The sequence below is a fragment of the Chryseobacterium indologenes genome (assembly GCF_001295265.1).
GTDB lineage: Bacteria > Bacteroidota > Bacteroidia > Flavobacteriales > Weeksellaceae > Chryseobacterium > Chryseobacterium indologenes_A.
Window position 1 is genome coordinate 1 of the sequence record NZ_LJOD01000008.1, and the last position, 115,343, is coordinate 115,343.

At 37.3% G+C, this 115,343-nt stretch carries 118 protein-coding genes and 1 other RNA gene (1 of these 119 running past the window's edge); 28 read left to right on the top strand and 91 right to left on the bottom strand.

Going from position 1 to position 115,343, the window contains the following annotated elements; all coding sequences use genetic code 11:
- The coding region (locus AOB46_RS12620) for a DUF2723 domain-containing protein (RefSeq protein WP_131724371.1) at positions 1 to 740 on the bottom strand (740 nt) is incomplete at its 3' end.
- Between the two features lie 222 nt (positions 741 to 962).
- Here AOB46_RS12620 and AOB46_RS12625 point away from each other — a divergent pair.
- From AOB46_RS12625 to AOB46_RS12645, 5 genes are all read left to right on the top strand, one after another.
- Positions 963 to 2,000, top strand: a complete 1,038-nt coding sequence (locus AOB46_RS12625; RefSeq protein WP_062699863.1) for a PLP-dependent cysteine synthase family protein — start codon at positions 963 to 965, stop codon at positions 1,998 to 2,000.
- 84 nt (positions 2,001 to 2,084) lie between these two features.
- Positions 2,085 to 3,356, top strand: coding sequence for an aminotransferase class I/II-fold pyridoxal phosphate-dependent enzyme (locus AOB46_RS12630; protein ID WP_185113870.1), 1,272 nt, complete (start codon positions 2,085 to 2,087; stop codon positions 3,354 to 3,356).
- 73 nt (positions 3,357 to 3,429) lie between these two features.
- Positions 3,430 to 4,332, top strand: a complete 903-nt coding sequence (locus tag AOB46_RS12635; RefSeq protein WP_062699867.1) for a DMT family transporter — start codon at positions 3,430 to 3,432, stop codon at positions 4,330 to 4,332.
- A 273-nt stretch (positions 4,333 to 4,605) separates the two neighbouring features.
- Entirely contained in the window at positions 4,606 to 5,346 is a 741-nt protein-coding gene (locus AOB46_RS12640; protein ID WP_131724372.1) for a hypothetical protein, read from the top strand.
- A gap of 230 nt (positions 5,347 to 5,576) precedes the next feature.
- Positions 5,577 to 7,766 carry a B12-binding domain-containing radical SAM protein gene (locus tag AOB46_RS12645; protein ID WP_062699870.1) on the top strand — a complete coding sequence of 730 codons (2,190 nt, stop codon included), beginning with the start codon at positions 5,577 to 5,579 and terminating at the stop codon, positions 7,764 to 7,766.
- Positions 7,767 to 7,830: 64 nt separating this feature from the next.
- Here AOB46_RS12645 and AOB46_RS12650 read toward each other — a convergent pair whose 3' ends face one another.
- From AOB46_RS12650 to atpD, 4 genes are all read right to left on the bottom strand, one after another.
- Positions 7,831 to 8,433, bottom strand: a complete 603-nt coding sequence (locus AOB46_RS12650; RefSeq protein WP_062699872.1) for a WG repeat-containing protein — start codon at positions 8,431 to 8,433, stop codon at positions 7,831 to 7,833.
- A 164-nt stretch (positions 8,434 to 8,597) separates the two neighbouring features.
- Positions 8,598 to 9,416: a hypothetical protein gene (locus tag AOB46_RS12655; protein WP_062699874.1), complete on the bottom strand. Its 819-nt coding sequence runs from the start codon at positions 9,414 to 9,416 to the stop codon at positions 8,598 to 8,600.
- Between the two features lie 76 nt (positions 9,417 to 9,492).
- The gene (locus tag AOB46_RS12660) at positions 9,493 to 9,774 is read right to left on the bottom strand and encodes a FoF1 ATP synthase subunit delta/epsilon (RefSeq protein WP_062699876.1); all 282 of its coding nucleotides are present in this window, start codon (positions 9,772 to 9,774) and stop codon (positions 9,493 to 9,495) included.
- A gap of 88 nt (positions 9,775 to 9,862) precedes the next feature.
- The gene (gene atpD / locus AOB46_RS12665; RefSeq protein WP_062699878.1) at positions 9,863 to 11,371 is read right to left on the bottom strand and encodes a F0F1 ATP synthase subunit beta; all 1,509 of its coding nucleotides are present in this window, start codon (positions 11,369 to 11,371) and stop codon (positions 9,863 to 9,865) included.
- 285 nt (positions 11,372 to 11,656) lie between these two features.
- On the opposite strand from atpD, the gene AOB46_RS12670 reads away from it, so the two are divergent.
- Positions 11,657 to 12,577 (top strand): bifunctional riboflavin kinase/FAD synthetase, encoded by a 921-nt coding sequence (locus tag AOB46_RS12670; protein WP_062699880.1) that lies wholly within the window; start codon positions 11,657 to 11,659, stop codon positions 12,575 to 12,577.
- Positions 12,578 to 12,836: 259 nt separating this feature from the next.
- On the opposite strand, the gene AOB46_RS12675 is transcribed toward AOB46_RS12670, so the two are convergent.
- On the bottom strand, positions 12,837 to 13,190 hold the full coding sequence (locus AOB46_RS12675) for an MmcQ/YjbR family DNA-binding protein (RefSeq protein ID WP_062699882.1): 354 nt from the start codon (positions 13,188 to 13,190) through the stop codon (positions 12,837 to 12,839).
- Positions 13,191 to 13,323: 133 nt separating this feature from the next.
- Between AOB46_RS12675 and AOB46_RS12680 the strand changes: the two genes are divergently transcribed.
- Positions 13,324 to 13,980 (top strand): NAD(P)H-binding protein, encoded by a 657-nt coding sequence (locus tag AOB46_RS12680; protein WP_062699883.1) that lies wholly within the window; start codon positions 13,324 to 13,326, stop codon positions 13,978 to 13,980.
- 44 nt (positions 13,981 to 14,024) lie between these two features.
- Here the strand turns inward: AOB46_RS12680 and AOB46_RS12685 are convergent, their stop codons facing one another.
- The 20 genes from AOB46_RS12685 to AOB46_RS12780 form a co-directional block, all read right to left on the bottom strand.
- Complete coding sequence (locus AOB46_RS12685) at positions 14,025 to 14,561, bottom strand: hypothetical protein (RefSeq protein ID WP_241489209.1); 537 nt, start codon at positions 14,559 to 14,561, stop codon at positions 14,025 to 14,027.
- A 105-nt stretch (positions 14,562 to 14,666) separates the two neighbouring features.
- On the bottom strand, positions 14,667 to 15,242 hold the full coding sequence (locus AOB46_RS12690; protein WP_062699888.1) for a glutathione peroxidase: 576 nt from the start codon (positions 15,240 to 15,242) through the stop codon (positions 14,667 to 14,669).
- A 38-nt stretch (positions 15,243 to 15,280) separates the two neighbouring features.
- Positions 15,281 to 15,943 (bottom strand): hypothetical protein, encoded by a 663-nt coding sequence (locus AOB46_RS12695; RefSeq protein WP_062699892.1) that lies wholly within the window; start codon positions 15,941 to 15,943, stop codon positions 15,281 to 15,283.
- Positions 15,940 to 16,338, bottom strand: coding sequence for a hypothetical protein (locus AOB46_RS12700; protein WP_062699894.1), 399 nt, complete (start codon positions 16,336 to 16,338; stop codon positions 15,940 to 15,942). The genes AOB46_RS12695 and AOB46_RS12700 overlap by 4 nt, the downstream gene beginning before the upstream one ends.
- Positions 16,339 to 16,415: 77 nt before the next feature.
- Positions 16,416 to 17,138 carry a 3-deoxy-manno-octulosonate cytidylyltransferase gene (gene kdsB / locus AOB46_RS12705; RefSeq protein WP_062699896.1) on the bottom strand — a complete coding sequence of 241 codons (723 nt, stop codon included), beginning with the start codon at positions 17,136 to 17,138 and terminating at the stop codon, positions 16,416 to 16,418.
- Positions 17,139 to 17,151: 13 nt separating this feature from the next.
- Entirely contained in the window at positions 17,152 to 17,850 is a 699-nt protein-coding gene (locus AOB46_RS12710; protein ID WP_062699898.1) for a hypothetical protein, read from the bottom strand.
- A 71-nt stretch (positions 17,851 to 17,921) separates the two neighbouring features.
- Positions 17,922 to 19,175, bottom strand: coding sequence for a pyridoxal phosphate-dependent aminotransferase (locus AOB46_RS12715; RefSeq protein ID WP_062699900.1), 1,254 nt, complete (start codon positions 19,173 to 19,175; stop codon positions 17,922 to 17,924).
- Between the two features lie 21 nt (positions 19,176 to 19,196).
- Positions 19,197 to 20,102, bottom strand: coding sequence for a hypothetical protein (locus tag AOB46_RS12720; RefSeq protein WP_131724373.1), 906 nt, complete (start codon positions 20,100 to 20,102; stop codon positions 19,197 to 19,199).
- Between the two features lie 7 nt (positions 20,103 to 20,109).
- The gene (locus AOB46_RS12725; protein ID WP_062699904.1) at positions 20,110 to 21,825 is read right to left on the bottom strand and encodes a phospho-sugar mutase; all 1,716 of its coding nucleotides are present in this window, start codon (positions 21,823 to 21,825) and stop codon (positions 20,110 to 20,112) included.
- Positions 21,826 to 21,842: 17 nt separating this feature from the next.
- Positions 21,843 to 22,454 carry a hypothetical protein gene (locus AOB46_RS12730; protein ID WP_062699906.1) on the bottom strand — a complete coding sequence of 204 codons (612 nt, stop codon included), beginning with the start codon at positions 22,452 to 22,454 and terminating at the stop codon, positions 21,843 to 21,845.
- On the bottom strand, positions 22,455 to 23,156 hold the full coding sequence (locus tag AOB46_RS12735) for a GIN domain-containing protein (RefSeq protein ID WP_062699908.1): 702 nt from the start codon (positions 23,154 to 23,156) through the stop codon (positions 22,455 to 22,457).
- Positions 23,157 to 23,161: 5 nt separating this feature from the next.
- Complete coding sequence (locus tag AOB46_RS12740; RefSeq protein WP_062699910.1) at positions 23,162 to 23,890, bottom strand: DUF3667 domain-containing protein; 729 nt, start codon at positions 23,888 to 23,890, stop codon at positions 23,162 to 23,164.
- Positions 23,891 to 23,918: 28 nt separating this feature from the next.
- A complete protein-coding gene (locus AOB46_RS12745; protein ID WP_062699912.1) occupies positions 23,919 to 24,290 on the bottom strand; it encodes a hypothetical protein in 372 nt (123 codons plus the stop codon).
- A gap of 280 nt (positions 24,291 to 24,570) precedes the next feature.
- Entirely contained in the window at positions 24,571 to 25,629 is a 1,059-nt protein-coding gene (locus tag AOB46_RS12750) for a DUF2931 family protein (RefSeq protein WP_082377122.1), read from the bottom strand.
- On the bottom strand, positions 25,629 to 27,959 hold the full coding sequence (locus AOB46_RS12755; protein ID WP_062699916.1) for a T6SS phospholipase effector Tle1-like catalytic domain-containing protein: 2,331 nt from the start codon (positions 27,957 to 27,959) through the stop codon (positions 25,629 to 25,631). The genes AOB46_RS12750 and AOB46_RS12755 overlap by 1 nt, the downstream gene beginning before the upstream one ends.
- Positions 27,960 to 28,069: 110 nt before the next feature.
- Positions 28,070 to 28,759, bottom strand: a complete 690-nt coding sequence (locus AOB46_RS12760; protein ID WP_157845062.1) for a hypothetical protein — start codon at positions 28,757 to 28,759, stop codon at positions 28,070 to 28,072.
- The gene (locus AOB46_RS23710) at positions 28,743 to 29,969 is read right to left on the bottom strand and encodes a DUF4280 domain-containing protein (protein WP_206542259.1); all 1,227 of its coding nucleotides are present in this window, start codon (positions 29,967 to 29,969) and stop codon (positions 28,743 to 28,745) included. The genes AOB46_RS12760 and AOB46_RS23710 overlap by 17 nt, the downstream gene beginning before the upstream one ends.
- A gap of 403 nt (positions 29,970 to 30,372) precedes the next feature.
- Positions 30,373 to 31,341, bottom strand: coding sequence for a hypothetical protein (locus AOB46_RS12770; protein ID WP_062699920.1), 969 nt, complete (start codon positions 31,339 to 31,341; stop codon positions 30,373 to 30,375).
- Between the two features lie 114 nt (positions 31,342 to 31,455).
- Positions 31,456 to 32,406, bottom strand: coding sequence for a glycosyltransferase family 2 protein (locus AOB46_RS12775; RefSeq protein ID WP_062699922.1), 951 nt, complete (start codon positions 32,404 to 32,406; stop codon positions 31,456 to 31,458).
- A gap of 17 nt (positions 32,407 to 32,423) precedes the next feature.
- The gene (locus tag AOB46_RS12780; protein WP_062699924.1) at positions 32,424 to 33,023 is read right to left on the bottom strand and encodes a DUF4199 domain-containing protein; all 600 of its coding nucleotides are present in this window, start codon (positions 33,021 to 33,023) and stop codon (positions 32,424 to 32,426) included.
- A 130-nt stretch (positions 33,024 to 33,153) separates the two neighbouring features.
- Here AOB46_RS12780 and ffs point away from each other — a divergent pair.
- Positions 33,154 to 33,251, top strand: an RNA gene (gene ffs, locus AOB46_RS12785) — signal recognition particle sRNA small type.
- Between the two features lie 114 nt (positions 33,252 to 33,365).
- Here the strand turns inward: ffs and AOB46_RS12790 are convergent.
- The 4 genes from AOB46_RS12790 to AOB46_RS12805 all read right to left on the bottom strand — a co-directional run bounded on the left by AOB46_RS12790 (position 33,366) and on the right by AOB46_RS12805 (position 36,460).
- Positions 33,366 to 34,052 carry a metal-dependent hydrolase gene (locus AOB46_RS12790; RefSeq protein ID WP_062699927.1) on the bottom strand — a complete coding sequence of 229 codons (687 nt, stop codon included), beginning with the start codon at positions 34,050 to 34,052 and terminating at the stop codon, positions 33,366 to 33,368.
- Between the two features lie 105 nt (positions 34,053 to 34,157).
- A complete protein-coding gene (locus AOB46_RS12795; protein WP_062699929.1) occupies positions 34,158 to 34,604 on the bottom strand; it encodes an SRPBCC family protein in 447 nt (148 codons plus the stop codon).
- 17 nt (positions 34,605 to 34,621) lie between these two features.
- Positions 34,622 to 35,551, bottom strand: coding sequence for a 1,4-dihydroxy-2-naphthoate octaprenyltransferase (gene menA / locus AOB46_RS12800; RefSeq protein ID WP_062699931.1), 930 nt, complete (start codon positions 35,549 to 35,551; stop codon positions 34,622 to 34,624).
- Positions 35,552 to 35,623: 72 nt separating this feature from the next.
- Positions 35,624 to 36,460 (bottom strand): 1,4-dihydroxy-2-naphthoyl-CoA synthase, encoded by an 837-nt coding sequence (locus AOB46_RS12805; protein ID WP_062699933.1) that lies wholly within the window; start codon positions 36,458 to 36,460, stop codon positions 35,624 to 35,626.
- A gap of 198 nt (positions 36,461 to 36,658) precedes the next feature.
- On the opposite strand from AOB46_RS12805, the gene AOB46_RS12810 reads away from it, so the two are divergent.
- Positions 36,659 to 37,183 carry a nucleoside 2-deoxyribosyltransferase domain-containing protein gene (locus tag AOB46_RS12810; protein WP_082377125.1) on the top strand — a complete coding sequence of 175 codons (525 nt, stop codon included), beginning with the start codon at positions 36,659 to 36,661 and terminating at the stop codon, positions 37,181 to 37,183.
- A gap of 112 nt (positions 37,184 to 37,295) precedes the next feature.
- On the opposite strand, the gene AOB46_RS12815 is transcribed toward AOB46_RS12810, so the two are convergent.
- Both AOB46_RS12815 and gyrA read right to left on the bottom strand, forming a co-directional pair.
- Positions 37,296 to 38,324: a tetratricopeptide repeat protein gene (locus AOB46_RS12815; protein ID WP_062699935.1), complete on the bottom strand. Its 1,029-nt coding sequence runs from the start codon at positions 38,322 to 38,324 to the stop codon at positions 37,296 to 37,298.
- Between the two features lie 28 nt (positions 38,325 to 38,352).
- Positions 38,353 to 40,941, bottom strand: a complete 2,589-nt coding sequence (gyrA, locus tag AOB46_RS12820; protein WP_062699937.1) for a DNA gyrase subunit A — start codon at positions 40,939 to 40,941, stop codon at positions 38,353 to 38,355.
- A 148-nt stretch (positions 40,942 to 41,089) separates the two neighbouring features.
- Between gyrA and AOB46_RS12825 the strand changes: the two genes are divergently transcribed.
- Positions 41,090 to 41,404, top strand: coding sequence for a DUF4286 family protein (locus AOB46_RS12825; protein WP_062699939.1), 315 nt, complete (start codon positions 41,090 to 41,092; stop codon positions 41,402 to 41,404).
- A gap of 44 nt (positions 41,405 to 41,448) precedes the next feature.
- Here AOB46_RS12825 and AOB46_RS12830 read toward each other — a convergent pair whose 3' ends face one another.
- From AOB46_RS12830 to AOB46_RS12840, 3 genes are all read right to left on the bottom strand, one after another.
- Positions 41,449 to 41,679 (bottom strand): hypothetical protein, encoded by a 231-nt coding sequence (locus AOB46_RS12830; protein WP_062699941.1) that lies wholly within the window; start codon positions 41,677 to 41,679, stop codon positions 41,449 to 41,451.
- Between the two features lie 149 nt (positions 41,680 to 41,828).
- Positions 41,829 to 42,320 carry a GNAT family N-acetyltransferase gene (locus AOB46_RS12835; protein ID WP_062699943.1) on the bottom strand — a complete coding sequence of 164 codons (492 nt, stop codon included), beginning with the start codon at positions 42,318 to 42,320 and terminating at the stop codon, positions 41,829 to 41,831.
- Positions 42,321 to 42,324: 4 nt separating this feature from the next.
- A complete protein-coding gene (locus tag AOB46_RS12840; RefSeq protein ID WP_062699946.1) occupies positions 42,325 to 42,837 on the bottom strand; it encodes a DUF421 domain-containing protein in 513 nt (170 codons plus the stop codon).
- Positions 42,838 to 42,993: 156 nt separating this feature from the next.
- Here AOB46_RS12840 and AOB46_RS12845 point away from each other — a divergent pair, with 156 nt between their 5' ends.
- Positions 42,994 to 43,548 carry a hypothetical protein gene (locus tag AOB46_RS12845; RefSeq protein ID WP_062699948.1) on the top strand — a complete coding sequence of 185 codons (555 nt, stop codon included), beginning with the start codon at positions 42,994 to 42,996 and terminating at the stop codon, positions 43,546 to 43,548.
- A 67-nt stretch (positions 43,549 to 43,615) separates the two neighbouring features.
- On the opposite strand, the gene AOB46_RS24100 is transcribed toward AOB46_RS12845, so the two are convergent.
- Entirely contained in the window at positions 43,616 to 43,750 is a 135-nt protein-coding gene (locus tag AOB46_RS24100; protein WP_082377128.1) for a bacteriocin-like protein, read from the bottom strand.
- A 191-nt stretch (positions 43,751 to 43,941) separates the two neighbouring features.
- Here AOB46_RS24100 and AOB46_RS12850 point away from each other — a divergent pair, with 191 nt between their 5' ends.
- Positions 43,942 to 44,430: a hypothetical protein gene (locus AOB46_RS12850; RefSeq protein WP_062699950.1), complete on the top strand. Its 489-nt coding sequence runs from the start codon at positions 43,942 to 43,944 to the stop codon at positions 44,428 to 44,430.
- Between the two features lie 74 nt (positions 44,431 to 44,504).
- On the opposite strand, the gene AOB46_RS12855 is transcribed toward AOB46_RS12850, so the two are convergent.
- The 5 genes from AOB46_RS12855 to AOB46_RS12875 form a co-directional block, all read right to left on the bottom strand.
- Positions 44,505 to 45,104: a hypothetical protein gene (locus AOB46_RS12855; protein WP_062699953.1), complete on the bottom strand. Its 600-nt coding sequence runs from the start codon at positions 45,102 to 45,104 to the stop codon at positions 44,505 to 44,507.
- 13 nt (positions 45,105 to 45,117) lie between these two features.
- Positions 45,118 to 47,946, bottom strand: a complete 2,829-nt coding sequence (uvrA, locus tag AOB46_RS12860) for an excinuclease ABC subunit UvrA (RefSeq protein WP_062699955.1) — start codon at positions 47,944 to 47,946, stop codon at positions 45,118 to 45,120.
- 232 nt (positions 47,947 to 48,178) lie between these two features.
- Positions 48,179 to 49,303: a S1C family serine protease gene (locus AOB46_RS12865; protein ID WP_062699957.1), complete on the bottom strand. Its 1,125-nt coding sequence runs from the start codon at positions 49,301 to 49,303 to the stop codon at positions 48,179 to 48,181.
- A gap of 62 nt (positions 49,304 to 49,365) precedes the next feature.
- Positions 49,366 to 49,791: a hypothetical protein gene (locus AOB46_RS12870; protein ID WP_131724374.1), complete on the bottom strand. Its 426-nt coding sequence runs from the start codon at positions 49,789 to 49,791 to the stop codon at positions 49,366 to 49,368.
- Positions 49,792 to 49,818: 27 nt separating this feature from the next.
- The gene (locus tag AOB46_RS12875; protein ID WP_062699961.1) at positions 49,819 to 50,226 is read right to left on the bottom strand and encodes a hypothetical protein; all 408 of its coding nucleotides are present in this window, start codon (positions 50,224 to 50,226) and stop codon (positions 49,819 to 49,821) included.
- Positions 50,227 to 50,504: 278 nt separating this feature from the next.
- On the opposite strand from AOB46_RS12875, the gene AOB46_RS12880 reads away from it, so the two are divergent.
- Positions 50,505 to 52,325, top strand: coding sequence for a helix-turn-helix transcriptional regulator (locus tag AOB46_RS12880; protein WP_117590577.1), 1,821 nt, complete (start codon positions 50,505 to 50,507; stop codon positions 52,323 to 52,325).
- Positions 52,326 to 52,400: 75 nt separating this feature from the next.
- Here the strand turns inward: AOB46_RS12880 and AOB46_RS12885 are convergent, their stop codons facing one another.
- The 4 genes from AOB46_RS12885 to AOB46_RS12900 all read right to left on the bottom strand — a co-directional run bounded on the left by AOB46_RS12885 (position 52,401) and on the right by AOB46_RS12900 (position 57,335).
- On the bottom strand, positions 52,401 to 53,333 hold the full coding sequence (locus AOB46_RS12885) for a DUF3829 domain-containing protein (protein WP_062699965.1): 933 nt from the start codon (positions 53,331 to 53,333) through the stop codon (positions 52,401 to 52,403).
- A 16-nt stretch (positions 53,334 to 53,349) separates the two neighbouring features.
- A complete protein-coding gene (locus AOB46_RS12890) occupies positions 53,350 to 55,233 on the bottom strand; it encodes a type VI secretion system baseplate subunit TssF (RefSeq protein WP_062699966.1) in 1,884 nt (627 codons plus the stop codon).
- A gap of 23 nt (positions 55,234 to 55,256) precedes the next feature.
- Complete coding sequence (locus tag AOB46_RS12895) at positions 55,257 to 55,697, bottom strand: GPW/gp25 family protein (protein WP_062699968.1); 441 nt, start codon at positions 55,695 to 55,697, stop codon at positions 55,257 to 55,259.
- A 219-nt stretch (positions 55,698 to 55,916) separates the two neighbouring features.
- Positions 55,917 to 57,335, bottom strand: coding sequence for an APC family permease (locus AOB46_RS12900; protein ID WP_062699970.1), 1,419 nt, complete (start codon positions 57,333 to 57,335; stop codon positions 55,917 to 55,919).
- A gap of 143 nt (positions 57,336 to 57,478) precedes the next feature.
- Between AOB46_RS12900 and AOB46_RS12905 the strand changes: the two genes are divergently transcribed.
- Positions 57,479 to 57,994: a DUF4920 domain-containing protein gene (locus tag AOB46_RS12905; RefSeq protein WP_062699972.1), complete on the top strand. Its 516-nt coding sequence runs from the start codon at positions 57,479 to 57,481 to the stop codon at positions 57,992 to 57,994.
- Positions 57,995 to 58,208: 214 nt separating this feature from the next.
- Here AOB46_RS12905 and AOB46_RS12910 read toward each other — a convergent pair whose 3' ends face one another.
- Positions 58,209 to 59,318: a M14 family zinc carboxypeptidase gene (locus AOB46_RS12910; protein ID WP_062699974.1), complete on the bottom strand. Its 1,110-nt coding sequence runs from the start codon at positions 59,316 to 59,318 to the stop codon at positions 58,209 to 58,211.
- Positions 59,319 to 60,159: 841 nt separating this feature from the next.
- Here AOB46_RS12910 and AOB46_RS12915 point away from each other — a divergent pair.
- A complete protein-coding gene (locus AOB46_RS12915; protein ID WP_062699976.1) occupies positions 60,160 to 60,696 on the top strand; it encodes a helix-turn-helix transcriptional regulator in 537 nt (178 codons plus the stop codon).
- Positions 60,697 to 61,124: 428 nt separating this feature from the next.
- On the opposite strand, the gene AOB46_RS12920 is transcribed toward AOB46_RS12915, so the two are convergent.
- The 32 genes from AOB46_RS12920 to atpB form a co-directional block, all read right to left on the bottom strand.
- Positions 61,125 to 62,291 (bottom strand): proline dehydrogenase family protein, encoded by a 1,167-nt coding sequence (locus AOB46_RS12920; RefSeq protein WP_062699977.1) that lies wholly within the window; start codon positions 62,289 to 62,291, stop codon positions 61,125 to 61,127.
- Between the two features lie 65 nt (positions 62,292 to 62,356).
- Entirely contained in the window at positions 62,357 to 63,286 is a 930-nt protein-coding gene (locus AOB46_RS12925; RefSeq protein ID WP_062699979.1) for a UbiA family prenyltransferase, read from the bottom strand.
- A gap of 10 nt (positions 63,287 to 63,296) precedes the next feature.
- Positions 63,297 to 64,223 (bottom strand): mevalonate kinase, encoded by a 927-nt coding sequence (locus AOB46_RS12930; RefSeq protein WP_062700266.1) that lies wholly within the window; start codon positions 64,221 to 64,223, stop codon positions 63,297 to 63,299.
- Between the two features lie 166 nt (positions 64,224 to 64,389).
- Entirely contained in the window at positions 64,390 to 65,880 is a 1,491-nt protein-coding gene (locus AOB46_RS12935; RefSeq protein WP_062699982.1) for an MFS transporter, read from the bottom strand.
- 106 nt (positions 65,881 to 65,986) lie between these two features.
- Positions 65,987 to 67,165 (bottom strand): acetyl-CoA C-acyltransferase, encoded by a 1,179-nt coding sequence (locus AOB46_RS12940; protein ID WP_062699984.1) that lies wholly within the window; start codon positions 67,163 to 67,165, stop codon positions 65,987 to 65,989.
- 61 nt (positions 67,166 to 67,226) lie between these two features.
- Positions 67,227 to 67,637 (bottom strand): hypothetical protein, encoded by a 411-nt coding sequence (locus AOB46_RS12945; RefSeq protein ID WP_062699986.1) that lies wholly within the window; start codon positions 67,635 to 67,637, stop codon positions 67,227 to 67,229.
- A complete protein-coding gene (locus AOB46_RS12950; RefSeq protein ID WP_062699988.1) occupies positions 67,634 to 68,038 on the bottom strand; it encodes a hypothetical protein in 405 nt (134 codons plus the stop codon). The genes AOB46_RS12945 and AOB46_RS12950 overlap by 4 nt, the downstream gene beginning before the upstream one ends.
- Positions 68,039 to 68,186: 148 nt before the next feature.
- On the bottom strand, positions 68,187 to 69,284 hold the full coding sequence (locus AOB46_RS12955; protein WP_062699991.1) for a hypothetical protein: 1,098 nt from the start codon (positions 69,282 to 69,284) through the stop codon (positions 68,187 to 68,189).
- Positions 69,285 to 69,362: 78 nt separating this feature from the next.
- A complete protein-coding gene (locus AOB46_RS12960; RefSeq protein WP_062699993.1) occupies positions 69,363 to 70,076 on the bottom strand; it encodes a hypothetical protein in 714 nt (237 codons plus the stop codon).
- The gene (locus AOB46_RS12965) at positions 70,042 to 70,596 is read right to left on the bottom strand and encodes an RNA polymerase sigma factor (protein WP_062699996.1); all 555 of its coding nucleotides are present in this window, start codon (positions 70,594 to 70,596) and stop codon (positions 70,042 to 70,044) included. The genes AOB46_RS12960 and AOB46_RS12965 overlap by 35 nt, the downstream gene beginning before the upstream one ends.
- A gap of 115 nt (positions 70,597 to 70,711) precedes the next feature.
- The gene (locus tag AOB46_RS12970) at positions 70,712 to 72,094 is read right to left on the bottom strand and encodes a nucleoside permease (protein WP_062699998.1); all 1,383 of its coding nucleotides are present in this window, start codon (positions 72,092 to 72,094) and stop codon (positions 70,712 to 70,714) included.
- 21 nt (positions 72,095 to 72,115) lie between these two features.
- Positions 72,116 to 72,715: a bifunctional nuclease family protein gene (locus AOB46_RS12975; RefSeq protein ID WP_062700000.1), complete on the bottom strand. Its 600-nt coding sequence runs from the start codon at positions 72,713 to 72,715 to the stop codon at positions 72,116 to 72,118.
- Positions 72,716 to 72,906: 191 nt separating this feature from the next.
- The gene (locus AOB46_RS12980; RefSeq protein ID WP_062700002.1) at positions 72,907 to 73,854 is read right to left on the bottom strand and encodes an electron transfer flavoprotein subunit alpha/FixB family protein; all 948 of its coding nucleotides are present in this window, start codon (positions 73,852 to 73,854) and stop codon (positions 72,907 to 72,909) included.
- A gap of 40 nt (positions 73,855 to 73,894) precedes the next feature.
- Positions 73,895 to 74,641, bottom strand: a complete 747-nt coding sequence (locus AOB46_RS12985) for an electron transfer flavoprotein subunit beta/FixA family protein (protein WP_062700004.1) — start codon at positions 74,639 to 74,641, stop codon at positions 73,895 to 73,897.
- Positions 74,642 to 74,791: 150 nt separating this feature from the next.
- Positions 74,792 to 75,499, bottom strand: a complete 708-nt coding sequence (locus AOB46_RS12990; protein WP_062700012.1) for an SDR family oxidoreductase — start codon at positions 75,497 to 75,499, stop codon at positions 74,792 to 74,794.
- A 299-nt stretch (positions 75,500 to 75,798) separates the two neighbouring features.
- A complete protein-coding gene (locus tag AOB46_RS12995; RefSeq protein WP_185113868.1) occupies positions 75,799 to 76,707 on the bottom strand; it encodes a T9SS type A sorting domain-containing protein in 909 nt (302 codons plus the stop codon).
- Between the two features lie 420 nt (positions 76,708 to 77,127).
- Entirely contained in the window at positions 77,128 to 78,507 is a 1,380-nt protein-coding gene (locus AOB46_RS13000; protein ID WP_062700016.1) for a dipeptidase, read from the bottom strand.
- A 367-nt stretch (positions 78,508 to 78,874) separates the two neighbouring features.
- Positions 78,875 to 79,156 carry a hypothetical protein gene (locus tag AOB46_RS13005; RefSeq protein WP_062700017.1) on the bottom strand — a complete coding sequence of 94 codons (282 nt, stop codon included), beginning with the start codon at positions 79,154 to 79,156 and terminating at the stop codon, positions 78,875 to 78,877.
- Between the two features lie 130 nt (positions 79,157 to 79,286).
- Positions 79,287 to 80,435 carry a class I SAM-dependent methyltransferase gene (locus AOB46_RS13010; RefSeq protein ID WP_062700019.1) on the bottom strand — a complete coding sequence of 383 codons (1,149 nt, stop codon included), beginning with the start codon at positions 80,433 to 80,435 and terminating at the stop codon, positions 79,287 to 79,289.
- Between the two features lie 8 nt (positions 80,436 to 80,443).
- Positions 80,444 to 80,887, bottom strand: coding sequence for a DinB family protein (locus AOB46_RS13015; protein WP_062700021.1), 444 nt, complete (start codon positions 80,885 to 80,887; stop codon positions 80,444 to 80,446).
- On the bottom strand, positions 80,884 to 82,041 hold the full coding sequence (locus AOB46_RS13020; RefSeq protein WP_062700023.1) for a methylmalonyl-CoA mutase family protein: 1,158 nt from the start codon (positions 82,039 to 82,041) through the stop codon (positions 80,884 to 80,886). The genes AOB46_RS13015 and AOB46_RS13020 overlap by 4 nt, the downstream gene beginning before the upstream one ends.
- Before the next feature lie 100 nt (positions 82,042 to 82,141).
- Positions 82,142 to 82,498 carry an FtsB family cell division protein gene (locus tag AOB46_RS13025; protein ID WP_062700025.1) on the bottom strand — a complete coding sequence of 119 codons (357 nt, stop codon included), beginning with the start codon at positions 82,496 to 82,498 and terminating at the stop codon, positions 82,142 to 82,144.
- 1 nt (position 82,499) lies between these two features.
- A complete protein-coding gene (udk, locus tag AOB46_RS13030) occupies positions 82,500 to 83,114 on the bottom strand; it encodes a uridine kinase (RefSeq protein WP_062700027.1) in 615 nt (204 codons plus the stop codon).
- Positions 83,115 to 83,308: 194 nt separating this feature from the next.
- Positions 83,309 to 85,153 carry a T9SS type A sorting domain-containing protein gene (locus AOB46_RS13035; RefSeq protein WP_062700030.1) on the bottom strand — a complete coding sequence of 615 codons (1,845 nt, stop codon included), beginning with the start codon at positions 85,151 to 85,153 and terminating at the stop codon, positions 83,309 to 83,311.
- 155 nt (positions 85,154 to 85,308) lie between these two features.
- A complete protein-coding gene (locus tag AOB46_RS13040; protein WP_062700032.1) occupies positions 85,309 to 85,614 on the bottom strand; it encodes an ATP-dependent Clp protease adaptor ClpS in 306 nt (101 codons plus the stop codon).
- An 11-nt stretch (positions 85,615 to 85,625) separates the two neighbouring features.
- The gene (locus AOB46_RS13045; RefSeq protein ID WP_062700035.1) at positions 85,626 to 86,984 is read right to left on the bottom strand and encodes a hemolysin family protein; all 1,359 of its coding nucleotides are present in this window, start codon (positions 86,982 to 86,984) and stop codon (positions 85,626 to 85,628) included.
- Positions 86,985 to 87,235: 251 nt separating this feature from the next.
- The gene (gene atpG, locus AOB46_RS13050; protein ID WP_062700037.1) at positions 87,236 to 88,105 is read right to left on the bottom strand and encodes an ATP synthase F1 subunit gamma; all 870 of its coding nucleotides are present in this window, start codon (positions 88,103 to 88,105) and stop codon (positions 87,236 to 87,238) included.
- A 74-nt stretch (positions 88,106 to 88,179) separates the two neighbouring features.
- A complete protein-coding gene (gene atpA, locus AOB46_RS13055) occupies positions 88,180 to 89,757 on the bottom strand; it encodes a F0F1 ATP synthase subunit alpha (protein ID WP_062700039.1) in 1,578 nt (525 codons plus the stop codon).
- A 16-nt stretch (positions 89,758 to 89,773) separates the two neighbouring features.
- Positions 89,774 to 90,313 carry an ATP synthase F1 subunit delta gene (atpH, locus tag AOB46_RS13060; RefSeq protein ID WP_062700041.1) on the bottom strand — a complete coding sequence of 180 codons (540 nt, stop codon included), beginning with the start codon at positions 90,311 to 90,313 and terminating at the stop codon, positions 89,774 to 89,776.
- 2 nt (positions 90,314 to 90,315) lie between these two features.
- Positions 90,316 to 90,810, bottom strand: a complete 495-nt coding sequence (locus AOB46_RS13065; RefSeq protein WP_062700043.1) for a F0F1 ATP synthase subunit B — start codon at positions 90,808 to 90,810, stop codon at positions 90,316 to 90,318.
- A 103-nt stretch (positions 90,811 to 90,913) separates the two neighbouring features.
- A complete protein-coding gene (locus AOB46_RS13070) occupies positions 90,914 to 91,132 on the bottom strand; it encodes an ATP synthase F0 subunit C (RefSeq protein WP_034681712.1) in 219 nt (72 codons plus the stop codon).
- A 52-nt stretch (positions 91,133 to 91,184) separates the two neighbouring features.
- Positions 91,185 to 92,309 (bottom strand): F0F1 ATP synthase subunit A, encoded by a 1,125-nt coding sequence (gene atpB / locus AOB46_RS13075; RefSeq protein WP_062700045.1) that lies wholly within the window; start codon positions 92,307 to 92,309, stop codon positions 91,185 to 91,187.
- 615 nt (positions 92,310 to 92,924) lie between these two features.
- On the opposite strand from atpB, the gene ffh reads away from it, so the two are divergent.
- On the top strand, positions 92,925 to 94,286 hold the full coding sequence (ffh, locus tag AOB46_RS13085; RefSeq protein WP_062700049.1) for a signal recognition particle protein: 1,362 nt from the start codon (positions 92,925 to 92,927) through the stop codon (positions 94,284 to 94,286).
- A gap of 54 nt (positions 94,287 to 94,340) precedes the next feature.
- Here ffh and AOB46_RS13090 read toward each other — a convergent pair whose 3' ends face one another.
- The 10 genes from AOB46_RS13090 to AOB46_RS13135 all read right to left on the bottom strand — a co-directional run bounded on the left by AOB46_RS13090 (position 94,341) and on the right by AOB46_RS13135 (position 103,938).
- Entirely contained in the window at positions 94,341 to 94,781 is a 441-nt protein-coding gene (locus tag AOB46_RS13090; RefSeq protein WP_062700051.1) for a hypothetical protein, read from the bottom strand.
- Between the two features lie 18 nt (positions 94,782 to 94,799).
- Positions 94,800 to 96,305 (bottom strand): hypothetical protein, encoded by a 1,506-nt coding sequence (locus AOB46_RS13095; protein ID WP_062700053.1) that lies wholly within the window; start codon positions 96,303 to 96,305, stop codon positions 94,800 to 94,802.
- A gap of 61 nt (positions 96,306 to 96,366) precedes the next feature.
- Entirely contained in the window at positions 96,367 to 97,854 is a 1,488-nt protein-coding gene (locus AOB46_RS13100; protein WP_062700055.1) for a hypothetical protein, read from the bottom strand.
- 26 nt (positions 97,855 to 97,880) lie between these two features.
- Entirely contained in the window at positions 97,881 to 98,507 is a 627-nt protein-coding gene (locus AOB46_RS13105; RefSeq protein WP_062700058.1) for a hypothetical protein, read from the bottom strand.
- A gap of 204 nt (positions 98,508 to 98,711) precedes the next feature.
- A complete protein-coding gene (locus AOB46_RS13110; protein ID WP_062700060.1) occupies positions 98,712 to 99,347 on the bottom strand; it encodes an OmpW family outer membrane protein in 636 nt (211 codons plus the stop codon).
- Between the two features lie 90 nt (positions 99,348 to 99,437).
- A complete protein-coding gene (locus AOB46_RS13115; RefSeq protein WP_062700062.1) occupies positions 99,438 to 100,091 on the bottom strand; it encodes a porin family protein in 654 nt (217 codons plus the stop codon).
- Between the two features lie 90 nt (positions 100,092 to 100,181).
- On the bottom strand, positions 100,182 to 100,856 hold the full coding sequence (locus AOB46_RS13120) for an outer membrane beta-barrel protein (protein ID WP_062700064.1): 675 nt from the start codon (positions 100,854 to 100,856) through the stop codon (positions 100,182 to 100,184).
- A 443-nt stretch (positions 100,857 to 101,299) separates the two neighbouring features.
- Positions 101,300 to 101,797 (bottom strand): hypothetical protein, encoded by a 498-nt coding sequence (locus AOB46_RS13125; protein WP_062700066.1) that lies wholly within the window; start codon positions 101,795 to 101,797, stop codon positions 101,300 to 101,302.
- Positions 101,798 to 101,941: 144 nt separating this feature from the next.
- A complete protein-coding gene (locus AOB46_RS13130) occupies positions 101,942 to 102,607 on the bottom strand; it encodes a porin family protein (protein WP_062700068.1) in 666 nt (221 codons plus the stop codon).
- Between the two features lie 374 nt (positions 102,608 to 102,981).
- Positions 102,982 to 103,938, bottom strand: coding sequence for a PhoH family protein (locus AOB46_RS13135; RefSeq protein ID WP_062700070.1), 957 nt, complete (start codon positions 103,936 to 103,938; stop codon positions 102,982 to 102,984).
- 139 nt (positions 103,939 to 104,077) lie between these two features.
- Between AOB46_RS13135 and AOB46_RS13140 the strand changes: the two genes are divergently transcribed.
- From AOB46_RS13140 to AOB46_RS13160, 5 genes are all read left to right on the top strand, one after another.
- Positions 104,078 to 104,905 (top strand): S-adenosyl-l-methionine hydroxide adenosyltransferase family protein, encoded by an 828-nt coding sequence (locus AOB46_RS13140; protein WP_062700072.1) that lies wholly within the window; start codon positions 104,078 to 104,080, stop codon positions 104,903 to 104,905.
- A 63-nt stretch (positions 104,906 to 104,968) separates the two neighbouring features.
- Entirely contained in the window at positions 104,969 to 106,276 is a 1,308-nt protein-coding gene (locus AOB46_RS13145; RefSeq protein WP_062700074.1) for a dihydrolipoamide acetyltransferase family protein, read from the top strand.
- A 58-nt stretch (positions 106,277 to 106,334) separates the two neighbouring features.
- Positions 106,335 to 106,523 carry a hypothetical protein gene (locus AOB46_RS13150; protein ID WP_062700076.1) on the top strand — a complete coding sequence of 63 codons (189 nt, stop codon included), beginning with the start codon at positions 106,335 to 106,337 and terminating at the stop codon, positions 106,521 to 106,523.
- Positions 106,523 to 106,867: a hypothetical protein gene (locus AOB46_RS13155; RefSeq protein ID WP_062700077.1), complete on the top strand. Its 345-nt coding sequence runs from the start codon at positions 106,523 to 106,525 to the stop codon at positions 106,865 to 106,867. The genes AOB46_RS13150 and AOB46_RS13155 overlap by 1 nt, the downstream gene beginning before the upstream one ends.
- 207 nt (positions 106,868 to 107,074) lie before the next feature.
- Positions 107,075 to 108,430 carry a chloride channel protein gene (locus AOB46_RS13160; protein ID WP_062700079.1) on the top strand — a complete coding sequence of 452 codons (1,356 nt, stop codon included), beginning with the start codon at positions 107,075 to 107,077 and terminating at the stop codon, positions 108,428 to 108,430.
- Here the strand turns inward: AOB46_RS13160 and AOB46_RS13165 are convergent.
- Positions 108,427 to 108,996 (bottom strand): hypothetical protein, encoded by a 570-nt coding sequence (locus AOB46_RS13165; protein WP_131724375.1) that lies wholly within the window; start codon positions 108,994 to 108,996, stop codon positions 108,427 to 108,429. The genes AOB46_RS13160 and AOB46_RS13165 overlap by 4 nt on opposite strands.
- Before the next feature lie 176 nt (positions 108,997 to 109,172).
- Between AOB46_RS13165 and rpsF the strand changes: the two genes are divergently transcribed.
- The 4 genes from rpsF to AOB46_RS13185 all read left to right on the top strand — a co-directional run bounded on the left by rpsF (position 109,173) and on the right by AOB46_RS13185 (position 112,084).
- Complete coding sequence (rpsF, locus tag AOB46_RS13170) at positions 109,173 to 109,514, top strand: 30S ribosomal protein S6 (protein WP_062700083.1); 342 nt, start codon at positions 109,173 to 109,175, stop codon at positions 109,512 to 109,514.
- 31 nt (positions 109,515 to 109,545) lie between these two features.
- Complete coding sequence (rpsR, locus tag AOB46_RS13175; RefSeq protein WP_007844708.1) at positions 109,546 to 109,848, top strand: 30S ribosomal protein S18; 303 nt, start codon at positions 109,546 to 109,548, stop codon at positions 109,846 to 109,848.
- Between the two features lie 112 nt (positions 109,849 to 109,960).
- Positions 109,961 to 110,461: a 50S ribosomal protein L9 gene (rplI, locus tag AOB46_RS13180; RefSeq protein WP_062700086.1), complete on the top strand. Its 501-nt coding sequence runs from the start codon at positions 109,961 to 109,963 to the stop codon at positions 110,459 to 110,461.
- 261 nt (positions 110,462 to 110,722) lie between these two features.
- Positions 110,723 to 112,084 (top strand): aldehyde dehydrogenase, encoded by a 1,362-nt coding sequence (locus AOB46_RS13185; RefSeq protein WP_062700088.1) that lies wholly within the window; start codon positions 110,723 to 110,725, stop codon positions 112,082 to 112,084.
- 35 nt (positions 112,085 to 112,119) lie between these two features.
- Here the strand turns inward: AOB46_RS13185 and AOB46_RS13190 are convergent, their stop codons facing one another.
- Positions 112,120 to 112,692, bottom strand: a complete 573-nt coding sequence (locus tag AOB46_RS13190) for a thioredoxin family protein (protein WP_062700090.1) — start codon at positions 112,690 to 112,692, stop codon at positions 112,120 to 112,122.
- A gap of 80 nt (positions 112,693 to 112,772) precedes the next feature.
- Between AOB46_RS13190 and AOB46_RS13195 the strand changes: the two genes are divergently transcribed.
- The 3 genes from AOB46_RS13195 to AOB46_RS13205 are packed head-to-tail and all read left to right on the top strand — an operon-like array spanning position 112,773 to position 115,240.
- Positions 112,773 to 113,657 carry a lysophospholipid acyltransferase family protein gene (locus AOB46_RS13195; protein WP_062700092.1) on the top strand — a complete coding sequence of 295 codons (885 nt, stop codon included), beginning with the start codon at positions 112,773 to 112,775 and terminating at the stop codon, positions 113,655 to 113,657.
- A 6-nt stretch (positions 113,658 to 113,663) separates the two neighbouring features.
- Positions 113,664 to 114,650: a glycosyltransferase family 2 protein gene (locus AOB46_RS13200; RefSeq protein ID WP_062700094.1), complete on the top strand. Its 987-nt coding sequence runs from the start codon at positions 113,664 to 113,666 to the stop codon at positions 114,648 to 114,650.
- A gap of 35 nt (positions 114,651 to 114,685) precedes the next feature.
- Complete coding sequence (locus tag AOB46_RS13205; RefSeq protein WP_062700096.1) at positions 114,686 to 115,240, top strand: 3'-5' exonuclease; 555 nt, start codon at positions 114,686 to 114,688, stop codon at positions 115,238 to 115,240.
- A gap of 48 nt (positions 115,241 to 115,288) precedes the next feature.
- Here the strand turns inward: AOB46_RS13205 and apaG are convergent, their stop codons facing one another.
- Positions 115,289 to 115,343 carry the end of a Co2+/Mg2+ efflux protein ApaG gene (gene apaG, locus AOB46_RS13210; protein ID WP_241489210.1) on the bottom strand. 320 nt of this gene lie beyond the right edge of the window, so 55 of the gene's 375 nt are visible here — the last part of the coding sequence; the start codon falls outside the window, past its right edge; the stop codon is at positions 115,289 to 115,291.

The following is a 115,343-nucleotide window of genomic DNA, read 5'->3' on the forward strand; positions in this document are numbered from 1 at the left end:
CCGAACATCGTCATGATAACCGGGAAGATAATTTTGAAAACAATAATCAGAATTCCTAAAGTAATCAGGTTCGCCCAGATGAAATTTTTCCAGGTAAACTTGTAATTTCTGGCATAATACACCAGACATACAGCAGGAACTGCCAGCATGCACATCATGTGCACTCCTACAGAAAGCCCTAATACAAAGAAAATAAGGATAATCCATCTTTCACTGTCTGCTGCCTGATATTCATTTTCCCATTTCGTGATCAGCCAGACCAGCAAAGCAATGAACATAGAGGCCATTGAATATACTTCTCCTTCTACTGCTGAAAACCAGAATGTATCCGAAAACGTAAAACACAAAGCTCCTACAGCTCCTGCAAAGAGAATAGAAATTTCCTGATGTTTCGTTACTTCTTCAAAATCTTTGTTCAGAAGTCTTCTTACAAAATGTGTGATGGTCCAGAACAAGAACAGAATGGTAAATGCACTGAACAGGGCAGACATCGCATTAATTACGATTGAATAATTTTCACCTTTTCCTAATGCAAAAATGGCGGCCACAGCCCCCACAATCTGGAATAATGCAGCTCCGGGAGCGTGCGTTACTTCAAGTTTTACAGCAGAAGAAATGTACTCACCACAGTCCCAGAAACTGAAGTTGGGCTCTATGGTAGACAAATACGTAAAAAAAGCAATGACAAAAATCACCCATCCTAAAACGGTGTTCCATCGCCTAAAAGTCCAATTTTTCATAGTATTAAATCAATTACGCGAAAGTAAGGCTTTTAAATTATTTTATGTTGTTTTTAACACAATTTAAAAAAAATGGCGTAGTATTTGTGATGATACTTTCGCTAAGATTGCAAATAAGAAAATAGATTTTCCTGAATCGCTGTCTAGAAATCAAACAAAAGTTTAGAAATTATTTATTTTTTTGTATTTTTGCGGTCAGATTTTTATTGAAAATAACAAATAATGAGTAATGTTTACGATAATATTCTTGGCCTTGTAGGAAATACTCCTATGGTGAAGCTAAATACTGTTACAAAAGATATTCCTGCAACCGTTTATGCCAAGTTAGAATCATATAATCCTGGACATTCCACAAAAGATAGAATTGCACTTCATATTATAGAAAACGCAGAACAGAAAGGTTTATTGAAGGAAGGGTCTGTAGTTGTTGAGACAACGTCAGGAAATACAGGATTTTCTATAGCAATGGTTTGTATCATTAAAGGATATCAGTGTATTCTTGCCGTAAGCGACAAGACAAAGCCTGAGAAGATTGCTTATTTAAAAGCATTAGGGGCTACAGTATACATCTGCCCTGCCAATGTTCCTGCGGATGATCCGAGATCATATTATGAAGTTGCTAAAAGAATTGCTTCAGAAACACCAAATTCAGTTTACATCAATCAGTATTTCAACGAGCTGAACATTGATGCGCATTACCAGACTACCGGTCCTGAAATTTGGGCGCAGACGGAAGGTAAAATCACTCACCTTTTTGCCTGCACTGGAACAGGTGGAACATTATCAGGTTCAGCAAAGTTTTTAAAAGAAAAAAATCCGAACATCAAGATCATTGGTGTAGATGCGGACGGCTCTATTTTAAAAAGCTATCATGAGACGGGAGAAATTCATAAAGAAGATGTTCATCCATACCAGATCGAAGGAATGGGGAAAAATTTAATCCCTTCTGCTCTTCTTTTTGATAAAGTAGATGAATTTGTAAGGGTAAACGATGAAATGTCAGCCTACAGAACCCGTGAAATTGCTTTAAAAGAAGCTATTATGGGCGGATATACTACCGGAGCGGTAACCCAGGCGCTGATTCAGTATGCACAATCCCATGAGCTGACTAAAGATGATATGATTGTTCTGATCTACCCTGACCATGGTTCAAGGTATATCACCAAAGTATACAGTGATAAATGGATGGCTGAGCAGGGCTTTGTTAACAACTGCGTACACAATTACGATGAAGTTTTCAAGACCGAATTCATTAAATAGAATAATATAAACCACGATACAAATAAAGCCTTTTGTGTTTTTTACAGGAAAGGCTTTTTTACTTAAAAATTACGATACAAAATGTTGGATATTTTTGAAAGAATAAAAGAAAATCCAGGACCTCTTGGACAGTTTGCAGATTACGGAGAAGGCTATTTTATATTCCCGAGATTAGAGGGGCCTATCGGTCCGAGGATGCAGTTCCAGGGAAGAGAAGTAATTTTCTGGAGTGCCAATGACTATTTAGGATTATGTAATCACCCTGAAGTAATTGAAGCTGATGCTAAAGCAGCTGCAGAATACGGAATGTTCTACCCGATGGGGGCAAGAGCCATGTCCGGTGAAACAGAACAGCACCTTCAGCTCGAAAGAGAACTGGCAGATTTTGTACAGAAGGAATCAGCATATTTATTAAACTTCGGTTATCAGGGAATGGTTTCTACCATTGATGCGCTGGTCAACAGAAATGATGTAATTGTTTATGATGTAGACTCTCATGCCTGTATTGTAGACGGTGTGAGACTTCATGCCGGAAAAAGATTTACCTACAGACACAACGATATTGCAAGTCTTGAAAAAAATCTTCAGAGAGCGACTAAAGTTGCAGAAGAAACAGGAGGCGGTATTCTGGTAATCACAGAAGGTGTTTTCGGGATGAGAGGCCAGCAGGGAAAAATTAAAGAGATCTGCGAGCTGAAATCCAAATACCAATTCAGACTTCTTGTAGATGATGCCCACGGTTTCGGAACACTTGGAAAAACAGGAGCCGGAGCTGGTGAAGAACAGGGCTGTCAGGACCAGATTGATGTATACTTCTCTACTTTTGCTAAATCTATGGCAGGGTTTGGAGCTTTCTTAGCCGGAGATAAAGAAATCATCAGATACCTGAAGTTTAATCTGAGATCACAGATTTTTGCTAAATCTCTTACGATGCCAATGGTAATCGGAGGTTTAAAAAGACTTGAGCTCTTGAGAACAAGACCGGAAATTAAAGCCAAACTTTGGGAAAATGTAAATAAATTACAAAACGGTCTTAAAGAAAGAGGATTCAATATTGGTGATACCAATACCTGTGTAACTCCCGTGATGATGCAGGGAACTCCGGTAGAAGCTACTCTTTTGGTGAAAGATCTGAGAGAAATTTACGGAATCTTTACTTCAGTAGTAGTCTATCCGGTAATTCCGAAGGGAATGATTCTTCTGAGATTAATTCCTACCGCTTCCCACACAGATGCGGAAATTAATGAAACGCTGGCTGCATTTGAAGCCATTCACGATAAATTAGTAAGTGGTTACTATAAAGAGCAGGAACAGAAACTTCTGCAGGAGCAGAGGTTAAGTTTCAAGCCGATTTAATAAAATTCAAAAAAACCACTGAACTTCTTCAGTGGTTTTTTTATGATTCACCTGTAAAATTTATACAAGAATAATGAAATTCAAAGGTTATCTGTTAGGTATTTTGTCATCCGTTTCATACGGGCTGATTCCCATCTTTATCCTGCCGCTGAAGCAGGCTAAATTCTCAATGGATATTACTTTGTTTTACCGTTTCTTGTTTTCTGCCATGATGGTGGGCGGATATCTGCTCTATTCTAAGGAAAGCTTCAGGATCAATAAAAAAGAAGCATTAATCCTTGCTGTTTTGGGGATCTGCTATGCGCTTTCCTCGGAGTTTTTATTCATAGGATATGATTTTCTTACACCGGGTATTGCTTCCACGGTACTCTTCATTTATCCGGTTATTGTAGCACTTGTTATGTTCTTCTTTTATAAGGAAAAACTGACAGGATTATCCGTAGTTTCCCTGTTACTGGCTTTTGCCGGAGTTATTATTTTATGTTTAAAAGGAGAAGGCTTTGAGATTAATTTTGCTGGCCTTGGAGTAGTTATGCTAAGCTCTTTATTCTATGCACTTTATATGGTCATTGTGAATAAATCAGGGCTTAAAGTTTCCGGATTCAAGCTTTCTTTCTATTCTATGCTGTTCACTTCAGGATTTTTTATGCTTAAATCCTCTGTTGGCGGCCAATCTTTTGTGATACCTTCTGTACATATATTTTTAAGCTTTACTGTTTTTGCATTTCTCACTACTGTTATTTCCAGTCTCTGCCTGGTATATGCAATCAAATATATAGGTTCTACTCCAACAGCTATTTTAGGGGCTTTAGAACCAGTGGTTGCAGTTATGGTAAGTGTCCTTATATTTCATGAGAAATTCACAGGCAATCTTCTTATAGGAATTACATTGATTCTTATGGGAGTTATCCTTAATGTACTTTCCGACAGCATAAAATCAAAACGTATTAAGGTTAACCGTTTAAAAAATACCTGATTATCTACCGGTCTTTATAAAAATCTTTTATAATTTTTTTAAGCATTGAAATCATGCTCAGGTATGCATTAAAAGGTTCCTGTATATCCCAGACCCCATATTTTAATCAAATAACCAAAAAATTATTCTCCCAATATGGAGAATCCTGAAAATAAGTTTGGCTTTACAGCGTAATTTTTTTCAGTTTTTCCGTGTATATTTGTGTAACAATCCCTCACCAGCATGCCTGTTATACAGAATTGCATTTTTGTTTTACCAAATAATACAACCGTGATGAAAACAGAAAGACTAACAAAAGAACAGCTAAACGGCCGCATAAAAACAACTTCAGAAAAATTACACTCTGCTGTTCAGGTCGCCCTGGATTTTACTTTTCTCAGCGAAAATGATCCGGATGATGAAAGCTTTTCAGAATTTCTTGAAATGCTGGATTCTGAAACAGCTGAGAAAATACGCGAGGCATCTTTGCAGATGAACAATGACTATGACGAGCCCGAAATCCTGTTGATGGAAAATGAATGCCAAGATTCTCTTCATCTTGTCACAGAAGACGGCGAAGGTTTCAAGATTATCCTTATTGAAGGCCACTTGGAGCTATCGGGAAATTTATTCATTGAAGAATATGTTACTCTTATTGTAACAGGCCAGGTTAAAGCTAAAAATATAATTGTTAACGGTTCACTTTATTCTTCAGGAAGCCTTTCCTGCAGCGTGCTGTTTGGAGCATCCTCTAATGATCATGAAACCTATACCGGAGGAAATATTTATGCTTCCCTTGTTGCAGAAAACGGGCAATATACAGTTTCAGAAGGTAAAATATATTCCAAATACCTGATCAGTTTCCATAATGAAATTGAAGGAAAATCGGGAAGATTTATTGAAAATGCTTTAATTGACAGTGACACTGAAGCAGCCAGACTGAATCCTGAAGTGCTGGATAAAAACGGATACTTTGATGAGGAAGCTTTTCTTAAATTTATCAACCTGCATCATGTAGAGGCTTTATTTTATTAAATCTTTGTTATCATCTAAGAAATCTCTGAGATCATCTTACTTTATGATGAATAAAATATCTGCCTATAAATCAAATTCACGGTTTGCAATATACTGCATAAATTATCTATCTTTGACAGACAGTTAAGAGAAGAGATTCAGAATCATAACTAACTGTTTTTCAAAATAAAACAGAGAATAATTTCTTCCATTTAACTGAACTCTAAAAATAAATCTGTAAAAAATTCCTGTTGAAAGATCTTCTTCTTATCACTCCGCCTTTTACCCAGCTCAATACTCCTTATCCGGCAACAGCTTATATTAAAGGGTTTTTGAATACCAAAAATATTTCCAGCTACCAGACCGACTTAGGAATTGATGTTATTTTGAAACTTTTTTCAAAAGATGGAATTCAGCGGATTTTTGACCAGCAGATTGACCTTTATGCCGTTTCTGAAAATTCACAGCGAATTTTTGCTCTGAAAGAAGAATACTTAAAAACGATAGATCAGGTTATTCCTTTTCTACAGGGAAAAACGCCAACTTTGGCAAGACAGATCTGCAGCATGAATTTTCTTCCCGAAGCTTCCCGCTTCAACCAGCTGGATGATATGGAATTTGCATTCGGAAATATGGGACTTCAGGACAAAGCCAAGCATCTCGCCACGCTCTATCTGGAAGATATTTCGGATTACATTGTAGAAAATATCGACCCGGATTTCGGATTCAGCAGATATGCTGAACGTCTGGGGAAAAGTGCCAATTCATTTGATGAATTATATGCAAAATTATCAGATAAACAGACCTTTATTGATGATTTTACCTTAGAAATTCTTGAAGAAAAACTAAAAGTGATACAACCGAAACTGGTCTGTTTTTCAGTTCCCTTTCCCGGAAATCTCTACTCCGGATTCAGGTGTGCCCAGTTAATCAAAAAGAACTACCCACACATCAAAACAGCAATGGGTGGAGGTTTCCCCAATACAGAATTAAGGGAAGTGAAAGACCAGAGGGTATTTGAATTTTTTGATTTTATTACGCTGGATGATGGTGAACTCCCTCTTGAAATTCTTCATGAAAATGTAGCCAACCCTAAAGAAGACCCGGAATATAAAAGAACTTTTTTAATTGAAGATGGAAAAGTTGTTTATAAGAATAATTCCAAACGGCACGACTATAAACAGGCTGACATCGGAACTCCTGATTACACAGACCTTCATCTGGACCAATATATTTCAGTTATTGAGATCGCTAATCCTATGCACAGCTTGTGGAGTGACGGAAGATGGAATAAGCTGACCATGGCCCACGGATGTTATTGGGGAAAATGTACATTTTGTGATATTTCTCTGGACTATATTAAAATCTATGAACCTGTTTCCGCAAAAATTCTGGTCGACAGAATAGAAGAACTCATCAGAACTACCGGTGAAACAGGCTTCCATTTTGTAGATGAAGCAGCCCCGCCAGCCCTGATGCGGGAGGTTGCCCTGGAAATTCTGCGAAGAAACCTGGTAGTTACCTGGTGGACCAATATACGTTTTGAAAAAAGCTTCACAGGAGATCTTTGTTATCTGCTGAAGCTTTCAGGATGTGTTGCTGTTTCAGGAGGACTGGAAGTGGCCAGCGACAGACTTCTTCAATTAATTGACAAAGGTGTTTCCGTTGAGCAGGTAGCACGGGTAACAAGAAATTTTACAGAAGCCGGAATCATGGTTCATGCATATCTCATGTATGGTTATCCTACTCAGACCATTCAGGAAACAGTGGATTCTCTGGAAATGGTAAGGCAGATGTTTGAAATGGGAATTCTCCAAAGTGGATTCTGGCATCAGTTTGCCATGACTGCTCACTCACCGGTAGGGCTTCGTCCTGAAGAATTCGGAGTGATACCCGTAAAGGAAAAAATTCTTTTTGCTCATAATGATATAGACTTTAAGGATAAAACCGGAATTGATCATGGCAAATTCAGCTTCGGTCTGAAAAAGTCTCTTTTCAATTATATGCACGGAATTAACTTTGAGCTTCCGCTTCAGGAGTGGTTTGATTTTAAAATTCCGGGAACAACGATTCATCCGGATCATATTCATGACTGTCTTTTGGATGATGAAGCTTTTAAACTAAAAGGCAATTCAAAAGTTGTTTTTCTAACCCAAAACGTAATCGCTGAGAATCGCGTAAAAAATAAAAAGAAATACTCAGGTACGTTTACGCTCCTTACGTTCCACTTAAAAACGAATATTGTAAAGGTAGAGCTGGAACAGGAAAAAGCAGAATGGCTGATGAATGTTCTCAGAGAAAATTCTGTGAATAATCCAAAAAAATCTACTATTCAACAACTTAAGATTAATTTTGAAGAAAATTTCGAGGATTTTGAATTGTTCTGGTTTTCAAAACCGTTACAGCAGCTGAAGGAAAACGGGGTTATTTTATCACTTTAATTTTTGAAATAAAATTCGGACAGGAAATTTAATTTTGCTGGTTTTTTAGATCGTGCCTATCTTTTTATGGACTGGTCTCTGAATAATCCTGTTCCCATTTAATTTTCTTTGCAATTTCTTCGAAAGTATATTCTCCAAATTCTATAATCTTTCCCTTCTCATCAATATATCCATATTTTTTACACTGGGTATAATAATGACGGCAGTCCGTCTCCTGAGAATGGGTCCATGGGATAGCTTTACATCCTTCTCCTATAATGGCTTTTCCTTTATGAAAGGAGGATACTTCCTCAAATTGCGGCCGGATAATTACCTTTCCTTTTTCATCTGCAAATCCTATTTTACCATTTTTATCGACAATTCTTATTTTACCGTCAATCACATCATCAGGACTTGGAGTGCCTATTTCTGAGTTCAAAACCTGAAATAATTTCTTTCCGTTAATATCAACTGCTGTCCATCCCTCCTCTCCGTTAATCGCGAAAATAGAAAAATACCCCATCGTTCCAGGTCTGTAATTTAAGCCGAAAGAATCGTCTAATTTTTTAATTATTTTGCCATTTTTATCCGCAATATAAGCCGTGGAATAATTATTATTCCGGTAAATAATCTGGAATTTCTGTGCAGAAATAACTGAAAATAATAACAGAAAAAGTAACACTTTCATAGGTGGTATTTTGTATGAAAGTTAATGAAAAAAATTAATCTATCGGAAATTGTTGTTTTTGATCCGTTATTGACTATTTTTTTGTTGGATTGGAAACCCGTCAAAATTGAATGGTTGGGGCAACAGTCTTAGCAGACTACCTCTCTCCTGCTACTGCAGTTTTATTATTGTGAAGTTTGTTTTTCAACGGGACCAACGGATACCTTTTCCTGTATTTTGATAAAATTCGGGTCCATAATAGCCATTCGTTCTGCTATTGCTTTATAGGTTGGAAATTTCAGGAGGGCTGCCCTACCGGACATTTGCCTGTAAATGGTAAAAATTTTCCCGTTGGCCGTTTTAATCTGTTTTGTTGTTGTGCTATACCGTCCGATTAACTTACTTTTGGCATCATATACTTCAATATCCACGAAAGTTTTATCGGTAATGGTATCTTCTGAACCAAAACTCATGGGTAAATTCGTAAAATACCCCACGGGGACACCATTACTTAAGATTTCACCAACTTTATTAACCTCAATATTCATTTTATCTATTTTACTTCTGGTAGTATAAGCTTCTTTTGTCTTACTGTCCAGTTTTCTTTTGGGAATGTTTTTAAAGATATCATCCAGATTTTTGATATTCACTCCTTTATTATCAATGATTTTCAGGTCTTTTATTGAGGTATAAACTGCCGACTTCTCTTCTCCTGAGAAGGCTGACGGCGAACTATAATCCAGATCGATGGTTTTTTCCCTGTTGTAAACTCTATTCAGCCGGATATAGCTGTCTCTCACAGAGTCTACAATACTTTTATCTACAAATTCTATTGTATAAATCGGGGTTTCCTTCAAATCCATAAAGGTATAAACACTTGATTTATTTGATATTTTGGCTACGTGTGCTCCGTCAAGACTTATAATACCTCTTTTGGTCTTAAAATTCTGGGCATTGAGGTAAGCTCCCAGAACAGCAAAGAATATGATCACCCCTTTCTTCATAGGATCAGATTTTAGAACATAAAAAAAGTGTAACAAAGTTACACTTTCTTGAAAATATATTTAGCTTTTCATTTAATTATTCACAAAGGATAATTCCTTTATTATTATTAAATTCTACAACACCGCTTTTGATAGGATAAGAAAAAGCTGAATCTTTTTCATTTTCTTTAGTCAAGTTTTTAGTGTATGCTTCATCAATAGATTTAGCAAAAAGCTTTACTTTACCTCCGATCAAAGAAGAAACAATACCTGCGTGGTTTTTCATGATGTGGAATTCACCATTTTTTCCCGGCAATAGTACTGAGTCTACTTCCCCTTCAAAAACTACATATTCTGGTGTTAAAATTTTTATATTCATTTAATTTAGATTTGAAGATTTCAGATTTCAGATTTCAGACAACCTTAAAGTCTCATGTCTGGTATCTGTTATCTTTATGTCTAATTTATTAAGCGTTTTCAGCTAGCATTTTTTGTCCAGCTTCGATAGCTTCTTCGATGGTTCCTTTCAGGTTGAAAGCTGCTTCCGGAAGGTGGTCTAGTTCACCATCAATGATCATGTTGAATCCTTTGATGGTATCTTTGATGTCTACCAAAGATCCTGGAATACCTGTAAACTGTTCTGCTACGTGGAAAGGCTGAGATAAGAATCTCTGAACTTTTCTTGCACGGTAAACTACTGATTTATCTTCTTCAGAAAGTTCTTCCATACCAAGGATGGCAATGATATCCTGAAGGGCTTTATATCTCTGAAGGATTTCTTTTACTCTCTGAGCACAGTTGTAGTGTTCTTCACCAATAACTTCAGGAGCAAGGATTCTTGAAGTAGAAGCTAGTGGATCTACCGCCGGATAGATACCTAATGAAGCGATCTTTCTGTCAAGTACCGTCGTTGCATCAAGGTGGGCAAACGTAGTTGCAGGAGCCGGGTCAGTTAAGTCATCCGCAGGTACATATACAGCCTGTACTGAAGTAATAGATCCGTTTTTAGTTGAAGTAATTCTTTCCTGCATCGCACCCATTTCAGAAGCTAGTGTTGGCTGATAACCTACCGCTGAAGGCATACGTCCAAGAAGTGCAGACACCTCAGAACCAGCCTGTGTAAAACGGAAGATGTTATCTACGAAGAAAAGTACGTCTCTACCCTGTCCGCTTTCACCACCGTCTCTGTAGTACTCAGCTAATGTAAGACCGGAAAGGGCAACTCTTGCTCTTGCACCTGGCGGCTCGTTCATCTGACCGAATACGAATGCAGCTTTAGAATCTTTCATAGCCTCAAGGTCTACTTTAGAAAGATCCCATCCTCCATTTTCCATAGAGTGCATAAAGTCATCACCATATTTAATAATTCCGGATTCCAACATCTCTCTCAAAAGGTCATTTCCTTCTCTCGTTCTTTCACCTACTCCGGCGAATACAGAAAGACCTCCGTGTCCTTTTGCAATATTGTTAATCAACTCCTGGATCAATACTGTTTTACCTACACCGGCACCACCGAACAAACCAATTTTACCTCCTTTTGCGTAAGGCTCGATAAGGTCAATTACTTTAATACCTGTAAATAAAACTTCTGCAGAAGTTGAAAGTTGATCAAATTTTGGAGCTTCTCTGTGGATCGGCAGTCCGCCATCCTTAGAAATATTCTGAAGCCCGTCGATAGCATCCCCAACAACGTTGAATAGTCTTCCGTTCACAGCCTCTCCGATAGGCATTGTAATAGGATTTCCGTATCCAATTACATCCTGACCTCTTTTAAGACCGTCTGTAGCGTCCATTGCGATACATCTTACTGTATCTTCTCCAATATGCTGTTCTACTTCTAAGACTACTTTTTCACCGTTTTCCTTTGTAATTTCTAACGCGTCGTAGATTGCAGGAACTGCTTCTACATCTGTAAAGACAACGTCGATTACCGGACCAATAATTTGAGAAATTTTACCTTTAATTTGGTTTGCCATTGCTAAATTTTTTCTTGGTGCAAATATAATGATTCTTCATAAACCCGCAATTGGTAAAAAAAAGATTTTTATCATACTTTTGGCATTGGGATACGTTTGGAAAAATTGGAAAGTTTTTTTATCATTATAGGCAGGCTTCAGAATGCGGACAGGACTGATTAGCTAAATGATAATTATCCTTTTTCTGTATTTCAAATTAATTCGGGCATATCCCAACATCATCTTTCCAAAACTCGTCTTATTCAAAATAAAGGTTTTATATTTGCAGTCAAAATTTTTTCCGTTTTGAAAGTGTTCAAAAATTTTAAAGATTACTCTTCTCAAAGGCCTTTAGCATTGTCTTTAGGAATGTTTGACGGAGTACATCTGGGACATAAAAGCATCATTGATGAACTTATAAAATCTGGTAAAGAAAACAATCTGGAAACCGCTGTTCTTACTTTTTGGCCACATCCGCGTTTTGTTTTCAACCCTAATGAAGATCTTAAGCTTCTTAACACCCTTGAAGAAAAGAAGCAGCTGATTGAAAAATATGGGATTGACCATTTATTTCTGAAAGAATTTGATGAAGAATTCAGAAATCTTACCGGTGAAGAATTTGTCCGCCAGATTCTTATCGAAAAATTAAATGTGAAATATCTGATTATTGGTTACGATCATTCCTTCGGAAAAAATAAAAGCGGAAACTTTGAGCTTCTTCAAAAACTGTCTAAAGAGCTGGATTTTGAGGTTGAACAGATGGAAGCTATCAATATTCACGAGAATAATATCAGTTCTACAAAGGTTCGTAATGCGCTTCTGGCCGGAAATATAAAGGAAGCCAATGAAATGCTGGGATACTCCTACTCTGTTTCGGGAACAGTGGTTCACGGAAAGAAAATCGGAAGGACAATCGGATATCCTACCGCCAACATTGAAACAGAATCTCTTAAACTTCTTCCTAAAAAAGGGGCTTATATTGTTGAAGTCGATGTAAAAGGGCGGCAATACAAGGGAATGCTGAGTATTGGCACCAATCCTACGGTGAACGGGGAGAAATTAACCGTTGAAGTTTATATCCTTAATTTTGATGATGACATTTACGGTGAAAAAATCACAGTAAGATTCAGGGATTTCCTTCATGATGAAATTAAATTTGAAGGTCTTGAAAAACTGATTGAACGGCTGGATGAAGATAAAAGACTGACGGACGCATTCAGGTTTTAATACTTTTAATCATAAAATTATAGCAGAATAATCCACTTCATCTGAGGTGGATTTTAGTTTATTTTTAGCTCAACCGGGTTATAATTTCTGGCTCTTTCTTATGCTTTCTGCATCAAGAAATGAAGTGTTTCCGGATCGGTAACTAATAACTTAAAACAATGACAAGCTCTATTCAATTCTGGTATTTAACCAATATGTACACATTTATTAAGAATGAATTTTTTGTTTTTTTCCAATAACAGACTGGTTCTTCACCATTTTAGCTCTTCAATATCTCTTCTTTTGCTTTTTTCGTCAGCGAATTAAATACTAAATCATAGGACTGGTCTATCATTTTAAGGATCAGTTCTCTTTTCAATCCGTCTGTCATTACAGAGTTCCAATGGGTTTTGTTCATATGAAATGCTCCGGTAATCTGGGGATACTGTTCACGGAGTTCTGCGCTCCATTCAGGATCTGTTTTCACATTGATATTTAAAGGCTGCTTTTCCAGAGGCATTAATAAGAACATTTTTGTTCCTACTTTCATAACAAGGGTTTCATTGTCAAAAGGAAATGTTTCTGTAACTCCTTTTTTGGCCAGACAATAATCCAGAATTTCGTTGGCATCCATATTTGTTTATAAGTAATAGGTAATGAGTGCTATAATGAACGGTAACTGATATTTACCGTTTCTTTTGATCTTTTATTAATTCAAATTTAGTAAATTTAAGAAAGAAAATATCGTTTCATTAAATCCTATTGTTATGAAAGCTTTAGTAATTGGTGCCACAGGTGCTACAGGAAAAGATTTAGTCAATCAATTGCTCAATGACAAAGATTTTGAGGAAGTTGATGTTTTTGTCAGAAAACCTATTGATATTCAGAACAACAAACTGAAAGTACATATTGTGAATTTTGAAAAGCCTGAGGAATGGAAAGATCAGGTGAAGGGTGATGTTGCATTTTCCTGTTTAGGAACTACGTTAAAAGATGCCGGAAGCAAGGAAGCACAGCGGAAAGTAGATTTCGGCTACCAATATGAATTTGCCAAAGCAGCTAAAGAGAATGAAGTGGAAGATTATATTTTAGTATCCGCTTACGGAGCCAATCCGGATTCTAAGATTTTTTATTCCAAGATGAAAGGAGAGCTGGAAGAAGCTGTAAAAAAATTGCATTTTACCAAAATCACGATTTTCAAACCGGGAATGCTTGAACGGAAAGATTCGGAAAGAACGGGTGAAGTACTCGGCAGCAGGATTATTAAATTTGCCAATAAACTAGGCCTTCTGGAAAGTCAAAAACCACTTCCTACTGATATTCTGGCCAAAGCGATGATCAATTCTTCCAAAATAAAAAGCAATGGATATTCCAGTATTAAGCTTGGTAATATTTTTTGCTTTGCAGAGAAAAGTAATGACTAATACAGAAGTATCGGATCATAAATTCCCTGCCGTCTTTTACTATTTTATTTGAATACTATTGTTATTAAAAAATAATGTGGAATCTTAAAATGCTCTCCTAACTTTTCAGGTACAATCTCTGACTGTACAACTTCACAATATGAGCCGGAACCGTCTTTGTGGATTGTTGGCGTAATAATGGCAAAAACTGCAATCTTTTTCTGTACATCAACAGATAATTCTTTTTTATTTCCAAAGAAATTCTTTACCGTATAGGAATCCGAATCACTGATCAATGGGAAATAAGATTTCTTACTTCCAAAACCGTCTCCTCTTATATACGCTTTCAATTTCCCATCACTCAGTTTGAAAAAGAACTTTAATAGTACATGATCAGATTTTATTTTAAAATAATCTGTTTCTGAGCCATCAAAAAGCATAGTATTTTTTATACGTTTTCCATTTTTGAACTCCTCTAGATTGATCTGATAATACTTTCCTTTGAGATTTTCACTTTCAAATTTCAGCTGTTCAGTATAAATATTTTCAAAGTCTGACAAATCCTGTATTTCCTGATTATCGCTTCCGTAATTACTTGTCATTCTGACAGTATTTTGAGCGAAAACAAAAGGTATCATTAGTATGAAAAATAAGAAACCTATTTTTAATTTTTTCATCTGTGTAATGTTTTTCTTAATTGATACTTCCTATTTAAGATACTTTGTAATAGCTTCGTCTGTAGGTTTTGTCGTGCTGACGAAAGTATCCACCAGTTTTCCGTTTTCATCAATCAGAAATTTGGTAAAGTTCCAAAGGATGGTTGTATTTTTTACCCCGTTAAGTTCTTTTTCTGTCAGGTATTTAAAAATTGGTGCCGTATCGTCCCCTTTTACGGAAACTTTTGCAGCCATCGGGAATGTAACTCCATAATTTTTCTGGCAGAAAGCCCCGATTTCAGTATTGGTTCCCGGTTCCTGGCCTCCGAAATTGTTGGCAGGAAAACCTACAATTACCAGTTTGTCTTTATGCTCTTCATATACTTTCTCCAGATCTGCGTATTGAGGGGTAAACCCGCACTCTGAAGCTGTATTCACAATAAGGATCTTCTTTCCTTTGAAATCAGCGAAGTTGATTTCGTTTCCGTCAAGGCTTTCCACCTTGAAATCATATATTGTTTTTCCCATAAGTTCTTTGGTTTTAGCTTGAGAAATTTCACTTTTCTGGTTGGTACAGTTTTGTAAAAATGCCACAAAAGAAAGCAGCAGTAAGAACATCTTTTTCATTTTTATACATTTTAGGCAGCCTGGCTGCGTTTCTTACATTAAAATTTAAAAATATTCGCAGGAAACACTTTATTTACATCTATTCTATTCAGCAGCATTACATAGTCTCCGTCTTTTTTAGTACTTGATGATTCTATTTTAAAAGGCATCAGAAGGTTCCCTACTTTTTTATAGTCGGCATACACCAGTGTTTCATCCTTTTTAACCTCTTTTAAAAGCATATAAGTTTTGGTGTCGAAGTAATAGAAGTTTTTATTTACGTTTTTCGTCAGCTCTACTTTATGGCAGTAGATCTCTCCTACTTTTTCTTTTCCGAGATATTTTGCTTCAAAGCCTTTGCTTTCCCAGTCAATAAAATCATTGTCAAAACTTTCCGGTACATATTCTGCATACTCCTGAAGCTTATTGGCTGCATAATTCATAGCATAACCTTTCGATCCGTCAAAGCCTTCAATCGCTGTATCCTTTCCGTTAATGGTGATCACCGTCTTGGTAAGATTCGGACGCTGCTGGTATATTTTTATAGGGTATTCATCTTTGATTCCTAAAACCACTTTTCCCTGCAGCATTACTGAGTTTAAAAGCTTCCAGTTCGTTAATCCTCCGGAAAGCTCTATATTTTTATCTATAATTTCCTTGGCAGTCTGGGAATAGAGTGAAGTGGTAACGATTAAAAAGACTAAATATATTATTTTTTTCATTTATTTTTTTTAAAGTAATAATTCAGAGAAGGTCTGAACACCAGATCCGGTTCTCCTTTTTTCTTTTGAGGTACAAGATTTCCGTTCTCATACTTAAAAATCAATCCCGGGACTTCTTTAATCCCTGTTGGCTTTGCAAGATATACTATTTTATTTTCAAATCTATAGTTTACCGGCTCTACTTTGGTTTCTTTTTTTGACGGTATCTCTAAATAAGACGGATAAAGCTGATTATTTTTAAACTCCAGAACAATAAACGTATATCTGTCAACTGCTCCATTCGTTGTTGCTATACAGGTGTGTCTGATCCGGGCATAGAATTTTTTATCTTTCAGGACCTGGCTTTTAAAACCTGAACAGCACAATAACATTCCTATTAAGAATAATGCCTTCATCCATAAGCCTATTTATTCATTCAAATATAAGGGGAATAGATTGAAAAAGAACCGGGAAACAAACTTTTTTTCTTTTTTCAGATTAATTTCCTTGCTTTTTCAAGATCCTCGGGAGTATCAATTCCCACACCTACAAAATTGGTTTCTATCATTTTGATCTTCATTCCGTATTCCAGGTAACGGATGCATTCTATTTTTTCTGATATTTCCAGGGGTTTCATTTCCAGCTTTGAGAACTGAAGCAATGCATGTTTTCTGAAAGCATATACTCCGATGTGCTTGAAGTAGTCTACATGATAAGAAGTTTCCCTGTGAAAAGGAATGGCAGAACGGCTGAAATACAGGGCAAAACCATTATTATCGGTAATTACTTTTACGTTATTAGGGTTTTCAATTTCTTCTTTTTCAGTCAGTTTTATTTTTAAGGATGCCAGGGAGATTTCCTGGTTATGGTCTTCGTGGAAAACTCCGATCAGCTGTTTTAAAGGCTCCAGCTTCAGGAAAGGTTCGTCACCCTGTACATTGATCACAATATCACAATCAATGTTCTGTACGGCTTCAGCAATACGGTCGCTTCCGGTTTCATGCTGTCCGGTCATTACAGCTTTGCCGCCGTTTTCAACAATTTCATCAAAAATAATTTCGGAATCTGTGGCTACGAAAACCTCATCGAACAAACCTGTCTCTACTACATTCTGATAGGTTGTGGTGATTACGGTTCTTTCACCTAATTTCTGCATTAATTTCCCCGGAAACCGGCTGGCTTCATACCTTGCGGGAATAACAGCGATTATTTTCATATTCTTCTAATTGTCAGTTTTTATAAAAATATACATTCTGAGGCTTATCTGATTTGTAATCCAAAGGATAAATCCGTGTGCTGTCCTTTACTTTCATACCGTAAAACTGAGCTTTCACCATATTCGATGCGATAAGCTGTACTTCTGCCGAAACGAAATCCGGATCATAAACCATTTTTCTCTCAACTTCAGGATTCTCCGTTATAATTGTTTTTAAATAGAGTTTATAATGAAGGGAATCTTTAGTTTTATAGGTAAAGACATACGTATATCCATTGTCAAATTCAAATAAGTGCTCCTTCTTATTGAAGGTAAACCTTTTAAAGAATTCCATACTACTTCCGCAGTGTGGCAGCAATGCCCATTTTGAATCTGAGAGGGTGATATCTTTTTCACCGGTTTTTCTGACGATAAAATAATCCACGTCTATCAATCCCGGATAATAAGCACGTTCATTTTTCAGAATGAGCTTGTTGAGTTTTGACTTGGGACCTCTATCCAGTTCCATTATCCTCACGCTGTCTTTATCTTTAATAATCCGGCTATCAAATGCCCTGCCTTTGGTTATCAACTGATACTTGTTATGTCCTGTCTGGTTGATCACTACCGAATCACATGCATTATCAACAGAATAAAGCACATAATTTTCTTTTTTACAGGAGATCAGAAGGGTTCCTGCGAGGATAATAAAACCTTTTCTAAGGTGATTCATGGTTTAATGTAACAATATAGACAACAGTGTAATAATTCTTAATGAACTATTACACTGTTGTATGGGAGATTCTATTTAAGATTATTCAATGCGTTTTCCAGCTTCGGAAGCATTACTTTGATCTCATCAATAGCAAGTCCGCCTACGGAAGCACGGAACCATGGCTCTGATTTCTCTTCTCCGAAAGCCGAGAATGGAACTAATGCTACTCCTGCTTCATTGATCAGATAAAATACAAGATCAGAAGAGTTTTCAATGACAGATCCGTCCGGTTTTGTTTTCCCAATGTAATCTAATTTAATGGTAAGATAAAGAGCGCCCATCGGTTCAATGCTGTCTACGGTAAGTCCTTTGGCTTTTAAATCCTGAATTCCACCGTGGAGAACTTTCAGGCTGTCTTCCAGTTTTGCTTTAAAGTCTTCTACGAATACATTTACATTTTCAGGGTTTTCATAGAATTTTGCGGTAGCTTCCTGCTCTGGTTTTGGAGCCCAGGCTCCAACGTGTGTAAGAAGCGCTTTCATCTTATCAATGATATGCGCAGGACCGAATCCCCATCCTACACGTACTCCTGTTGCAGCAAGGCATTTTGAAATTCCGTCGATATATACGGTATATTCTTTCATTTCAGGGAAAAGAGAAACCGGATCTACGTGCTCTGCCCCAAAAGTAAGGTTAGAGTAAATTTGGTCGTACATCAAGTATAAAGGTTTCTCGTCTGCTCCTCTTTTTTTGTTTTCGGCGATTACCAGTTCACAGATTTCTGAAAGTTGTTCTCTTGTAAACATGGTCCCTGTAGGGTTTAACGGAGAACAAAGTGCCAGAAGAACTGCTCCATCCAGATGCGGTCTCAAATCATCCGCAGTCGGAAGGAAATTAGTTTCCGGTTTTGTTTTTACTTCTACGGCATTGGCAGAGGTAAGGTAAGCATAATGGTTGTTATTCCATGACGGAGTTGGATATACAACTTTATCACCTTCATCTACAATGGTTTTGTAAACGGCGTAGATCAATGGTCTTGATCCGGCGGTGATGAGGATGTCATTCGGTGCGTAATCCAGATTCCATCTGCTTTTCAGGTCTTTGGAAACTTCTTTTCTTAAAGATAAAAGTCCGTTGGCAGGCGGATAATTCGTCAGATTATTCTGATACGCTTTCTGAATCTCTTCCTTCAGCAGGGCCGGAATAGGATAGATATTAGAATTCAGGTCACCAATAGTAAGATTGGCTATTTCTGCTCCTTTTGCCTTTAAATCATTTACTTCATTACCAATTTTTACAATTTCTGAACCAATCAGGTTCGCCGCTAATTTTGAAACTTTCACTTTATTTTTATTTAAAATTTACTAATATGGTCTTTCTACATTCATTTTCTCATGTATCTGATCTACCGGCATCTGTGCATCAAAAAGGGCCATTAATTCTTTAGCTTTTTTTGCCGTGTTGGAATTCGGATATTTTTTTATGATCCTTTTGAATTCCTTTATGTTTTCATCGTATAGTTTTCCGTCTGCGTTTTCGTAGGTCATTGTATTATCCATTCCGAAAAGGTAGTCGTACAGATAATTATTATAGTCCTGCTTTACTGTTTTTAAAAGTTTACTTTTAGGATATTTGGTTATAAAATTCTCCCAGAATATCAACCTCTCTCCTAGTTCTTCCCAGGTAATGATCAGCCCGGCATCTGCGGCATAATTGCTTTCGTTTTCTTTTGCAGTCTGCGTGATATATGCCTCATAGTCCGGGGTTACTTTTCCTTTAAAAACAGGAGGATAATATCCCGGAACGCTCCAGATCTCGGTAATTCCTTCCCCTACTTCCCTGAACTCCAGACCTGCTTTTTTCAGTTCAGCGGCTACTTTCTTTACATTATCCGGAAGATCGTAGCGGTCTTTATCAGAGTTATAGTAATTGACATATTTGTCTAAAATATCACTGTGTAAGGTAGTAAGACATTCCGTATACTTTTCTCTTATTTTAACAAAGTCCTCATACGTTTTGTCATTCTGTTCCGGAGTACCTGCGGTAAGGTCTTTCTCAACTTTAGCCTGATACCACTGAAGTGCTGTAATATAATCTTCCGTTTTGTGGGAAGGAGAACAGGTTGTATCAACAGGCTTATACTGATCTTCCCGGACTTCGTTTTTAACAATTGAATCGTTTACAGGCTTTACATCAGAAACTGCAGCTTCCTTTTTGCAGGAAACTACAGTCACAGACAGTATGCAAACTGTTATAATTTGTTTTATCATCAATCTGTTAATCCAGTTTTAAATCTGTTTTAACGGCTCCGATCTTGGCTTCCAATGATTTTAATTTATCTTTGAAGTCCGCTTCTGAAGCAATAGAATCTTTTACCGAAACATAAAATTTAATTTTCGGCTCGGTTCCGGAAGGTCTTACACAAACTTTAGTTCCATCCTGTGTATAGTAAATCAATACATTGGACTTCGGAATATCGTTCATTACTTTGGTCTCATTTTTAGAAACGCTGAAGCTGGTCTGTTCTTTAAAGTCCTTGACCTCTTCTACCAATGAGCCAGCAAGCTCTTTCGGTGGGTTTTCACGGAAGTTTTTCATCATATTCTGAATTTCTTCAGCCCCTTCTTTTCCTTTTCTTACGATATTGATCAGTCCTTCATAATACATTCCCAGATCTTCATAAATCTCGATCATGTACTGATACATTGTTTTTCCGTTGGCTTTACACCAGGCAGCAATTTCACAGGCTAAAAGGATACTTCCGCAAGAGTCTTTGTCACGGACAAAGTCACCGGTCATGAATCCGAAACTTTCTTCCCCTCCACAAACAAATTTCTGGGTTCCTTCAGCTTCACGGATCATTTTTCCGATCCATTTGAATCCTGTAAGTCCCACTTTGCATTCAACACCGAACTTCTGGGCAATATCAAAGAAAATATCGGAAGTTACAATGGTAGAACCAATGAATTCTTTTCCGGTAATTCTTCCCTGTTTTCTCCACTCGTTCAGAATGTAATACGTAAGGATGGTATTGGTCTGGTTTCCGTTCAGCAGCTGCATTTCACCATCAAGATTTCTTACGGCAATACCGAGTCTGTCGCCATCAGGATCTGTCCCGATCACAATATCTGCATTGGTAATTCTTGCAAGATCCATTGCCATTTCCAGTGCAGCCGGTTCTTCCGGGTTCGGAGAATCTACGGTAGGGAAATTTCCGCTTGGAATCATCTGTTCTCTTACCAGATCAACCTTTTTAAATCCTGCTTTTTCCAGGGCTTTAGGAATCGTTGTATAGGTTGTTCCGTGAATGGAAGTGAAAACAATGTTCAGATTTTCTTTTCCTACATTCTGATATGTGGAATTTTCGATGCAGGCATCAATGTACACATCATCCTGCTCCTCTCCGATCCATTCGATCAGATCATCATTACCGTTGAATTTAATTTCGTCAAATTTCACGGAATATACTTCATTGATAATGGCTTCATCATGAGGTGGAACAATTTGTGCCCCATCATTCCAGTATACTTTATACCCGTTATATTCAGGCGGGTTATGAGAAGCCGTCAGTACAATTCCTCCGTTACATTTTTTATCACGCACGGTAAAGGAAAGCTCCGGAGTCGGTCTGTGATTTTTGAAAAGCAGCACTTTGATTCCGTTTGCTGTTAAAACATCTGCTACCAGCTTTCCGAATTCTTTTGAATTATTACGCACATCATAGGCAATGGCCACTTTAATTTCTTCTCCTTTAAACTGAGCCAGCATATAATTTGCCAGTCCCTGAGTTGCCTGGCCTAATGTATATTTGTTTAAGCGGTTGGTTCCTACTCCCATAATTCCTCTCATTCCTCCTGTTCCGAATTCAAGTTCTCTGTAGAAAGAATCTTCCAGGTCTGGAGAATTGCTGTCAATTAACAGCTGTACTGCATCTCTTGTTTCTTTATCGAATGTATCGCTTAACCAAAGTTTCGCCTTTTCTAGTGTACTCATATGTGTATTTCGTTCTTTTATAGTTTGTAAAGTTCTATTTTTAAATTGGGTAATTTTTCGCTTAATATATCCAATCTATGCTGCAGATCAGTCCATTCAAATTTTAATTCTCCAAAAACTTCGTGGCTCATCCTGAAACTGATTTTTGTAGATTCTTCAGAGATATCATCTGGAGAAATTTCATTAAAAACCGTAGATCCATTTTCAAAAATGAAATGACCTCGCTGCATATTCCAGTTGGTTTTTAATTCACATCTTTCTGATGCTGCATTGATTGTTGCCATTCCTAAAAGACAAAACTCTGCACCAATTTCCAGGTGTTTCTTTTGATTACTGCAAGCCGATATTTTTGTCATGATACATTCTGCAGAGGTAAGTCCCTGAGATTCTTTCAGTGACATTCCTGCATTGTATTCTATCAATAACAAATTATCATTTATTCCGATGATAATCTTATTGCAATTGTTGTCCAAATATTCATCTACAGCATGGCAAAGCATATCAGCAACAAGAGGATTCAGATTCTTTTTACTGAAGCATTCATAAAAATACATCTGAGGACGCAGCCTCACATGTTCAGTTAAGTCCAGTGTCCGAATATCGTCTATTGTATATTTTTTGCCTTCCAATTACTCTAATTTTTTATTTTCCACGCGGGTAGTCTTATCAATCTTAAATGCCCTGATCGGATTGTTGTAGTAAATAAACTTTGCGGTATTCTGAATATGTCCTTTCAAAGAATCTTTTACATTCACCTCGGCATAGTTTCCGTTTTTGGAATCAATATTCAGATTGGTAATCTTCCAGTAAGGAGCGATTAAGCTTGCGGTATCGGAAATTTTTATCACCGCTTCCTTAGTCAGACCAAGAAAGTTGGCCCGGCTTCTGTTCTGCATCTCCACTTCTGCTCTTCTTGTATTCACCGAACCCATAAATGTAGCGTTATTTTTCAGATGAAGTCTGAAATTATCGGTCTTGATTTCGCTTGAAATATTCATTTCAACAGAGTCTGAAACGGCTACTTTTTCAAGGTTATATTTTGAATATATGGTTACATTATAAAAATCTACCCCTTTTGTACCTCTTTTCTCTTTGATGGAAAGCGTTTTATCTTTCACATCCACATCTAAATTAGAGGCTACGTTAGGATAGGTTTCTATCTCTACAAAGTTCTTTGGTCCTCTGGCATAAAATACACGGAATTTCCCTTCAAGATCCAGATTGACAAATTCTGAAACGTCCACATCTTTCTTTTCAATAGTTCCTTTCGGAGAAACTTTTCCGCAGGAAACCGCCACAATAAGCAGGGATGTGTACAATATTTTCTTCATATGTATTAAAATATTCTATATAAAATTATTACAATAACAAGACTTTCTACTCCCATCAGAACATAAAGAACTGCTGTTCTCCATAGCAGGCCTGGTTTTGAATATGAATTTTTGAAAGCATTCCAATAGGTAACTGCCGGAAACAGAATAAAAAGAGCGAATAAAATCTTGTCCAGAACATCAAAAATCTTAGTCACAGGCTTCCACAGCCCGATCAGACTTACAATATCATTTAACAAAAATAGGATTAAAATTCCTAAAAGGCTTACTGTTCCAATGATAAAATGTTCGGCAATGTTTAATTTTATTCTTTTGAAAAGAAAAAAAGCATTGACAGCCAGCATCGGAATGATAATAAAAAGGATTGTTTTGGAATATTTTGAAAAAAATGTTTTTATTTCCGAATCTCCAGCCAGGGTTTCCGGTGGTGCTAATTTTTCATAAAGATGAAGACCAAGGACGTTGAAACTGAAAAGAATCAACAGCAGTGAAAGAAAATTATAATATCTGATTCTTTTTCCTGAGATATAATCCATTGCTGTTTTTCCCGGTCTGAATAAAATGTCTTTTGCGGTATTAAAAAAACGGGTCTCTATATGCCAGATTGAACCCAGAATATCACTTTTGATGAGCGTGCGCGGAGTTATTCTTCCTGTATCTGATTTTTGTCCGCAATGAGGACAGAACTCATCGGAAATTCTGTGTCCGCAGTTCAGGCAGTTTTTTTTACTCATCGTCTATCAGTTAAATTGGTATTCATTTTTATTTTTTCCTGTAAAACCAGGTTTTGGAGCTTCTTTCATCTGACAGGAGCAGATAATTCCTGCTTATATAGGAAACTTTCATAGCAAGTGTATCTTTATCTTCACTATACTTCATTTTCAGGACCGCTTTCTTTTTCCGGTAATATCCTTTATTTTCCATAGAGTTAAATACTCCGTTTTTATGAAAGACCAAAGTTCCGGTTCCTTCTTTAGAATGGTTTTCCTTATTTCTAAGGTTATCTATATGGTTAACTATTCCGTCATAGACTTCGATAAATTCCCAGTTCCCCACCAGTTCCTTTGTTTTACAGGAAGACAGGAGCAACAGAACAAGGCATGTTAAAAAAATACTGGCCAATTTGATTTTCATTATCCGTTTTTTATACCCACAGCAGTATTCTAACTTTGAATGTTACATTTCTACAAATATATAGAAAAAGCACCATTTTCAGGTGCCTTTTTATGTTTTCAAAAATTTATGATCGGTATATTTTTTCTTTGTTTTTTTACTGTAACCAATGACTAAAGAAAATGAGATTGGTTTGATCGTAATGGTTTATCCTCCCCAGATTTCAACAATCTTTATTTTTTTCAGTTCTACTTTCTCACCATCACATTCTGCATAGACCTTAATATCCTTATCATAACAGTTACCCTCCCCAGATTCTTTTCACCAAAGACTTTTTCAATTCTACTTTCTCACCATCACATTCTGCATAGACTTTAATTTCTTTATACATAAATGAAGGTACCAATACAATATCTATAGGTTTTTCAGGGTGTTTTTGCTTAAAATTTTCAAATATTTTCATTAACTCAGAATCATTAAATTCTATCTCGGCATTATACTTTTGCATCATAAAAATAACATTATATGGTATGGCATCCTTTTTATAAACTTCAGCCGCTTTTGCACCTAATAAGTATTCCGATTCTCCATTATAGTTTAATCGATAAATCTGATCAAAATTATCTTTTTCATCATAGGGATGAAGTTTGAAACGGTAATTGTATTTTTCTCTGTATTTATCCCATAAACCATATGGAATACCATTTTTCTCAATTGTGGTTTTTATACTGTCTGCAACATAAAGCTTGAATTTAGCATCAAAAAACTGTGCCTGATCTTCGCCCGGTTTTGGATTAGGTCTGAATTTATCTTTATCTACAAAAGTTTCCTTAGCCTGCAAACGGCATACCTCTATTCTATGATGATCTCCAGCAAGCCATACTATAACTACACCTCCCGGTGCAGCACCAATTGTTATCTGGTCATAGGTTCCATCAACCCATGGTATTTCCCCATTTTCAGCTTCTGTTCCTTTAACCTTAAATCCCTTTTGAAAAGCAGCTAAGATCTTATCTTTTGGAAGATCTCCTTCAACATGATAAAACTTTTTTTCAGCATATGATACATAGGTTAAATTTAAATATGATGGTACAATATTACCTCCTTGGCCTCCTTGTGCCCCATCATACTGCCATGGCCCATCTTCTGTACCCGCTTTGGGAACTCCACAAATTAATTTTTTCTTTTCATCGGCCAGATAGCCTTCATGTACTTCTGCTGCGTATCCTGTGGCTGTTGAAAATGTTACGGTATAGGGAAAGTTTTCAGTTGTATTTTTACTCACCATTTTGTTCTCTTTATTACAGCTTTGCAGTAACAATAAGAGACCGCAAAATAAATTTATTATTATGTTTTTCATTAGTGTACATCCCTTTTTCGTTTTCCATCCACCATATTAGGATAATTTTTTTGAGATAACAAATCTGAACCCGACTGTCCATATGTTGCATTCCAATGCAGATAATGATTTCGCAGGAATTTAATAACCTCATTCTTCTTATCAGCTTCAGCGTTTAGTTTTGCTTGACCTTCATACTCGCGCATTCTCCTCTCAGCTTCGTAACGACCTGCACTTGGACTATTCGTTTCGTAAACAATTGGCGGCTCGATATGTTTTTTAGGTTCAACAAATACAAGTGGCTTTCCTCCCTCAAATGTATATTTTGATAAATATTTTTTCAAATCTGTCAGAAAAGTCACATTTCCAATAATTCCGTTTTCGTCAGAATTTTCATAAAAGAAATAATCATCAAGCACTGTCTCTTCTTTTAATGGTAAGTCTTTTTTACCACAAAATTGTGCCATAAAATGTAAAGGAATATAGCTATATTGATTACTCACTTTTTCTCTAAGTCCTTCAAGCCTGTAGATATTATATTGGTAAGCTGTAGCTATTGACATATCAAACTTTATTGTCAATTGTTTATCCTTAAACCATCCTTGTCTAATCAACTCAAGACGGAGAGGTTCTAAACTACTTTTTAATTTGGTGGCATCAATTCGTTTAGGGTTGTCCGGTTTTCCTTCTTCATAAGCACCTCCAATATCACAGTGAACCCCTGGATAATATAGTTCTATTCCTCCTTTCTTACCACTATCAGGAGAAGTTTTAGAAACAGATGAAATATCAACTAAACTAAAATTAGCACGATGTTCATCTGCTGCCACCATATGGACAACATAATTTGCTCTATTTACATCGTCTAATCCGAGGTCTTTTGCATCATTAGACTGAAATAATCCGTGATGCGGAACTGTATCATAAATACCAACAAAACGAATTACGACTTTCATCTGTTCGTCCATAAGCTTTGCTTCATCAAGTAGCTGGCCTAAATATCCATACGCAGGCATCATTTTATATGCATAAGACTGATCTAGAGTATAGCCAAACATATCCCGCGCATAAACCGTTTCTTTTCCATGTGTTACTCTTGGTTTATAAGCTCCTTGTGTTACTACATGAACAAAATGTCTCGCAGCAGCAGCTCCTCTACTAAAGCCAAATACATCAAAAGTCACTGTCCCAACAACCTCTTTTCCTTGTGAAATATTAGAAGCGATGTATTTCTTCACATCTGCAATAGCTTTTCTAACTTTATCTTTTATTCCGGCTGATCCCATTCCAAATGCAGGTCCCTGCATAACATCATCTTTTTTGTAATCGCCGGCCCCCAGTGTTCCTTCCTGAGCTTTGGGTGCACTATTTGTTCCTATTCCTTCTGTATAAACCTTAAATCTTTTCTGAGGCTTATCTTCTTTATATTTTTTAAATAAAATGGCCGGGTTGGATAAATCATTTTCATAACTACTTAGTCCATCATCAGCATCACCTTTTCTGCTGTAAATATCTTTTGCATCAATCCCTCCCCAGAGCCCCGTAGTTTCTTTTTTTAAACTTCCGTCTGCTTTTTTCCTAAGCTCGGTATTATACATATTATTGAGGGTTCCATCTAAAAATACTCCAAACGTAAAATTAACAGCACTCTTCTTAGGCTTTACCTGAGCCTCAGTTTTTCCCACCACTAAAGGATTATTGGCTGGTTTGGGCTGATCGATATGCTTTTTCAGTTCATTTTCTACCACCAGCTGCGTGTTTTCTTCTGCCTGGTCTATATGGTTTTTATATACTATTTTTACAAAGTATTCATGCTCACTTTCATCTATCCAGTCAGCATCATTCAGCTTAGTCTGGTATAAACTCAGCTGCTTGAAATATAAAAACGCGTAACCTCTTTCATTAACGGCACTGCTGGTATAGGTTCCCATGGCACGGTCTCCTGTGGTATCATCTTCGTAAACAGAAATTTTGAGGGTATCCCCTTTAGGAATATTGGCTGTTTTTATGCTGAGGGTTATTTTATCCAGATAGCCTACTTTACGTTTGCCGATAGCTTTCCCATTAGAGTCCTGCCATTCTACGGATACAATTTTAGGTTTTGCCGCCAGAATAGTCAGATTAGTGGAATAAGCGTTCTGCTTGCCGTTTTGTATGGCAATTGCAGTCAGCTTTACGGTTTTCCCGGCCAGACTGATATTAAATTTAAATGCACCACTGGTACTGGTAGCCAGTACATTGCCTCCATATTCTATTTTCCATTCTTTTACGGTAACTTTTTTACCTCCTGAAGTAAGTGTATAGGCGCAGTTTGTACCGGCAATCGGGCGTGTATCTCCTGTAATAACCATGATAATTCAGTTTTAACTAGTTTTCATCTGTTGTTTTATTTCTTTTAACCGGCCTTAAATAAATGCCATCGTCTGTATATTTCAGCAATTAAATGTCTGTTACTTACCTTTCAATTCTTTACAGAATATGTATCTTCGTAAGAATCTGTAGAATTATTATCTTTTACAGAGGTAATTATTTTTTTTATTCTTTTATTGTCGTAATAATAATTTCTTTTGTATAGAAAAGTTTTATCGTCATATTTTCCCTGCACTTCAATTTCCTCCAGTCCATTTTTGCCTTTTTTGATCTTAGCAGCAGTTATGGTAGAACTTTCCGGCAGATATGGAAGAGTATTGCTTTTAGGGAATCTGAAATCACAGCCACTATATCCTTCTTTTGTTGATTTACAGTTTTCCTTGATGATATTTTCTATTTCCAGATCTTTTTTTGTAAAATTGAAATTGCTTACCGGAACTTCATCCACTGATAAAGGATTTCCTGATACAACAATATCTGAAAGACTGGTATAGTAATCAACATATTTAATATTTCCGCCTGCTATCCTCTTTTTCTGCTTCCCGTCATAGTTGAATTCTTTCACAATCAGGTCATTTTTTTCACGGTTAAAAGTTAAAGAATCGTTTTCTGCAGAATTTCCATACACCCTGGCATATTCTGAATGATCAGGATGGAAATAATAGGTTGTCACAATCTCGTTGTTCCCCGAATGAATTACTTTATAATCCTGTTTCTGGGATTTACAGCCGAGGTAAAAAAAGAATACGATAAAAAAATACAGGTTATTTCTTTTTTGCATTGGGTTTCTTTTTTTCATTAGGTTTCTTTTGTTCAACGGGCTTCTTCTTTCTTGTTTTCAATTCTTTCCAAAAAATAGTCCCTAAATATACTGCTCTTGACTCCAGTGCAATAGTACCTTCAGTTGCATATTTATTGTTAGGATTTTTACCCGGCGTATATTTTTCTTTGGGCGCATTAAAGGTAGCTCCCAGTCTTTCCACTCCTGTCTGCCATTTGGTATGATGCGCATCAGAAATCGTCCATCCCATGGTATTCATATGGATTTCAAATTTCCCTGTTGAATATCTGTCGTCAGTAGCAGGAAAAGCTGCCTGTTCGGCGCCATCCCACATCGTGGCTCCGTTACTCGGATCTTCATCTGTAGTTAATGAACGGATGATGGCCGCTACCGCTAACTGTTTTTTTGTCTCATTTCGTTCCGCAATTTTTGTCTTTCTGAATAAAACAGCCTGTTGGCTATTGACCCCGTAAGCTATTTTATTGATTTTATGAACACAAGCTATGGCAAGCATTTCGTTTTCAAGTTCTGCTTCCATTTCAACATTACCTCTGTATGCTGAACTTTCCCCGTATATGGTAGATGCTTTCTCAACAAACTTTTCATTGGTAATAGCGGCTTCTTTTTCTTTTAACAGATTCTTTTCAATATTAATTCCCGACCATTTTTTATCTGCCTTTACTTTATCATATTCCTCCTGAGTCGCCAGATAAATTTTGGCACTTTTCTCTAAGCCTCCGAGGTATACCCCTTCCCGGGTATAATAGATATATTCGGTATTATCTTCCTCTGCAGGCAACAGCTGTGCGGCCACTTCAGGGCGTACATTATCTACATTCTGCTGGGTGGGTTCCGCGGTTTGTCCGTGGAAAATAATTTCTATACTCGGAGTTCCGCTTATGGCACAGGTTGCTTTACTGTCCTCGAGGAGAGCTTTTCCGCCATTGTCTTCCACTGTGATTTTTTCATAATGCCCATCCCATTTTGTGACTGTTGGTGTACAGGTACTATTATTCATTTTCGCACAGCTTCCAAAGGTGTTGTTTTCAAAAGTTGCTCCGATGTCCACGTGAGTGGCCATTAGTTTGTCGCTTCCTTCCTTATCGTTGATGTAACGTTTGCTCTGGGTTTTTACCATAAGCTTATCCGGAGCTGTTCCGAACTGGCACTTACAGATGGCTCCCTGGCAAACCAAATGTTTTTCACTCATCCTGTCTGGTGTTTTTTATACTCTTGCTCCGCTGTGTTTTTTACTCAGAAAATTGGCTTGCAGATGGTTTATACCTCAAATTTCTTCACAGCATACTGCAAAGAATTTATTTTAAAACACGAATTATTTTCTGTAGAAGTAATCTGATCAATTGCTCAGTATCACTGTAAAAGACATCAGGTCCGGCTAGGACTTCAGGGATCAAAAAGTACTTGCATATTAATATTTTTTTATGATTTGGTATATCAAAGATAAGATTCTTAACGATATATTTCAATATATTTTTAAAATTATTGATTATTATAGGAAATTGACAATACCTGATGATGTTTTACCGATTGCTTTTCACACTGTGAAGACTTCAGGAATCAGGAAATACTTATATTTTATTATAATGGATTCTTTACAGATACGATTCCTGGCGATAGACCTCAATAGTAATCTTAATTTCCTGATTGTCATAGAATGTTGATAGTGATCCGGTAATTGAAAATATATTTCCGCCTTTATCCAGCTGATAAATCAGGTCTATTCTTCCTTTATCTTCATCCAGGCTTATTTCATCATAGCATTGCTCTCCTTTCACCTGAACAACGATTCTTCCCCGGTCTGTAAAAATCCTTTGAAGGAAAAAAACAGCATCATATGAAACCGTTTCCCCGAAGGAAGGAAAATAAAAACCCAGGCGTTCTTTTTTCTGATAATCAGGGTATGAATCATAAACAGGCATAAAGAAAAGCGGATAAAATATATTTCGCTGTAAAGTTTCTACACCATTCTCTATATTTTCATAAAAATGGTCAAATTTGGCCACTAGACCGTCTGTAACCTCCCCCACATAATATTGTTTAATTTTAGGACGATACTCCTCTGTCCAGCGGGTGCGTATGTCTTCAGCATTATCTATCCGTTCCGGTTTTCCTTTCTTATTCAGGGACATTTCTATGGGGTACAGCGCCTCTCCTGCGGTTTCCATCATTTTCTCAACCATCATCCCTACTTCATTATTATTGACGTAGAGCTTCTGCCGGGAAATTGAAATCTTATTTTCAGCCTGTTTCCGGATATCAATAAGATAATCCATCTGCAACTCTGATGGCTGCTGTGTAATCAGAACTCCATAGGTAAACTTTTCTGATGCTCCCGGAATAGTGATACGGGAAGCCGGAAGCTGCTTTTCTTTCCACGCATTGTATTTTTCTACCGGAATATAAATGCTGCTGATGTATTTGGGAAGCTTTTCCGGAAGCAGTTCATGCAGAGCACAGTTCCGGTTGTGAAACGAAATCAGTTCATGTTTTGAAATATTATATTCCTTTGAGATAGAGTCAATATCTACAAGGTTTTTGATCTCTATTTTAATGCTTTCCATGGAGTTTATTTATCATTACGAATATCGGAAAAGGAATTGATGAAATCAAAAAAAATACTCTTAAAAAACACATGTCTTTCAAGAGTATCTGGGGATTAATGATTTATATTAAAACTAAATCACTTCATCAATATTATAATTTTTATGCTCCCTGTTTGTTCTGATAATCATTTCTCCCAGGAATCCCGCTATAAACAGCAGTGTACCCATTATCATCATCGTCAGTGCAATATAGAACCATGGATTATTGGTAATCAGATGTCCGTAAATTCCTCTGGCCACATCAATCAGTTTTGAAATTCCCAGCCAAAGAGCTGAAAGAAATCCTACAATAAACATCAAAGTTCCCACCGCCCCGAAAAAGTGCATGGGTCTCCCACCAAAACGGCTTACAAACCAAAGTGTTACCAGATCCAGAAAACCTCTGATGAATCTTTCTGTTCCGAATTTTGAGGTTCCGTAAGGTCTTGCCTGGTGCTGAACTTCTTTTTCCGTAATTCTTCTGAATCCTGCATTAGCAGCCAGTACCGGAATATAGCGGTGCATATCTCCATATACATCAATAGATTTCACCACCTGTTTTTTATACGCTTTCAGACCGCAGTTAAAGTCATGAAGGTATACCCCTGAAACTTTTCTGGCGGCAGCATTGAAGAGCTTTGAAGGTATATTTTTAGTCATTACGTTATCAAAACGTTTCTTTTTCCAGCCTGATACAATATCATAATTGTCTTCAACCACCATTTTATAAAGCTCAGGAATTTCTTCCGGAAAGTCCTGAAGATCAGCATCCATGGTAATTACCACATCTCCGTGAGCTCTTTCAAAGGCAGCATGAAGCGCCTGTGATTTTCCGTAATTTCTGGAAAACTTAATCCCGTGGATCTGAGGATGCTGTATTTTTAAATTCTCAATTATGCTCCACGACAAATCTGTACTTCCGTCGTCTACAAACCAGATCTCATAAGAAAGGGAGGCTGTTCTGCAGACATTATCAATTCTTGAAAAAAGCTCTTCCAGAGAGTCTTCTTCGTTAAGCAACGGAATAACTATAGATAAATTCATTTAATTTCTGATAAAAATTATTCTTTGATTGTTGGTTCTTCATACACTGTTCTTGTTCTGAAAAATGCTCCGAAAAACAGCGACAAAACTACGTAAAATATAAGAATTGCAGCAAAATATCCTGAAAAATGACTCGCGGTAAGCATATCTTTTCCTTTTACGGCTTCCGGAGAGAAACTGGGAAGTCTTTCTTTGTACTTCTGATCCAGTTCGTCAATGTCTTTCTGATGCTTCAGGATCTTTCTTGCAGACTGATATTCAGTATCCAGCTCTGTTTTCTGTCTCTGTACGTACTGATAGTTAAGCAGCTTTTTTGCATCTGTATCTACAAAATTCAGGAATGAATATATACAGAAAATAGAAAGAATCCCTCCAATAAACATCGGAACAAAGGCTCTTTTGAAAGCATCTTTAAATTTAACTACTCTATTTTGGTTCCAGAATGATTTTACTGACCAGAATGCCCCTCCGGCATACAAAATAGGAAGAACAAAAGCATTGATTTTCAAAGATGTATCAAAATAATTAACCCCTGAAAAGAAGAAATAGGCTACAAAAAAGATGACCATTGTAGCGATAAAAAGTAAAATTCCTAGTGTTGATGGACTTTTCGTCATATTTAATTTTTTAGAAAAAAGTGAAAAATTATTCCCTTAAATGTCAGCCGTTTAGCTTTACCACTGCATTTTTTCGACTAATTTTCTTTAATAAAGTTTTGAAGTTTATAAATTATTCCTACCTTTGCAACGGCAAGTCCTAAACAACCAGCTCCTGAGAATCCTCCAGGGTGGGAACGCAGCAAAGGTAATCGGTTGTAGCGGTGTGATTTAGGTAGCTTGCCATTTTTTTTTGCTTTAAATTGAAGAGAGAGGTAATTTGATAATTATCTTTTTTTGTTTTTAATCCCTTCTGCATTGTATTCATTTTTCTAATTTTCAAATTACCCCTGTTATTTTTATTTAAAATTCGAACTGTTCTCCCAGCTTTGGTAATACAAGTTCTACATTTTTATCTGCAAAATGCTTTAACGCACTTTCATGATTGATCTCAATAGCAGGGAATGTATCAAAGTGACATCCTATTACTTTAGGCGTTTTTAATAATTCTGCTGCTGCGAAAGCCGCTTTTCTCGGGCACATGGTATAATGGCTTCCGATAGGAAGAATAGAAAGATCAATATTTCCGAAAAGTCTTGGGAACAGTTCCATATCAGCCATTACACCCGTATCTCCTGCCATATAGATGTTCTTACCTTCAGGCAGTCTGAAAATATATCCCACAGGGACGCCTCCGTAGCTTCCATCCGGAAAAGAACTGGTGTGGTGAGCCGGAACCATGGAAATTTTAAGATCATCGATTTTTGCCGACCCTCCGAGGTTCACATCGTCTGTATTTTTTGCCGTTTTAAAATATCCGCAGATCTCCGGAACGGCAATAATGGTAGCTTCAGGATGATGCTGAAGAACTTCCTCTACATCTGCAATATGATCGCCATGCGCATGGGTAAGCAGAATATAATCGATTTTCTGAGCGGTAATATCAAACCCTGATTCCGCCTTTTTATAGTTGTAAAAGGGATCACTCAGAATGGTTTTGTCTTTGTACGTGAACAAAAAACAGTTTTGTCCCAGGAATTGTATTTTCATTTTTAAGTTTATTTTAGTTTAAGCATCATTGATATCCTTATTTTGCCTGTATCTCAACTTATGAGAACGGTATTTTCTATGATGGTATTTAATTTCAGTATTGAATTATTGCTGTGGAAATTTATCTTCTATAAGATTCAGATTGATTCCGTGTTCCAGATATGCTTTACAACCGTCTAATACTGTCGTAAATCCACCTGTATTATCATTAACCTGCCTTAGAAGCTCTTCTCCGGTCTGGCTGAATCCATAGCTTTTAATTACGACTAGGGTACCTTTTTCCATTACTCTGAATTCGTAGTCTACATTTGTTGAAGGATCTCCCCAGATGGTTTTAATCAGCTGGTTCGGGATAATCTGAAGAGTTTTTAAATCAGATGACACTCCATACATTTCCCATTCCCAGGTAACGGTTTTACCTTCTTCTAATTTTCCGGTAGATTTTGTAAACCAGAAACGGGTAGTAACCGCAGGATTGATAAATGCTTCAAAGACATCTTCAACCGGTTTTCTGATAAGCATTTGAGCTTCAACATAGATATTAGAACTCATGATATAATATTTTAGATTTAGCTGAATAAATTAAGTCCGGCCGCCGTAAGAATGGCCATTACAAACGTCATAATTCCCACCTGCTTTAAATATTGGTCTAATTCTTTAGGTTCTTTTACGGACATGATGCTTCTTCTCAGTTTAGTAAGCGGAAATAACAGGATCATTACAATAAAAGCGTAATAATTCTGCGTCTCGATAAATCCGTTCACGCATAAAAATATAAGAATCAGAACCAGTGGAAGCTGTAACAGGATCATTTCATAGATCATGGCATTTTTGAAACCGATTCTTAATGCAAAGCTGTTTTTTCCCGAGAGCTTATCACTTTCAATATCTCTCATGTTATTAAGGTTAAGAACCGCCATACTCATCATTCCTACAGCTGTTCCCGGCAACAGTATATCCCAGCTGAAAGTTTTGGTAAACAGGAAATAACTTCCACACACGGAAACCAGCCCGAAGAAGATAAATACAAAAATATCTCCCAGTCCCATATATCCGTAAGGTTTTTTACCTACCGTATACCCGATTGCGGCTAAAATACATGCTATTCCCAGCCCTATGAATATATAAAATTCATTCATATGTTCAGGGATAAAGGCTGTGTACAATAAAGCAACCGTAGCAATGAAAGAAAGTGCAGAAAAAAGGATTACCGCATTTTTCATCTGTTTTGCTGTAATTTTTCCTGATGCTACTGCTCTTGTTTCTGCTTCGTTGATTCTTTTGGCATCTGTTCCTTTTACTCCATCGCCATAGTCATTGGCATAATTTGATAAAATCTGATACAGAAGGGTTACCAGGAGAGCCAGAGCAAAAATTTTCCAGTCCCAGGTTTCTCCTTCCCTGTAAAGCCTCCATTTGGCGATGAAAGCCCCCATAATAATTCCGCTTAGGGAAAGCGGTAAAGTTCTTAGCCTCGCGGCTTTTATCCAATCAGTCATAAATTTATAAGTAATGAGCAGTGGGTAACAGGTAATGAAATACGGCTCATTACTTATTACCCATCAATAATGTTATGAGATCCATTGATCTTCCCCGAAGTTTGGTTTTCTTTTTTCAAGGAATGCATTTCTTCCTTCCTGGGCTTCTGCGGTCATATAGGCTAAACGGGTTGCTTCGCCTGCAAACACCTGTTGGCCAACCATTCCGTCATCTGTAAGGTTCATGGCAAACTTCAACATCCTGATGGAAGTCGGAGATTTTGCAAGAATTTCCTGAGCCCATTCGTAAGCGGTATCTTCCAGTTCTGCATGAGGAACCACGGCATTCACCATTCCCATATCCAACGCATCCTGAGCAGAATAATTTCTTCCTAAAAAGAATATTTCACGGGCTTTTTTCTGTCCTACCATTTTTGCGAGATAGGCAGAGCCGTACCCCCCATCAAAACTGGTAACATCGGCATCAGTCTGTTTAAAGATGGCGTGCTCTTTACTTGCTAAAGTCAGGTCACAGACTACATGAAGAGAGTGACCTCCGCCAACTGCCCAACCCGGAACAACTGCAATAACCACTTTTGGCATGAAACGGATCAGACGCTGAACTTCTAAAATGTTCAGGCGGTGTCTTCCGTCTTCTCCTACATATCCCTGATGTCCTCTTGCTTTCTGGTCTCCTCCACTGCAGAAAGCCCAGCCTCCGTCTTTTGGGCTTGGTCCTTCTCCTGATAACAGAACCACTCCTATGGAAGGGTCCTCTGAAGCATCATAAAAAGCATCGTACAGCTCTGAGGTTGTTTTAGGCCTGAACGCGTTACGCACTTCTGGTCTGTTGAAAGCAATTCTTGCTACACCATTACATTTTTTGTAGGTAATATCATCGTATTCTTTGGCGGTTTTCCACTCAATCATTTTGTAAAAATTTTTCTCAAAGATACGGAATTACAGAGAATTTTAACGTTGATTTTTGATGATAATAGCCGGCTGGTTTATGTGATATTCCTGTTTAAAAGTAAGGGTTAAGATTCAAAGAACGGGTATGGAATATTTTTTCTATCTTAGAATGAAGAATGTACAGCTTTCCATGAGCTGAATTTAATAAAAAATTTAATGAGACAACTTATTCTATCATTAGCATTTATCCTTTTATCATGGAGCATATCTGCACAAAAAGTAACGGTTATAAAATCTCCGGCAGCATTGCCTGCTGAGGATAAAAGGTTAAAAATATTTCTCGGCGGAAGCATTGATATGGGCAATGCCGAAGACTGGCAGGCCAAAGTTACCCATGAGTTATCCGAAAAGAATATCGTATTGTTCAATCCAAGACGGGATGACTGGAATAAGGACTGGAAACCTGTCAGCACTGAACCTAATTTCAGAAAACAGGTAGAATGGGAACTGGAAGCATTAGAAAAATCAGATCTCATCATCATGTATTTTACTCCCAAATCACAAAGTCCGATAAGCTTACTGGAGCTGGGACTTTACGCCAGGACCAATAAGCTGATGGTGGTCTGCCCTGAAGGATACTGGAGAAAAGGAAATGTTGATATTGTCTGTGAAAAATACAATATCAAACGATACGACTCTATTGAAATGCTGATTAATGCCCTGAAGGAAAAGACAAAGTAAAAAAGAGATACTTATTCCTGATAGAATCAATAATTGATTTACCAATCTATGATCACCAAATAAAAAAACCGGAACATTTCTGTTCCGGTTTCTGTATATTCAAACTAAAGCATTATTGTTTTGCTTTTGCAGCCAATTCTGTTTCTTTAGCTTTCATTTCTTTTACTTTCTCCATGTTTTTTGTTACTACATAAATTTCTTTTAAGGCAGTAACAGCTTCAAGGTTTTCAGGAGCAGCTTTGTACCATGCTTCAGCATAAGGTAAAGCTTTGGCAAATCTTTCTCTTCTTGCATCAATAAGCTTAGATGCTTCGTCCGGTTTATCTTTTCTTAAAGCATTAATCTGCTCTACTGTTTTAGAGTCATCTCCAATAACGGTATAAACCAGGTTCTGATGAGCATTATTCATATCAGGTTTAAGCTCGATTGCTTTTTTGAATGAGGCAATGGCATCTTCTGAAGTTGCAGGGTTTTTAGACTGCATTACCCCAAGATTGTACCAGTTGGTAGCATCAGTCGGGTTTTTAGCCAGCTGCTCTTTAAGGGTAGAAATAAATTTTTCAGTATTTCCGGAAGCATAATAAGCGGTTCCCTGCGCATCTTTCAGCTTAGCGTTATTTGGATATTTTGCCAGCCCTTTTTCAATGATTGCCAAAGCCTCATTTGGTTTTTTAGCGTTCAAAAGAAGGGTGGTCAGCGTTTCATATAAATCCGGTTCTACACTTGGGGTCTGCTCTGTTTTAAAGTCTGTATAATCAGAGTTTTTCTTCATCAGTTCCCAGGTTGTTTTATCCAAAGGCACAACGTTTCCTGTTTTTTTCTCTTTAGCAGTATAAGTTGTCTGAATACCTGTAAAACCTGAATTAATAAGGTCTGTATAAATTTTGATGGCCTGATCGCTGTTATTTGCCAAAGCATAGCTAAGCCCTGCATAATACATATAAATCTTGTCATCCTGCCCGCTTCCTTTCAGCAAGTTGTAAACTTCTACAAATTTAGGAGCTGCTGCGGTATAGTTTTTTGCGTTATACGCGTCCATAGCAGCCTTATTAGCCGCCTGCAGTTGGGCATTTACATCGCCTTTCTGTCCGAAAACGAATGCAGAAGCAACGATAGCAATACCTAAAATGAGTTTCTTCATAATAACTATATTATATTAATTGTACAATTTATTCTTCAGAATCAGAATTCTCATTTCCCTCCGCCGGTGTTTCATTTTCAGCCTGAGGTTCTACATTATCATTTTCCTGGTTATCGAAAAGGTTTCCTATTCCTTCTTCATTTTCTTCAGAATCTTCTTCTACATCTTTATCCATTGCTACTTTTGCAATGGCTGCAATTTCGTCATTCTTTTTAAGGTTGATGAGCTTTACTCCCTGGGTATTTCTTCCCATTACCCTCATTTCATCCATACCCATTCTGATGGCAACCCCTGACTTATTGATGATCATCAATCCGTCTTCGTCTGTCACATTCTGAATAGCAATCAGATTTCCTGTTTTTTCGGTAATGTTAAGGGTAATAACTCCTTTCCCTCCTCTGTTGGTAATTCTGTAGTCTTCTACTGCAGTTCTCTTACCATATCCTTTTTCGGATACTACAAGAACAGTTTCTTTTTCTACATCATTCACAACAATCATACCAATAACCTCATCATTATCTTCCATAGCAATACCACGTACACCAATGGAACCTCTTCCAACTTCTCTTACTTTTTCTTCAGGGAAACGGATACACTTACCATTTTTGGTAGCGATCATAATCTGGGATGTACCGTTGGTTAGGTAAGCTCCTAACAGCTGGTCATTATCTCTGATCTCAATAGCATTTACCCCGTTTACCCTTGGTCTTGAATAAGCTTCAAGCGATGTTTTCTTAATGGTACCATTTTTAGTAACCATTACCACACTCATCTGATTTACATATTCAGCATCTTTCAGGTTATTGGTTCTGATATATGCTTTGATCTTGTCGTCAGGCTCAATATTGATCAGGTTCTGTACGGCTCTTCCTTTAGCTGTTTTGGAACCTTCAGGGATTTCAAATACCCTTAGCCAGTAACATCTTCCTTTTTCTGTAAAGAATAACATATACTGGTGGTTGGTTGCAGAAACAATGTATTCAAGGAAATCGGAATCTCTTGTTGTTGCCGCTTTATTTCCTACTCCTCCTCTGCTTTGAATTTTGTATTCGGAAAGTGAGGTTCTCTTCACATATCCTGCATGCGAAATCGTAAGAACGACTGCTTCGTTCGGGATGATATCCTCGATGGACATTTCACCTCCTGAATAATCAATTTCTGTTCTTCTTTCATCGCCATATTTTTCTTTGATTTCAATAAGCTCTTCCTTAATGATCTCGAATCTTCTGCTTTCATTAGCCAGGATATCTTCCAAATTCAGGATCTCTTTCATGATAGCATCGTACTCGTCACGGATCTTATCAAGCTCCATTCCGGTAAGACGTGCCAGTCTCAGATCAAGAATCGCCTGTGCCTGAATATCAGAAAGCTCAAACGCTTCAATCAGGCCTTCTTTTGCTGCCTGAGGGTTCGCACTGTGACGGATGATGGAAATCGCCTTATCTAATGCATCCTGGGTTCCGATTACTTTCATGAAACCTTCAAGGATGTGGGCTCTTTCTTTTGCTTTTTTAAGCTCAAACCGGGTTCTTCTTACAATAACCTCGTGTCTGTGCTCCACGAAATGATGAATAATATCTTTTAAATTCAGCTGTTCCGGCCTTCCGTTAACCAAAGCAATATTGTTAACACTGAAAGATGTCTGAAGGGCTGTATATTTATATAAAAGATTCAGAACAACATTAGGAATTGCATCGTTTTTCAATTCATAAACAACACGCAGACCATTTCTGTCCGATTCGTCTCTGATTTCATGAATCCCCTGAATTTTGTCATCTTTAACCAATTCAGCAGTTCTGGCAATCATATCCGCTTTATTAACCTGATATGGAACTTCCGTAACAATGATTGCGTTTCTGTTTCCGATTTCTTCGAAATTTACCTTCGCTCTCAGGACTACTCTTCCTCTTCCGGTATGGAAAGCATCTCTTACCCCGTCATATCCGTAGATAATACCTCCTGTAGGAAAATCGGGAGCTGTAATATGATGCATTAATTCATCAATGGTAATATCTTTATTATCAATATAAGCACAGATGGCATTGATTGATTCAGACAGGTTGTGCGGCGCCATATTGGTTGCCATCCCTACGGCAATTCCTGAGGTACCATTTACCAGAAGGTTCGGAACCTTGGTAGGAAGTACGGTGGGTTCCTGTAAGCTGTCGTCAAAGTTATTCTGAAAATCAACGGTTTCTTTATCAAGATCTGCCAGAACCTCATCAGAGATTTTTTTCAGTCTTGCCTCGGTATAACGCATTGCTGCAGGCGGGTCTCCATCCATTGAACCGAAGTTACCCTGCCCGTCTACCTGCGGGTAACGTAAACTCCAGTCCTGAGCCATTCTCACCATTGCATCGTATACAGAAGAGTCTCCGTGCGGGTGGTATTTACCCAAAACGTCCCCAACAATTCTCGCAGATTTCAAATATTTTCTATTAGAAAAAACCCCTAGTCCATACATACCATATAGTACTCTTCTATGAACGGGTTTCAGGCCGTCTCTTACATCCGGAAGTGCTCTTGACACGATAACGGACATCGAATAATCGATATAAGACGACTTCATTTCATCAACAATGTTGATAGGAATCAGTCTTTCTCCTTCTTTTTGCATAAACAAATTTTATTATAATGACAGTCAGACCTTTAGCTGTGCGTCTGAAAATTATTTATTTCCAATTTTTATTAACGGGCTAATTTACGAAATTTTTACCGATTTTTGCCCTAGAATTTATCCACAAAATCTTAAAAATTCATAAAATATGAGCCTATTAAGTATAACTTTCCACTGTACGAAAAACAATATTGAAGAATGGGAAAATTATATTGATGAAACCCTGGTGCTGATGGCCGAAAACCTGATGGATGTTAACAGGTATATCTTATCGGAAGTACACAGCGATTATATTGAGGAAGGCAAGAATTACAATCTTCTTCTGATGTTTGATAATGATGATCTTCGTGAAGATTTCATCAAAAGTGAAATGGTGAACATTGCTGAAAGGGTTGAAAAGAAATTCGGACAGGAGGTTATGATCTTCAACACATTCCTGAATCCCAAGAAATCCAGATTTTAATATACGTTAAAAGCCCTGAAAAATCAGGGCTTTTTAATTTTTTCTCAATCTCTGTGATGTTTGTGGCCTTTGTGCTTATGACGGTGACCTCTGTCGTCATCATAATAATACACTCTTTTTTTCACATGTCCCGGTGCATAGTACCTTGCACTTCCGCCATACATTTTTTTAGCATGTCCCGGCGGAACTCTTCTTACATGGTGATCGTGAACAACACATGATGTAAGCATCAACATTACTGTTACTACCCCAGCCATTTTAATCAAACCTTTCATTTTCTCACTTTTTCAAATTTCGTAGTAGAAATAACAATGTTAATGCCAAAGTAGTTCAATTGTTGATATATTGAAAGAAATAATAATTAAAAAATTGCTATTTCCTAGTTATAACTCATTTTCATGACCTGAAAGCTCTGCATCGTTTATCAGATCTTCTCACTTCTTTTCTCCATCATGATTATATCTTTCCACTGTCCATTCAGTATTCCTATTTTTTTTCTTACCCCCACCGTTCTGAATCCGTTTTTCTGATGGAATTTAATGGAGACTTCGTTTTCAGGGAAAACATTAACCTGAAGGGTCCAGAACCCGTGATCTTCACTATCCAGAATCAATTTTTTTAAAAGAACCGTCCCCAGCCCTTTCCCCTGATAGGCATTATCGAAATATATACTTACTTCAGCAACACCTTTAAAACATTCTCTTTTGCTGACCGGTCTTAAAGCACACCAGCCAACAACTTCGTTTGCTTCATTTTCCAATACCCACCGGCAGTCGTTGAAATATTCCATATTCCATGCTTCAGCTGTAGGAATTTCTGTTTCAAGAGTGGCAATACCCCCGTCAACTCCCTGCCTGAAAATTTCCAGTACTTTAGCCTCATCAGCGGGAAGCATTTCTCGTAATTCGTAATTCATCTGTTTAATGGTATTTTCTTTTATTTTTTCTTTTGATTCTTGAATAATGGGTTTGTTTTTCCTGCTCGTCTTCTGAAATTACACTGATATTTCCATCTACTTCTAAAATAGACAGCTTCACATTCTTTATTTTTTCAACACCATGCTCCCGGATGGCTTCTTCAAGCTCATCACGGGTAATCTTTACTCTGTTTAAAGCAACCTGATCAACAACTCCATCTTTAATAAGAATCACCGGATCTTCTTCCATAAATGTTTCAAATTTACGGTTGGTAAACATAAGGCGTTTTAAAATAAAATTGGCCACAAAAAGAACAAGCGCGGCAATCAGACCGCCCTGCAGAGAGGTATCGGGACCTACCATTGCGTTCTGAACGGCATTAGAAATCAGAAGCAACAGAACAACATCTCCGGCATTCAGCTGTGAAAGCTGGTTTTTCCCAAAAAGCCGTATAGCAATCACCATAAAAAGGTAAACGCACAGGGAGCGGACAACTACGTTAAGAATGGGATCCACGAAAAGTTTTTTATATAATCAAATGTATTGATTTTTTGTTATTGTACAGCCGTTTTCATACAAAATACATTTCATCTTATCAGGAAAATTTAAGAATGACATTTTCCATGTTCTTTGGTACACGTTTTGGAATTGAGTTTAAGCAATAATCACTTTATGAAACGAATCCTGTTTTTATCATTAAGCATCATTTTCTTTTTTACAGCATGCAATAAAGGTAAACCTTCCTTACCGGCAGCCAGTCCGTATAATGAAATTACCAGTAAGGTAAATGATCTTTATACCCGATACGGAACTTCTAATGAAGCTTTATACGGCCAGTCTTTTTCTGACAGCCTGTTTTCTCCTGATCTGAAAAAAACTCTGGAAGGAGCTGTCAACACATCAAAAGCAGATATTGAGAGGGTAAAAAACAGTGATCACCCGGATGAAAAGCCTCTGATATTTGAAGGGGCTGTTTTCTCAAGCTTGTATGAAGGATATACCGGCTACAAAATCAGGTCTACGGATATAAGTAATGATACAACCACCGCTGATGTTGCTGTTGAGTTTGAATATTCAGAAAGTCAGCCAAAAATTATCTGGACAGACCGTGTACACCTGGTTAATTCAAAAGAGGGCTGGAAGATTGACAATATTATTTTTGATACCATTGCTCATTCTAAAAATCTTAAAACCACGCTGAAAGAGTTCATTAAAAGCGCTCAATAAAAACCTTTTCTTTTTCAGGACGAGACAACTCATAAAAAAACCGCTTATAAAAAGCGGTTTAATTTTTTTAAGGACACTGAGAAAGGCGAATTTCGCTGCATATTGTTCTATTATATATTTCACAATAAAAGCAGTAGATTTTCGGCTGTCCTCCGTAAACGGTTTTCAAATCTGTTTTTGTCAGTTTTTTTAAGTTTTTCATATTTTAAAATTTTATGATTGATGAATTTAAAACGAATATCATTATCAATTATTATATTTTAATATTCAAAATTTTCATTATTTATAGTTTATCATAAAAATACAGCATTTTAAAGCCCATATCGATGTAAAAAATCATTTGGTTTAAATTCCCTATCTTTAGACCACCAATCACACCAATACAAAATTAATATGGAAATTATTACACCCAAAGGAGCTCATATTGGGCAAATGGATTCTACCATTAAAGCCCGAATCGGGAATGCTCTTATTGAAGGCAGCGATGACATCATTCATTACAATAAGGGAGTATGCCATGATGCAGTAGGCTATGCTATGTATATGCTGGGGGCTTCCATTACTCCGGATGAGCTCACAATGTACAAAGGACAGGGATGGCTGAGGAAATTCAACTACCCTGAAGGAGAAAAATGGGACGGCTATTCTGTTATTCCCAAAGGAAAAGCAATAGGTTTTTACAGATTACGGGATAAAACATGGTTTCATTCTGCTTTAAGTACCGGAAACGGGGCCGAAATCCGTTCTGTGAATAGTTTTAAACTCGGAACAACATGGTCAGTTCCGGCTGATATGAACTGGGTCCTGGGCAAACGCAATGCTGAAGACGGAACCTTTAACTATGAGGGTACAAAAATAGAGGTTTATATTTCTTCTTTGTAGCTTCGGAATTGGATATAAAAAAAATCTGCCTTAAAAAGCAGATTTTTTTTTGGGGGTTATATCCAAACAGGCTGTTAGAGTCCTTCTATAATTCTTTTAGTTTCAAGTTCATCAATAATAAACCTGGCATCACTTTCTGTAATGTATTTACTTTCATAAAGCCATTGAATTCTTGCAATCTGTGTTTGTATGGGGATTAGGTTATCCACCCTATAGTATTCTTTCAGATAATATTCTTTCCTGCTCTTTCTGATTTCAACAATAAAAGCATCAACTTCTTCCATTTCTTTTTTTGAATATGAAAAATTAAGCGGTTTTGTAGCTGCCAGACTTTTGCAACTTTCTGCCCTAAACTCATTATTACATAGCCCCGCTACAACAAGACTAGGAAGCATTGCGATACCAAAAACGATCATTCCCGATGATTGGGAAAGCTGATAACTTTCGTTAATTACAATAGTGAGTAGTAATGAATTAAATAAAACAGATATTACTGTTACCACAAGCACCCAATCTTTTGTTTTTCTAAAAACACTTTCATCATCATAAATATCTGCAAAATGAACACTATATTCCTGTTGTTCTTTTATAAAACTACTCTTTACGAAAACCCTGTCTTCCTTAATTTCAAAATATCTTGTATTTCTTCCATCTTTTTGTGTTAGTGTCTTCATATAAAAATTTTTACTATAATTCCCTTTTCAGAAATTTCCCTGTCAGGCTTTTCTTAGACTTCACAATTTCCTCGGGAGTTCCCTGGGCTACAATCTGTCCGCCGTGTTTTCCGCCTTCAGGACCTACGTCAATAATATGGTCAGCTAATTTGATCACATCCATATTATGTTCAATGATGATGAATGAGTTTCCTAATTCTACCAATTGGTTGATAGCATCCATCAGAATCTTAACATCTTCAAAATGAAGTCCGGTTGTTGGTTCATCAAGAATGTATAGGGTATTTCCGGTTTGTCTTTTGGCGAGTTCGGTAGCCAGTTTGATACGCTGTGCTTCCCCTCCTGAAAGTGTTGTAGACTGCTGTCCCAGCGTAATATATCCTAAACCAACATCCTGCAGAGTTTTTACTTTAGCAAAGATTTTAGGAATCGGCTGGAAGAATTCTACGGCTTCATCAATCGTCATATCCAGAACATCGGAAATTGATTTTCCTTTGTAACGAACTTCAAGAGTTTCTCTGTTGAAGCGCTTTCCGTTGCAGGTTTCGCAGTGTACATAAACATCCGGAAGGAAGTTCATTTCAATGACTTTTAGTCCTCCTCCCTGGCAGGTTTCACATCTTCCCCCTTTTACATTGAAAGAGAATCTTCCCGGCTTATAACCACGGATTTTACTTTCCGGAAGCTCGGCAAAAAGGTTTCTGATATCAGTGAACATTCCCGTATACGTTGCAGGATTGGAGCGCGGCGTTCTTCCTATCGGCGTCTGGTCTACGTCTACAATCTTGTCTATATTTTCAAGGCCTTCAATCTTTTTATACGGAAGGGGCTCCTGAACAGCTCTGTAGAAATGTTTATTCAGAATTGGGTATAATGTTCCGTTGATCAGAGAAGATTTTCCACTTCCTGAAATTCCGGTTACCACTACCAGTTTACCTAAAGGAATATCCAGGGTAACATTTTTCAGGTTATTTCCTGTAGCTCCCTTTAATATTATATTTTTACCGCTTCCGGCTCTTCTTTCAGCCGGAATTTCTATTTTTCTTTTTCCATTGATATACTGTGCCGTGATGGTATCTGCCTTCAGCAAATCTTTCGGTTTTCCCTGCCAAAGTATTTCTCCCCCGAATTTTCCGGCTCTTGGGCCAATATCCAGTACCTCATCAGCTTCAAGGATCATATCTTTATCATGTTCCACCACCAATACGGAGTTTCCGATGTCTCTAAGGTTTTTCAGCGAGCTGATCAGCCTTTCATTATCCCTCTGGTGAAGCCCGATACTTGGCTCATCCAGAATATACAGTACATTAACCAGTTGGGAGCCGATCTGTGTAGCAAGGCGGATTCTTTGGGATTCTCCTCCGGAAAGGGTTTTAGAACTCCTGCTTAAACTCAGGTAATCCAGTCCTACATCCAGAAGGAACTGAAGACGGGTTTCTATTTCTTTTAAGATCTCGTGAGCAATGATCTTATTTTTTTCTGAGAACTTATCTTTTACATCAGCCAGCCATTCTTTCAGATCTGCTAAGCTTAACGCATTTACTTCAGCAATATTCTTTCCGTCTATTTTAAAACTCAGGCTTGAAGGCTGAAGACGAGTTCCATGGCATACGGGACAGGTTTCTTCTGTTGTAAAGTGCCTTTCCAGCAGTACAGCTTCATAAGATTCTCTTTCCTCAATGATTTCTTCCATAAAGGAGATTAAACCATCAAAACTGATTTTTATTTTCTTGGTAATGCCTGCATATTTCAGATCTTTGTTGAATTCCTTATGACATCCGTTATAGATATAATCCAGCGCTTCTTCAGGGATATCCTGCATGGGCGTTGTCATGCTTAAGCCAAAGATTTCAAGAATATTTTTGATCTGTGACAGAATCCATTTATTTGATTTGATATCTTCTAATGGTAATAACCCTCCCTGATTAATGGAAAGCTTAGGATTTTCCACAAAGTAATCGGTATTGATTTTTTTGATGGTTCCCAGTCCTTTACAATCCGGGCAGCTTCCTTTCGGGGAGTTGAAGGAGAAGGTATTCGGTTCCGGCAGCGCCAGTGAATGTCCTGTTTCTGCATCCATCAGGTTTTTAGAAAAATATTCAATGTCTGTACTTCCCAGTTTCTGAATGCCTATAATTCCCTCTCCCATTTCCATAGCGGTACGGAGTGATTTTTCCATCCTTGCTTCGGAGGCATTTTCCCCGATGATCCAACGGTCTATAACGATATCAATATCGTGGGTTTTATAACGGTCCAGTTTCAGGTCGTATTCTATATCCTGCAGCTCTCCGTCAATTCTTGCCTGCCCATACCCTTTTTTGGCCATCTGCACAAAAAGTTCGTGGTAATGCCCTTTTCTGGAACGCACTACAGGAGCCAGAAGCATTATTTTTTCACCCTTATAATTTTCTTTGATGGTTTCAAGAATCTGTTCTTCGGTGTAGCTTACGAGTTTTTTTCCTGTGGATAAGGAGTAAGCATCAGAAACTCTCGCATATAAAAGACGAAGGAAATCATAAAGCTCGGTAACTGTTCCTACTGTTGAGCGTGGATTTTTATTGGTGGTTTTCTGTTCAATGGCAATTACAGGAGAGAGGCCTTCAATTTTATCTACGTCAGGTCTTTCCAGTCCGCCCAGAAACTGTCTTGCATACGCAGAAAATGTTTCGATATAACGGCGCTGTCCTTCTGCAAAGATGGTATCAAAAGCCAGTGAAGATTTCCCGCTTCCGGAAAGCCCGGTAATAACAACCAGCTCATTTCGCGGAATTTTGACATTAATATTTTTCAGATTGTGTTCACGTGCTCCGTAAACTTCTATATATTCTGTTGATTTACTCATAATCTGGAGTGATTCTACCTGAAAATCACGATGTGCAAAATTACGGAATTTTATGCAATTGTATGAACCGGAAAATTTTATTAGAGTTTAATTTTAGTTAAATTTTTAAGTTATAATTTCTATCTCATTGAATTACGTCTGCAAAGGATATACAGGATAGTTTTATTTTTAAACGCTGGAAAATTCAGAAGAATAATTTCATTCCGGAAAGCTATTATTTCTCAGCTACCGCTTAATATATTTTAATCAGGCATACATAATTTTTTAATATTTTGACCTGATCCTGTAATTCACTGGCTGAAAGCTTAGAGGGAAACTGTACGGCTTCTTTTTTTGATATTTTTCCATATAAATCGAGTAAGTAAGAAGATTTTAAAGCATAATTTACATTCTCTGTTTTGATTCCGGCTGCTTTTAATTTAGCGGTTGTAATCCCCACTATATTCCCTTCTTTATTAAAGAGCGGACCACCACTGTTTCCGGGTTGCAGAGGTACTGAAATCTGGTAATAACGCGCATCATCGGCAATCCCCGATGTGGCACTGATGATACCGTCGGTAACTTTATAATTACTTCCCATGATATCATTTAAAGGGTAACCCAGCGTAAAAACCCTTGAACCTACCTCCTGAGTCTGTGTAATGCCATATGGAATAGGTTCTGTACCTTTAAATTTACGGTCTGTTATTTTTAGCAATGCCAGATCGTTAGGTGAATCAGCGATCAATAGTTTTGCTTTATAGGTAGATATGCCCAGTTTACCATTTACCGTAATTTCAATTTCAGATGCACCTGCTACAACATGGGCATTGGTGGCAATGATCCCGGTTGTAGTTAAAAAAAATCCACTGCCCGATGCTATTGAATTATCTTTTTTAAAAATAATCTCGTTTTCGGCAACAGGGTATGTTTTAATAAAATAATCGATACGTTTTCGCAGCGTTTTGGTGTCTTTCAGCTCTATGGATAGCAAAGTTTCGCTTTCCATATCTACATTCGAAAAGGTTTCATGAATTGTTTTATCACTCATATACCATTGAGTAGAATAAATTCCCTTTGCAGCACCGGGTTCAAATACAGCTTTAACTTCGCCGGGTTTCCAGCCGGGTACTTCGGTTTCTAGAATGATAGCTTTATACACAGAACCATCTTTTATAACCCCTATTTTGTAATGCGGCATACCGTCCCTCTGATAACTTTTATAAATACCTTCTATCGGGTCAAACTTTCGGGATGACATCACAGATTTGATGGATTCTTCTGTCCATTTTGTAAGTTCTGTCATATTCTTTGCAGGCTGTGCTGATATCACAAACGAATAAAGCAGGAATAATAGCAATAGAATCTTATTTTTCATTCGCTAATTTTTAGTTTGTACTTTCGTAAAACAAAGGATAAAATCCAAAACAACTTTTTTTGCTAACGGGTCAGAATAAATGTCTGTTTGTAGGTAGTATTTCCTTCAGTAGCGGTATTACTGAATTTAAATTTATTTTGGGTCAGTTCCAGAATTTTATGTTCTTTTCCCCATAAAATCATCGTGTTATTGGCTTTTACTTCATAAATATCTTCTTCTTCTCCCTCAGCGTTGGTCTTTACTTTTCCATTGGCAAAAAATTCAAAATAAATGTTTTGGGGACTATTGTTGATGATTTCAGGAGGCTGGTTGCCCACTGTTGTTTCTTCTATAAATTCCACTAAATTCCAGTAGCCCAGAATTTTTTGCTGCGTTACTGATATCATGTTATCTTCATCATCTGCTGAACTACTTTTCTGACAGCCAAGAGTGCTCAATAAAACAGTTATTAACAACAGAAATAAGGGTAAAAATTTATTTGTTTTCATATTATCTATTCAATTGTATAATTCATACTATCTGCTCAGATTATAAGTGTGCTTCCTGGTATAATTTGCATTTTCTTTTACAAATTCAAAAACCAGTTTTTGTTGGGTAAACTCTTTTATAGTACAGGCATCACTGTTAATTTTAAGTATCGTTTCGTTTTCAATACTGTAGGGCTCTATTTGTTCTTCACTTCCTCCTAAGTTATAGTGTAGGTTCCCATCACTGCGAAAATCAAAATAGCTGTCTTCCTCGCCATATTCTGTCACAATTTCCACGGGCTCTGAAGGTCTTGTGGTTTCAGTTACTAACGAAATAAATTTCCACTTCCCCAGTATTTTTTCTTTTGCGGGAACTTCCGAAGGATCATCTTTGGAACATCCTGCTGTAATAACGAGTGATAGTATTGCAAGAATGATTAATATTGCTTTTTTCATAATATTAAAATTTAAAATCAGTCCTATTATTTCTCTTACAAAGATGATGTCTGGTGGGTAAATTTTCCAACAGAGAGAGATCTACAAAACATCTACAATACCAGATAAATACTTTATAAAGAATATACAGCACTATTTTCACTCTCATTCAGTATCATTTCAACGATGGAAACATGGCTGTAATTAAATGAACAAATTGTATTTTTGTTTTATTCAGTATAATGAAATTCATTAATATGAATTCTGGTTAAAGAAACCATTACACCAAATCACGCATTATGAAGCATCATATAAAGTTCATAATTATTCTGGTTCTATTTTTTGTTGGACTTGGTAAGACTCGTTCACAATCCATCATGATTGATTCTTTGAAAAATCTGCTCCGAAATTCAGAATTGAAACCGGAAGAAAAGGCAATGGCTCTTTCTCATCTTGGCCGCAATATCTACGAAACAGACCTTCCATCAGCCTTAAATGCCGCCAATGAAGCGTTAAAACTGAGTCATCAATTTTCTGACGGCCAGTACAGCGCTTTTGCTCTGGCTACATTAACCTATCTTAATGTTCAACGGGACAGCCTGGTACAGGCTCAAAAAAATATTGACAGCGCCTTAATCTATACGGCAAAATCTACAAACAGAGTCGTGAACGGATATGTGTGGCTCCGAAAAGGATGGCTTGAATACACGGTTAATAATACCGTTAAAGCTACAGCCAGTTTTTTTAAAGCTCTGCAACTGCTAGAGGGTCAAAAATCCTATGCTTATGAGAGTCTTGTGTATCATTATTTAGCAAGTATTTATGCCGATTTAAAAGATCCTGAAAAATTGAAGAAATACACCCGCCTTAGCCTGAAACTCGCTAAACAATCGCGGGAACCTGATATTATCTGCATTGCTTATCTTGCCTCCGGATCTTCATTTTTACAGAGTTTCCGAAAAGATCCTTCACAAAAGAAACTGCTTGATTCTGCCATTCTCTATAATAAGAAAGTACTGCAGCTTGCCCAATCACAACCCAAACGGATTGTTAACCATATCAATATAGCAGCAGCAGCTTTAAATACAGCTAATATCTATTGGGAGTTCTTTCCAAAAGATTATAAAGACAGAGCCAGGAGTTATATTAACCAGGCTTTGACCATTGCCCGGAAAGCCAAGCATGAAGAAGTGATTGCCAATTGTTACGGGATATTAAGCGAATATGCCCTGGCGGAGGGTAATTATGCAGAGGCAGAAATACTGTTCCTGTCTGGCTTTTCTGAGGTAGACAAAAGTATGGGCAGCAGTATTGGAGTGAAAGCTTCCATGATGAAAGGACTGGCAACCGTAGCAGAAAAAAGCGGTAATCCAATCAAAGCATTAAATTATTATAAGCAGTACATGAAGTACGAACAGGAAGCCTACAATGCTGCAAAACTGTCTATAGCCCAAAAACTTGAAGTGCGGTACGAGGCAGAAAAAAAAGAAAAAGAACTTGAAACGCTGCAGGAACGGGCTGCTTTTAACAGAAAGCTTAATTTTATTTCTATCGGCCTGATCATAGCGGGTTTTCTTATCCTTATATTTCTTTTCCGCTCTTATCATTTCCGGTTAAAATCTTCTATTCAACAACAGAAGCTGCGTGCTGAGGAATCCGCCCGCCTGAAGGCTGAACAAGAACTGCTGGAGGAAAGACAGGATAAATTACAAAAAGAACTGCTGGCCGGCAGCTTACAGATGGAACAAAAAAAAGATCTTTTACAAACAATGCGAGATAAATTGGCAGATCAGCCGGAAAACGGAATTCTCAAAAACCAGATGGAGCGCATATTAAAAGAAGATGTACGAATGGATGAAGACTTTGAACATGCCAAAGCCAGCCTCACCAACATACATCCGGAATTTTTTAACCGATTGCAGCAACAGGCCAATAATAAGCTTACCCGACTGGATTTGAAACACTGTACTTACATACTTATGGGATTTTCAAATAAGGAAATTGCCAATCGTATGGGTGTGGACCCTAAAAGCATTATCATGGCAAGGTATAGAATAAAACAAAAATTAAATCTCGACAAAGAAGCCAGCCTGGATCTTTTAATACAAAAACTAAGCTGAATACATTAGATCAGGTTTTCAGATAAAAAAAGACTGACACATAGCATCAGTCTTTCTATAGGTTTTCCTTTGGCTTTATTTCACAAATGAATTATAGGCATTCAGTACAGATTCATAAGAGGAATCAATCTGCTGGATATCACTGTCTGAAATTTTTCCGGATGCTTTGGAATCCCGGATTAGTTTTCTGTAATTATCCAAAAAGCCGGATGCACTTTTATTAAAGTATTCAAACTGAGATTTTTTGTAAGAATACTGAGGATCTTTAACATTGAATTCCAGTTTTGCATTGGTTTCTGCTACTTTGGCAAATTCATCATATTTTTTCTGGGCCTCAGCTTCGTTGAATTTTCCTGCATATTGTTTATCAAGAACATCCATAACAGCATCCAGGGAGCTCATCACACTTTTTGAAGAGATGATATATTCTTTCATTGGATGGTCTTTAAGAACGATTTCTTCCGCTGCATCTGTTGCCGGTTTGATTTTAACAATTAAGTTTTCTCCTGCTGTAAAAAGAGCCTGGGCTTCTGTCTCCAGATCTTTTTTTATGGTTTCGGCCTTCGCTCCTTTGTCGTCCTTATAGTCTTCGGAATTCATATAAGACTTCAGTTCTTCAAATTTTTTCTCTATGCTTTCTTTTTTAGCTTTGTAGGTATTGAAATCAGTTTCTATGGCTGTTTTATCTTTATCAAAACCCGAAGACACATCTTTAATTTTTGAAAAGCTGTGGTCCATTGAACTTAATACAATAGGCATTATCAGTACGTTCTCTCCTTTTGATTTGGCTACAGCCGCATCAGCATAGTTAAGAATTCCCTCAATATGCTTTGAAGTGCTTTTATAGGAGTCTAAAAAATTGTTGTTAAAATCAATAATAGCATTTGCATTTTCTGTACCGCCTAAGTCCAATACTGATTTGCCCAGCTTACTCATGTCTTTCTTGCAGCTTATAACACTAACTGATGTGAAGGTCAGCGCCATGGCAAGTACGATAATCTTTTTCATATTTTTTTATTTTGGTTTACATATCCAGGTAATCGGTGTCTTCATTGCTGATTTTCACAACATATTCAATCCCGTCTATAGCTTTTGCAATGATCTGATTTCTGAGAATATTGGCCATATTTTCCCAATAAGCTCTTCCGTAGAATGAATAATTCTGTGGAATGATTTCCACTTCCACCGTTCTTACAAAACCTTCTTTTGGCCTGTTGCTGATCATGGTTCCTCTTCTTACTCTGACTTCTTTTAATTCGTCTTTCAGAATCATCCTGCAATAATTTTTTACGTCTTCCAGAGAAATGATTTTGTCTCTGGTTGTTAATGCATATTTATAAGCCTGAATACTGTCTGTTCCTTTCTGCTCTTCAGAACCTCCGATAGTTTCGGTAAGCAGTATTACAGTCTGGGATTTTAACTGGTTAGAAAGTTCTGTTCCTGAACGCATGTGGTTGGCCAGTGTGCAATGGGTAATCCAGAAAGAAGCATAGGTATGGTCTGTTTTTTCTACAGGTTCCATAATTACATAATTCAGTTCCTGCCTGATATTTCTTTTGGCATTGTTTACTTTCTGTACCATCGATTTCATTTTATCGGACATCTCGCTTAATACCCCTTTCACATTATCCCTGTTTAAAAGTGAAAAAGCAGCAATCTCATCTCTTGTCAGCTCCAGTACATTGGCAATCATATCTACAGCATTTCTACTGGTGAATCGCTCCATCCCCCCTTTTCTTACAGTATATAAGCCCTTTTTAAGATCATCTGCCGGGGTGAAAGGAATTTCGGTATATTTTCTTCCGTCTCCATCCTGAACCTCATCTACATAAAGAAAATGTTCGCCCTCATCTGTTACCAGAGGAATGTTATTTCCCATAATATCAAGGCTGTATTCTGTTTTTTTCCAGCCTCTGTTGTAAACCGGGAAAGCATTCATCACGAATGAAAAGTTGTCGAGGATTTCTGCCGAAAACTGTGGCGGAAATTCAAAAGTAAGCCATAGATAGCGCTTATCTCCGATCTGTTTTGTAATTTCTTCTTTTCCTTCCAGGAAATTAAGGTTCTGTGGAAGTTTTCCGGGTTCTGAAAATAAACTGCTTGAAATTCCGGTGATTTCAATGAATTTATGACGGTAAATACTTTTTATATCTTCAATAACCTTATTCCGGATAGACTGCTCTCTGAACATCTGTTCATATCCGTCCTGCTGTTGATTAGAAAGGTAGCTTAATCCCTCTCTCACAAACAATGGATTTCCATTACTGGAAACAGTAATATAAGGTAATAGTTTATAAACAAAATCCAAATGTTCAAAAGCCGGATTTGAACAGAATATACTGAGGTATTTAGGAAAATTTTCGCTCGTATATTTGCTGACATCTACTCCTATGGTGACCTTTCTGTAGTCTTCCGGTCTTCCCTGAAACCTTGCCACAGGTATTTTATTCAGTCTTTCATCAATGCTGTAACAGGTGTTTCCTACAAACATCACTGCGGTCTGCGCTTTATTAATACGAACATTTCCAATGGGGGTAAAAGGAATATTCAGCTGCTTATCGGATTCTGATTTTACCGTGGAAGTCATCTGCTTACGAAAGAAAAACTCGGAATGTTCCAAAAGAATCTCCGAAGATTCATAAGGCTGTGTATAAGCAACAGCATGAGCAGGAATCGGGTGGGTATAAATGGAAGGGGTAAGAAGTTTAGCCAGCTTTTCAAGAATTCTGGCATTAACGGTCTGAATTTCATTATTGGCTTTAAAAACTTCCGTACTGAATGCATCAATCAGTAATTTTACAAAAGGATCCAGAGATTGCGGACTTTTGAGTCCCCATACTTTGGTTGCATTCTGTAGCATTCTGGCTTTTACAGATTCTTTGGAATATATATTCTGATCTAAGTTCATAAGTTTTGTGGTGGTTAAAAGATTTAGTCAATAGACATCGGGCTTAAGAATAATTCTGTAGAAAAGCTGAAACGTTCTCCTGTCTCCTCCATTTTTGCATTAATGGCAATTCTAACTTTCTTTTTGATTTCCGTATGTTCTTTGGTGTCATAACTATGTTCTACAATCTGGATGTGGGCGTCAATCTGAGGCTGTACAATCCGTGGCTCATATTCCAGGATCTGCCTTCTGAGGCTTTTAATAAAAACATTTTCCCAAACGGCACTGGTAACTCCATTATCGAATTCCAGGTTCCAAACATCATTTCCATAATTTTCGTCATATCGGTTTTCGCCTTTCTTGGTGGTGATCAGTAGCATGATATTGTGCGCTATACTTTCTCCCATATCGCATGTATCGATGCTTCCGCCCTCCGTCATTAATGTAGACGGCACAAAAGGCATTCTGTAATTTGGTGTATCCATAATCAGCTTCTTAATTTTTTTACTCCATGGTCTGGTTTACGTAAAACGAAATACCAAAATACACATTTTCACTAAATAATTGTTACAAGATTTTAAAATATTATTATCTCTGAAACCTGAAAGATGGAAGATGATACCCAAATGTTACTGTATAAGATCAAAAATTAAGGCTTCTCATTGAATGAAAAGCCTTATGGTATTATCGCTGATAATTGAATATTATTGTTGTTCCTGTTTATTTTTCCGGTTGATAAAATAGTATACGGGAAGTCCCAGCAGTACCATGATAAACCCTGGCCAGGTATATTGCTGTTTGTAGATGAGCAGGAGTACGCAAAACCCTGTTCCTATCAACAGATAAATAACGGGTGTTACCGGATACAGCCATGTTTTGTAAGGTCTCTCCAGTTCCGGTTTTTTGAATCTTAAATAAATCACCCCGAAAACAGTAATCATATAGAACAAAACAATGACAAAGGAAATCATATCCAGCAGATTGCCGTATTGTCCGCTAAGACATAGTAATGAAGCCCAGATTCCCTGCATCCATAAAGCATTTGCAGGTACTTCGTTTTTATTATTTTCAACTGCCGGCTTAAAGAACATTCCATCTTTTGCCATTGTCTGGAAAACCCGTGCTCCGGCCAGAATCAACCCATTATTACACCCGAAAGTAGAAACCATAACCAGCAAAGCAATAATAATAGTTCCGGCACTTCCGAAAATATTCTGAGAGGCTGCTACAGCTACTCTATCGTTAGCAGCAAAAGCAATACTTTCTCTGTCCAAAGCATTCAGATATACAAAATTAACAGCCAGATAAAGGATCATAACGGCAGATGTTCCGTAAATCATTGCTTTTACTACATTTTTCTTAGGGTTTTCAATTTCCCCGGAGACAAATGTTACACTTTCCCAGGCTACGGAACTGAAAACAGAACCTACCATTGCGGCTGCAATTCCTCCCAGAAGAGTCATTCCACTGATTGACTCCCAGCCTTCTTTAAGAAAGTTACCGTTAAGATCTTTTTTAAGATTATTGAATGCCTCCATACCCCAACTGAAATTTTCGGATAAACGGGAAATATCCACCAGAATAAATCCTGCCGCGATAAGTCCCGCTAAGGCAATGATTTTTGATCCTGTAAACACATTCTGGAGCAGTTTTCCGCTTTCCACTCCTCTTGTATTGATATAGGTAAGAAGAATAATAACGGCTATTGCCAGAATCTGTATCCAGGTAATTTTAAATTCTCCACTTTGAAAAATGGGAGCTGCATCATTTAATGAAGGAACCAGATAGGCTGTAAATTTACCAAAAGCCATAGCTACTGCAGCAATCGTTCCTGTCTGGATCACTGTAAAAAGTCCCCATCCGTAAAGGAAGCCCATCTTTCGGCCGAAAATTTCTTTAAGATAGGTATACTGCCCTCCGGCTTTAGGAAACAGGGCTGAGAGTTCACCATAGCTTATTGCTGCTGCTACCGTCATGATTCCTGTAATGATCCATACGGCAACCAACCAGAATCCGGAGCCTAAATTCCGCATCATATCTGCGCTTACAATAAAGATTCCGCTTCCAATCATAGACCCCATCACAAGCATGATAGCGTCCCAAAGTTTCAGTTTTTTCTGCATAGTCAAGTATAGTCGTCAAATATAAACAAATATGCTATTGATTTTGAAATTTGTTTATAAATTCCATAATGACCTGTTTTTTATCAACTTTTTATCCTTATTATATTCAATTTTAATTAGTACTTTTGAAAAAAATATTAAAAATGAAATTCAAAGCTATATTATTCGCTGCAGCTGTAAGTGTTTCTACTTTGGCTTTTGCACAGGAGACATCACAGAAAAAGTTCGGTCCGCCTGCCGGAAATGCTGTTGTTGGGGATGTTTACGGAGCGGGAGTTGCTTCTTCTTCTGAATCTAAGGCAATATCTGTAGAAAAATTAAGCAAAAAGCTTAAAAAGGATAATAAGAAAGTAGAAAACGTAGCCATTAAGGGTAAAGTAACTGATGTATGTGAGAAAAAAGGATGCTGGCTTACAATCCAGACTGAAGATGACACTCAGTTTTTCGTGAAAATGAAGGATTATGCTTTCTTTGTCCCTACTGCTTTAAAAGGAAAGAATGTTGTGCTTGAAGGGAATGCAGAAAGAAAAGTAACTTCAGTAGATGAGCAGAAACATTATGCAGAAGATGCTAAAAAGCCACAGGCAGAAATTGACGCAATCACTAAACCTAAAGAAGAGATCAGATTTGTAGCCAACGGTATTAAAGTGGTTAACTAATTCTCTTAAATGTATATAAAAACAACATCCTCAAAGTTTTTTGAGGATGTTTTATTTTTATACCACGGATGACTAATAAAGTCGTGTACATCTGGCAATAAATTTTTTGACTATAAAAGTTTTTACAATTAAGTTATTTTTAAGATCAATGCTTTGAGTATAGAAGTTAAAAAGCTCCGATTTTTTATTAGCCATTCAATAAAATCAGCCTGCCTTAATCTTCTATTGTAAATTCCACAGGCGCATCGAGTTTCGGATATTTGGTATCTGCTACAAATTTTTTTCCTGTGCAGTCTATTTCAAGCCAGCCTTTTCTTTTTTTCACATCGCCTACTTCCATAACAAAAGGAACAAAGGAAATTTCATCTTTACCTTCTTCCATGATTTCCCTGTACTGGACGGCAACATCCAGGATGCATTCGTGCTCGGTATTCAGTCTTACATTTCTGTAAATGATATCATAATGGGTTTCCTTATTTTCCGGAATTTCAAAATATTTCTCCCACCCTTCAGTATCTGAATTTAGGTCACTTATTGCTTTTAAAGCATAATACAAGGCTATTGTATAATATCTTCTTGTCTTCTTTCTTGTGTAATCCTCTACAAAATGTCCACCCTCAAACAGGATAGTGGGCAGTCCGGCTTTGATAAAGTTATCTCCTGTAGACGCCGGATAAAATTCATCTGAGTACCTGCCTATCTGATCAGGGATCATTTCTTTTAGCTGTTCATATACTTTACCAATGACAGCCATACATTTTTTTCTGTTGTCTGTAACGGTACGTTCTACATTTTCCGAAGGGGCAAGGAATGAAAGTGTTGCCGGATGAATTCCGTCTGTAGTAAATATGGTACGCTGTTCATGAAGGTTTAATGCATAATCATATTTTTTTGTGGCGACAGCGGTTTTCAGGTATTTAATCTCTTTACTGGCTTCATTATGAAAATCTCTGTTGAGATCAATATCGGATGCATTAAGTCTGGTCCATTTTTCAGAGCCATCCGGATTGAGCATAAAAATAAAATCCAAACTGATTTTACTGAACAGTTCATCCTTTATTTCCGGAGCAGTATCGAGTGTTTCCAGTAAGTCGAGCATGGCATGAGTAGCATTGGATTCATTTCCATGCATCTGCGACCAGGCAAGAACATTAATATTTCCGGAACCGATACTTAAACAGTAAATGGGTTTCTCTAAATATGATCTTCCGATCTCATGAATATAATTGCTGAGATTCGTCTGTAGGTAAGAAAATAATTTTTCAGGGGAAATATAGCGGTTTGGGAAATCAGGATTTGGAATATAGATTTGTTCAAAATTCATTATGAAGTAGTTTACAAGAGTCAAATTTAAGCATTTTTGACTAAAAAATAAAATTAACATAAGTAAATTAACTAAACATTGTAAGCTGCCATTTTGTCTGTGGATAAAATTGTGGATTGCGAATAATTTAAAATGAATATTTTAAATATCTATTTTTCAGTCATTTATGATTTTCATCTCAACTATATTAGTAATATGACTTTAAGTGCTTAAATAGGTATTTCTTGAAAAATAAGGATCAATTTATTAAACAGCATTAATGTGGATAACTTTAGAACTAAACATTATATACAAATGTAAACTTTATATTTTCTAAGAAAATTTAGCTATTTTTTGTCTTTGCCATAGAAAATCCTGCCCTAATTACATGTCTTTGAAATTTACAATTGAAAATTAACCGATAATTATCACATTTCACCTATAAAATATTGATAATTAACTATTTATGTGTTAATTTACTTTTGTATATTGATAATATTATTGATTTTTAACGATAATAACTACTATAAAGCAATAGATTTTTAATTATATGATTTTGTTATATATATCACTGATAAATAGCTATTTATACTGTTTACAAGCTTAAATTACCTGTATAATATGGATTATTGGATAAATTATGACAAAGCAAAACATAAAAATTGTACTGAACGTCTTAAAAAGTAAATTTACTTTAGTTAATTAGCTTTTATTTCTTAACGATATATTTAAAGAACTGATATTTAAACAATTATAATCATTTACATTTGTATATACAAAATATTTGCTGTTATTTACTTTTGTAATTTGCATTTGTAACTTTATTTATTTACATTTGTAAAATAATTAAAAGCGTATTTTTATGAGTCTGAACGAAAGAATTTCCAAAGTAATAGAGTATTCTGCTTTTACTCCTTCTGAGTTTGCTGATGAGATTGATGTGCAGCGTTCTTCTATTTCACACATTACCTCAGGGAGAAATAAACCATCTTTGGAATTCATCATAAAGATAAAATCCCGCTTCCCGGAAATCCTTTGGGATTGGCTGATTACGGGAGAAGGAGAAATGCTGAAATCTGAACTCCCGGAAACCATAGATCTCCAGACAGAAAAATTGGATGACCAACCAAAGCCTACTCCGCTTCCGGACCTGTTCACCATGATGAGTGATGATGAAGATCCGGAGCCGACAGAGGTTCCTTCTGAACCTACAAAATCAGGTCCGCGAGAATCGTTTATACCGCCCGCAAGTACAACAGAGAAAAATTTAACGGATTCTCAGCGATTAGAAAACTCTCAAGAACAAATCATCGCCCAAACTATTGGAAATCAAAGCAATAAGATAAAACGTATCGTCCTGTTCTATGAAAACGGAAAATTCGAAAGTTTTGAACCATAAAAAAACCTGACTAAAGAAAATAGCCAGGTAAAAAATATTTGAAGAAGAAAACTAAAGCTATTGCTTTATTTAGTTTATAACGGATGAAAATCTGTCCTTTCTCTTTTCAGCAGATCAAAGGTTAAATTTACAGGTTTGTCTATTATGTGATTTAAACTTATCATATAAGCAGGCCACTTTATTTTAATAACCTGTTATGTATTAACAACTTTATGATTTTATCAAATATAGAAAAATACAATTAAATTAGCAATAATTTTCGCATAAATTTAAAAAATAATTAACATATATAGCTACAATATAGATAATTGTTAATTGTTAAAAAATATAAATCGCTGCCAGAGTGACAATAAAAACGGTTTTTACCCCGTAAATGCATAAAAAAGACCTGCAGAAAACTACAGGTCATTTATATTGTAAAGATAATATTATTTCTTTCTTCTTTCAAGCTCCTTTTTAATAAGCCCCAATTCCCTTCCGGTCTGTCCGGCTACAGAAGTATTTTCCTGGGCTCTTCTCGTAAGGTATGGAACCACATCCTTCACGGGTCCGTATGGAAGATATTTAGCCACATTATAGCCTTTATCCGACAGGTAGAATGTAATATTATCACTCATCCCGTAAAGCTGTCCGAAATAAACGTGAGGATTCCCGTTTTCAAGAGATTTGGTTTTCATTTTATCCATTACCAACTCTGAAGAAACTTCATTGTGGGTTCCGAAAAAAGCTGAAACCTTATCCAGATGGTTCATTACAAAATCAATTCCGGCATTATAGTTTTTATCTGAAGCTTCTTTGTTTGGCTGGATAGGATCTGCATATCCTTTTTCAGCTGCTCTGGCTCTTTCTTTCTCCATATAAGCCCCGCGGACAATCTTATAACCGATGAAATAGTTTTTCTCTCTGGCTCTCTGAAGATGCTGTTCCATATACTCCAGCCTTCCTGTTCTGTACATCTGGATGGTATTCCAAACGATAGGCTTTTCCTGGTTATATTTCTCCATCATCTCTTCACAAAGATGATCTGCTGCGTCCTGCATCCAGGTTTCTTCAGCATCTACCATTACTTTTTTATCATGCTCATGGCAAAGGCTGCATACTTCATCAAACCTTTTCACTACTCTTTCCCATTCTTCTTTCTGGCTGGAAGTCAGCTCGGCATTTTTGCCAACCGCCTCATACAGATCAATTCTTCCGAATGCTGTAGGTTTAAATACAATAAAAGGAATAGCCGGATTTCCCACTGAAAATCTTACGATATCCTTGATCTCTTTGCATACGGCATCGAAAGTTTCCTCGTCTTCTTTTCCTTCAATGGAATAGTCAAAAATACTACCTACTCCTCTTTTGAAAAGCTGTTTCACCACTTTCATACTTTCTTCACGGGTTTCACCTCCGCAGAACTGCTCAAACAATGTGTTTTTAACAATTCCGGTAACGAAAGGAAAGTTATGATGTACAGTAAAATTAAGGACAGAGGTTCCAAGGCTTGTAAGAGCAGGCTGTTCAATCATTTTAAACATCCAGTACGCCTTTTTCAGTTGTGCATCAGACTTGTCTGCAAATGCAACTTTAGTATCATTAAAAATGGGCATTCCTTTTTATTAAATTTAGTTCTGCAAAGGTAATGAATACCTCAGTTTATTTAAAGAAATTTTTTCTATAATTTGCTTTCAATTCCATTCAGAAGCATGGCGATAATTCCTGCAAAAACCCAGAATCTTAAAATATTGAGGGTAAGAAAAATTCTTCTTCGTGAGAAATTCAGAAGCAGATAAATACAAAGGATCATTACAAAAAGTCCCCCGGCAAAATAGTACGCCATAAATCCGGAGATTCCGGTTTTAATAATGATTTTCATAGATACTGCCATCGTAACAAGCAACAGCGAGATCATGATGATCCGGGTATTTCTGTTTTTAAAATAGTTCGGGATGGTGGTATAGCCAAACGTCTTATCTACACTTTTGGTAAGCATATCTTTTACAATATCAATGCATAAAAGAATCAAAAAAAGAAAAACGGCCATAAGCAGTACTTTCCATGAAAACGTTTCGTAATACACCATCATTCCGAAAAATGGATATAGGGTAAGGCTGACGAAGGTGAGGTTATTGAGGATCAGAATCCGGCTCAATTTATGACTGTAAAACCACATAAAGAACTGGTATATAAGGAAGAAAACAAAAACCCGGTGTGAGATCATCCAGGCTATTCCTAGAGAAATGATGCTTAATGCGAGATAAACATACAGGAAATATTTCTGCTTGATAAAACTCTGAATTCTGGTTCTGAAAGGTTTTACAATATGATCTTTTTCCAGATCATAGAACTGGTTGATAATTCCTCCTGCCAGAATAGTAAGAACAGTGCAAAAGATGATCCCGTGAACTTTGAAATCGAAGACGAATTTTCTGAAGGTTTCATCCTGGTTAAACAGAAAAAAAGTTGATACATAGAGGGCAAAAGTAAGGAGAGCAGCTACAAAGAACCTTGCTCCGAGGAGAAAGCCCACCAGCTGTGAGAATCTGTAAAATATAGATTTAGAGACATAGTTTTTAGATTGGAAAGTTTCTTTTTCAGAATTCATTCCAGTATGTTTAAAATCTGTAGATCACTTCTTTCTGAAAGCCATCAAGCATTTTTTCTGCCTTTTCATAGTCTTTGGTAAAGCCCAGAATATATCCTCCGCCACCGCTTCCGCACAGCTTAAGATAATAGGCATTGGAATCCAGTCCTTTTTTCCAGATCTTAAAGATGCTTTCAGGAATCATAGGACGGAAGTGTTCATACGCCCAATGAGACAGTTTTTTCAGGTTTCTGAAGAAAGGATTCATATCTTTTTTCAGGAAAGCATCAATACAGGCATTATTGTAACGGATAAACTCTTCTTTCAGAGTTTTACGGAAACCTTCGGTTTTCATTTTTTCAAAGAAAATCTGGATCATAGGACCAGTTTCTCCGGTTATTCCGCTGTCGATCAGGAAAATTGCTCCTTTTCCGGCTTCTCCTTCGGGGATGTTTACCCTGTCTAAGTTTTCTTTATTTTCAATGAGAATAGGAAGGTTCATGTAGCAGATCAGGGGATCCATTCCTGAACTTTTGCCATGGAAATAACTTTCCATTTCTCCGAAAACGGTTTTTAATTTCTTAAGATTATCCTTTGAAATATGTTCAGAATCCAGTTTACTGATTGAATATTTTTCAAAAATAGCCGCTACCAGAGCCCCGGAACTTCCTACTCCGTATCCCTGAGGAATATTGGAATCGAAGAAAAGTCCGTCTGCTATATCACTTTTAAAACGCTCAATATCCAGTTTAAAGTCATCGGAAAGATCAAGTGTTGTAAGAAAATCAGCGTATTTCTGCAGGTGTCTGTTGGAATTAAGCTCAAATTCAGAGCTCAGATCAGAAAACTTCAAAGTTCCTTTATAGAAGCTGTAAGGTACTACAAGCCCCTGGGAATCTTCAATCATTCCATATTCTCCAAACAGGATTATTTTTGCATAAAATAGAGGGTTGGTCATTTTGACAATAAATCTTTTGGCAAAGTTAAAAATTATTCCGCTGAATATAATCAAAATTCACGCCGAATTCTATATTTAATGAGAAAAAACAGTCCGTTTCTTCTGAATCTAAACCTGAGGACCAACAAAAAAGCTGTTTCAAAAAAGTGAAACAGCTTTAAATATCTTATAAGGTATCTCTGTCTTTCCGCATCTGAACTTTAAGAAATCGGATCAATATTAATCCGGCAGCAAAGAACAATGTCATGGAAAGTGCTGCTATACGCATATTATTGAAATGTTCAATCAGTGTTGCAAAGATAAAGGTTCCTATAATGATGGCAATTTTCTCCAATACATCATAGAAACTGAAAAATGTTGTATTTTCCATAGAATCTTCCGGAAGCAGCTTGGAATATGTTGATCTGGACATTGCCTGAAGTCCCCCCATTACAAGCCCTACTACTGCTGCCACTCCATAAAACTGATATTCTACCGTAGGGTTTTCTTTGTTCAGGAAATAGGCCCAAAGACAGGCTACAATCCATAATATGATGGCTATAGAGATTACATTTCTGTTCCCGATTCTTTTTGACAATCTGGAGAAAATCACCGCTCCGATAATCGCTTCGATCTGGATAACCAGAAGTGTAGCAATTAATTTATCCTGAGCCAGATTGATTTCGCTCTTCCCGAATAATGTAGCCATCAGGAAAATAGTCTGCATTCCTACACTGTAAAAGAAGAAACTGGAAAGGAAAAATTTCAGGTTTCTGTCTTTAAACAATTCTCCTCCTACTTTGAACAGTTCATGGAAACTTTCTTTAGCAATATCTTTATAGAAGCTTAGATTATCTTTCAGTACTTCAAAGAATCCGCCCTGTTCCTCATGTTTCTTAAATATATTTTTATAGTTTAGAAGGACAAGATCTTTCGGCAGCTTATCTTTAACATCTCCAAACTGAGGAAGGTGCTTGAAGGTATACTGTGAAAATCCGAACCACCATGCACCTGTCAGCAAGAAACTGATTCTTGTGAATAACAGCTGCTGAGCTGCACCTTTTGCAAATACCTGAATCAGTAACAGACAGATCACCACCAATACTACCGATCCGATATACCCATATACATATCCTTTGGCAGAAAGCGCATCCTGCTTATCCCGTGTAGCAATATCCGGCAGAAAGGAATTATAAAATACAAGACTCCCCCAGAACCCTACACTTGCCGTAATACTGAAAAGAAGCCCCAGAAATACGTTATGCATTCCTGTAAACATAGCTAACCCCATGCACGAAGTTGCTCCCAGATAACAGAAGAACTGAAGAAATGATTTTTTATTTCCAATGGTGTCTGCCAATGATGATAAAAACGGAGACAGCAGCACCACAATAAAGAAAGAGATGGTGAGCGAATATCCATATACTGCATCAGGCTGGTATTCTTCTCCGAAGATTTTAATCATATGCCTCACCGGAACATCAATCCAGGATTTGGTTTCTTCTACATATTCTTTTTTCTCATACGCTGTGGTAAGAATGGAATAGTAAATAGGGAAAATGGTGGAGGTAATTACCAGTGAATATACAGAATTCGCCCAGTCATACACCGCCCAAGCCTTCATAATCCTTGGATTATTTTTTATATTTTGAGGCTGTTGATTCTCAATTTCAGACATTTCAAATAAATATTAGTAGCACAAAAATAAAAAAACCATTAAGAAATGGATAAGATTTTAAAAAAATTATCGATTCCTTAATGGCAAAATACTCTCTGAGAGAATATTACATGTTTTCAATAACAATAGCTGAAGCACCACCGCCTCCATTACAGATAGCTGCAGCACCGTATTTTGCATTATTTTGTTTCAATACGTTGATCAGGGTAACAATGATTCTTGATCCTGAACTTCCCAGCGGATGTCCAAGGGCTACTGCTCCTCCGTTTACGTTTACTTTGGAAGCATCCAGCTTTAGGATCTGGTTGTTGGCAAGTCCTACTACAGAAAAAGCTTCGTTAAACTCAAAGAAATCGATGTCTGAAATTTCAAGACCAGCTTTCTTAAGAGCAATCGGAAGTGCCTTTGCAGGGGCTGTTGTGAAGTTTTCAGGTTCCTGGGCCGCATCAGCATAAGAAACAATCTTTGCTAAAGGCTTCAATCCTAATTCTTCCATTTTTTCTTTCGATACAAGGATAAGCGCGGAAGCACCGTCATTCAGTGTTGATGCGTTGGCTGCAGTTACCGTACCGTTTTCTTTTTTGAATACTGTAGGAAGGGTTGTAATTCTGTCAAAGTTTACAGCCTTGTATTCTTCATCTTCAGCGAAAATAACAGGTTCTCCTTTTCTTTGCGGAATTTCAACAGGAACAACCTCCTCGTTGAATTTCCCTTCACTCCATGCTTTTGCTGCTCTTTTATAAGATTCTACAGCAAAGTTATCCTGATCTTCTCTTGAAATATTGTAATCAGTTGCACATTTTTCTGCACATACTCCCATATGTACTTTGTTGTACACATCGGTAAGACCATCCAGTACCATTCCGTCCTGCATTTTGATGTCTCCTAATTTGGTAGCCACTCTTGCATTGTAATAATGAGGCACTGAAGACATGTTTTCCATACCTCCTGCAACGATTACCTCAGCATCACCTGCTTTAATTGCCTGCGCAGCCATAGTTACCGCTTTCATTCCTGAAGCACATACTTTATTTACTGTAGTAGACGGAGTTTCAATAGACAATCCTGCTCCAAGGGCTACCTGGCGTGCCGGTGCCTGGCCTTCTCCAGCCTGCAGCACATTTCCCATATAAATTTCCTGAACATTCTTAGGATCAAGATTAATTTTATCTAACGCTCCTTTTACTGCTGCTGCTCCCAGTTTGGTAGCCGGAACTGTTGAAAGGCTTCCCATAAAACTTCCCATAGGAGTTCTTACTGCGGAAACAATGAATACTTCTTTCATGTGTATTATATTTTACTTTTTTTAATGGATGAAACCTTCCGGCTTCGTGTAATATCTGTTTTTACTTTACTTTTATGTAGGTAAGTTCAAACTGATTGTTTTCAATTTTCGTCTGAACTTTCAGGAAATTGCCCTGGGTTTGCATAATTTTAGTGCTGAAAACATCTCCTATCTGTACAGGATCATTTTTATCTGATTTTTCAGTGACAATTGCTTTATAATTGCAGTCATCCACAAAAACCAGTGTCGATTTTATAAAATCTTTTCCGTTATTGAAATATTCGGTCTGAACATTATCTTTTACAGTCATATACCAGATAACTTCCGGATAATTCTCACGCAGGAATTTCCCTTCTTTCAGGTTTTTACATTGAGCAGTTTTATCCGGTTTGCTGAAATCTGCACTCTGGGCCCCGGCTTTTGAAAATGCCAGCATCAGTATGGCAGCACCAAATACTTTTACAAGCTTCATATCTGTACTCTGTTGTTTATTTTTTTAGTGCTTCTGGCCAAAACCATCATGAATGCCCCCAGAAACTCAACAGCCCAGCCCCATTTAAGCTTTACAATGCCTGCAAAAGTTTCTCTCCAGGATTTGAAAGGTAAAAAGCTGAAATACTCCATCGACTGCATTTTAACGGCTACCAGGGTAAATACAAACAAAATGATCAGCAATACTCCAAAAAACCTTACGATTTTCACACTGTTATTAACAATACCAAAAACAGCACACGCAGCAAAGATCCAGCATGCAATGGCCAAATAGTGATCCAGCTTCCAATAATTCCAGTTTCCGATAACGGGAACATGAACAAGGGGCAGAAAACTGCCTACAACCACTAATAACAATCCTAATAACTGAATATTTCTCATATTTACTAAAGTGCCAAAATACAAAAAAAAACACACTTAAAAAAAGTGTGTTTCAAATTCAGAGTATTTCCTAACAAACGTTAATAAGTTTAAAATAAACCAATTCATATTGCGAAAATATCAAAATATACCCTGTTTTGTTATTAAATTAAAAATAAACATTGGCCAGCTCTATCCCGATCTGAAGTCCGTATTTCTTTGTAAGCTGGGCATTATTATTAAATGTTGGGGTAAAATCCTTCTGAACAAATAAATTGAATCCTCCGTACCCGATTCCGAATTTTCCTCCTACAACAAAATCGTTCATCCCGTATCTTACTCTTTCCCTTTCTACGATTCTTGATGAAAATTCATTGGAATATTTGTTATAAATAATGGTTCCTGCTCTTACACCGCCATATATCCCTAAAACAATGTTCAGCTGCTCTTTCTTATTATCCAGATAGGTTTCCCCTTCAAAATCGATATATTTGGGATTCAGCACAAACTTCAGGTCTACAGGCACAAAAATGTAGGTATTATTAAATCGGGTCTGTTTCAGATTACCTTTGGTAAATTCTTTTATGAATAAGGTATGCCCTTCCTGTGAAAATACTTTTCCGTATTTTGCCGAAAACTGATCTGAACGGGCGCCTAACCCCACTCTGTAAAAAAACGGACTTTTAAAGCCTCCGATCTGGTCTTCATATCTCAGGGTAAAATTAAAGGAATTATAGACCGTGGCCTTTATTTCGGAAGCTTTGCTGTAGAACCTGAACGGCTCGTCTTTAGAGGTCATATTTGTCCCCACAAAGCTGGCGGTCAAAGCTAAAGAATGTAAAATTTCTTTTGGGGTCTTCATGTTTCTCGGGACCATTTCCATTTTGAAACCTTTAGGACCAAGCTGCAATGAATATTTGCTTGGAGGTGCCGGATTTTTTCCTTCCAGCACAGCATCTCTAACCATTTCTTTCGTTGCCTCTTCCAACCCTGATTTTTCCGCCTCTATTTTATCATTAATGATCTGCTGATATTTTGAAGCAATTTCTGTACGCTGCTTTTGCTTTTCATCGGATGTTATTTTATTGAGATCAAAGCTTTTATCTATTGCATCCAGCTCTGTATTCATTTTCGACTTTTCAGATATGACAATGCTGTCTACTTTTTTGGAATACAGTGCCATTCTTGGATTCACCGGCTGATTTTCCTGGGCAAAACCGCAGGTGAAAGCTGTTACTGCGGCCATTAATGCTAATTTAGTTTTCATATTTTTATTAATTTTCAGACAATATTTATGTGCTGTCCTCAATAAAAGGGCAGTATTTTTTACTATTAAAGGCTGGTTTTATTTTGAATCGATGTAGACGGTCACCCCCAGAACAGTTACATTTCCAACATTCGGCACTATCCTGTCAAATTTAAAGTTTCCCATTTTCTTTTCATTTTTTGCCGCTTTTGCACGGTTTTTATCATATTCATTTCCTAAAAGAAGGTCATCCGTGCTGACATAGCTTGTTTTCGTTGGCTTTGCGTCTGCTATTAAAGGAAGAGGCTCTGTACTGATCTCAGCTTTTTCAGGAGTTTTGACTGTTTTATCAGGTTGCTTCACTGCGATCTGCGGCTCTTTCTCTTTAATGATTTCAGCATCCTGTATTTTTATCTTTTTTACAGGCATTGCAGCTTGCTGCGGATTTACTTTTTCATAAGATTCATTTGCTATTCTCACTTCATTGCTGTGAACCGGCTGTTTATTTTGAGGGGCAGACTGTTTTTCAATATCAGGCTTTATTGGGTTTACTGCATTTTCAAGCGTTTTTTTAACGATATAATCTGTTTTATGATCAGGTTTACCTTCCCTGGTGCTATAGTAAATGAATGTTCCCGCTGAAATCAGAAACAATGCAACAGCAGCATACTTCCACCATCGGAAAGAGGGTTTTATTGCTGTTTCTGAGTTTCTGTCCAACTCTTGGTCCAGTTTTGACCAAAGATCCGCAGAAGGCCTTATTTCAAGGTTCTCATAATCAGATTTTAGCTGTTTCAGTATTTCTTTTTTCATTTTCTTCTGTTTTTAAAAATTCTGTCAGCCATTTTTTTGCCTTGCTCAGCTGGCTTTTGCTCGTTCCTTCTGAAATATTAAGCATTTCAGCGATCTCGTGGTGTTTTTTATCTTCAAAGACATAGAGGTTAAAGATGAGCCTGTATCCTGCAGGCATTTGAGAAAACAGCTTTTCTAAATTGATTTCCGTTATCTGTTCATCTATATCTTCCTCCGGATGATCATCTGCAATTTCTACATCGGCATAAAGAATATTCCGGTTCTTTCTGAGAAAACTTACGGAATCATTCACGACAATTTTCCTGAGCCAGAACGGAAAGCTTTTCCAGTCTCTGCATTCGTCAAGTTTTGTAAAGCATTTCAGGAACGCACCGCTTAAAATATCTTCCGCATCATGAAGGTTATTTACATAAGAATTGGCTATGGCCAGCATTTTAGATGAAAACATCTCATACAATGTTTTCTGGGCTCTCCGGTCCTGCTTTTTTGCCAGTAAAAAATTCTCTTCTAAATTCTTCATGTATCGGTTTCTATCTATAAGACGGAAATATTTTTAAATGGTTGCCCGAAAATAAAAAAAACTGCACTTTTTTTTCAAAGTGCAGTCTAATATTTTAATTTTCAATAAGATAAATTTAATGATTTACAGCAGAAACCTCATCAGGGTTATGTTTATGCCTGAACAGAACTGCAAAAAATATAGCAAGAACCAGAGCGTAGATTGCAAAAGACAGCCATATCTGATGCCAGTCTTTTACCATAACAACTGATGAAAGAGTTCCATCCGCATTTATTGCAGCATTAAAACTGTTTTTCAAAATCTCAAGGAATGTAGGGTTATCCGGTGTGGTTTCCAAATAGGCAGAAAGATCCGAAGCTGTTGTAAACTTATGCGTAAAAAATTTATCAATAGCCCAACCTGCTATATAGCTTCCAAAAACAGCTCCAAAACCATTGGTCATCATCATAAATAAGCCCTGAGCAGAAGAACGTATTTTTTTATCAGTCGTTGTTTCTACGAAAAGAGAACCTGAGATATTGAAGAAATCAAATGCCATTCCGTACACGATACAGGATAGAATGATCAGTGAGAGGCCCAAACCGTCCGGAACACCATAGGCAAAGAATCCAAATCTTAAAACCCATGCAAGCATAGACATCAGCATCACTTTTTTGATCCCGAATTTCTTCAGAAAAAAAGGAATTGCTAAAATGAACAATGTCTCTGAAACCTGAGAAATTGACATAATAATGGTGGATCTCTGAACGACAAAAGAGTCTGCATATTTCGGAAAATGTGAAAATTCACTTAAGAAAACATCTCCATAGGCATTGGTTAACTGAAGTGCTGCTCCCAAAAGCATTGAAAACAAAAAGAACAGGGCCATTTTGTAGCTTCCGAACAGTTTAAATGCATTCAATCCTAACTGTTCAGATAATGGGGCATTTTTATCAATTAGTTTTTGTGGCGGACATTTCGGAAGAGTTAGTGCATAAATTCCCAACAGGATAGCTACTGCTCCACCAATATAAAATTGTCCTTCCGTTGCTTTGTTTCCTGTAAGGTTTGTAATCCACATCGCAACAATAAATCCAATGGTTCCCCATACCCGGATTGGCGGAAAATCTTTTACCACATCCAGATTACTATTTTTCAAAATAGTATACGAAATAGAGTTGGCCAGGGCAATGGTAGGCATATAAAAACACATGGCCACAAGCATTACGGAAAAGAAAGAATTAGGATCTGCCGAATGAGGCAATATGAAAAGAACTGCACCATAAAGAATGTGCAGTACCGAAAAAATCCTTTCAGCATTTACCCAGCGGTCAGCGATAATTCCGGTGATGGTTGGCATAAAGATAGAAGCAATTCCCATTGTTCCGAAAACGGCTCCGAACTGGGTTCCGTCCCAGTGCTTTGTACCGAACCAAAAATTAGCCATCGTAATCAGCCAGGCTCCCCAGACAAAAAACTGAAGAAAACTGAGGATGGTCAGTCGTAATTTTAAATTCATAGTTTATATAAAGTATCTCTTTTAGTCAATTTTCTTTTTCCTCCTTTTAATTTCTTCCTGAATTTCCAGAGCGGTATCATAATCTTCTTCTCTTACGGCCTCATCCAGCATTTTCTGAAGTTCTTCCATAGATACGGACTTTAAGTTATCTTCAGCCTGTACTGTTTCTGAAAATGACTGTTCTTCTCTTGAGACATCTTCCAGCTCAAGGAGGATTCCTGCTTCGTTCAATACCTGTTGTGTCGTAAAAATAGGTGCATCGAATCTTACGGCCATTGCAACAGCATCGGAAGTTCGGGCATCAAGGATCAGATCTTCGTCATTAGCTTTATTCTTAAAGTTGATGTTGGAGAAGAATACGCCATCTACAATCTGATAGATAATTACTGAAACCAATTCGTAATGGGCAGAAACTATAAATTTGGTAAATAGATCGTGAGTAAGGGGTCGCGGTGGATGGATATCTTTTTCCAGTCCGAGAGAAATGGACTGTGCTTCAAAATTTCCAATGACAACAGGTAATTTTATGTGTGTCTCTTCATGTTCCAGTAATAGTGCATACGCGCCTGATTGGGTCTGGCTGTATGATATTCCGCGAATAATTAGCTGTTTATAATCCATAGCTACAAATATAGATTAATTTTTTATTGTGTTTTCACTTTTTTACGCAAAAATAAAAGCCCGGAAAGCCGAGCTTTTATTTGTATTGTGTGTAATAATCAATTGTCAATCGTCAATTTTACTTCTTACGTGAATTTCTGATATATTGAAACCCGGCCAGCGAAGCGAATTGACTGTTCACCATTGACTTTTTATCCTTTAATTGCTTTGATTTTCTCTGTTAAAGCCGGGATGATCTGGAAAGCATCTCCTACAACTCCGTAATCAGCAGACTTGAAGAATGGTGCTTCAGCGTCATTGTTAATTACTACGATGGTTTTAGAAGAGTTTACTCCGGCAAGGTGCTGAATTGCTCCGGAAATCCCTACTGCAATGTAAAGGTTAGGGGCAATCGCTTTACCGGTCTGCCCTACGTGCTCTGTATGAGGTCTCCATCCGATATCAGAAACCGGCTTAGAACAAGCTGTAGCTGCTCCTAAAACATTAGCTAAATCTTCAATCATTCCCCAGTTTTCAGGACCTTTCATTCCTCTACCGGCAGATACCACGATTTCAGCTTCTTTAAGGTCTAGTTTACCAGAACTCTGCTCATGAGAGATTACTTTTGTATCTTCGTTAGCTACTGAAAGATTTTTTACTTCTTCTGAACCTGATACTCCGTTTTCTTTAACACCGAAAGCGTTTTGTGAAACGGTAACAATTACTCCGCTGCCTTCAGCTTTTGCATGCATGAATCCTTTTCCGGAGAATGCTTTTCTTTTTACCTGGAATGGAGAAAGGCTTTCAGGAGCTTCCAATGCATTGGTAATTAAAGAATAATTCTTCATTACAGCCAGCATAGGCGCAATAGAAGAAGCATCTGTTGTATGAGGGAAAACAATAATATTTCCGCCAGCTACCTCATTTACTGCCTGTGCATATGCCTTTGCAGAGAAATTCTTAAGACCTTCGTCTTTGATATTGATAACATTTGATGCTCCATATTTGTACAATACATCTGAAGCATCTGTAGGGTTTACAGAGATTGCCGTAACGGTATCTCCTGCTTTGTCTGCAACAGCTTTAGCATAAGAAACTGCTTCAAAAGCTGCTTTTTTGTAAACTCCGTTTATATTTTCTGCGTATACGAATACTGCCATTTTCTTAAATTTAAAGATTAAAAAATTAAAGGATTAGAGATTAGATCACTTTAGCTTCTTCGTGAAGTAATCTTACCAATTCATCGAGGTTATCAGGAGAAACCATTCTTACAGCAGCTCTAGGCGGCACACTGTCATAAGATACACCCTGCACTTTTACTTCTGAAGAAACCGGCTCTACTACCTGCAAAGGTTTTGTTCTTGCAGACATAATCCCTCTCATGTTCGGAATGATAAGGTCTTTTTCGTCTACTAATCCTTTTTGCCCTGCAATAACTGCAGGAAGCTTTACAGAAATAGTTTCTTTTCCTCCTTCAATTTCTCTTACGGCAGTTGCCTCGCTTCCGTTTACCTCTAAACCTACCGATGCATTTACGAAAGGCTGGTTCAATAACTGGGCTACCATTCCCGGAACAGAACCTCCGTTGTAATCAATAGATTCTTTACCGCAAAGGATAAGGTCATACCCTCCGTTCTGAGCTACAGCAGCAATTTCTTTTGCTGTTGAATAGCTGTCTTTAGGATCAAGGTTTACTCTTACCGCATCATTAGCACCAATTGCCAATGCTTTTCTGATAACAGGTTCTGTAGCAGTATCTCCTACATTGATTACCGTTACTGTTGCTCCCTGAGATTCCTGAAGTTTAACCGCTTTTGTTAACGCAAATTCATCTAACGGGTTGATTACCCACTGAATTCCGTTTTTGTCGAACGCAGACTTATCTGCTGTAAAGTTAATTTTGGAAGTAGTATCCGGAACACTACTAATACAAACTAATATTTTCATGTGTACTATTTTATTTTTCCCCTTTTTCGCATAAAACCCGTTGGGATTTAAGCAGAGATTTTATTGTAATTAATTTTTGCTAATATAAATAAAAAATATATTATGCATGCATAATACTTATTAAATTATTATTCAATACATTAAATGTGGTTATTTAGCTGGCTGCGTTGCCCTAAACTCTATTTTACTTGGTAAAACACGCGGGTTCATTTTCAGAATATCCAGTACAAGATTCCCCATATCTTCGGGCTGGATCTTCCAGCTGTCTTTTTCTGAAGGAATATTTCCGTTGAAGTGAGAGGCAACAGATCCGGGCATAATCACTGTAGATTTGATATTGTATTTTCTGAGATCAATCATAGCGGCCTGGGTAAATCCTACAACTCCGAATTTTGAAGCATTATATCCGGTTCCGTTCTCGAAGAAGTTGGCGCCTGCGAGACTTGAAATTGTGATATAATATCCTTCTGTTTTCTTTAATTCTTCAACGGAGGCTTTTAAAGTATAGAAGACCCCGGTTAGGTTTGTTTCAATCATATCATTCCATTCTCCGGCTGTAAGCTCATCTACGGGCTTAAATATTCCTAATCCCGCATTGGCAATTACAAAATCCAGCCTTCCAAATTTTTCTACTGCATATTTTACTGCTTCTTCTTCACTTTCCAGGTTTCTTACATCGGAAACAATTCCCAAAACATTTCCCGAATACACCTTAAGGGCTTCTTCAGCTTTCTCTACTTCCTCTCTTTTTCGTCCCGAAAACGCTACAGAAATTCCGTTTTCCAGCAATACTTTTGCAATGCCGAAACCAATACCTTTAGTTCCTCCCGTTATATAGGCCACTTTATCTCCTGACATAATCCTGAATTTTAATTCCCTAAAATAACAAAAACGCTCCAATTGGAACGTTTTATATGCCTAAGATTTATCAGGTTATTTTTTGATGAATTTTTCGGTAAAATTTCTGCTGCCAGTTTCTATGCTAAGAAGACAGGTTCCTACAGATAGGTTTACCTGTTTTTGATTTTACCGGAAGTATTAATGTGCAGGAAATCACTTGCCGGATTAAGATAAGCGGAAATTTTACAGTCTTACCTCATACAACAAATCTTATGAAAGTCTTAATTAAAAAAAATGATTATCAGTCATACCAACGGTCACTTTTTAGTAAACTTTTCTGTATAATTCATTTCATCAGTTACTATCTTAATTATATATAAACCTGCCGGCAGGCTTCTCACATCAATCATATCCTTATCCGGTCTGATTTGAAGCTCTTTCCCTTCCATATTGTAAAGCTTAACTGCTTTTATCAGATGTGATTCAGTTAATCTGATAAAATCTGTAGTGGGATTAGGATAAATTGTGATCCTTTTTTTAGCGCCTGTTATCTCTTTTGTGGATAATAGATTTTCATTACTGATCTGAATATTGTCAATATATGCTGATCCATCTGCATTATTATGTACAAAGCGCACCTGGTCAATATTAATAGACTCAATAGCTCCTGTATAGATCAGGACATTATCCAGATAGTATTTAACTTCTGAAGCTGTGCCTGTTATCAGAAACTTATGCCAGGTATTGGGCTGCCATGATCCTGAAGCTGGCACCGGCTCCGGGCCTGATAACTGATCCAAAATTTTAACTGATCCTGTATTCCCGAAATCCACCCTGATAACAAATTTTTCTTCTGCATTATTCACTCCCTGAAATCCGAATACTGATCCGTTAAGCTGAGACATATTAATATCAAATGAAACAGAGAATCCTGTAGATGGCTGGATCTGAGTATTATTAAAAGCTCCAATAACGGGAACCGGCTGAGTTCCGTATGTATTTTCTTTTACAATTCTCAGGGAATTGTATCCGTCTGTTGCATCATCAATACAGATCATCTGGTTTAATATGTTGGGAGGCTCATCGCCGGTAGGGGTGCTTATCCAGGTCCCTTGAGCGTGAATACTTCCTGTATAAAATCCTTCAAAATCTTCAAAAGAGGTTCTCTGCTGAGCAAAGGAAAGCACTGAAAACAAACAGATTGTGATTGGGTAGATTTTTTTCATAGTCTTTTTTTTAGTCAGAACTAAAAATAAAAACATCTGAGAGTAAAAAAAATATCATTCGTCAAGCAGAAATCCGATTATTGTTATTAACTTGGAGCTGGACTGACAATAAAAAAATGCTTTATATGAAGTGTTTTTTGTATAAAAATAAATTTATTATTTAATTATTTTTAAATAATACCCTTTATTTTCGGATATAATTAAAAGCCAGGGATTTACCAGAATTTCGGCAAACTGCCTGATATAAATTTTACGATTGTGTCCTGCGTAAGGTGAAAGATCCGTAATTGGTATTTCCAACTGTAAGGTCTTCTTCAGAAATGAAAAATTCATTTCTAAACTATCAATCCGGTCAATAAACAGCAAAAAAATAAGGTACTTCTGTACAGAGGCACCTTATCTTATTATATTTTTAAAAAATTATTTTGAATAGTTTTCAAAAAACAATGGGATACTTTCAATTCCTTTATAGAAATTAAATAATCCGTAATGTTCATTTGGTGAGTGAATGGCATCAGAATCAAGTCCAAAGCCCATAAGAACTGATTTTGCTCCTAAAACCTTTTCAAACATTGCTGTAATAGGAATACTTCCTCCACTTCTGTAAGGCAGTACTTCTTTTCCGAATGCGGTTTCCATCGCCTGTTTTGCTGCTAAGAATTCTTTTGTATCACTTGGCAGAACATACGGCATTCCTCCGTGGTGTGGTGTAACTTTTACTTTTACATTTTCGGGAGCAATTTTTTCGAAATATTTTGTAAATTTTTCTGTAATCTCTTCCGGAGTCTGATAAGGAACCAGACGCATAGAAATTTTAGCATACGCTTTGGAAGGGATTACGGTCTTGGCTCCTTCTCCTGTATATCCGCCCCAGATACCGTTACAGTCTAATGTAGGGCGAATAGAGGTTCTTTCCAGTGTTGTATATCCTTTTTCACCTTCCACTCCGTTCAGTCCGATTGATTTTTTGAATTCTTCGGGATTATCTTTCAGCTTATTCATTTCTGTTCTGTCGGCATCGGATACCACGTCTACATTGTCATAGAATCCATCAATAGTAATGTGTCCGTTTTCGTCGATAAGTTCGGCAATCATTCTTGAAAGCACATGGATAGGGTTTGGAACTGCTCCTCCGTAAAGTCCTGAATGCAGGTCTCTGTTAGGTCCTTCCACTTCAACTTCCACATAGCTTAGTCCTCTTAAACCGGTAGTTACCGTAGGCTGCTCATTGCTGTAAATATGGGTATCTGATATCAGAATACAGTCGCAAGCCAGTTTTTCTTTATTCTCATTAACGAAATCACCAAGGCTTACCGATCCTACTTCTTCTTCTCCTTCCAAAATAAATTTCACGTTGCATGGAAGCGCATTGGTTTTCATCATCGCTTCAAAAGCTTTCAGGTGCATGAAAAACTGACCTTTATCATCTGCGGAACCTCTGGCGAAGATTGCTCCTTCAGGATGAAGTTCAGTTTTTTCAATATAAGGTTCGAAAGGAGGTTTTCTCCACAGTTCCAGCGGGTCTGCCGGCTGCACGTCATAATGCCCGTATACTAAAACCGTAGGAAGGCTTTTATCTAAAATCTTTTCTCCGAAAACGATGGGATAACCTTTTGTTTCACATACTTCCACGTTATCTGCTCCTGCATTCTTAAGGTACTCTGCACAAACCTCTGCACACTTCAGGACGTCATCCTTATAAGCCGGATCTGCAGAAATAGAAGGAATTCTCAATAACTCAAATAACTCATCCACGAAACGCTGTTTATTTTCGTTGATGTAATTTAATGTCTCTTGCATTGTAAAAATTTATTTTGTTAAAAGTAAAAAAAATGGTCTGCAGACGCAAACAAAAAGGTAGAATTTTCAAAGAGGCTGCCGGTTTTATCCGGAATTATTTTAAAACCAGTAAGAGATATAAGATTTCCAGGACATTAAGCTTTAAAGTATTCTATTTATAAAGCTTTGATTTACTTTATTCAACTCAGGTTTTGGGCTTTATGAGATACTGTAAATCATGTTTGAAGTTAACTTTTATTACAAGGTATTGTAATTTATTTGTTGTTTTATAATGTTTCATGTTAACTTGCATATAAAACAAAACCCAATATTAAACAAAAAAATGTCCTGCACAGTGTCAGGACATTTTTATATGGTATACTCGTAATTAATGTTCAGCTTTTGGAGCTTTTTCAGCTTCAGCAGGCTTTGCCGTGGCAGAACTGTCTTTTTTAGGAGCTTCAGCTTCATGCTTTTCAGCCGGAGCCGTTTCTTTGTGACCTTCAGCAGCAGCGCTATGACCATGTGCTTCGCCTCCGCCCTGTACATCATCAGAATATCTTTCTACCCCTTCTTCCAGTTTCAGTGTATTTTTGTTTCCTCCTGCCTGGATTTTTTTACAGCTTACAGCTACAGCAGCAATAGCTAAACATATAACTAATTTTTTCATATGCAAAATTTATTTTTTTAAAGGTCATACGGAATCGCTACTTTATCTGATTGTTTAAACAGCGGGCGATTTCATGCTTACATTTTTGATTGCCCAAAATTAAGAAATCCTGTTTTTTTCGGCAACATTTTTATACTGATTTTAAAATAATTTTACCTTTTTTGGATTGTGTAAAAATAAGATAGGCTTCTCCCCCGTCTTTTATTCCGTATTTCTTTTTGATCTCTTCCGGTTTCAACGGGTAGTTTTTCGAAATAATATTAAATTGCTCTTTTTTCTTAATGCTCTTAGATTCAACTATTTTCATCTCTAATATCCTCCCGGGAAAGTTATTTTCTCTTTTATCTGAGGTATAAAGATGGGTGTTGTGATGAAGCTTGTTTAATCCAAAACGTTGGGAAATCAGATTGAATGTTCCGGCTTTTAAAATAGAATTATTGGGAATATATATGAATCTTTCCGGTTCACCGTATATAGTTTCCGCCTTATCTTCCTCTCCAAACCTGAATATAAATGCAGGTTCGCTGCTTTCCAGATTAACACAGGTGCAGATAACTTCTTCATGAAGCTGTCTGGAAAGGAAAATAACCACTTCCTTAACGTCATTCTTTACGGCTATGATTTCTATCCTGAAAATAGCGGGAAGTACCGAAACCAGGTATTTAAGATCAATTAGCGGGGAAAGCTTTATGACCACCTGGTCTGAAGATGCCATAAGCCTGTCCTGAATTTCAAGAATATCAGGTGACAGATCCTCCAGAAGAAATACTTTGTTTTTACTTCCGTCTCTTCTTGCCGGATCCAGGTAAATAACATCAAAATGCTCTTTATCAGAGCTTAAAAAGTCCTCAAGCTTCTGGTTGACAAACACAGCTTTCCGCTTCAGGATATTCCAGTTATGTTCTACAGTTTCTAAGAGTCCGGCATTTTGTTCTACCAGTGTAACGTCTTCAAAATTCTGTGAAAGGTAATAGGCATCAATCCCGAAACCGCTTGTCAGGTCTGCAAACTTTTTTCCTTTTAACATTTCTGATTTATAGGCAGCCGTTTTTTCTGATGATGACTGCTCCAGGTTAAGCTGAGGCGGAAAAACAATACCTTCCCTTAACAGAAACGGAAATTTCTTTTCGGCAACCTGTTTTCCCTTGATCTGCTGTACAATTTCCTGTATAGAGACATCAGGAAACGGAGATTTTTTCAGCAGCAGCGAGGGTAAATCCTTAGCGAGACCGGCATTGATATAATCCTGAATTTCAGGTTTTAAAATATGTTTATTCAATCCTTGAATTATCTTTTATAAAAGATGTAATCTGTTAATAACGGAGAAATTCCGTTTTGTTTTAATAATGTGTTGATCTGCCCCCTGTGATAAGTGGAATGATTCACAGCATGAAACAGCATTTCAAAAACACTGTTTTCAAATACAGTCCCTTTTGAATTTTGATATTGTATCTTTTTTTCGAAATCTGTATTCCTGATAATCTCCATACTTTTTTGGAAATTTTCATAATTGATTTCATCAAGGGATTCAAGGGGGTTGATCTGCCAGACTTCAAACGTTTTTTCACCTGCTATTCTGGCGTTCCAGATCTGTTGAGCATTTAAAGTATGATTAATAAGACTGATTATTTTTTCATCCACCTTAGTCTTATTTTCAGAAATTACTTTTATCATTTCACGATTAAAATGATAGGTGTACTCAAACAAATCAGCCAGCTTTTCTTTCATCATTCAAACATTTCAGCCCAACGTACGGGTTTTATTTCATTTTCGCTGTAAAGTTGCTCAACCGGCTTTTTAACGTCTAATTTAGGATATAAATTCACCCCGATCAGCTTTATTTTTCCTTCTTCCACCCATTTCTGCTCTTCAACAGCATGGTTATAGATCTTTTTCTGTATGACTCCCTGCTTTAAAAGTTCCAGATAACCGCCGGCCTCTTCTATTTCTACAAACAGCTGCCATGATTGTTCTGCAATCTGGCGGGTGATATCTTCAACGTAATAGCTTCCGTTTGCTGCATCTTCAAATACATTGATGATACTTTCGTAAGCCAGAACGATCTGCTGTTTGAAAGAGATCTCTTCTGAGTTTTCTGTTCTTTTTTCTACCAGATAATTGTTGCTGAAAACCGCATCAGCACCGCCAATCATGGCAGAAGCAAGCTCTAATGTTGAACGGATCAGATTATTTTCATTATCGGTAACAGCTTTATTTCTCAGGGAAGTTTCGGCAAAGATGTAAGGAATTTCATCCAGCCCGTATTCTTTGGAAAACTGATTGAAAATGATTTTAAAAGCTCTCAGTTTAGCCATTTCAAAGAAATAGTTTCCACCAACAGCAATTCTGAAGATCAATTGGTTTAAGATTTCAGGGCCATATGCTTCGGTAAGCTCTTTTGTCTGAGCCAGCGCTATTCCCAACTGCTGGTAAATAGCTGCACCTGCATTCTGATGAAGGGAAATATCAATACAGATATTTCTTTTGAAATTCTTTGCTAAAAGCTCTTTAGTCAGCTGATCATTTATAACAGCCTGTTTTTCATCAATAACACTGATCAGCGAGAAATACTGATCTTCTTCTTTTGGACTGATATGCCCTGCAAGATCTTTATTATTGACAAACAGAGCTTTCTGTTCAAGATTTTCTACATTATGCTCCAGAATAAATGCAAATACATCTTCTTCCAGACTTTCATGATAGGTAGCCACCAAATGGGTATTTTCTTCTACTCTCGGCAGGTTGGCCAATGGTTTCTGAACTTCACTGTAAAACGGTTTTACTTCAATTCCTTCCAGGTTTTCCTTTTTTAAAATTGAATAAATATCTTCTGTTTTAAGCTGTTTTTTAACTAAATTTTCCCAGTTTGGAAGTGTTTCTGACATTGGAGATGGATTATTTGTGAATGGTCAATAGTGAATTAACTTCGAGGTCATTATTTTTCCTGCACGAATAGCCCACTATTGACGTTTCATTCAAATTATATTATTTTTTCGCAATATTACTGCTGTCTACAACCAGAATAAAGATTTCTTCATCCGGCTTTTTCATGAAATAATTTTCTCTTGCGTATTTTTCTTTTTCCGATTTATTGTTCATCAGCTTTTTATAAAAGGAATCATTTTTTTCATATTCCTTTTTATAATATTCCAGCTGATCTTCATATCGGCTGATTTCGCCGTTCAGTTCATTGATTACGAGAAAAGAGGTTTTATCAAAGAAAATCATCCACACCAGAAACAGGCAAATGGTAATGGTATATTTATTCAGAACATATTTCTGAATAAGCTTGAGTGTTTCAGACTTCGGCTGGATGTCTTTAATAAGTTTGTTTTCTTTCATTTTAATGTTTTCTCAACGAATTTTTAATAACAGTAGTTAAAAAATCAATCGCTACGGAATTCTGTTTCATGTTCGGAATGATAAGATCGGCTTCATTCTTTGATGGTTCTATAAATTCCTGATGCATTGGTTTTAAAGTAGTCTGATAACGGTGAAGAACTTCGTTTAAGTCTCTTCCTCTTTCCTGTGTATCTCTTCTGATTCTTCTGATCAGCCTTTCATCTGAGTCGGCATGAACAAATACTTTCAGATCAAATTCCTTTAAAAGTTCTTTGTTGGTAAGAACCAGAATTCCTTCTACCACCAATACATTTTTAGGTTCTACAGTGACATGATCTCCTGTTCTCGAATGCGTAACAAAGCTGTATATCGGCTGTTCAATAGGCTCGTTATTTTTTAAAGCTTTTACGTGTTTCAACATCAGTTCAAAATCTATAGACTTGGGGTGGTCATAATTTAACGCCTCCCGTTCCGTCAGGGTAAGATTTGGGTTATCATGATAATAATTATCCTGTGAAAGGATGTTCATTCCTTCAATATCAAGCTGCTGGAGTATCTTGTCAACAACTGTAGTTTTGCCGGAGCCTGTACCTCCTGCAATTCCTATTACAAGCATTCTTTTTTGTTTCTTTATAGTTTGTACAAATATACTATTTTAGATAAAAATATGACAGCACAGACCAATAAATTGAACAATTAAGGGAACAAAGATATTCTGAGATGAGAAGATGGAACCGTTTTGCCGGTAACTCCTGTTATTTCAAATAAAAAATCCGATGCTGAACACCGGATTTAAAAGACTTTTAATATTTATTTTTTGATAAATTTCGTGGATATTTCCAATTCTTTTATGGTTAAGATGTAATTGCCTGTCTGAAGAGCTGAGACATTAATCTGGCTTCTTCCGTTTCCTACTGTGGCATCCATTACCTTTCTGCCTTCCATATTGTAGATTTCTGCTTTTTGCTCTTTATTTCCTTTTAAGGATACATTTAATATATCAGAAACCGGGTTAGGATAAACGGAAATCTGCTGCTCCTTAGCAATTTCTTTTGTGCTGAGCTGGCAGGTATAGGCAGGAAGTGTATACCCTGCAGCCGTAAATTCCTGGGTTATTACGGTAATATCATTACAGGTAAACCCAAACTGACCTACCATATCTATTGCGGCCTGTCTTACAGCAATTGCTGCATTCTGCTGGTTAGTCGTTGAAGTGGTTAAATCAAGCCCTTCCAGAAATGCCCTGTCTGTTTTTTCTTTTCCAATTCTGTCATAGATTCTCATCAGAGCCGATGCCCAGATCTGACCTCTGGTATGGATAGCTCCGGAGCCCGGATATAGAACAGTATAATTGGTAATTCTGCCGGGCCAAAATTCATTATGACCATCCCAATTAAACATCCAATTATACTGAGGTGCAGATGAAGGCCATTGATTCAGGCTTCTGCTATAGGACTGTGCCCAATAATCACCACTTCCTTCACTTAAACCATCAGAATTTGAGACACCTCCGGAAAGCCAGTGGTGAATTCCGTGCCCTAGTTCATGCAATACAACGTCGGCATCTTCTGCATCATCTACCTCGCCCTGCCCAAACTCTAAGGTTCCGGCAGTAGTATACTGTGAATTATCTGCTCCGCTCAGTGCATGAGGATCATAAATAACCGCTCCTCCGTTGGTCGTCGGTCTGCAGACAATTCCTAATGTTTCATTGATATACCTTAAGCTTTTATCTATGTGCCAGAAAGCATTCACCGCTTCAAATCCCAGCTCGCTTCTGTTGAACAAAAACTGGTTGGTAGCCTGTGTAAACAAACCTGTATTAGGTGCGCTGATATTTCTTATCTCAACATAAGCATTTTTCAGTTTGTAAACATTATTGGCAAATTCTATATCTGATAAGGTCACCAGGCTTCTGGCATTATCCAGGCTGGCATTGGTGGCGTCATTACCGTCTACATAATTACCACCATATGTTGATCCTGTCTTTGACAGCGGATCCGGATCAAATACATAACCAGATCCTGAGGCTTTAAAGCTGACTGTTTTATTCAGCTTTTTTTCCTTCTTTTTTGGAGATCCGGAAGTTTCATCTTCATGCCTGTGATATACTGCAATATTTTTAACGCTGATGATCTCTCCTGTTTTGGCATCAACTATGGTTTCCCAGCTTCCGGGATTGTCATAGGAGTTAATAACAGCTCTGTAAACAAGTTTTGTATTTCCGTCATCTGTAATATAGACCAATAACTTATTCTCCTGATATGTGATCTCTCCTTTTGATTTAGAAGCTTTGTAAGCTTTATTAAAGGCATCAGATGCAGAAACAGCAGGAACCGTATCTATTTCTTTCAGATTCTTTTTGAAACTTTCTGTACCGGTATAGCTTATTTTACCTTCTTTATTGAAATGGATCAGAATTTCCGACTGAAAAACCGGTACATCTTTAATGAATTGCTGAAACCGCAGGGTTTCTCCAGTGTGCCCTTTACGTACGGAATTTAAAGTAAGTTTACTGAAATTCTGAATTCCTAAATTTCTTGAGTTTTCTTTAATCCAGTTGTTTGCAGGTATTTCAAAAGATGATTCCTGAGCCATTAATGTAGTGCAGCACAGAACACTGCCTAACACCAGTGAGGTAATTTTTAATTTCATATATTGTTTTTTTGCAATTGTTAAATAAAAATAATAATAATTAATGAATTTTAAGCTTTTTTAACACATAAAACTTAAAAACAAATATAAAATTTCGATAAATCACTTTTTTATATAAAAAAAACCGTTTCATATTTTATAAAACGGCTTTTTTATTATACAATTTCGCTTGTTAATTCCCTTGAAAGTAATTTTTCATGCATAGGCTTCAAAAGATCCATTGAGCCTGTTTTTACAGTGCATTTACCTTTGTAATGCACCAGAATGGTACACTGTTCAGCCTGTTCTAAGGTATGCTTGCATATTTCGATCAGACAATCAATCACATAATCGAAAGTATGAATATCATCATTATGCAATACAAGCTTATAAACTTCATCTGTATCATCCAAAACAAGCACTTCTTCTTCATACTGCCGTTTTGGGTCTTCATAATCTTTTATATTGTTATAAAAAATCATCTTTAATTATTTTAAACTTCTCCTATTTTATCGGCCAGATCGTTGATCATATTTGGCCCTTCATATACTAATTCTACAAGCTCTACGCTTTTATTATTCATTTTCAGAATCTTGAAATGATAATTATCCAGATCAAACTCCTGGTTTTCCTCCGGAATATCTTCCAATTCATGAAGAATAAATCCTGCTAATGAATTATACTCACTATCTTCGGATAAAGGAAGTTTTTTAGGCAGATATTCATTGATTTCATCCAATGGCTGGGTTGCCTGCACCCAATAAATATTATCTCCGATCTTATCTACCAGTTTATCTTCATCATCTTCCTCATCCTGTATTTCTCCTACCAGCTCTTCCAGAATATCTTCCAGGGTGATAATTCCTTCTGTTCCTCCGAATTCATCAATCACAATGGCAAGATGCTGCTTTTTCTGCTGGAAAATCTTTAAGAGGTCTGAAATCTTTTTGCTTCCTACTACGAAAAATGCATCACGCATCAGCTCTTTAAGGTCTTCATGATTCAGATCTCCCTTTCTTTTAACAAATTCCCTGATAATCTCTTTGGTATAGAAAATACCAATCACATTGTCTATGGAATCAAGATATACAGGGATACGGGAATATCCGCTGTCCATAATCTTATTGATGATCTCGTTGATATCTTCTTCAAAATCAATAGAAGTTATATTCTGTCTCGGAACCATAATCTGCTTGGCAGAATGATCCGTAAAATCGAATGCATTTTTGATGATCTCGTAGTTCTCTTCTTCAATTTCTCCGCTGTCTGCACTCTGTTTTACCAACAGCTGAAGCTCTTCTGTAGAGTGAATTTCCTGTTCTGAAGCCGGGTGAATTTTAACGAGTCTCAGGAACCCATTCGACATGGAATTCATCAGCCAGATAAACGGTTTAAAGATTGTATAGAAAACTCTCAAAGGCACCGCCGTTGCCATTGTAGTAGCTTCTGATTTCCTGATTGCAATTGATTTTGGAATAAGTTCACCAAAAACGATATGCATAATTGTGATCAATACGAAGCTGATGATGAGAGAAACTGAGGTAACAGAGGCCTGGCTCATTTCTATATTCAGGGAATGAAAAATGTTTTCAACAATATGGTGAAGTGCACTTTCTCCTACCCATCCCAGTGCCAGGGAAGCCAATGTAATTCCAAGCTGTGTTGCAGACAGGTATTCATCTAAATGTTTGATGATGTGCTCCGCCTGCTTGGCCATAGAGTTTCCTTCTGCGGCTTTTAACTGAATTTGTGAGTAACGAACTTTAACAATTGAAAATTCTGCGGCTACGAAAAAGCCATTGAGTAATACAAGAAATAAGGCTAGCAAAAGCCTGACTATGTCCGAGTCCATTTAGAAATTGTGTAATTTTTATTTTTACAAAGATATGGAAAATATAAATAACTAGAGGTTTTAATTTAGGAAAGGGGGAATGGAAGTTGGAAGAGGAGATAAAATAAAGTCGGAAAAAGCAAAAGAACGTTGCTATTTTACCATGATATACGATCAATATTTTCTAAAAAACACCGGGAATTAATCCTTTTTATTTTGCCATAAAAAAAGCACCGACCATGTCGATGCTATATATACTGTTAAGGTATTTCTTATGAATTTTTCAGGGCTTCTGCTCCGGAAACGATCTCTAAGATTTCGTTGGTAATGGCAGCCTGTCTTGCTTTGTTGTAGAAGATCACAAGATCATTCTTTAAAGCCTGAGCGTTGTCTGTCGCTTTGTGCATGGCTGTCATTCTTGCTCCGTGCTCTGATGCTACTGAATCCAGAACTGCTTTGAAAACCTGAGTTTTAATTGATTTAGGAATCAAATGATCAAGAATCTCAGCTCTGTTCGGTTCAAAGATATAATCTGTTTCTACCGGAGCCTGTGATGCATCTGCTTCGGGCATTGAGATCGGAAGAAGCTGTTCAGTCATTACTTCCTGAGTGGCAGCATTAACAAATTTATTATAGATCAGATAAACCTCGTCAAATTTACCTTCTTTAAAGCTGCCCATTACGCCTTCTGTAACATGAGCAACTGTATCAAAGTTTAAATTATCGAAAACGGCACTTTCATTAGCATATACTTTACGGTTTTTTCTTACCGCATCAAATGCTTTTTTACCGATTGTAAGAACTTCAACTTCGTATTGAGATTTATTCTGAAACTGGCTGTTAAGTTCTTTTACAATAGATGAGTTGAAAGCTCCTGCAAGACCTCTGTTTGAAGTAACAGCGATGAAAAGAACTCTCTTCACTTCTCTTTTTTGAGCATAAACAGAAACCTGATCAGGATCAGAGCTAGAATTTACATTCTGGATGATTTCCTGTAGTTTTTCAGAATAAGGTCTTAACATTACGATTGCATCCTGTGCTTTTTTAAGTTTCGCTGCGGAAACCATTTTCATAGCACGTGTAATCTGCATCGTAGATGAAATTGACGTAATTCTGCCTCGTATTTCTTTTAAGTTTGCCATTAATTTGGGTTCAAAGTTTATGGTCTGAAGTTTAAGGTTTAAAACGCTGTTTCAAACCTTAAACATTGAGATTTTTAGTTATATTTAGAAGCTAGATCGTTAGCAGCCTGCTTAAGAACGCTGGTAATTGAATCATCAATTTTCCCTGCTTTGATAGCAGCCATTGTATCAGGGTGCTTAGATCTTAAGAACTCGATGTATTCTACCTGGAATTCTTTTACTTTTCTGATAGGAACATTTCTAAGAAGGTTCTCAGTTCCTGCATAGATCATCGCTACCTGGCTGTCCACCGGAAGTGGAGAGTTTACCGGCTGCTTAAGGATCTCTACGTTTCTTTCTCCTTTAGAGATAACTGCTAATGTAGCAGCATCAAGATCGGAACCGAATTTAGCGAACGCTTCAAGCTCTTTATATTGTGCCTGGTCTAATTTAAGAGTACCAGATACTTTTTTCATGGATTTGATCTGAGCGTTACCTCCTACCCTTGATACAGAGATCCCTACGTTGATTGCAGGACGAACCCCTGAGTTGAATAGATCTGATTCAAGGAAGATCTGTCCGTCTGTAATAGAGATTACGTTGGTTGGAATATACGCAGAAACGTCACCTGCCTGAGTTTCGATGATTGGAAGGGCTGTTAATGAACCTCCTCCTTTTACGATTGGTCTCAAAGACTCTGGTAAATCGTTCATCTGGCTCGCGATATTGTCATCAGCAATAACTTTAGCTGCTCTTTCCAATAGTCTTGAGTGAAGATAGAAAACGTCCCCAGGATAAGCTTCACGGCCCGGTGGTCTTCTCAATAGAAGAGAAAGCTCACGGTAAGCAACGGCCTGTTTAGATAAATCATCATAAACGATAAGCGCTGGTCTACCTGTATCTCTGAAGAACTCACCGATAGCAGCACCTGCCATCGCAGAATACACCTGCATTGGAACAGGATCTGAAGCGTTAGCAGCAACTATTACTGTATAAGCTAAAGCTCCTTTATCAGAAAGGGTTTTAACAATTTGTGCTACGGTAGAAGCTTTCTGTCCGATAGCAACATATATACAATATACTGGTTTACCAGCATCAAAGAATTCTTTTTGGTTGATGATTGTATCGATAGCAACAGTAGTTTTACCTGTCTGTCTGTCACCAATGATAAGCTCTCTTTGTCCTCTTCCTACAGGGATCATAGAGTCAATCGCAACGATACCTGACTGTAAAGGCTCAGTTACCGGCTGTCTGTAGATAACTCCAGGAGCTTTTCTTTCCAATGGCATTTCGTATAAATCTCCTGTGATAGGACCTTTACCATCGATTGGGTTACCAAGAGTATCCACTACTCTTCCTAACATACCTTCTCCTACTTTGATAGAAGAGATTCTGTTTGTTCTTCTTACTGTATCTCCTTCTTTTACCAATTTACTTTCACCAAGTAGAGCAACACCCACGTTGTCTTCTTCAAGGTTAAGTACAATACCTTCTACATCACTAGAAAATTTCACCAACTCTCCGTATTGTACGTTTTCTAACCCGTATACACGAGCAATACCATCACCGATGGTTAAAACTGTACCTACTTCCTCAACGTTTGATTGAGTATCGAAGTTGGCCAATTGCTGTTTTAAGATCGCAGATACTTCTGCCGGATTTATTTCTGCCATTGTATGGTTGTTTTTCTTAATTTAATTGAAAATCTTTTTTAACTTGATTAAGTTTTGTCTTCACAGACGCATCTACCTGCTGATCTCCTACTCTAAGGATGTATCCTCCAAGGATTTCAGGCTTCACATTTAAATTCAGATCAAAGTTTGAACCTTCTTTTACAAGATTGCTGGCTTTTAAAATCTGATCGATATTTTCTTTTGAAAGCTGTGTTGCCGTAGTAAGAGTTACTCTCTGTACGCCGTTGATATCCTCAACTTTGTTGATGAACTCCTGGGCAATATTTTTCAATTGGTTTTCACGTCCGTGCTTAATCACTAATCTGATTAAATTCTGTGAAGAAACTGAAAAATCTTTGAATATCTGGTCTGCTACTTCTATTTTCTTTTTTGCATCAATGTAAGGTGTAAGGAAGAATTTGTTCAAATCTGCAGATTGAGCCATGATCTTCACTACATCTTTCATTTCAGAAAATACAGCAGCTGTCTGTCCTGATTCGCTGGTGAAATCCAGAAGACCCTGTGCGTATCTTTTAGCTACTTTAGATGTAAGCATTCTTAGTTAAGGTTAGATTTGTTTAAATAATTTTGAACTAATTCGTCCTGAGCTTCGTTGTTATCAAGCTTTTGCTTTAAGATAGACTCAGCGATGTTTACAGATAAAGTACCGATCTGAGTTTTGATGTCTGCCATAGCAGCATTTTTCTCAGCTTGGATCGTCTGCTTAGCCGCTTCAATCATTTTGTCTCCTTCAGCTTTAGCAGCATCTTTAGCTTCACCAACGATTCTGTCTTTAATTTCTCTGGCTTCTTTCAGGATAGAATCTCTTTCGATTTTAGCTTCACGAATAATTCTTTCGTTATCAGCCTTAAGTTCTTCCATTTCTTTTTTAGCCAGTTTAGCTTGGTTCAATGCATCAACGATTGAGGTTTCTCTTTCATTCACTGCATTCACGATTGGTTTCCAAGCGAATTTTGCTAGAAGAAATAACAGGATAACAAACGTAAGGGTCATCCAAAACAAAAGTCCAATTCCAGGTTCAATAATTCCCATATCTGTAAATTCTTTTTTTTAAAATGTTATTTATGGATTGTTTTTTAAAATTCTTAGCAGCTGCCAACCGCATGACTGCTAAGAATGTTTTTTTGAGGATAGATTACTTGATGAAAGCACCAAAGATGATCGCGATAAGACCAGCACCTTCAATAAGACCAGCTGCGATAAGCATCGCTCCCTGAATCTTACCAGCCTGCTCTGGCTGTCTAGCGATAGCGTCCATTGCGTGACCTCCGATTTTACCGATACCAAGACCTACTCCTAGTACTGCTAAACCGATACCTACGTAAACTAAACCTGTTCCAGTTGATAAATCCATAATAAATAAATTATATTAGTTAAAAAATTATTTTTAAATTCTTTCTTTTTAATTAGTGAGCGTGCTCTTCGTGGTGATCATGCTCGTGCTCTGCAACTGCAATACCAATAAACAATGCAGATAATACTGTAAAGATATAAGCCTGAAGTGCTGCTACCAATAATTCCAGTACAGAAACGAATAATGCTAACGGTACAGATGCAAATCCTAACAGCGGAGACTTGAAGATGAAGATCAATGAGATGATCGCCAGGATCATAATGTGTCCTGCAGTGATGTTAGCGAAAAGTCGCATCATTAAAGCAAATGGCTTCGTGAAGATACCGATGATTTCAATAGGAACCATAATTGGGTATAACAATAACGGCACCGGCGGCATAAAGATGTGTTTCCAGTAATCTTTATTGGCACTGAATAATGTAATTAGTAAGGTAATGATTGCTAATACGCACGTAATGGCAATATTACCGGTAAGGTTAGCTCCTCCAGGGAAGAAAGGAATCAACCCGAAAAGGTTATTGAACCAGATAAAGAAGAACGCCGTTAATAAATAAGGCATATATCTTTTATATTTTACTGATCCGATATTTGGAATAGCCACTTCATCTCTGATGAATACGATTACAGGCTCCATAACTTTACCGATTCCTTTAGGAAGCTGTGATTTTTTATAGTTTCTTGCCATTCCTATGAACACTACTGCCATAAAAATTACTGACAAGAACATTGAAGCTGCATTTTTTGTGATAGATAAGTCAAAAAACACTTCGTTTGATTTCTGCTTCCCACTGATGATAGAGAATAATGTTGCTTTCTGAACTCCTTTAGTAGAAACTACCTGTCCGTGCTCTAAAGTATATCCGTCATGTTCATGACCGTGAGCAATGCTGCTGGAAAGAAAAGTATGCCATCCTTCATTATCTTTAATGATCACCGGCAATGGGATTGAAACATGATGCTCTTCACCACTGTCATCTTTTGAAGTCCATAAATGCCATTCGTTAGAATCGCCAATGTGTTCCATGATCACTTTAGTCGCATTGAAGCCCTTCTCGTCTTCTTTATGCTCTACTTTTTCAGCTACTTTTTCCCCTTCAGTTTCGTGCTGCGCAGTGGCTAAACCACTAATAAACACAAACAAAAATGCGAAAAATAATGAAGAAATTTTTCTGTTCATATCTCTTTTTTAATCGTGTGCAAATATATCGATTTTATTAAACTTTACCAATACTAAAAATTGATTTTTATCATCAAAAAAATCAGGATTTATTAATGAGTTTTATTATAGGCATATATATAAGGAATGACGCTACCACAAAGCATCCGAGCAAAAACAGAAAATTTTCGTTTGTTTTGTCAATAATCAGTAAAGATATCAGCAGCCAAATCACATCTTTAGGAATATTTATCGTAAGAAATCTGAGCCCGGCATTTTCTCTGCCGTAAAAATACTTTTTAAATAGTATATATACAGTGATATTAAAAACCGTTGCCAATGCTATAATAATAAAACCCTCTGAAAAATTCATGCTGCAAAAATAGGACTATATTTTTTAAGACGGAAGAAATAATAAGGATGGAAGTTTGAAGTTACTTTTAGCCATAATTATCAAGAGCCTTCACAATTATAATAACCTTAAAGGGCAGACAATTACTATTTATAACCTTCATAACCTCCCTCTTCCAGCCCTCCTCTTCCGCTGCCTATTCAAAATCCTTATAATATTAAGCTGATTATACCCACATTTCTTAAAAATTCCTTATTTTTGCAGACCTATAATTTACAATAAATATGTTTAATAGTTTACAGGATAAATTAGACAAGGCATTACACAATATTTCCGGAAGAGGAAAAATTACAGAAATCAACGTGGCGGAAACCGTAAAAGAGATCCGTAGAGCGCTGGTGGATGCCGACGTTAACTATAAAGTTGCCAAAGATCTTACAAAAAGAGTTCAGGATAAGGCTTTAGGACAGAATGTTCTTACTTCCCTTACTCCGGGACAGCTGATGACAAAAATCGTTCACGATGAACTGGTAGATCTGATGGGTGGTTCTCAGGAAGGAATCAATCTTTCAGGAAAACCTTCTGTAATTCTTATTGCGGGTCTTCAGGGTTCAGGTAAGACAACTTTCTCCGGAAAACTTGCCAATTATTTAAAAACGAAAAGAAATAAAAAACCGTTACTGGTAGCGTGTGATGTTTACCGTCCTGCGGCAATCGATCAGCTTAAAGTATTAGGAGGCCAGATTGATGTACCGGTTTATACTGAGGAAGGAGCAACCAATCCTTCTACGATTGCTGAAAATGCAATCAATTTTGCTAAATCAAACGGCCACGATGTTGTGATTGTGGATACTGCCGGACGTTTAGCTATTGATGAGCAGATGATGAACGAGATTAAATCCGTGCATTATTTCATCAAACCCAACGAAACACTTTTCGTTGTTGACTCTATGACAGGTCAGGATGCGGTAAACACTGCAAAAGCATTCAACGATGCACTGAACTTTGACGGGGTTGTCCTTACCAAATTAGACGGGGATACCAGAGGGGGTGCTGCATTAACGATCCGTTCTGTTGTTGAAAAACCAATCAAATTCATCTCTACCGGTGAAAAAATGGAAGCACTGGATCTTTTCTACCCGGAAAGGATGGCAGACAGAATTCTGGGAATGGGAGACGTTGTTTCCTTAGTAGAAAGAGCTCAGGAGCAGTTTGATGAAGAGGAAGCTAAAAAACTTCACAAGAAAATCGCTAAAAACGAATTTGGTTTTGATGATTTCTTAAAGCAGATCAACCAGATCAAGAAGATGGGTAATATGAAAGATCTTATGGGAATGATTCCAGGGGTTGGAAAGGCAATTAAAGATGTTGAAATCAGTGATGATGCTTTCAAACATATTGAAGCAATTATCTATTCTATGACTCCGGATGAAAGAAGAAGACCTTCTATTATCAACACTCAGAGAAAGCAGAGAATTGCCAAAGGAGCCGGAAGAAAGATTGAAGACGTGAACCAGCTGATGAAGCAGTTCGACCAGATGGGTAAAATGATGAAGATGATGCAGGGACCTCAGGGCAAGCAGATGATGCAGATGATGAGCAAAATGCCAAATATGCCAGGAATGGGTGGAATGTTCGGAAAGTAATAAGAAATTTTATTTAAAATATAGAATCCGGTTCAGCTCTGAACCGGATTTTTTTTATGGTTGTTTTAAATCTTCGTCGAAATAAGGAATTTCATCCAATGCCTCTTTTGCCTTGAAAATATCTTTGTTGATTACAAATAACCGGTATTTATGATCATCTTTTTCCTCAATATTGTTCTGTACAGTATGGATATTCAGGCTTTCCAATATGTCCTTATACCAATTAAATACAGCCGATGAGCGCGTAAAGACGACCAGATGCCAATGTTGTATCTTCATTACATAGTCATAATAAAAACGGATTGCTTCCTGTTTATCCGGACTTGAAAACAGCGTTTCCACTACCCGTCCCCGTTCATAATAATTGACCTGCCATTGCCCGGCTTTCATTTCCAGTCGTTCCATATCATCATAACGCTGTCCACCGACCCCTTCAATACAAAAACGGACGCAGCCTTCTGCTATCAATTGATCATACAATTCATTAAGTTCCATCTTTCCAAAATTTTAATATTAATATGGTGAGGGTTGAAATATCTGGGATACCATCTGATGTTTTTCCGAATAAAACAGGTAGAGTGTCCCCCAAAGTCCGTAACGGTAGAACTGGGCTACAAATTTCATTTTCTGCCCATCGGGATCCAATGGGGTTTCATCTTTCTTCTCCCATGCCGCTTCTTCACCTATCCACAATTTGTCGAAAGGCTCACCATCTTCTTCATCATCTTCATAATGGTGCCCTACTGCCTGTACAATACGCTCAATACCATTTTTAGTTTTATTGTTGGTGAAATCCAGCAAGGTAGGTTCACTACCGTACGGATGCATTATCCCATCGAGTACCCTTTCCTCATTAAAGTCATGCCACCACAGATAACTTTGGGTATCAAGCATCATTACAGCCTGCTGCAGAGTATATTTCCCTGAAAGACTAAATCGTTTAGTCTTAGAATATTCTTCTTTCGTTACTTTTATCTTCTCACCAAAATGTTCAAAGGTATATTTCCCGTTACCTCTATCCAGAATGACTTTATTCTCACTCTTTTCAATGTAATTTCTTTTCCACACCTCATTTTTTTCAAGACATTTAAGGGAAAACTCAAATGTATCCGGCAGGCCTTCTTTTTCACTGACTTCAACATGTATTCCATCCCGTTTATGGTAATTGATCCAGCTGTATGAACTGCGAAAATGATCAACCGCAAATTTTTTGATTACTTCTCCTGCATCAGCCATTACATTCTCATCCTGTATACCGTGAATGTTCCAATAATTTACTTTGATATTCCAATCGGTCTTATCTTCTTTAAAAACTGCTGAAAACATATCATATCTGCTGTAAAAGCTTAGTTTCTTTAATGGAATGAGATGCTTTGCCATTTTCTTGGAGGCAGTGAAGCCTTTACGGGTCTTTTTGTACAGCATTTTTTCAGTGATCTTCACATCACATTCCGGAATGTTCATGGTAATTTCTTTCAAAAAGCCATCGGCATCATAATGGTATCTGAAAAATTCCAGACTCATCCATTTTCTGTTCCCCAGATAGTATTGTACAGTCTTCGTAACAGGCATGGATATTCCGTTGATGATTTCATAGCCGTAGATGTCACGCCCATTGGGTCTGTATAAACACGAACCTGACTGTATCAGCTGGCCGTCGTTATTATATTTATCCACCCTTTCGTAACTCAGGCTTTCAATGTAATCTATTGAGGTCTGAAGGTATTCGCGCTCTTTATTAAGGTAATACTGATCAAGCTTCTTAAGGTTAAGCGGAGCAAGCAGCTGATATTTGCCGCCTGCCAGCCGGAAATCCATACGGCCCATTTCTTCATTCTGGATAAAGAAGATAAAGGGAATGCCTTCCCATTTTTCATTGATGATACTGCCGTCCAGCTTTAAAATAGGTTTCAATACATTTTTAAAACCTTTAATACTCGTCAGACAGCTTCCCAGACTGGGATTACTTTCTATTTTAGTCTTCTTTTCTGAGGTGGACAGTATGAAATCTTTTCCCATTTTAAATTATTTTGGGTAATACCTGCACAGATTGTTCAAGGTCGTTATTTATGATATAATATTATGTACACTGAAACACCTGAGATACCATCTGATGCTTCTCCGAATAGAACAGAAAAAGTGATCCGAACATATCATCATGGTCCAGCTGAGCTACGAATTCCATTTTCTGTCCGTCAGGATCATATGGGGTTTCATCACTTTGCAGCCAGTCTGGTTCACCTGTACGCAGTTTACCTTCGGTTGTGTTATCTTCTATTTCCACTTCCTGCATAATGCGTTCAATCCCATTTTCAGTTTTGTTATAGGTAAATTTCAGCTCCTTCGGCCACTCAGAAGTTCTTTCCTGTTGAAAATTGCTATACCAAAGGTAGCTTTGGGTATGCACGATCATAATAGCCTGCTGAAGAGTATATTGTCCGGAAATGACAAATTGCCCGGTACCATATCTATTTTCTGAAGTCACTTGTATTTCATTACCCAAATGCTCAAATATATACTTGCTTCCCCATTTCCATTGCATGATCACTTTTTGATCAGTTTTCTCAGTGTACTCCAGAGGTAAATCGTCGGTTTCTTCAGGAAAGCTGAACGTATACTCAATAGTATCGGGCAGGCCGTCTTTTTCATTGACTTTGACCTGTATCTCATCCTGTCTTTCAATTTTACAGGTATATTTGAGAAACCCTGAATACAGATCATAGAAATGATTAAACCCATGCCGATATATCATTTCGCTATAATCAGTATTGGTTACCGGTTTTTTTAAAGTAATGGAACGTCCCTCAATTCCCAGGTACCATGCATCCTCTTCTTCTTCAAATACTGCTGAAAAAGGGATCCTAGTATATGTCACCCCCAGGTTTTTATCTATTGCAGGAAAAAGATGGGGAGCCAGTTCTTTAGATGCAGTGAAGCCCTTGCGGGTCTTTTTGTACAGGATCTTTTCAGTTATCTTTATATCGCCTCCCGGCTGATGTATGGTAATTCCTTCAATGAATCCATCTGCATCATAATGATATGTATGCAATTCTGAATCCAGCCATTCCCCGTTGCCTTTATAATACTGTACTGTTTTTGTAACCGGCATGAGTGCTCCGCCCACTTTATCATAACTGTATACCAGACGCTTCTGTGGACTGTACGAATACGATCCCGACTGCATCAGCAGACCGTCATTGCTGTATTGGTCCACCTGTTTGTAATTAAGTTTTTCTATCTTGTCTACTGAGGTTTGCAGATACCCTCGCTTTTCATCTAAATCCTCATATTCTTCAAACTCATCAATTTTCTCCAGTTTAAGCGGGGCAAGCAGCCGGTATTTTTGATCTTCCAGACGGAAGTCCATGCGGCTTACATCCACATTCTGAACCATAAAGGTAAACGGGATGCCTTCCCATTTTTCACTAACTATGCTACCGTCCAGCTTTACAATAGGCAGCAGCTTCTTTTTGAATCCTTTTATATCAGCCAGGCAGCTTTTCAGGCTGGGAAAGCCTTCAATTTTAGATTTCTTTTTTGAAGGAGACAGTATAAGCTCTTTTTGCATTTTAAATTATTTCTGATTCGTACTGATTACTTTTTAACACCTACCCAATTCCTGTCCAGATCACTGTATGGATAGATTTTTATCATCTTCAGCATATTGACGAATCCCTCATGTCCAAACATTTCTACGGTAGCCAGCTCTTCTTCAAAAATCTCCATGCACAGCAGCAAATGATGTTTGTGGCCTTCGATCTCAAGCTCCTTATACACATCAAAAATAATATATCTTGGCTGGCCGTCGCTTCCGGATATCTGGCATATCTCATACGGGTTGAACACCTTATTGTGGGCCGCACCTGCAATTTGTGTAAAATTTTCACACATTCGCCTTTCAATGGTATTGAAAGCGGTAGGAGGATCCTGATTGATATCATTGAAAGGCTGCTTTGTAAATGCGACCAGTTCATATGTGCCTTTTTCGTTGGGTTTCGGCCCTTTTCCATCCGTAGTGATGAGCTCCATAGTGGTAAATCCGGTACCTTCTATGTGATGGGGGAAATAATGCATATCCACAGCTCCCAGTGTCATTCCTGCAATCACCCTGAAAGGGATGACCGCGTGGCCGATTACTTCTGCTGAATTTCCCAATACATTCTCAATGGCTTGCAGTTTCAGATTATAGTGTTCAATATATTTTCCGTCGTTATCATTCATGGTATTCGTTTTAATTTTTATTTATTAATTCTTGTTGTCACTACTTTATCACCATTCTGATTCTGGTTACACCTTCTTCATCATTATATTCTTCATTGTACACGTTTTGGCTTTATTTACTCAAAGTCTTCAGAATTCCTGCAATTTCAGTGAATCGGTAAAAATAATTTTTAACTGTAAACAGATTTTTTTAATCAAAATTGATTATTTATCTGATTTCTGAGCTTTGCTTTTAATAAAATAAGAGAAGCCGGCATTTACTCCGAAATTCTTGATATTGGTTGTAAATTTAGTATTCATATAGGTTTCCTTGCTTGAGAACTGGTCATAAGAAATACCAAGATTAATTCCCAAAGACTGTGTTGCCATATAGGTAAGTCCGCCTTTCACTCTCCACATCAGCCCATCCATTTTAGTTTCATTGGAAACTGGATACCCCATAAGATCCATTTCTCCTTTGTCTTTTACGGTTGCATATCCGATACCTGCCCCCAGAAAAGGGACAAACTTACTGTCGTTTGCAAAATAATACGTAGCAGTAGGCATTACGGCAAAGCTTGTCGTCGTCATTTTTGTCTTATTGTATTTGGTAACTGTACTGGAGAAGTCAAGATCGGCTCCAACAGCCAGTTTATCAATCACAAAATATGCAACCGACGGAGTTATGTTAAACTTATTTATTTTCGGATTATCTTCGGAATAACCACCTCCTTTTACTGTGGTAGTTGTATTATTGAAGCCCAGACCTGTATTTCCGCTTATCACCCAATCCCCTTTTGTCATTTGAGCATCAGATAGTCCGTAAAGTGCGACAGCACCCATTAGTAGTAGTTTTTTCATGATTATTATATACGTTTTAGCTTTGGATGCAAATATAGAAAAAGTCCTGAGAATTATTCCTCAGGACTCTATTTTATCAGAAAAAGATGTTTATTTAAATTTATATCCTACTCCGATCTGGAAGAAGTTCATCTTCAGCTTTTCATCATTTACAGGATCTTTAATCATATTAGACAGGCCAAAGCTGTAACGCGCATCAATAAACAGCCCTTTGTAAACATTATAATCTGCTCCGAAGAAAAGTCCAAAATCGGCAGATTTAAGTCCGTCATTGAACTGTTTTTCCAGGAACTGCTCAGCAGCGTTAATAGATGCGGGGTCTCCCACAGCACCTTCCAGCTCTACCTTTACGTCAGTATTTGTTTTAATGCTTACGTAAGGGCCTGCATAAATGCCCAGCTCCGGTGTAGCGTAATATCTGGCAGATACAGGAATAACAATTCTGTTCATTCTGAACTTCTCCGTTACGGTAATATTTCCAATCCCGACTTCGGCTTTTCCACCTAAACCGGCATATTCAAGCTCTCCCTGAATAGCAAATTTATCATTGAACTTATGCTCTACCAAAGCTCCGATATAAAATCCGGATTTAGATTTCAGGCTGCCTCTGATCCCATCCAGTTCAATATTATCTTCATTTCCGGTTAATTTAGATAAAGCATAACCGCCTTTTATCCCAAATCTGGTTTGGGCATTCATTCCCGTAAACAGAGCAAGAGCTCCGGCTAATAAGATTTTTTTCATGATTATTAATTTAAAGTTTGATTTATAAAGATAAAAAAAAGCCCTAAAAATTACTCTTTAGGACTTTTATGTTTATAAATGTTTTGTTAATTACTTAGCAAAAACATATTTAACTCCGATAGTTACAGAAGATAGGTTTAATCCGAAGTTGTAGTTGTTTACGCTTTTCGCACCATCTACATCGAACTTAGAAGTTCTGTATCCGAATTCACCGATAGTAGCTTCGATAGTCCAGTTTTTGTTTAAGAAATAATCTAAACCTGGCTTAACGTTAACACCGATTGTAGTGTAGTTAGCTTTGTTAGATGAAGACTGAGTAGCAGTAGTTGTTCCGCTTCCAGTTGTAGTAGTAGCAACAGAAGAAGTTTCGTTCTTAACGTTACCGAATTCCATTGGAACTTCTAATTGACCGAAGATGTAAAGCTTATCAGCTAAAGTCCAGTATTTTCTTACAAATGGAGCTACAACGAATGCAGGCTTAGTTTCAGTAACTTCAGTAACTACAGTAGTGTTTCCAAAAGTCTGAGTTGAAGTTTTTGTACCTTTATCGCTTTTGTAACCAACTCCTAAACCTACAGCTAGGTTTGTACCTACGAAATAACCAGCAGTAGGAACAATTCTGAAGTTTTCTACTTTTGTATCGAAGTTGTTATCTTCTTCCTGAGCGTAAGTTACCTGTCCTGAAAGATATGCAGTACCTTTAGCAATCTGAGCATTGGATAAACCGAAAAGTGCAACAGCACCCGCTAATAATATTTTTTTCATTTTAAAAAATTTTAATACTTTCTGAGGGCAAATTTACAGTGGTACCCTCTAATATTAAAATTTGTTAACCTGATTAATATCATTGTTAAAATTATTCATTTTTCGAAATTAAAACATAGTAGCAATACACTTTTGAGGTTTTCACAATATTATGAATAAAAAAATTAAAATTTTTCAATGGTACCAGAATATCAATTATTTTTTTTAATTCATCAATTCATGAAAATTCATTCAAAATTTAGTTTTTTAACATTTACTACCGCTTTAAAACGTTAATTTTTAAGATATTATATGTTAAAAATCAAACAAATGTTTAGATTTATAGTGATAAATTGCTCTTCTGTCTTTCTGAAAAGCTCATTTCTTTTAATATGACTAAATACCATCACAAAAAAACTCCGGCTATATACGCCGGAGTCTGTCTTATCTGGTATTAAGATTTCTTACTTAAGGAAGAAGTTATATCCGATATTTACAGCACCTACGTTCCAGCTGGAAGTATACCATCCGTAATCACGTCTGTTGCTGATAGACTGGTATCCGATGTAAAGCTCACCTTTAGACATCTGATATCCGAATTTCGGCTGTGCGTAGAAACCTCCGTCTACACCATCTTTGGTAGAGATTCCGTATCCCAGGTCCAGTCCAACAAAGATAGGAGCTCCTGAGAATCTGTATTTCCCTGAAACTGCTACAGGGATAAATCCGAAATCATCAAAATGATCTTTTCCGAAGAAATGAGAATATCCTGTTGTAACCCCAAGGTCAAGACCTTTTGCAATGTTCCACATATAAGCAGCATCTACTCCCAGGGTGAATGAAGAAGCATCACCGGCATCGCCTACCGGAACCCCAATGTGACCACCTAGTTTAAAACCTTCCTGTGCGTGTGCAGCGCCTCCTAGAAACGCAAAAGCACCTAGTAACAATAGTTTTTTCATTTTTAAAATAGTTTTCGATTGATGCCCCAAAATTACTAAATATTTCCATCACTCCGGCAAAATTCATGTATTGAATACCATGACAATAAAAAAAGCAGGAAAATTAGCCCTGCTTTTCGTTGAATAGTTATATTATTTCAGAGATTAATTTCCTCCGAATTTGAATCCCATTCCCACCTGAAGAAAACTGTTCGTTAATTTTCCATCTCCTGAATTTTTCGCCAGATTAGAAACGCCCATATTATATCTTGCATCAAAGAACAATCCGTTTTCAAGGGCATATTCTACCCCCATGAAAGGAGCAATATTCAATGTATTCATCTGGTCTTTCACATCTACTTTATCATTTCCTGAGATTTCAAAGCCAGGAATCATTCCCAGTCCAAAATCGGTTACCGTTTTCTCTTCTGCCGTAAGGATTAGCCCGAAACTAGCTCCTGCAGATACTGAAAAATTCTCTGTAATAAAGTATTTTGCTGAAACCGGAACCAGTAAAGTCCCTAACATTCTTTTTGATTTTATGCCGAAAAATGTTCCCGGATCATTCTCATCTTCTACGTGTCTGCTTATTTTACCTCCAAGTTTTGAATAAAGAACTTCCCCCTGAAGCGCAAATTTATCACTCAGTTTATGTTCTACCAAACCTCCCACATAGAATGTATGGGAAGGGTCTGTACTTTCAGATTTGCCGTTGTCTTTGAATTTTAAAGTTGAAAGAGAATATCCTGCTTTTACCCCGAATCTTGTTTCCTGAGCACTCATTTTAGAGCCCATCATTGCAATGGCTGCAATCAGTAATAGTTTTTTCATGATTATTTTTTAGTTCGCCACAAAACTAGATATTTTTTCCAAATCTGCAAATACTCATCAAATTAATTTATGTATGTCTGTTTAAATTTGATTTTCTCCATAACATTCAAATCTTTAAAAAGGCTGCCTAAAGATCATTAAGAATTCCACTTTATTTTGGGTGGGTAAAATAGTATGACTTCGTTGCTGATAAAGCTATATAATTATCAGTACGCTTTATTAAATCAACAAGTGAACACAGGAGCGATTTTAACCCTTACAGCCGTTTCCACCGTACAGATATTCTGCAACGGAATCCAGCATATGTATGAAACGGGGAATATGCATTCCCCGCCACTATTGATTCATTAATAGATAATTTCAGATGACAGAATTTAATCTCTCAGTCTTTTTTCTTCATCGTTATAGGCCAGAATGATTTTTCTTACCACAGGATGTCTTACTACGTCCTCTTCGGTAAGATGTACAAAACCGATCTCCTTAACGTCTTTCAGAATTCTCATCGCTTCTTTCAATCCTGACTGCTGATTTTTCGGAAGGTCAATCTGGCTGGGATCTCCTGTAATGATAAACTTAGCATTCATCCCCATTCTTGTAAGAAACATTTTCATCTGGGCATGTGTGGTGTTCTGGGCTTCATCAAGAATCACAAATGCATCATCCAGTGTTCTTCCTCTCATGAAAGCAAGCGGTGCCACTTCAATGACTTTCTTCTCCATAAATCCTTCCAGCTTTTCATGCGGAATCATGTCCCGGAGTGCATCATACAATGGCTGTAAATACGGATCCAGCTTTTCTTTAAGGTCTCCCGGTAAAAAACCAAGGCTTTCCCCTGCTTCTACCGCGGGTCTGGTAAGGATAATCCTTTTCACTTCTTTATCCCTCAAAGCTTTTGCAGCCAGTGCCACACTGGTATATGTCTTTCCGGTTCCGGCAGGTCCAATGGCAAAAACCATATCTTTTTTCTCTGTTTCTCTAACAAGTTTTTTAAGATTGGTGGTCTTTGCTTTTATAACCTTACCATTTACGCCCTTTACAATAATATCCTGATCAAAAATCAGATGCTTCTCATTTTCGTCTTTGATATTCAGGATATTCTCCACATCCTTTAACTCAATGGAATTATTTTTAGAAATAAATTTAACAATATCATTCAGCTTCTGCTTAAGTATGTCTAAAGCTTCCTGATTTCCCATGGCGAAGATAAAATGGTCTCTTCCTGTAATTTTAAGTGTCGGAAAGCTTGATTTTATTAAATTGAAATATTGGTTATTAACACCGTAGAAGATCTTTACATCAACATCTTCCAGATCATAGGTTAATTCAAACATGCAGTATTTTTATTTTTTTAGATTTTAAATTTAACGTTTTTTTTCAAATTTATATGAAATTCTTTTCCATAATCTTTCGGGCTTTCCTTTTATTTTAAATAACTTTGCAGGAAACACTATTTATTCTACCTCACAGTCCATGTCAATTATTACCCTTACTTCGGATTTCGGAAATTTAGATTACAGAGTTGCTGCTGTGAAAGGCAAAATTCTGTCTCTAAACCCTGAGGTTAATATTATTGATATAACCCACGATATCCAGGCATTCAATCTTATACAGACCTCTTATATTGTTCGTAATGCTTATAAATATTTCCCTAAAGGGACCATTCATATCCTTTCTGTAGACAGTTTTTACAATAGGTCCAGAAAAAATATTCTCTATAAAGCGGACGGCTCTTACTTTCTGGCTGCAGACAACGGGCTTTTAAGCCTAATCTTTTTTGATATAAAACCGGAAGCTATTTATGAGATCACGCTGAACAGCCGTTTTGATGATGTGGTAGACTTTACTTCTACCGATGTTTTTGTTCCTGCAGCAGTACATTTAGCCGGAGGCGGACTTCCTGAAGTTATCGGAAGAAAAATAGAATCTGCCAAACAGCTTCTTTTCCCAAAACCGGTTTATAACGAATCGGAAAAGATGATTATCGGGGAAGTAACCTATATTGACAATTTCGGAAATATAATCTCGAATATCAGCAAAGATCTCTTTGAAACAATCAGCAAAGGGCATGAAAGTTTTATGATCAAATTCAGGAATTTAACGCTTTCCAGAGTCTTTTCCAGCCATACAGAAGTGGTCTCAGATTGGGAAAGGGAAACGGAATTTCACGGCCAGTCTGCAGCGATCTTCAATGACAGCCAGCTGTTAGAGCTTACGATCTATAAAGGAAGCAAGAAAAACGGCGCGAAAAGCCTGTTTGGACTGAATGTAGGTGAAAATATCTATATTGAATTTTTCTAAAATTATATATTTCATAAAAAAACCGATTTTTTTTATATATTTGTCAAAATCTAAAAATTAAAAATGGCAGAATACAAATTATTGCTTCCTTCAATGGGAGAAGGTGTTATGGAAGCGACGATTATCACTTGGTTATTCAATGAAGGTGATAGTGTAAAAGAGGATGACTCCGTAGTAGAAATTGCAACAGATAAGGTAGATTCAGACGTTCCGACACCAGTTTCGGGGAAAATTGTGAAAATCTTAAAGCAAAAAGACGAAGTTGCGAAAGTTGGTGAAGCCATTGCTATTTTAGAAATTGAAGGTGAAGGCGGAAATACAGCTTCAGAAGAAGTAAAAACCGAAACCCCTGCCGCAGCTCCGGATGCAGACACTTTAAAAACCATTGAAGAACCGTTAAAAGTAGCTGCTTCAAACGTAGAATTTTCAGGAGATCTTTACCTTTCTCCATTGGTAAAATCTATTGCACAGCAGGAAAATATTTCCGAAGCAGAACTGAAAACCATCAAAGGAAGCGGTTTAGAAGGAAGAATTACCAAAGAAGATATACTGGCTTATGTAGCCAACAGAGGAAACCAGCCTCAACAGGCCGCTCCGGTTCAGCAGACTGTTTCTGCTCCGGCTCCTGTTTCAGCACCAGCTGCAACCATTACTGCCGCTGCAGGTGATGAGATCATTCCAATGGACAGAATGAGAAAGATCATCGCCGAAAACATGGTAAAAGCTAAACAGATTGCTCCGCACGTTACCTCTTTCATTGAAACAGATGTGACCAACGTAGTGAAATGGAGAAATAAAAACAAAGCTCTTTTCGAAAAACGTGAAGGTGAGAAACTGACTTTCATGCCGATTTTTGTAAAAGCAGTAGTGAAAGCTATTCAGGATTTCCCAATGATCAATGTTTCTGTAAGCGGTGAAAATATCATTAAAAAGAAAAATATCAATATCGGTATGGCGACTGCCCTTCCGGACGGAAACCTTATCGTACCTGTCATCAAAAATGCCGATCAGTTATCCCTTTCAGGTCTTGCAAAAGCTATCAACGACCTGGCGTACAGAGCAAGAAACAAAAAACTGAGACCGGAAGATACTCAGGGAGCCACCTATACCATCTCTAACGTAGGAAGTTTTGGAAACCTTATGGGAACTCCGATTATTCCTCAGCCGCAGGTAGCAATTCTTGCTATCGGAGCAATCGTTAAAAAACCTGCTGTTCTTGAAACGAAAGACGGTGACGTGATTGCGATCAGAAACTTAATGTTTATGTCTCACTCTTATGATCACAGAGTGGTAGATGGTTCTCTTGGAGGAATGATGCTGAAACACGTTCACGATTACCTTGAAAACTGGGATCTTAATACTGAAATCTAACACATACATTCGAAAGAATTTAAATCAACTTTAAATAATATACAAGATCAATAAGAACATGAAAAATACAACGTTAATTGCTATCATCTCACTGATTGTGATCGTTCTTATTGATTTTGTTCAGATTGTCCTGAGTTTTTTCGAGGTCTATTCATTGCCTGTATTCAGGCTGTTTGGTGTTCTGAACCTTATTGCCTTTGCGGGTCTGCTTCCATTTTTTATCACTCTTTATAAAAAACAGAAATAATGAATCCCGAACTAAAAGAACTTTTTGAGCTTAAAGACGAAAAAGAGGAAACAGGAGTACCTAAAACTCCAGAACAAAACGTTGTTAAACATGTTTTAATCCGTCTTTCCGTCCTTATTGCCGGAACAGTTGGTTTTGGGATTGCCATGCATGATGAATACGGCTTGGGAGCTGTGGGCTACCTGCTGTTTATGATGGCTTTCCACGCACTCTGGGCTATTATTATGTTTATTGAAGCATTGGTATTACAAAGCAATAAAAAACTGATTCTCAGAAATACAAATTTTGTATTAATTGCAGGCCTCTTATTTATGTACGGCTTAATTTTAGGCTGGTTTAAATGATAAATTAAAAGCTTCTCTATCCAGGGAAGCTTTTTTATTGTGCAGGTTTTTCCCCTGACCCACACATAACCGGAAAAATGAGTGTCTATATTCTGCTCCCCTCCTGCTTTACCTCTGTTTCTTTCTTTTACCAATTATTTGATCCGGACATTTTTAAATCCCGGATATTTTTCATAATTTTTCACATGTCATTTCTAAACTGCACTCATGCTGAAAATTTTTATTCTGCTTCGCAGGAGCCTTAAAAAATCTTTTGACAATATCCGGAATGAACAGCTGAAATACAATCTGCTTCAGGCCATCCCCTTCTGGATAGGATCGGTAATCACGGGTTTTTTCGCAGTGATGTATGCCCAGATTTTTGCGTGGGGCGAACATCTTTTAAACTTTATTCTCAACTGGCAGGCATGGATGATCTTTATTATTGCCCCCATTGGATTTGTCCTTTCCTGGTGGCTGGTAAAAGAATTTGCTCCCAATGCTAAAGGAAGCGGTATTCCACAGGTAATGGCTGCTGTAGAACTGGCCAATCCTAAAGAACATAAAAAAATCAGAAGCCTTTTAAGCCTTAAAATTATTGTTTTTAAGATCCTTTCATCGGTTATCCTGGTTATCGGGGGCGGAGCTGTAGGCCGTGAGGGCCCTACTATCCAGATTGCAGGCTCGGTATTCAGGAAAGTGAATGAATATCTTCCGGACTGGTGGCCAAAAATTTCTAAAAAAAACATGATTATGACCGGTGCTGCGGCCGGGCTTGCAGCTGCTTTTAATACCCCTCTCGGTGGAATTGTATTTGCCGTGGAAGAACTCTCAAAAACGCATATCAACTACTTTAAAACCGCTTTATTTACCGCAGTTATCATAGCGGGCTTAACGGCTCAGACATTAGCCGGATCTTATTTATATCTCGGATATCCAAAAACCAATGATGTTTCCCTGATGGTTATGTTCCCGATTATTCTTGTTGCAGCAACAGCCGGAATCCTCGCCAGCCAGCTCTCTGTAAGCATGCTGAAAATGAGTGACTGGAAAAAAAGAAAGCTTACTACAGATAAATCCAATGTGATCTTCCTGGTGATCTGCGCTCTTTTCATTGCTTCTATCGCCTATTTCATCAACAGGGAGATTCTGGGCTCAGGAAAAGAGATCATGGAGCGGGTGCTTTTCACTCAAAATAAACACGAAGAATGGTATGTTCCTATCTTAAGAATGCTTGGTCCGGCCCTTTCTTTCACTTCCGGGGGAGCAGGCGGAATTTTTGCTCCGGCACTTACAGCAGGGGCAAGCATAGGATCCGTTATTTCAGGGGCTATTCATTTAACCCCGAATGAAACCAATGTGGTTATCCTTGCCGGAATGGTTGCCTTTCTTACCGGGATAACCCGTGCTCCCTTCACTTCTGCTATTATTGTACTGGAAATGACAGACAGGCATTCGCTTATATTTCACCTGATGCTTGCGGGAATGGTTTCTTCCATTGCCTCAATTTTAGTTAGCCGGCACTCTTTGTACGATGTAATTAAAGTCAATTTTCTTACAGAGATCAGAGGTCAGAAAGATTAACTCTGATTTTTTTTAAGCATAATCTTTAAATCTTTCATGGCTTCAAGTACGGCTTCAGCAGCTTCATAATCAGTCATTTTAATTACCAGCTTATCAAGTTCTGTTTTAGAATTCCGGGTCTTGTAGGTTATAATATTTAGAAAAAAAGTATTATTCTTTCTTTTTGAAATATGATGAAAGTCGACAACTCTTCCTAAATCCCATACCTCACCTTCATTAAGAACTTTACCCTTTTTATTGATTGAATTTATTTTTATATTATCTCCTTCAAATTCTGCATGTATCGTAAAATTCTCATCATCACGGTCACTACCGAATTCATTAATTTTATTGATGATTAAAGCCTTGGCTTCCTCAGCTGTTTCATATTTTCCAAGAATCTCAGATTTTCCGTTCCCGTATATTATCTTATAAATCTCCGCCTTTTCAAGAGAACGGACAGGACCTGTTAAATTATCCAGTTCTTTATAAGCAATATTCACAGTTCCCACTTCCGTAATCTTTGCTTCGAAATGATCTCCATTCTTTTTGAAAATCTTATCCTGGGCATAAAATACTGTGCTCATAAGCAATAATGGAAAAATATAAATTTCAGTTTTCATAGTATTATTAATTTCTTGGGCTGGCTAATATACAAAACTGTGATCACAAATCCTCAACAAATATTAAGCTTAATATTGCATATTACAAATATATTTTCTACTTTTGCACCTCGAAATAATTAACAAATTTATTTAACATTATGAACAATTACGAAACTGTTTTCATTTTAACTCCCGTTCTATCTGACGCACAGGTGGAGGAAGCAGTGAAAAAATTTGAAGATCTTTTAAAAGAAAAGAACTGCGAAATCGTTGCTAAAGAAAACTGGGGATTAAAAAAATTAGCTTATCCAATCCAATTAAAAAAGAATGGATTCTACACTTTAATCGAGTTTAAAGGTGAAGGTACTGTAGTTGCTGATCTAGAATTAGCTTTCAAACGTGACGAAAGAGTAATTCGTTACTTAACTACAAAACTTGACAAACACGCTGTTGAGTACGCTGTAACTAGAAGAAGTAAAGTAAAAGCAGCTAAAGCTTAATTATTAACCCAATTTTTTAAAAAGACAAGACATGGCAATAGATGAAATGGCTAAACAAGCCTCAGCTGGAGGAGAATCAGAAGTAAAATTCTTAACTCCACTTGATATCAACACTAAATCTGAAAAGAAATACTGTAGATTCAAAAAATTCGGAATTAAGCACGTAGATTACAAAGATGCTGACTTCTTATTACAGTTTGTAAACGAGCAGGGTAAAATTTTACCAAGAAGATACACCGGAACTTCTCTAAAATATCAAAGAAAAGTTTCTGCTGCTATCAAAAGAGCAAGACACCTTGCTTTAATGCCGTACGTAGCTGACTTATTGAAATAAGACAAAAAATAATAAAGGAAGAGGGCAACCTCTTCTTTTGTTGCTGAATAATACTAATTTAATTCTAACTTGATTTCAGATGCCCTCTGAAATCTAAAAAAGGACAACAACAATGGAAATTATCCTAAAAAAAGACGTAGAAAACTTAGGACTTGAGTTTGATACAGTAAACGTAAAGCCAGGTTATGCTAGAAACTTCCTAATCCCTCAGGGATTTGCTCTTTTAGCTACTCCAAAAAACAAAGCGGCTCTTGAGGCTACTCTTGAAGCCAGAAAAGAAGAAGAAGCTAAATTAATCGCTGCTGCAAACGGTGTAGTTGAGCAATTGAAGAAAACTTCTATCACTATTCCTGCAAAAGTAGGTGCTGGTGATAAACTATTCGGTTCTATCAACAATGCTGATCTAGCTGAAGCTTTAGGAAAAGCTGGTGTTTCTGTTGACAAGAAATACATCAAGATTCCTGGTAACACAATCAAAAGAACTGGTAAATTCTCAGCTCTTATCAGACTTCACAGAAACGTTGAATACAACTATGAGTTTGACATCGTATCTGATGCACCGGTTGAAGCTCCTGCTCCTAAGAAGGAAGAAGCTAAAACTGAAGAAGCTTAATCAGACGGGAATTTTCTCACCATACAACCACTTCAATTTTTGGAGTGGTTTTTTTATGGTTAACAGCCATAACCCTCTGCTCTCTGATATTTCGGAAGTAAGAAAAGTGACCTTGTTTATCCTGAAAACACTTCGCTATCCCCTCTGTTTGCTTACCTCCCCAATCAATAAAAATGCATTTTCTTTATTTTTTTATACATTGATCCCGTACTATAAACTATTTTAGGCCGAAAATTTGCTGTACCTCCGGAAATGTGATTTATGGAAATTCAGAACATCATATCCGCTCAAAGAGACTTTTTTAAGACCCAGCAGACCAAAAATATTCCATTCAGGAAAATGTATCTTGAAAAACTCCGGGATCTTATCATAAAAAATGATGAACTTTTATACGAAGCCATTGATAAAGACTTTGGTAAATCAAGGTTTGATACCTTAACAACGGAGATTTCTTTTGTCCTGAATGATATTGATTATTACCTGAAAAATATCCACTCACTTTCAAAACCGAAAAAAGTAAGGACCAACCTGGTGAATCAGATCGGGAAAAGCAGAATTTATCAGGATCCTTTGGGCTGTGTTCTGGTGATTGGTGCCTGGAATTACCCTTATCAGCTTTCACTTTCTCCTATGGTTGCAGCTATAGCAGCGGGAAACTGCTGTCTTCTTAAACCCAGTGAAATTGCATTCCATACCATGAAAGCCATGTCGAAAATCATTAATGAAAACTTTCCTTCTGAATATCTGCATGTGTATGAAGGCGGAATAGATGAAACTACGGAGTTACTGAAATTCAGATTTGATAAAATATTTTTCACCGGAAGCACCAAAGTAGGCAAAATCATCTACAAAGCGGCCGCCGAGCATCTAACGCCGGTTGTTCTTGAATTAGGCGGAAAATCACCTGCTATTGTAACGAAATATGCCGATCTGGAAACAGCGGCCAAAAGAATAGTCTGGGGAAAATTTCTGAATGCCGGGCAAACCTGTGTAGCCCCGGATTATTTACTCGTAGAAGAATCTGTAGAAGAGCAGTTCACAGAAATGCTCAGGAAATTTATCCGGGTGTTTCAGTATGCATCTGATTCACCGCAATATACCCGGATTATCAATCACAGGAACTTTCAGAGACTGATCCGTCTCATTAATCCTGAGAAGGTTTATTTCGGAGGAAATTTCAATGAAGAAAAGCTTTATATAGAACCTACTATTCTGCATTCTGTTACCTGGGAAGATCCTGTTATGCAGGAAGAAATTTTCGGTCCGATTCTGCCTGTCATCAGCTTTAAAAATGTCAATACGGTTCTTAATACGATTTTAGAAATGGAAAAACCGCTTGCAGCCTATCTTTTCACCAATAACGCAGAAGAAAAAGAGCTATTCACAAGAAAACTCGCTTTTGGAGGTGGCTGCATCAATGACGTGGTAATGCATTTAAGCAATGATCAGCTTCCATTTGGAGGAACCGGAGCGTCCGGTATTGGAAACTATCACGGAAAATATGGTTTCGAAGCGTTTTCACACCAAAAATCTGTTTTGGAAAAAGCGACATGGGGAGAACCTAATGTGAAATATCCTCCCTATTCTGATAAAAAATTAAACTGGATCAGAAAACTGCTGTAAATAAAAAACCGGAAAAAATTCCGGTTTTTATTTTTTTAAGACTTAGGCGTCCATTGATTAAAGAATTCTTTTACCTTTTCCAGACTGTAGCCCTTTCCTTCTTCAAGAACTGAGCTGTCTTTCAGCACATGAATTTTTTTCCCGTTCTTATCAAGGACAATGAAAAAAGGATAAGCCTGCTTTTCTTTGATATTGATATATTTTGAAAAAACTTTTGGATTTTCATTATCCGGAGAGTAATTCAGGTGATAATATAAATATTTCTTATCTACAATATTCTTCAATTCAGGAGTGGTCTGTACAAAATTATTGAAACGAAGGCACCAGATGCACCAGTTTCCTCCGGCCTGGATCATAATATTTTTTCCTTCTTTTTTAGCCTGGGCAATTAATTTATTAAGATCAGCCTGAGCATCAGCCTTCGGATCGTAAGGCTTGGGAAGTTTTGCTTTCTCCTCACCCGCTTTCTTCTTTGCTTCCAACTCCGCATGGTCTGTCTTAACCAGAAGAGCGTTGTCATGCATTCTGTCTTCTTTCATCTTTTGGGCATCCTGGGAAAAGGCCCATGTGCTTAGTCCCAAGAAAGCAATCACTGCTAAATTTTTCATAACATAAAAATAAAAAAAATAATACTTATTGCAAGCAAAAATAGAACCATAATTTTATTATCACTAAATTTGCGTGTTTTATGAATTTCTTAATCAAAATATTATTCCTCATTTCAAAACTTCCGCTTAAGGTATTGTATATTTTTTCGGACGTTATGTTTTTCCTAAATTATTATTTTGTGGGATACAGGAAGAAGGTCATTACTCAGAATCTACGCAATTCTTTTCCCGATAAATCTGAAGAGGAGATCAGGAAAATAAGAAAGAAATTCTACCGTAATTTCTCTGACTACCTTGTAGAGACAATTAAATCATTCAGCATTTCCGAAACGGAATCGAGAGTCAGGATGCAGCATATCAATCAGGAACTGTTTCACGAAGCCAAAGCTGAAGGGAAAAATATTATTCTGCTTGCAGGCCATGTCTTCAACTGGGAATGGATTAATGCACTTGCCAGAATTATTCCCCAGAAACACTGCCATCCCGTATACAGAAAGGTAAACAGCGATTTCTGGGAAAATCAGATGAAAAAAGTCCGTAATAAATTCGGAAATGAAGCCCTGGAAGCCAATGAGGTAATCATGAACATTTTCAGATCTAAAAATGACGGAGATTCTGCTTATATGTTTGTGGCAGACCAAACTCCTCATGTTGCCCATGTAAATTACGGACTGGATTTTTTAAATCAAAGAACACCTGCTTTTATCGGATACGACAAGTTGGCGACCAGAATGGACCTTGCCTTTATCTATTGTGAAATGAAAAAGGTAAAACGGGGTTACTATCAGGTCAATTATCACAGGATTTATCCGGACGGAGAAAAATTCGTTGAACACGAGGTTGTAAAAAAGTTCCACAAGCTTTTAGAAAATACACTTCACAAAAGGCCCGACAATTATCTATGGTCACACAGAAAGTGGAAATATCAGGACTCTATCAAAACGTTTGATTCTGAAAAAATATAGATCCAGATGCAGAAAAAATTAGGAATTGCCATTTTGAACTGGAACGGCAGAAGATGGCTTGAACAGTTTCTTCCCAATGTAGTCCGTTTTTCTCAGGAAGCTGATATTTATGTGATTGATAATCTTTCTACTGATGATTCCATAGCTTTTCTTGAAGCTCATTATCCTGAGATCAAAATCATTAAAAATGATCAAAACTATGGGTTTGCAGGCGGATATAACGAAGGCTTAAAAGATATTCAGAATGAATACTACTGCCTTCTTAATTCCGATGTAGAAGTTACTGAAAACTGGATTGATCCTGTTATGAAAGTATTTGAAAAAAATCCTTCTATCGCTGCGGTTCAACCTAAGATCCTGTCATTCAACAATAAAAAATATTTTGAGTTTGCAGGGGCCGGAGGCGGTCTTATTGATAATCTGGGATATCCGTATTGCCGTGGACGTATTTTTGATGAACTGGAAGAAGATAAGGGCCAGTATGATGATGAAACAGAGATCTTCTGGGCATCAGGATGCTGTCTTTTTATCCGTTCTAAAGACTTTTGGGAACAGAATGGTTTTGATGCCCGGTTTTTTGCCCATCAGGAAGAAATTGATCTTTGCTGGAGGCTTATTAACTCCGGGAAAAAAATCTTTTATACGGGAAAGTCCAAAGTATATCATGTAGGCGGAGGAACACTCAATAAGCAGAGTGCCCGGAAAACATATCTCAATATCAGGAACAATCTTTCCATGATGCTGAAAAACTTACCTTTTCCAAGGCTGATCTGGCTGATCTTTTTCAGACTTTGTCTTGATGGTGTAGCAGGGATTTATTTTGGCTTAAAACAAGGCTTTCCACATCTCTGGGCAGTCGTAAGAGCACACTTTGGGTTTTATGGGCAGGCAGCCGGAACATGGAAGCTTCGTCAGAAAAGTCAGAAAGATGAATTTTACCAGGCGAAATGGCTAATTTTCAGTCATTTTCTAGGAGGGAAAAAACAGATATGAAAACTTTAGCATACTTTAAAATTTAAATCAATAAAATGGATTTCTGCGCAATAGATTTCGAGACAGCAACCCACGAAAAAAGCTCAGCCTGTGAGATGGGAATCTGTGTGGTTCAGGATTCTAAAATTGTGGAAACCAAAACGTGGCTGATTAAGCCTCCAAGCTTTCCTTATTTCAACCGATTTAACATTGACGTACACGGGATAACCCCTGAAGATGTAAAGGATGCGCCTACTTTTGATGAAATCTGGTATGAAGCGGAAGAAATGATGTATGGAAGCCTGATGATTGCCCATAACGCAGGTTTTGATGCAGGCGTATTAAGAGGATGTTTTGAGCATTACGGAATGTTTACTCCCAAGTTAAATTACCTGTGCAGCATACAGCTGGCTAAAAAGTCCTGGAATTATCTTCCGAAATACGGATTAAAGCCTCTTGCGGAATATCATAAAATTGAATTTAATCACCACAGGGCTGGTGCTGATGCTGAAGTATGCGCCAAGATCTCATTATTGGCCTTTGAAAAGCTTTTTCTGACGACTAATGAGGAAGTTCATGATGTAATGAAGGCCAAGATCAAAAAGCTTTAAACATTCTTCAATCCCAGCCTGCAGTATCTATTTTATTCTGTACAAAAATTAATTGCTTAAAACCTCGGATAACAGGTTAAACTTAGGAATATCAATATCGAAT

Coding starts and splice junctions, on each gene's coding strand:
- AOB46_RS12625 (WP_062699863.1), top strand. CDS start 963: ATGAGTAATGTTTACGATAATATTCTTGGCCTTGTAGGAAATACTCCT.
- AOB46_RS12635 (WP_062699867.1), top strand. CDS start 3,430: ATGAAATTCAAAGGTTATCTGTTAGGTATTTTGTCATCCGTTTCATAC.
- AOB46_RS12640 (WP_131724372.1), top strand. CDS start 4,606: ATGAAAACAGAAAGACTAACAAAAGAACAGCTAAACGGCCGCATAAAA.
- AOB46_RS12650 (WP_062699872.1), bottom strand. CDS start 8,433: ATGAAAGTGTTACTTTTTCTGTTATTATTTTCAGTTATTTCTGCACAG.
- AOB46_RS12655 (WP_062699874.1), bottom strand. CDS start 9,416: ATGAAGAAAGGGGTGATCATATTCTTTGCTGTTCTGGGAGCTTACCTC.
- AOB46_RS12660 (WP_062699876.1), bottom strand. CDS start 9,774: ATGAATATAAAAATTTTAACACCAGAATATGTAGTTTTTGAAGGGGAA.
- atpD (WP_062699878.1), bottom strand. CDS start 11,371: ATGGCAAACCAAATTAAAGGTAAAATTTCTCAAATTATTGGTCCGGTA.
- AOB46_RS12675 (WP_062699882.1), bottom strand. CDS start 13,190: ATGGATGCCAACGAAATTCTGGATTATTGTCTGGCCAAAAAAGGAGTT.
- AOB46_RS12680 (WP_062699883.1), top strand. CDS start 13,324: ATGAAAGCTTTAGTAATTGGTGCCACAGGTGCTACAGGAAAAGATTTA.
- AOB46_RS12685 (WP_241489209.1), bottom strand. CDS start 14,561: ATGACAAGTAATTACGGAAGCGATAATCAGGAAATACAGGATTTGTCA.
- AOB46_RS12690 (WP_062699888.1), bottom strand. CDS start 15,242: ATGAAAAAGATGTTCTTACTGCTGCTTTCTTTTGTGGCATTTTTACAA.
- AOB46_RS12695 (WP_062699892.1), bottom strand. CDS start 15,943: ATGAAAAAAATAATATATTTAGTCTTTTTAATCGTTACCACTTCACTC.
- AOB46_RS12700 (WP_062699894.1), bottom strand. CDS start 16,338: ATGAAGGCATTATTCTTAATAGGAATGTTATTGTGCTGTTCAGGTTTT.
- kdsB (WP_062699896.1), bottom strand. CDS start 17,138: ATGAAAATAATCGCTGTTATTCCCGCAAGGTATGAAGCCAGCCGGTTT.
- AOB46_RS12710 (WP_062699898.1), bottom strand. CDS start 17,850: ATGAATCACCTTAGAAAAGGTTTTATTATCCTCGCAGGAACCCTTCTG.
- AOB46_RS12720 (WP_131724373.1), bottom strand. CDS start 20,102: ATGATAAAACAAATTATAACAGTTTGCATACTGTCTGTGACTGTAGTT.
- AOB46_RS12725 (WP_062699904.1), bottom strand. CDS start 21,825: ATGAGTACACTAGAAAAGGCGAAACTTTGGTTAAGCGATACATTCGAT.
- AOB46_RS12735 (WP_062699908.1), bottom strand. CDS start 23,156: ATGAAGAAAATATTGTACACATCCCTGCTTATTGTGGCGGTTTCCTGC.
- AOB46_RS12740 (WP_062699910.1), bottom strand. CDS start 23,890: ATGAGTAAAAAAAACTGCCTGAACTGCGGACACAGAATTTCCGATGAG.
- AOB46_RS12745 (WP_062699912.1), bottom strand. CDS start 24,290: ATGAAAATCAAATTGGCCAGTATTTTTTTAACATGCCTTGTTCTGTTG.
- AOB46_RS12750 (WP_082377122.1), bottom strand. CDS start 25,629: ATGAAAAACATAATAATAAATTTATTTTGCGGTCTCTTATTGTTACTG.
- AOB46_RS12755 (WP_062699916.1), bottom strand. CDS start 27,959: ATGGTTATTACAGGAGATACACGCCCGATTGCCGGTACAAACTGCGCC.
- AOB46_RS12760 (WP_157845062.1), bottom strand. CDS start 28,759: ATGCAAAAAAGAAATAACCTGTATTTTTTTATCGTATTCTTTTTTTAC.
- AOB46_RS23710 (WP_206542259.1), bottom strand. CDS start 29,969: ATGAGTGAAAAACATTTGGTTTGCCAGGGAGCCATCTGTAAGTGCCAG.
- AOB46_RS12770 (WP_062699920.1), bottom strand. CDS start 31,341: ATGGAAAGCATTAAAATAGAGATCAAAAACCTTGTAGATATTGACTCT.
- AOB46_RS12775 (WP_062699922.1), bottom strand. CDS start 32,406: ATGAATTTATCTATAGTTATTCCGTTGCTTAACGAAGAAGACTCTCTG.
- AOB46_RS12780 (WP_062699924.1), bottom strand. CDS start 33,023: ATGACGAAAAGTCCATCAACACTAGGAATTTTACTTTTTATCGCTACA.
- AOB46_RS12790 (WP_062699927.1), bottom strand. CDS start 34,052: ATGAAAATACAATTCCTGGGACAAAACTGTTTTTTGTTCACGTACAAA.
- AOB46_RS12795 (WP_062699929.1), bottom strand. CDS start 34,604: ATGAGTTCTAATATCTATGTTGAAGCTCAAATGCTTATCAGAAAACCG.
- menA (WP_062699931.1), bottom strand. CDS start 35,551: ATGACTGATTGGATAAAAGCCGCGAGGCTAAGAACTTTACCGCTTTCC.
- AOB46_RS12805 (WP_062699933.1), bottom strand. CDS start 36,460: ATGATTGAGTGGAAAACCGCCAAAGAATACGATGATATTACCTACAAA.
- AOB46_RS12810 (WP_082377125.1), top strand. CDS start 36,659: ATGAGACAACTTATTCTATCATTAGCATTTATCCTTTTATCATGGAGC.
- AOB46_RS12815 (WP_062699935.1), bottom strand. CDS start 38,324: ATGAAGAAACTCATTTTAGGTATTGCTATCGTTGCTTCTGCATTCGTT.
- gyrA (WP_062699937.1), bottom strand. CDS start 40,941: ATGCAAAAAGAAGGAGAAAGACTGATTCCTATCAACATTGTTGATGAA.
- AOB46_RS12825 (WP_062699939.1), top strand. CDS start 41,090: ATGAGCCTATTAAGTATAACTTTCCACTGTACGAAAAACAATATTGAA.
- AOB46_RS12830 (WP_062699941.1), bottom strand. CDS start 41,679: ATGAAAGGTTTGATTAAAATGGCTGGGGTAGTAACAGTAATGTTGATG.
- AOB46_RS12835 (WP_062699943.1), bottom strand. CDS start 42,320: ATGAATTACGAATTACGAGAAATGCTTCCCGCTGATGAGGCTAAAGTA.
- AOB46_RS12845 (WP_062699948.1), top strand. CDS start 42,994: ATGAAACGAATCCTGTTTTTATCATTAAGCATCATTTTCTTTTTTACA.
- AOB46_RS24100 (WP_082377128.1), bottom strand. CDS start 43,750: ATGAAAAACTTAAAAAAACTGACAAAAACAGATTTGAAAACCGTTTAC.
- AOB46_RS12850 (WP_062699950.1), top strand. CDS start 43,942: ATGGAAATTATTACACCCAAAGGAGCTCATATTGGGCAAATGGATTCT.
- AOB46_RS12855 (WP_062699953.1), bottom strand. CDS start 45,104: ATGAAGACACTAACACAAAAAGATGGAAGAAATACAAGATATTTTGAA.
- uvrA (WP_062699955.1), bottom strand. CDS start 47,946: ATGAGTAAATCAACAGAATATATAGAAGTTTACGGAGCACGTGAACAC.
- AOB46_RS12865 (WP_062699957.1), bottom strand. CDS start 49,303: ATGAAAAATAAGATTCTATTGCTATTATTCCTGCTTTATTCGTTTGTG.
- AOB46_RS12870 (WP_131724374.1), bottom strand. CDS start 49,791: ATGAAAACAAATAAATTTTTACCCTTATTTCTGTTGTTAATAACTGTT.
- AOB46_RS12875 (WP_062699961.1), bottom strand. CDS start 50,226: ATGAAAAAAGCAATATTAATCATTCTTGCAATACTATCACTCGTTATT.
- AOB46_RS12880 (WP_117590577.1), top strand. CDS start 50,505: ATGAAGCATCATATAAAGTTCATAATTATTCTGGTTCTATTTTTTGTT.
- AOB46_RS12885 (WP_062699965.1), bottom strand. CDS start 53,333: ATGAAAAAGATTATCGTACTTGCCATGGCGCTGACCTTCACATCAGTT.
- AOB46_RS12890 (WP_062699966.1), bottom strand. CDS start 55,233: ATGAACTTAGATCAGAATATATATTCCAAAGAATCTGTAAAAGCCAGA.
- AOB46_RS12895 (WP_062699968.1), bottom strand. CDS start 55,697: ATGGATACACCAAATTACAGAATGCCTTTTGTGCCGTCTACATTAATG.
- AOB46_RS12900 (WP_062699970.1), bottom strand. CDS start 57,335: ATGCAGAAAAAACTGAAACTTTGGGACGCTATCATGCTTGTGATGGGG.
- AOB46_RS12905 (WP_062699972.1), top strand. CDS start 57,479: ATGAAATTCAAAGCTATATTATTCGCTGCAGCTGTAAGTGTTTCTACT.
- AOB46_RS12910 (WP_062699974.1), bottom strand. CDS start 59,318: ATGAATTTTGAACAAATCTATATTCCAAATCCTGATTTCCCAAACCGC.
- AOB46_RS12915 (WP_062699976.1), top strand. CDS start 60,160: ATGAGTCTGAACGAAAGAATTTCCAAAGTAATAGAGTATTCTGCTTTT.
- AOB46_RS12920 (WP_062699977.1), bottom strand. CDS start 62,291: ATGCCCATTTTTAATGATACTAAAGTTGCATTTGCAGACAAGTCTGAT.
- AOB46_RS12925 (WP_062699979.1), bottom strand. CDS start 63,286: ATGAATTCTGAAAAAGAAACTTTCCAATCTAAAAACTATGTCTCTAAA.
- AOB46_RS12930 (WP_062700266.1), bottom strand. CDS start 64,223: ATGACCAACCCTCTATTTTATGCAAAAATAATCCTGTTTGGAGAATAT.
- AOB46_RS12935 (WP_062699982.1), bottom strand. CDS start 65,880: ATGTCTGAAATTGAGAATCAACAGCCTCAAAATATAAAAAATAATCCA.
- AOB46_RS12940 (WP_062699984.1), bottom strand. CDS start 67,165: ATGAAAGAAGTATTCATTGTTTCCGCAGTAAGAACTCCTATGGGAAGT.
- AOB46_RS12945 (WP_062699986.1), bottom strand. CDS start 67,637: ATGAAGCTTGTAAAAGTATTTGGTGCTGCCATACTGATGCTGGCATTT.
- AOB46_RS12950 (WP_062699988.1), bottom strand. CDS start 68,038: ATGAGAAATATTCAGTTATTAGGATTGTTATTAGTGGTTGTAGGCAGT.
- AOB46_RS12955 (WP_062699991.1), bottom strand. CDS start 69,284: ATGAAAACTAAATTAGCATTAATGGCCGCAGTAACAGCTTTCACCTGC.
- AOB46_RS12960 (WP_062699993.1), bottom strand. CDS start 70,076: ATGAAAAAAGAAATACTGAAACAGCTAAAATCTGATTATGAGAACCTT.
- AOB46_RS12965 (WP_062699996.1), bottom strand. CDS start 70,596: ATGAAGAATTTAGAAGAGAATTTTTTACTGGCAAAAAAGCAGGACCGG.
- AOB46_RS12970 (WP_062699998.1), bottom strand. CDS start 72,094: ATGAATTTAAAATTACGACTGACCATCCTCAGTTTTCTTCAGTTTTTT.
- AOB46_RS12975 (WP_062700000.1), bottom strand. CDS start 72,715: ATGGATTATAAACAGCTAATTATTCGCGGAATATCATACAGCCAGACC.
- AOB46_RS12980 (WP_062700002.1), bottom strand. CDS start 73,854: ATGGCAGTATTCGTATACGCAGAAAATATAAACGGAGTTTACAAAAAA.
- AOB46_RS12985 (WP_062700004.1), bottom strand. CDS start 74,641: ATGAAAATATTAGTTTGTATTAGTAGTGTTCCGGATACTACTTCCAAA.
- AOB46_RS12990 (WP_062700012.1), bottom strand. CDS start 75,499: ATGTCAGGAGATAAAGTGGCCTATATAACGGGAGGAACTAAAGGTATT.
- AOB46_RS12995 (WP_185113868.1), bottom strand. CDS start 76,707: ATGAAAAAAATCTACCCAATCACAATCTGTTTGTTTTCAGTGCTTTCC.
- AOB46_RS13000 (WP_062700016.1), bottom strand. CDS start 78,507: ATGCAAGAGACATTAAATTACATCAACGAAAATAAACAGCGTTTCGTG.
- AOB46_RS13005 (WP_062700017.1), bottom strand. CDS start 79,156: ATGAAAAAATTAGTTATATGTTTAGCTATTGCTGCTGTAGCTGTAAGC.
- AOB46_RS13015 (WP_062700021.1), bottom strand. CDS start 80,887: ATGATGAAAGAAAAGCTGGCTGATTTGTTTGAGTACACCTATCATTTT.
- AOB46_RS13020 (WP_062700023.1), bottom strand. CDS start 82,041: ATGTCAGAAACACTTCCAAACTGGGAAAATTTAGTTAAAAAACAGCTT.
- AOB46_RS13025 (WP_062700025.1), bottom strand. CDS start 82,498: ATGAAAGAAAACAAACTTATTAAAGACATCCAGCCGAAGTCTGAAACA.
- udk (WP_062700027.1), bottom strand. CDS start 83,114: ATGCTTGTAATAGGAATTGCAGGAGGTACAGGCTCCGGCAAAACTACA.
- AOB46_RS13035 (WP_062700030.1), bottom strand. CDS start 85,153: ATGAAATTAAAAATTACCTCACTGGTGTTAGGCAGTGTTCTGTGCTGC.
- AOB46_RS13040 (WP_062700032.1), bottom strand. CDS start 85,614: ATGATTTTTTATAACAATATAAAAGATTATGAAGACCCAAAACGGCAG.
- AOB46_RS13045 (WP_062700035.1), bottom strand. CDS start 86,984: ATGGACTCGGACATAGTCAGGCTTTTGCTAGCCTTATTTCTTGTATTA.
- atpG (WP_062700037.1), bottom strand. CDS start 88,105: ATGGCAAACTTAAAAGAAATACGAGGCAGAATTACGTCAATTTCATCT.
- atpA (WP_062700039.1), bottom strand. CDS start 89,757: ATGGCAGAAATAAATCCGGCAGAAGTATCTGCGATCTTAAAACAGCAA.
- atpH (WP_062700041.1), bottom strand. CDS start 90,313: ATGCTTACATCTAAAGTAGCTAAAAGATACGCACAGGGTCTTCTGGAT.
- AOB46_RS13065 (WP_062700043.1), bottom strand. CDS start 90,810: ATGGGAATTATTGAACCTGGAATTGGACTTTTGTTTTGGATGACCCTT.
- AOB46_RS13070 (WP_034681712.1), bottom strand. CDS start 91,132: ATGGATTTATCAACTGGAACAGGTTTAGTTTACGTAGGTATCGGTTTA.
- atpB (WP_062700045.1), bottom strand. CDS start 92,309: ATGAACAGAAAAATTTCTTCATTATTTTTCGCATTTTTGTTTGTGTTT.
- ffh (WP_062700049.1), top strand. CDS start 92,925: ATGTTTAATAGTTTACAGGATAAATTAGACAAGGCATTACACAATATT.
- AOB46_RS13090 (WP_062700051.1), bottom strand. CDS start 94,781: ATGGAACTTAATGAATTGTATGATCAATTGATAGCAGAAGGCTGCGTC.
- AOB46_RS13095 (WP_062700053.1), bottom strand. CDS start 96,305: ATGGGAAAAGATTTCATACTGTCCACCTCAGAAAAGAAGACTAAAATA.
- AOB46_RS13100 (WP_062700055.1), bottom strand. CDS start 97,854: ATGCAAAAAGAGCTTATACTGTCTCCTTCAAAAAAGAAATCTAAAATT.
- AOB46_RS13105 (WP_062700058.1), bottom strand. CDS start 98,507: ATGAATGATAACGACGGAAAATATATTGAACACTATAATCTGAAACTG.
- AOB46_RS13110 (WP_062700060.1), bottom strand. CDS start 99,347: ATGAAAAAACTACTACTAATGGGTGCTGTCGCACTTTACGGACTATCT.
- AOB46_RS13115 (WP_062700062.1), bottom strand. CDS start 100,091: ATGAAAAAAATCTTATTAGCCGGAGCTCTTGCTCTGTTTACGGGAATG.
- AOB46_RS13120 (WP_062700064.1), bottom strand. CDS start 100,856: ATGAAAAAAATATTATTAGCGGGTGCTGTTGCACTTTTCGGTTTATCC.
- AOB46_RS13125 (WP_062700066.1), bottom strand. CDS start 101,797: ATGAAAAAACTATTGTTACTAGGTGCTTTTGCGTTTCTAGGAGGCGCT.
- AOB46_RS13130 (WP_062700068.1), bottom strand. CDS start 102,607: ATGAAAAAACTATTACTGATTGCAGCCATTGCAATGATGGGCTCTAAA.
- AOB46_RS13135 (WP_062700070.1), bottom strand. CDS start 103,938: ATGTTTGAATTAACCTATGATCTGGAAGATGTTGATGTAAAGATCTTC.
- AOB46_RS13140 (WP_062700072.1), top strand. CDS start 104,078: ATGTCAATTATTACCCTTACTTCGGATTTCGGAAATTTAGATTACAGA.
- AOB46_RS13145 (WP_062700074.1), top strand. CDS start 104,969: ATGGCAGAATACAAATTATTGCTTCCTTCAATGGGAGAAGGTGTTATG.
- AOB46_RS13150 (WP_062700076.1), top strand. CDS start 106,335: ATGAAAAATACAACGTTAATTGCTATCATCTCACTGATTGTGATCGTT.
- AOB46_RS13155 (WP_062700077.1), top strand. CDS start 106,523: ATGAATCCCGAACTAAAAGAACTTTTTGAGCTTAAAGACGAAAAAGAG.
- AOB46_RS13160 (WP_062700079.1), top strand. CDS start 107,075: ATGCTGAAAATTTTTATTCTGCTTCGCAGGAGCCTTAAAAAATCTTTT.
- AOB46_RS13165 (WP_131724375.1), bottom strand. CDS start 108,996: ATGAGCACAGTATTTTATGCCCAGGATAAGATTTTCAAAAAGAATGGA.
- rpsF (WP_062700083.1), top strand. CDS start 109,173: ATGAACAATTACGAAACTGTTTTCATTTTAACTCCCGTTCTATCTGAC.
- rpsR (WP_007844708.1), top strand. CDS start 109,546: ATGGCAATAGATGAAATGGCTAAACAAGCCTCAGCTGGAGGAGAATCA.
- rplI (WP_062700086.1), top strand. CDS start 109,961: ATGGAAATTATCCTAAAAAAAGACGTAGAAAACTTAGGACTTGAGTTT.
- AOB46_RS13185 (WP_062700088.1), top strand. CDS start 110,723: ATGGAAATTCAGAACATCATATCCGCTCAAAGAGACTTTTTTAAGACC.
- AOB46_RS13190 (WP_062700090.1), bottom strand. CDS start 112,692: ATGAAAAATTTAGCAGTGATTGCTTTCTTGGGACTAAGCACATGGGCC.
- AOB46_RS13195 (WP_062700092.1), top strand. CDS start 112,773: ATGAATTTCTTAATCAAAATATTATTCCTCATTTCAAAACTTCCGCTT.
- AOB46_RS13200 (WP_062700094.1), top strand. CDS start 113,664: ATGCAGAAAAAATTAGGAATTGCCATTTTGAACTGGAACGGCAGAAGA.
- AOB46_RS13205 (WP_062700096.1), top strand. CDS start 114,686: ATGGATTTCTGCGCAATAGATTTCGAGACAGCAACCCACGAAAAAAGC.